Source organism: Azonexus sp. (assembly GCF_041909095.1).
Taxonomy (GTDB): Bacteria; Pseudomonadota; Gammaproteobacteria; order Burkholderiales; family Rhodocyclaceae; genus Azonexus.
In genome coordinates this window covers 169,328-276,605 of record NZ_JAYREB010000004.1, presented here as the reverse complement: position 1 = coordinate 276,605, position 107,278 = coordinate 169,328, and the positions used below count along the sequence as shown (strand labels likewise).

Genomic DNA, 107,278 nt, shown 5'->3' with positions numbered 1-107,278 from the left:
CGAGATTATGAAGCAACTTCTCACTTCCGTCAAGCACTTCAGAAAAATTTCTTTCTCCTCACTGCCTGCCTCACTCCGCCGAAAACCCCGGCACCGCAAGGAAGGTGCGCATTCTACACATCAAATTTAATGCGTCAACTCGTTTCGAGTATTTTTTATCGGCACCTTCCCAAGCATCACCGCAAACCTAGCGAATCAGGCGGAGAAAGACGACCCACAGCCACAGGTTGAAGTGGCATTGGGGTTACGGATAACGAACTGCGACCCCTCCAAACCCTCGGTGTAATCTATCTCCGCACCTACCAAGTACTGATAGCTCATCGGGTCGATAAGGAGCTGCACACCGTTTTTCTCCATCGTGGTGTCGTCTTCAGCAACTTCTTCGTCAAACGTGAAACCGTACTGAAAGCCCGAGCAACCACCACCAGTCACGAACACGCGTAACTTGAGACCCGCGTTACCCTCCTCCTCAATCAGCTCCTTCACTTTCCGTGCAGCACTATCGGTAAAAATGATCGGCGCAACGCCCTCAGCAACTTCATTCATAAAGCACTCCTGAAAAATAAGTTAATTCTCGACCATGTTGGGTACTTTAGGCCTGCCCAGGGAGAATTGGTTCCCCCCCCGGCCTGACATGAACCAGCCGCCCCTCAATTACCGCCCCTTGATGCATCTCTATGGCGGCATAAGAGACATCACCAACGATTTTCGCCTTGGGCTGCATTTCCAGCGTATCGCTCACAGAAACCGGCCCGACGATGGTACCGTCCATGACCAGATGCCCGACCGCAACAGCCCCTTCGATACGCCCCTGATCGCTGAGCACCAAAGTGGTCTGCCCATCACCCGAAACCGCCTCGACACTTCCGCGCACTTCCCCATCAATACGTAATCCACCACCGAATCGGACCTTTCCCTCAACAGTAGTTCCCGCACCGATCAGACTATCGATTCTTGCCTGAGAACCTCCCTGCGTCTTCTTTCCGAACATTCGATTCCTCCGGACGATTTATCACTTTAGAACAATTCTCAATTAAAATCGACTTTTTGCTCTGCCACAACTTTAGCATTCTGCAACAAACGCGCCTCCACGGAGAGCAAAACACCCCCCCCAGGGAGATCAAAGCCGCCCTCCCGTCGAAGAAAATGACGGATTTCCACGTCACCCGCCAACGGAAGTCTTCGCCGCCCACCCTTGGCATCCTTGAAGACCACGTCAATTTCGTATCGACCACGGAATACCGCAGCACGTTGCGCGGCCTGGTAGGCGAAGAGCAAGCGATAGCCATAGCGAGAATCCGCCACCGGGATGACGCGCAAGCCCTCAATCCGAACAACCGACTCCTGGCCAACCGCGGGAATCAGACGCTCGAATATCAGCATATCTTCCTTGAGCGCCGCGTTTTCCGCCTCCAGCTCAGCAATCCTGCCAAGCAATTGCTGCTGGGCCGCACGCTCCATGCTGGCCACACTCTGCCCCGTACCCGCCATAGCACGCAGCGCAACAAGTTCCGCCTGCTGGCTAGTCAAACGCTCGCGCAACTGTGCAAGCTTTTCGCCCTCGCCAAAGCCCCCGACGTGAACATGCCAAAGCAGCGAAAACAACATGACCAGGAACAAGCCCCCACCTGCCGCCAACCAGTAACGAGGCAAGGCGGTACGCACAACAACACGTGGCGCAGCAATCCCAAAACGACTTCGGAAACGCTTCAGGCGTAAGCTAACAGCTGGGGATGGCATCAATCGCTCACAAGAACCACACAACCGACGAGCGCTCGATTATGGCATGCCAACAAGCACTCCTGAAGTACCCGACCTATCGCGACAGCAAGAAATGAAGCCATCCTAATCTGGTCAAGGATAGCGTGGATCAGCAAGGTTCGTTAGCCGGCGGCGCTTCGCAAAACACCGGCGACATTCCCAGCACTTCGACACGCAAAGATTTTCGACACGTCCTGCGCTTTCAGTTCACCGCGCATCGTCGCTCCAAGCCTCCGACAACTGAGCCAAATCGTCGGCAGCCGACGCCACATCCACTCACCCGTCCAGCAGCAGATCCGGAGCCTTTGCATAACCGAAAACACATCGCCCATCCCGGCACACAAGAACCCGGCCTGCAACAACCTCGACCATGCCGGGAACGCCAAGGACCAGCTCGGTTAGCAGATTCGTCTTTTCTTCCGGCCCACGATTGCGGGCGTATCACTTCTTCAGCAGCACGAACTTGCGGCACCACTTCGCCGCCCGCCCCATCCGAGCACTCGGACGTTTGACGCAAGGCGTCACGCATCGACATGACATTGCGCGCCCCGGGCGCACAAACGAAAAAGCCGCCAACAGGCGGCTTTTCGATACGGCGCTTAGCGCTTGGAGAACTGCTTGCGCCGACGAGCTTTATGGAAGCCCACCTTCTTACGCTCGACTTCGCGAGCGTCACGGGTAACGAACCCCGCCCTGGAGAGTGCCGGCTTCAAAGCAGCGTCGAATTCGATAAGCGCGCGGGTGATGCCGTGACGAACAGCACCAGCCTGACCGGACTCACCACCACCGGTAACATTGACCTTGATGTCGAACCCTGCCAGTTGCTCGACCAGCGCCAGAGGCTGACGAACGATCATGCGCCCCGTCTCCCGGGAGAAGAACTGATCAACCGGTTTTCCATTGACCATGATCACACCCGAACCGCGCTTCATGAAAACGCGAGCCACAGCGCTCTTGCGCCGACCAGTGCCGTAAAAATAAGCTTCAGCCATGATGCCCCCTTAAATTTCCAGAGCCTTGGGCTGCTGGGCGGTATGAGGATGTTGGTCGCCAGCGTAGCACTTCAGCTTCTTCAGCATGGCGTAACCCAGCGGCCCCTTCGGCAGCATGCCCTTGACTGCCTTTTCCAGGGCACGTCCAGGGAAACGTTGCTGCATCTTCTTGAAATTGGTTTCGTAAATCCCACCCGGGTAGCCCGAATGACGGAAGTACTTCTTGTCTTCCGCCTTGTTGCCGGTAACGGCGAGCTTCTCGACATTGGTAACAACAATGAAGTCACCAGTATCGACGTGAGGGGTATAGATGGCCTTGTGCTTGCCACGCAGACGACGGGCAATTTCGGTAGCGAGGCGGCCGAGCACCTTGTCTGTGGCGTCTACCACAAACCACTCGCGCTTCACCTCATGTGGCTTGGCGGAAAACGTTTTCATGTGTGTGCCGTCCTGAAAAAATGGGGCGCAGAATTGAGAAAGCTGCAGACTATAGCCGCCTGAAGCAAGCCTGTCAATCAGTCTTAGCACAAGCGACGACAAAAAAAACGCGGCTCGCTGAGCCGCGTTAAATCCACACCAAAGGAGGAGGGTGGAGGAGACAAATCTGAACCGAGGGCATTTACACCACCTCAGTCCCAACGCTTCCCATTCTGCCCAAAGCAGACTTCACTCGCAAGAAATATTTGTGCGCTGCACCATCTAAAACTTTATCTACGGATTATTTTAATTTATCACTTAAATGTTGTTGTTTATATAGTGTTTTGTGTTTTTTTAAACAATTGCTGCACCAATGAATAATCCAGAAAACATGAGGACAAATGATTTCCGGACCCGAGGATTTTGTTGCGTTGCAACATGAAACTCCGCGCTTAGCGAGTACAATCCCGCGCCACGCCACCTCTTGAACAGGAAGAACAGAATGGATTGCACAGTCAGATGGACGGGAAGCGACGCAGGAATGTCATTCATTGCCGAAACCGGTAGCGGACACGCAGTGATGATGGACGGCGCACCTGACGCTGGTGGCCGCAACCTGGCGCCTCGACCGATGGAACTATTGCTGGCGGGCGCCGGCGGTTGCACCGCTTTTGACGTTGTGATGATTCTGAAGAAAGGGCGCCAGGCGATCAGCGGCTGCGACGTGACCCTGAACGCCGAGCGGGCGGAAACCGACCCCAAGGTGTTCACCCGCATCAACTTCCATTACCGGGTAAAGGGCAGGAACCTCAAACCCGAAGCGGTCGAGCGTGCGATCGGCCTGTCTAAGGAAAAATACTGCTCGGCCTCAATCATGCTGGCACAGTCGGCCATCATCACCACCAGCCACGAAATCATCGAGGAAACAACAGCAGCAACACCCCGATGAAACCTCGCCATCACAGGCGATAAGCAAGCCCGGTCATTACCCGGGCCATCAACTTCATGGCCTGGCGTACGGGCCGAGGCAACTCGGCGGCACCGTATCGGACCGCCATCTCGGCGTGCGCTCCCTCATCGACACGCATCTGGTCGACGATTCCCCGGGAGCGGAGGTCCGCGTCAGGCAAACGCTGCAAATGCCCTTCGAGATGCGCCTCGACCTGACGCTCGGTCTCGGCTAGGAAGCCCAGGTTCCACTTGTCACCGACAAGCCCGGCGACCACCCCCAGCGATAAGGACCCCATGTACCACAACGGGTTCAGCACACTGACCCGCCCGCCAAGTTCGCGAACCCTTTGCTCTGTCCAGGCCAGATGCTCCACCTCTTCGGCAGCCGCCTGCTGCAGCGCGACACGCACCTCAGAACGCCGACTGGTCAAGGCCTGACCTTGATACAGCGCCTGTGCGCACACCTCGCCACTATGATTGACCCGCATCAGACCCAAGGCATGTCGACGCTGCGCATCGTCCAGCAACGCCTCGGGCCGTGCATCCCCCGGCACCGGACGCCGCGAACGGGCCGGCGCCGCCAGGGTACGCAAGCAACGATCAATTTCCAGCACCAAGTTGTCGACGTTCATGATTTCACCACAGATGGTTGTCCGGATGCCCGCCTTGACGGAAGGCTGCCTCAAGCTCGCGAACGTCCCGGGCAATCACGCCACCGGGGCAAAAATAATCGCCGAACAAAGTCACTCGATGCCTGTTGGAAGCACCATCGCGCAACTTCTCCCAAGTTTCGTTCCGCGACTTGACCCAGCTGCCATCACGCCGGGCTGTCGCGTAGAGCCGCCACTCCCGGGTCGAGCAACGCATCCCTTCAAACCGGATATTGCGCGCTCCCGCTTCGCTTTCCACCAACAGAACGTAGCGAACGACCCCGTCGTTGCCCACACTCAGCGAGGCAAGGTCCACAAAATAGCGATGGGTAGAAAGCGTGCGGGCGTCAAAGGCAAACCAGGCATCGTCCCGCGGTAGCCCAGGGATACTCACTTCCTGCTCCTGCCAGTTGGGATCATCCTCAGCCAGCCCGAACAGCCCCGCCCCGTAACAGCAGGGCTGCCCGGCCAGCGCAAACAGCAGGACGAGCAGCGATCGACCAAAGTAAGGAAAGCTCACCCTTGCTCCTCGTCGTTGGCCGACTTTTCTTCGCCTGCCCGCGACTGGCGGAACGGCCGACGATCCTGATCGAGGAAGCGCACCAACTCATTCAGGGCCTGTTGATAGACCGCACGCTTGAATTCGATCACCGCCTCCAGCGGCACCCAGTAGTCGTTCCATCGCCAGGCATCGAATTCCGGCTTGGCTGTTGCCCGCAAACTGACATCGCTGTCGCGCCCGACCAGACGCAACAGGAACCAGATCTGCTTCTGGCCTTTGTAAGACCCGCGCCATTCGCGCTTGATCCATTGATTCGGCACTTCGTAGCGCAGCCAGCCCTTGGTCCGCCCGAGTATGCGCACGTGCTCGGGACGCAGCCCGACCTCTTCGTGCAGTTCCCGGTACATCGCTTCTTCAGGGGTTTCGCCCCGCTTGATGCCACCTTGTGGAAACTGCCAGGAATGTTCACGTATGCGCTTACCCCAGAAGACCTCGTTTTTGGCGTTGCAAAGAATGATGCCGACGTTCGGGCGAAAGCCTTCGCGGTCGAGCATAGAAAACCTGCTAAAAATATTGGGTTACCTGGATTCTTTCACAAAGGGCGTCGTTACGCAAAAAAGCGGCAAAGAAGACGCTCCGTGTAAAATCCCCTTTTTTCCACGAATTCACGAGCATTCCATGCGTACCTCGCAGTTCTTCTTCACCACCCTCAAGGAAGCCCCGGCCGACGCCGAGGTCGTCAGTCAGAAACTGATGCTACGCGCCGGTTATATCAAGCGTTCGGCGGCCGGCATCTACACCTGGATGCCGATCGGCCTGCGCGTGCTGCGCAAGGTCGAAAACATCGTCCGCGAAGAAATGAACGCAGCGGGCGCACTGGAACTGCTGATGCCGGCGGTGCAGCCCTTCGAACTGTGGGAAGAATCCGGCCGTGGCCCCGCTTACGGCCCGGAACTGCTGCGCTTCAAGGACCGTCACCAGCGCGACTTCGTCATTGGTCCGACGCACGAGGAAGTCATCACCGACGTCGTCCGCCGCGACGTCAAGAGCTACCGCCAGTTGCCGATCCACCTCTACCAGATCCAGACCAAGTTCCGCGACGAGATCCGCCCCCGCTTCGGCGTCATGCGCGGCCGCGAATTCCTGATGAAGGACGGCTACTCCTTCCATACCTCGTTCGACGACCTGGTGCGCGAATACGGCAACATGTACGCCACCTATAGCCGCATCTTCACCCGGCTCGGCCTGAAATTCCGTGCCGTGGCGGCCGACACCGGCGCCATTGGTGGCGACGGCTCGCATGAATTCCACGTCCTGGCCGATTCCGGCGAGGACGACATCGCCTTCTGCCCGGACTCCGACTACGCCGCCAACGTCGAACTGGCCGAGGCCGTCGCCCCGGCAACGCCGCGCGCCGGCGCTGGCAAGCCGATGGAAAAAATCGCCACGCCGGGCAAAATGGCCTGCGCCGACGTTGCCGCCTTTCTGGCGATCGAGCCGACGCAGATCGTCAAGTCGATCGCCGTCGTCGCCGAACGCGAGGACGGCGACAAGCAGTTCGCCCTGCTGCTGCTGCGCGCCGATCACGAACTGAACGAGATCAAGGCAGCCAAGATCCCGACGCTCGGCGCTTTCCGCTTCGCTTCCGACAGCGAAGTTCAGGAATATCTCGGCTGCGTCCCGGGCTATATCGGCCCGGTCGGCGTCGACGCTGGCAAGGTGGCGGTATTCGCCGACCGCACGGTCGCCGCGATGAGCGACTTCGTCTGCGGCGCCAACGAAGCCGGCTTCCACCTCAGCGGCGTCAACTTCGGCCGCGACCTGCCCGAACCGGCAGTTTTCGACATCCGCAACGTCGTCGCCGGCGACCCTTCGCCGGACGGCAAGGGCGCGCTCGGCATCTGCCGCGGCATCGAAGTCGGCCACATCTTCCAGTTGCGCAGCAAGTACGCCAAGGCGCTGAACTGTGCCTTCCTCGACGAGAACGGCAAGAGCCAGATCATGGAAATGGGCTGCTACGGCATCGGCGTCTCGCGTATCGTTGGCGCCGCCATCGAACAGGGCAACGACGACAAGGGCATCATCCTGCCGCCGACCATCGCCCCCTTTGCCGTCTGCATCGTGCCGATGGGTTACCACAAGAGCGAAGCGGTCAAGCTTGCTGCTGACCAGCTCTACGCCGACCTGAAGAAACTTGGCATCGATGTCGTGCTGGATGACCGCAACGAGCGCCCCGGCGTCATGTTCGCCGACATGGAGCTGATCGGCATTCCGCACCGCGTGGTCATCGGCGAACGGGGCCTGAAGGAAGGCCAGTTCGAATACAAGGGCCGCACCGAGGCGGAAGCGACGATGGTCGCTCAGGGCGAAGTCATCGGCCTGCTGCAGGAAAAGCTGTGCGGCGCCTGATCGGCATCATCTGGCTTTGCTGCGCACCGGTGGTCCATGCCGGCGCGCAGAAGTACGAACCGCTCGCCGCCAGCGTGCGGGCGGCGCTACACGAAGCGGTCTCGGACAGCCGACCGCAGGTCAGTTCGTTCAAATCGCCGCTGGAAGCCACCAACTGGTTGACCGAGATGTCTGGTCGGCTGGCCCGCCGCATTCCCGACCGCAACTACCGGATCGACCTGCTGCGCAGCATCCACTACGAAGCCACCCGCGCCGGCCTCGATCCGCATCTGGTCCTCGGCTTGATCCAGGTCGAATCGGCCTTCCGCAAGTATGCGGTTTCCACCGTCGGCGCCCGCGGCTACATGCAGGTGATGCCATTCTGGCTGAAAGTGCTTGGCCGCCCGGAGGACAACCTCTTCGACATGCGAACCAACCTGCGCTACGGCTGCACCATCCTGCGCCATTATCTGGACATCGAAAAGGGCGACCTCTACCGCGCCCTCGGACGCTACAACGGCAGCCTGGGCAAGCCCGAATACCCGAACCTGGTGCGCGGCGCCTGGCAAAGCAACTGGAGCTACGCCAGCCCGCCCGGGCTGGCCGCCAACGACCGCTGATCAGCGACCGAAACCGCCCATACCACCGGGCATCATGCCCTTCATGCCGCGCATCAGCTTGCCGATGCCGCCCTTGGAAAACTGCTTCATCATCTTCTGCGTCTGCTCGAACTGGTTGAGCAGACGATTGACTTCCTGCACCTGCACCCCAGCCCCGGCAGCAATCCGGCGCTTGCGGCTGGCCTTGATCAGTTCCGGTTTGGCACGCTCCTGCGGCGTCATCGAATTGATGATGCCCTCGACCCGGCCGATCATCTTGTTTTCCGCGCCGGCCGGCAACTGACCGGCAGCCTGCGCGAACTGGGCCGGCAGCTTGTCCATCAGCGAAGTCAGGCCACCCATCGCCCGCATCTGGCCGATCTGCTCCTTGAAGTCGTTGAGATCGAAGCCCTTGCCGGCCTTGAGCTTCTTGGCAAAAGCCACCGCCTTCTCTTCGTCGATGCCTTTCTTGGCTTCTTCGATCAGCGACAGGACGTCGCCCATGCCCAGAATACGCGATGCCATCCGCTCGGGATGGAAGGCTTCGAGGCCGGTGAGCTTCTCGCCGACCCCGGCAAACTTGATCGGCTTGCCGGTGATGTGGCGCACCGACAGCGCGGCACCGCCACGCGCGTCGCCGTCGAGCTTGGTCAACACAACACCGGTCAGCGGCAAGGCTTCGTTGAAGGCTCGCGCCGTGTTGACCGCGTCCTGGCCGAGCATGGCATCGACCACGAACAGCGTTTCAATCGGCTTGATCGCCGCGTGCAGACGCTTGATTTCCGCCATCATCTCTTCGTCGATGGCAAGACGACCGGCGGTATCGACCAACAGGACATCATGGTAGTGACGCTTTGCCCAGTCGATCGCCGCGGTGGCAATCGCTTCCGGCTTTTCGCCAACGGACGAGGGGAAAAAATCGACCCCGGCCTGTCCTGCCACCGACTTCAACTGCTCAATTGCCGCCGGCCGGTAAACGTCACAGGAAACCACCAGCACCTTCTTCTTGTGGTTTTCCTTGAGGAACTTGGCCAGCTTGCCCACCGTCGTCGTCTTGCCGGCACCCTGCAGACCCGCCATCAGGACGATGGCCGGCGGCTGGGTATTGAAGTTGATGCCTTCGTGGGCGTCGCCCATGATCTTGGTCAGCTCGCCATGGACGACGCCGATCAATGCCTGGCCGGGGTTGAGCGAACCGATGACCTCCTGGCCTACCGCCTTCTCCTTGACCGCAGCGATGAAATCCTTGACCACCGGCAAGGCGACATCGGCCTCGAGCAGCGCCATGCGCACCTCGCGCAGGGCATCGGCGATGTTGGATTCAGTCAGGCGCGCCTCGCCCTTCAAGGTCTTCATGACGCGAGCAAGGCGGGTAGTCAGGTTATCGAGCATGTCAGATGGGCTTCTAGTAGAATTCGCGGATGGCCGACATTGTAATTCAGCTTTCCATGCATATCCTCGCCGCGCTGATTTATGGCGCGCTCGGTTTTCATTTCTGGAACACCCGCTGGCGCGACCACGAAGGCCAATGCGTCGCCTGCCCGATGCGCCCCTGGGAACGCGGCGCCATCGGCCTGACGCTGATCATCCACGGCTACGGGCTGTTCGGCACCTTGCTCAGCCCGGATGGCATGCATTTCTCGGTTGCCCTCGCCCTCTCGCTGATGATGTGGCTGGCCGTGCTCATCTACTGGCTGGAAAGCTTCATGGCCCGCATGGAAGGCATGCAGCCGATGGTCCTGCCGCTGGCCGCCGCCTGTACCGTGCTGCCAGCGATCTTTTCCGCCGACCACCTGGTCGCCCACGCTGACGCCACCGGCTTCCAGTTCCATTTCCTGACCGCCATGCTGGCCTACAGCCTGCTGACCCTGGCTGCGCTGCACGCCGTTTTCATGGGCTTCACCGAAAACGCCCTGCACCGGCGCATCGTCAAACGCAGCCTGACCAGCCTGCCCTCGCTGCTGTCGATGGAGTCACTGCTCTTCCGCATGCTGATGCTGGGCTTCATCCTGCTGACCCTGGCCGTCGGCAGCGGCGTCTTCTTTTCCGAACACATCTTCGGCAAACCGCTGGCCTTCGACCACAAAACGGTCTTCGCCATCGCTTCCTGGGCCATCTTCGCCACCCTGCTGTTCGGCCGCCATGTCTGGGGCTGGCGCGGCAAGCGCGCCCTACGGCTGACACTGGCTGGTTTTGGACTGCTGATCCTGGCTTATTTCGGCAGCCGCTTTGTCATCGAGATCGTTCTCGGTCGCCTTTAACTGGACAACACTCCCTTATCGCCTTGAAGCTGTTCGGCGAGGCGAAATAGGCGCGGTACGGCGGCAAACTTTCCCCGGGAAGAATTGCGGGCCCCGCTCTCGAATCCTCCAAGCTCATTCCGAAATACATCAGACCATTCGCAGCAGCCTGCTCAATTGCAATAAGGCCACAGCCGGACACACGATGACATCACGTCTCAGCATCGAGCCCTGCGAACCCGGGGAGGAGGTCACACAGCAACTGCTGACCCGTCATCACTTGCGCCGGCCGATCTGCCGCGGATCGCGCGACCAACGGCTCGCCCCTCCTCCCTGTCCGCCGCCCGCCAGCAGCCGCAACGGGGCGCGGCACGGTTTGAGCAACGCCCCCACTACGCACAGATAGCGACTGCTTTCTCCTCCCCGCTCGATTTTTTCTGGAAGACCGGCAGAGGAATGATTTCGTGATCGATGACACCCGGCAGATCCGCGACACCAACTGCATGCTGGCACCACAACCCCCGTTCGATGACCCGTCCCTCGAACATTTGCCCCCCCCCTGAGGCGGCCGCCGCCCCAAGCTCAATGACAGCGCCCTGAAAATCCTGCAAGCCCGGCAACCTTAGCGTCGTTACCACCCGGATTTGCCCCCCGGCGTCGAACTGAAATGCCGGCCAGTCTTTACAAAGCCCCTCCCCCGTAGCATCATCGGGCGATCCATACGGCATCTCAGCATCCGCACACACCTCCGATCTGATGGCAGCGACCCCACAAAACTCCCCGCTCAGCGGCCTGGCACGTGCGCTCGTCCAGGCCGGCCGCCTCAAGGAAGCCGAGGCGGAAGAAGTGTCTCGCCAGGCCACGGCGGCAAAAACCTCGCTCATCGAGCAACTGATCAGCAGCAACAAGGCGAGCGCCATCGAGATTGCGCGCTTTTCTGCCGAGACCTTCGGTTATCCGCTTTTCGATCTGGACGCGCTGGACGAACGCCACATCCCGCAGGACGCCATCGACCGCAAGCTGATTGCAACGCACAAGGTCATTCCGCTGAACAAAAGAGGCAACCGGCTGTCGATTGCCATCGCTGACCCGACCAACCTGCGGGCGCTGGACGAAATCCGTTTCCAGAGCGGACTGAGCGTTGACCCCATCGTTGTCGAGCAACCCAAACTCCTGCCACTGGTTGCGAAGTACTCGGAGTCGGCCAGCGATGCCCTGAAAAGCTTCAATGACGAGGAAATCAATCTGGATTTCCTCGATGAAGAAAGTGCCACCAAGGCGGACGAGGCATCCGCCCAGGACATCGACGACGCACCGGTCGTCAAGTTCATTCAGAAGATCCTGCTCGACGCGATCAACGACGGTGCGTCTGACATCCATTTCGAACCGTACGAAAAGTTCTACCGGATACGTTTCCGCGTTGACGGCATCCTCCGTGAGGTAGCCACCCCGCCACTGGCCATCAAGGAAAAGATCGCTTCCCGGATCAAGGTCATCTCCCGCCTCAACATCGCCGAAAAACGCGTTCCTCAGGACGGCCGGATGAAACTGGTCATCTCGAAGTCCCGCGCCATCGACTTCCGCGTCAGCACCCTGCCCACGCTGCAGGGTGAAAAAATCGTACTACGGATTCTCGACCCGACCTCGGCAACCCTGGGAATCGAAGCCCTGGGCTATGAACCTGACCAGAAAGCCATCCTGCTCGACGCCATCAGTCGTCCCTACGGCATGGTTCTGGTCACCGGCCCCACCGGCTCGGGGAAAACGGTATCCCTTTACACCTGCCTCAACATCCTCAACAAGGACGGTGTCAATATCGCCACCGCCGAAGATCCGGCAGAAATCAATCTCGCCGGCATCAACCAGGTCAACGTCGATGATCGCGCCGGCCTGACCTTCCCGGTGGCACTGAAGGCCTTCCTGCGCCAGGATCCGGACATCATCATGGTGGGCGAAATCCGCGATCTGGAAACCGCCGAAATCGCCATCAAGGCAGCGCAAACCGGGCACATGGTGCTATCGACCCTGCACACCAACGATGCACCGCAAACCCTGACCCGCCTGATGAACATGGGCGTGCCAACCTTCAACATCGCCTCCAGCATCCTGCTGATCACGGCGCAGCGCCTGGCCCGCCGCCTCTGCTCCTGCAAACAGGCGATCAAGGTGCCGGAACAGGCCTTGCTCGATGCCGGATTCAAGGCTGAGGATCTCGATGGCAGCTGGACCCTTTACGGCCCCGGCGGCTGCGAACGCTGCAAGGGCACTGGTTACAAAGGCCGCGTCGGCATCTATCAGGTAATGCCGATCAGCGAGGCGATGCAACGCCTGATCATGAGTGGCGCCACCTCGCTTGACCTGGCCAAGCAGGCCAAGCTTGAGGGTGTCCGCGACCTCCGCGAATCGGGCTTGATCAAGGTCAAACAGGGCCTGACCTCGCTCGAAGAAGTTTTAAGTACAACCAATATCTAAGCTGAAGGACCAGGCAATGGCAACTGCAGCAAAATCAAGAATCGGCGACATCAAGGAAAGTACCTTCCAGTGGGAAGGTCGCAACCGGGAGGGGAAAACTGTCCGCGGCGAAATGCGCGCCCCAACCGAGACCGTCGTCCAGACCAACCTGCGCCGTCAGGGCATCAGCAGCGCGAAGATCAAGAAAATCCGCTTCAAGTCCGGCGGCAGCATTTCCGACAAGGACATCACGCTATTCACCCGCCAACTGGCGACGATGATGAAGTCTGGCGTCCCCCTGCTGCAAACCTTCGACATCGTTGGCCGCGGCCACAGCAATCCTGCCGTCGGCAAACTGCTCCTCGACATCAAGTCCGAAGTCGAAACCGGCAGTTCGCTATCGCAAGCCTTCCGCAAATACCCCCTCTATTTCGACGCACTTTACTGCAATCTGGTCGGCGCCGGCGAACAGGCGGGGATTCTGGACTCCTTGCTTGACCGCCTGGCGACCTACAAGGAAAAGATCCTGGCGATCAAGAGCAAGATCAAGAAAGCCATGTTTTATCCGATCGCCGTGCTGATTGTCGCCTTCATCATAACGGCGGTGATCATGATTTTCGTCATCCCGGCGTTCAAGGAAGTATTCGCCAGTTTCGGCGCCGACCTGCCGGCCCCGACCCTGTTCGTCATCGCCATATCCGACTTCTTCGTCGAATGGTGGTGGTTGATCTTTGGCGCGATCGGCGGTGGCTTCTACGCCTTTTTTGCTGTCTGGAAGCGCTCGGAAAAAGTGCAGATGATCATGGACCGTTTCCTGCTGCGCCTGCCGATTTTTGGCGACATCATCCGCAAGGCGGTGATCGCCCGCTGGACCAGAACCTTGTCAACCATGTTCGCCGCTGGCGTCCCCTTGGTTGAATCCCTTGAGTCGGTCGGTGGCGCCTCAGGCAACTACGTCTACAAGATGGCGACCCGTCAGATCCAGAGCGACGTCTCCACCGGCACCAGCCTGACCAACGCCATGCAGGACGCAACCATCTTCCCCAACATGGTGACGCAGATGGTTGCCATCGGCGAGGAATCCGGCGCCCTCGACTCGATGCTGGGCAAGGTCGCCGACTTTTTCGAACAGGAAGTCGATGACTCGGTGGAAGCGATGTCGAGCCTGATGGAACCCGTGATCATGGTAATTCTTGGCACCCTGATCGGTGGCATGGTCATCGCGATGTACCTGCCATTGTTCAAGCTTGGCGCCGTGGTCAGTTGATGACCGGACTCCCGCTATCGCTCCTGGCAGTCATCGGCGGACTGCTCGGCCTCTGCGTCGGCAGTTTCCTGAATGTTGTCATCCATCGCTTGCCGAAGATGATGGAACGTGAGTGGCTAGCGCAATGCGCGGAAATCAGTGGCAACGAAACATCGACGGAGACCGAGTCGCTGACCCTCTCCCAGCCGCGCTCGCGCTGCCCGCACTGCGGGCATGCGATTCGCGCGTACGAGAACATCCCGCTGCTCAGTTACTTCCTGATCCTGCGCGGCAAATGCGCCGGTTGCGGCAAGCCGATTTCGCTGCGCTATCCGCTGATTGAAGCGCTGACCGGAGCGCTGTCGGCATTTGCGGTCTGGCACTTTGGCGACACCTACGCTGCCGTCGGCGCTCTGCTGCTGATCTGGGCTTTGCTGGCGCTCACTTTCATCGATTTTGACACGCAGTTGCTGCCCGACAGCATCACCTTGCCGCTGCTCTGGCTTGGTCTCGCCTTCAACCTGGCGCAGGTCTATACCGACCTGCCATCCGCGGTGATCGGCGCCATGGCTGGCTACCTGATTCTCTGGAGCATTTACTGGGGCTTCAAGTTGCTGACCGGCAAGGAAGGCATGGGCTACGGCGATTTCAAACTCCTGGCCGCGCTGGGTGCCTGGCTGGGCTGGCAGATGTTGCCGACCATCGTTCTGCTGTCTTCGGTTGTCGGCGCAACGGTCGGCATCGCCCTCATTGCCTTTGCCCGTCATGGGCGCCACATCCCGATTCCCTTTGGCCCCTATCTGGCAAGCGCCGGCATCATTGCCCTGTTCTGGGGGCAAACTCTGACCAACACCTATCTCGGCCTGGCCTATTGAAAAACCGCTCACTGACACCAATATTCGGAGTTCGTGCTTTCGGTTACAATTCAAGGTTTTGGAGGGCCCCATGCCGATCTACGAATATCGCTGTGAATCCTGCGGTTTCCAGAAGGAACATCTGCAGAAGATGGCTGATGCACCACTCACCACCTGCCCGAGCTGCGGCAAGGAAAGCTATGCCAAGCAATTATCCGCAGCCGGCTTCCAGTTAAAAGGAAGCGGCTGGTACGCCACTGATTTCAAGGGGAGCAAGCCGGCTTCGCCGCCCCCCTGTCAGACCGGGGAAGGAAGCTGTTCTTCGTGCGCGGCCAGTTGATCAAACGCTACTTCATCACCGGGCTCCTGATCTGGGTCCCGCTGGTCATCACCGTCTGGGTGCTGTCACTGATCGTCAACACGCTTGATCAATCGCTGCAGCTTCTGCCCGAGGCCGTGCACCCGAAGAATCTCTTCGGTTTCGCGATCCCCGGCGTCGGCGCCTTGTTGACGCTGGCCATGATCCTGTTCACCGGCCTCCTGGCTGCCAACTTCATCGGCCAGAAGCTGGTCGGCTGGTGGGACAAGCTGCTGTCGCGAATTCCCGTCGTCAATTCGGTTTATAAGGCAGTCAAGCAGGTATCCGACACCTTGTTCGCCCCCAATGGCAACGCCTTTCGCAAGGCCTTGCTGGTCCAGTACCCGCGGCAGGGCGCGTGGACCATCGCCTTTCTGACGGGAATACCCGGCGGCGACATTCGCAATCATCTGCGGGGGGACTACGTCAGCGTCTACGTCCCGACCACCCCCAACCCGACCTCCGGTTTTTTCCTGATGATGCCGAGAAACGACGTCGTCGAACTCGACATGACGGTCGACGAAGCCCTCAAATACATCATCTCGATGGGCGTCGTCGCCCCGCCAGCGCACGCCCGCGTCGTCACCCACACTTAAGCAACCCCACGGATTTTTCATGCGTACCCATTACTGCGGACAACTCAATGCCGGCCTCGACGGCCAGATCGTCACCCTTTGCGGCTGGGCCCACCGCCGCCGCGACCACGGCGGCGTCATCTTCATCGACTTGCGCGACCGCGAGGGTCTGGCCCAGGTCGTCTGTGACCCGGATCGTGCCGATTCGTTCAAAATCGCCGAATCGGTGCGCAACGAGTTCTGCCTGAAGATCACCGGCAAGGTGCGCCCGCGCCCGGTCGGCACGACCAACGCCAACCTGGCTTCCGGCGAGATCGAAATCCTCTGCCATGAAATCGAAGTCCTGAATCCGTCGGTCACGCCGCCGTTCCAGCTCGACGAGGAAAACCTCTCCGAGAACGTCCGCCTGACCCACCGCGTCATCGACCTGCGCCGCCCGCAGATGCAGAACAACCTGATGCTGCGCTACAAGACGGCGCGCGCCTTCCGCCGCTTCCTCGACGACAACGGCTTCATCGACGTTGAGACGCCGATGCTGACCAAGTCCACGCCGGAAGGCGCCCGCGACTACCTGGTGCCGTCGCGCGTCCATGCCGGCCAGTTCTTCGCCCTGCCACAATCGCCGCAGCTGTTCAAGCAGCTGCTGATGGTCGCCGGCTTCGACCGCTACTACCAGATCACCAAGTGCTTCCGCGACGAGGATCTGCGCGCCGACCGCCAGCCGGAATTCACTCAGGTCGATATCGAGACCTCGTTCATGAGCGAGGCCGAGATCACCGCGCTGATGGAAAAGCTGATCCGCACCGTGTTCAAGGAAGCGATCGATGTCGACCTGCCGGAATTCCCGCGCATGACCTACGCCGAAGCCATGCGACGCTTCGGTTCGGACAAGCCGGACCTGCGCGTCACCCTCGAACTGGTCGATGTCGCCGACGCCTTCAAGGACGTCGCCTTCAAGGTCTTCGCCAACATCGCCAACAGCGAAGGCGGCCGCATCGCCGCCATGCGCATTCCGGGCGGCGCTTCGCTGACCCGCGGTGAAATCGACGAATACACCAAGTTCGTTGGCATCTACGGCGCCAAGGGCCTGGCCTACATCAAGGTCAACGACGTCACCCAGGTTAATGAAACCGGCCTGCAGTCGCCGATCGTCAAGAACCTCTCCGAAGCCTCGCTGCGCACCGTGCTCGAACGCACCGGCGCCCAGTCCGGCGACCTGATCTTCTTCGGCGCCGACAAGGCCAAGATCGTCAGCGACGCGCTCGGCGCGCTGCGCATCAAGATCGGCCACGAGAAGGGCTTCGTCACCGGCGCCAAGTGGGCACCGCTGTGGGTCATCGACTTCCCGATGTTCGAATACGATGACGAAAGCAAGCGGTGGACCGCCTGCCACCACCCGTTCACCAGCCCGAAGGACGAGCACCTCGAGTTCCTGGCCACCGATCCCGGCAAGTGTCTGGCCAAGGCCTACGACCTGGCGTTGAACGGCTGGGAACTGGGCGGCGGCTCGGTGCGTATCCACCGTGCCGACGTACAAGAGAAGGTCTTCGCAGCGCTCAACATCGGCCCCGAGGAACAGCAGGCGAAGTTCGGCTTCCTGCTCGACGCGCTGAAGTACGGTGCCCCGCCGCACGGCGGCCTGGCCTTCGGTCTGGATCGCATCGTCACCATGATGACCGGCGCCGAGTCGATCCGCGACGTGATCGCTTTCCCCAAGACGCAGCGCGCTCAGTGCCTGCTCACCGACGCACCGTCGGCGGTCGACGAGAAGCAGTTGCGCGAACTGCATGTCCGCCTGCGCCAGAAGGTGGAAACTCAGGTCGAAATCAGCCAGGGCTAAGGCATGCGCCAGCTAATGCGCTTCCTGATCGTCCTGCTGCTGGCGATCGGAAGCGCTTTTGCCTTCTGGAACGGCAGCAGCGACCGGCAGACGATCGATGTCGCCCGGCTGCCGCCCGAAGCTCGCGAAACGCTGATGCTGATCAAGCAGGGCGGTCCCTTCCCGTACCAGCGCGACGGCATCGTCTTCAACAACTTCGAGAAGCTGCTGCCGCAGCAGCCGCGCGGCTATTACCGCGAATACACGGTGAAGACGCCAGGCCGCAGGGATCGCGGCCCACGCCGCATCGTCGCCGGCAAGGCCGCCGAGTATTACTACACGGAAGATCACTACCGCTCCTTCCGGCGCATCCGGGAATAGCCGATGAATGATTTCGCCCCCAGTGGCGTCTATCGCCAGCATGCCGATCACCCCGTTGACGCCGACCTCGATGTCGACCTCGACACCTGCCGTGAGGCCAGGCAACTGCTGGATCGACTCGGCATCGCCCTGGACTTTCCCGACTGGTACGGGGGTAATTTCGACGCCCTGGCCGACTGCCTCGCCGATCCTGACTGGCGCGACGGCACTGCCACTCTCATCCGGCTGAGCGGGTTGACCCGTTTTTCGCAGCAATCACCGGCCGACTACGCGCTACTGCTCGCTGTACTCGACGCCGCCTGCCAGGCGCGCAGCGAAGAGGGCGCGCCGCTTGCCGTCATCCTTGAAGACGGACCGGAAACCCTGCCCCCATGGCCGGCGGCATGACTGGCTACAAGCAGCCGCATTCGGTACTGGTGGTCATCCACACCGAGGCCGGCGAAGTCCTGCTGCTCGAGCGCGCCCGCCATCCTGGTTTCTGGCAGTCGGTGACCGGCAGTCGGGAAGGCAACGAGCCACCGGCAATCACCGCCCACCGCGAAGTTCTCGAGGAAACCGGCATCGACAGCCGCCGCTACCGTCTGACCGACTGGCGCATCGAAAACCACTATTCGATCCATGCGGCCTGGCGCCACCGCTACGCTCCGGAAGTCAGTTGCAATACCGAACAGGTTTTCGGTCTCTGCCTACCCGAGCGCGTCGCCGTGCGCATCGCCCCAGAGGAGCATCGGGCCTGGCTCTGGCTGGCACGCGACGAGGCCGCCGAGCGCTGCTTCTCGTGGAGCAACCGGGACGCGATCCGCTTGCTCGACAGCACGCACGAGTGGACTTGAAAATCGGGGCAGCAAACCTATATTGGTTTTGCATGAAATCCCCTTACTTCAAAACCCACCGGAAAGGAGAACCAAGATGGCCAACATCACCCGTGTCGACCCCTTTGACGATCTGTTCCGCGGCTTCTTCGTCCGCCCCGTTGATTTCAACGGACAGCCCCAGCAAGCCCCCTCGATCAAGATGGACGTCAGGGAACAAGGCGACGCCTACCTCGTCCACGCCGAACTGCCTGGCGTGAAGAAGGATGACATCCATGTCGTCGTCGACGGCAACCAGGTCTCGATCAGCGCCGAAGTTCGTCAGGAAAAGGAAGTCAAGGAAGGCGAGCGCACACTTCGCTCGGAGCGCTATTTCGGCAAGGTCTCGCGCTCCTTCCAATTGCAGCAGGATCTCGACGACACCCGCTCGGTCGCCCGCTTCGCTGATGGCGTGCTTGAACTGACCCTGCCCAAGCGCATCGCCAGCCCGAGCAAGCGCCTGAGCATCGAGTAAGCCACCTTACCCCGCTCGCCGGCCGGCCCCCAAGCCGGCCGCTTTCTTTGTACAATCCGCGGCGAGTCCATCAGGAGCCTTTCATGCCCACCAAAAACCTCGCCCCCGGCACCAAGGCCGCCGTTCTGGCCGAAGCCCTGCCCTACATCAAGCGTTTCCACGGCAAGACCATCGTCGTCAAATACGGTGGCAACGCGATGACCGACGAGCACCTGAAGAGCTGCTTCGCCCGCGACGTCGTGCTGCTCGAACTGATCGGCTTCAACATCGTCGTCGTGCACGGCGGCGGCCCGCAGATCGAAAACCTGCTCACCCGCGTCGGCAAGAAAGGCGAGTTCATCCAGGGCATGCGCGTCACCGACGCCGAAACCATGGAAGTCGTCGAAATGGTACTAGGCGGCCAGGTCAACAAGGACATCGTCAACCTGATCAACCAGCACGGCGGCAAGGCTGTCGGCCTGACCGGCAAGGACGGCAACTGCATCCGCGCCAAAAAGCTGATGCTCGAAAACAAGGACCACCCGGGCGACCTGATCGACGTCGGCCAGGTCGGCGAAATCACCAAGATCGACCCGTCGCTGATCGACCACCTCGACAAGGGTGCCTTCATTCCGGTGATCGCCCCGATCGGCGTCGGCGAGGACGGCGAAACCTACAACATCAACGCCGATGTCGTTGCCGGCAAGATCGCCGAGGTGCTCAAGGCCGAGAAGCTCGTCCTGCTGACCAATACCCCGGGCGTGCTCGACAAGGCCGGCAACCTGATCACCGGCATCACGCCCAAGGAAATCGACGAGATGGTCGCCGACGGCACGCTATCCGGCGGCATGCTGCCGAAGATCGGCTCGGCGCTCGATGCTGCCCGCAACGGCGTCAAGGGCGTGCATATCATCGACGGTCGCGTCGAACACGCGCTGCTGCTCGAAATCCTGACCGACCACGGCGTCGGTACAATGATCAAGTCGCACTGAAGCATGCGCGGGGAACGCGTCTGGTTGTTCGACCTCGACAACACGCTGCACAACGCCTCCCCGCACATCTTCCCGCACATCAACCGGGCGATGCGCGAATACATCGAGCGCCACCTCGGCCTCGATGAAAACGCCGCCAACCGCCTGCGCCAGGACTACTGGCAACGCTATGGCGCGACCCTGCTCGGACTGATCCGCCACCACGCGATCAACCCGCATCATTTCCTGCACGAAACACACCAGTTTCCCGATCTCGCCCGCATGCTGGTCTTCGAGAAGCCGCTGCTGCACACGCTCAAGCGCCTGCCCGGACGCAAGATCCTGTTCTCCAACGCACCGCGCGCCTACGCCGAGGCGGTCCTCGAACTGACCGGGCTGGATCGCCACTTCGCCGCGGTGTACACCGTCGAAAGCCTGAAATTCCGGCCCAAGCCAATGCCGCAAGGCTTCCGCACGCTGCTTCACGCCGAACGCCTCGACCCGCGCCGCTGCATCATGGTCGAAGACAGCCTGGCCAATCTCGTCACCGCCCGCAAGCTCGGCATGAAGACCGTGTGGGTGAGCGCTGGCTCTCGCCGTTCGCCCTACGTTGACGTCCAGGTTTCCTCGGTACTGCAATTGCCGCAACGCTGCGCTCGTCTATAATCCGGGCACAAAAATATTCTTCGAGGGACGACACCGATGGCGACCAAACCGGGCGAACGCCGCCTGCAGATCCTGCAAACCCTGGCTGAAATGCTGGAAACCCCCAAGGGGGAAAAGATCACCACCGCCGCCCTGGCCGGCAAGCTGGAGTGCTCAGAAGCCGCGCTCTACCGCCACTTCGCCAGCAAGGCGCAGATGTTCGAGGGGCTGATCGAATTCATCGAGCAGAGCCTGTTCGGTGTCATCAACCAGATCACCGGTGAAGAACAACGCGGGTTCCGCCAGATCGAGATGATCCTTGGCCTGCTGCTCAGTTTCGCCCAGAAGAACCGCGGCATGACCCGGGTGCTGATCGGCGACGCCCTGGTCAATGAAAACGAACGACTGCAACTGCGCATCAACGCGTTGCTCGACAAGGTCGAGGCGGCGCTCAAACAGGCCCTGCGCATCGCCGCCACGCAGGAGAAGTTCAAGGCCGACGCCGACTTCGGGGCGCTGGCCAACCTGCTGCGTTGCCACGTGGTCGGCCGCTGGGAACAATACGCCCGCTCCGGCTTCAGCCGCGAGCCGCTGGCGCAATGGCCGCAACAGTGGCCGATGCTCTACTACGCCTGCCTGTCGCAGGCTGGCGACGCGTAAACGCCAAGGGCGGCCTCCCGGCCGCCCTTTTTTGCTTCCCGATTAACCAGAATCAGCCCTTCAGGTATTCTGCCGCGTCGAGCGCGAAATAGGTCAGGATGCCGTCGGCACCGGCGCGCTTGAAGGCGAGCAGACTCTCCAGCACCACCGCCCGCTCGTCGAGCCAGCCGTTCTGCGCGGCCGCCTTGAGCATCGCGTACTCGCCGCTGACCTGGTAGGCGTAGGTCGGCACGCCGAACTCGTCCTTGACCCGGCGCACAATATCCAGATACGGCATGCCCGGCTTGACCATGACCATGTCGGCACCTTCCTCGATATCGAGCGCGACTTCGCGCAGCGCCTCGTCACCGTTGGCCGGGTCCATCTGGTAGGTGTACTTGTTGCCCTTGCCGAGGTTACCGGCCGAACCGACCGCATCGCGGAAAGGCCCGTAGAAGGCGGAGGCGTACTTGGCGGAATAGGCCAGGATGCGCGTGTAAATCTGGCCGTTGCGCTCGAGCGTTTCGCGGATGCGGCCGATGCGTCCATCCATCATGTCCGACGGCGCCACCACGTCGGCTCCGGCTTCGGCATGGCACAACGCCTGGCGAACCAGAACGTCGAGCGTCTCGTCGTTAAGCACATAGCCGGTATCATCGATCAGGCCGTCCTGACCATGGCTGGTGTAGGGATCAAGGGCGACGTCGGTGATCACGCCCAACTCGGGAAACTCGCGCTTGAGCGCGCGCACCGTGCGCGGCACCAGGCCTTCCGGGTTGTAGGCTTCCTCCGCGCCGAGCGTTTTCAGCGGCGCATCGATCACCGGGAACAACGCCAGCGCCGGAATACCCAGCTTGACCGTGCGCTCGGCGGTGCGCAACAGGACATCGAGCGATTGCCGCTCGACGCCGGGCATCGAAGCCACCTTCTCGGTACGGCCAGCGCCTTCGAGAACGAAGACCGGGTAAATGAAGTCGTCCGGGGTCAGCACCGATTCGCGCATCAGGCGACGCGAGAAATCATCGCGCCGCATCCGGCGCATCCGGGTTCCGGGAAAGTTTCCTGCCATCTCTGGTCCCTGAAAAAAGATTCAAAAATTTTATACCGGAACGGAACCTTTGACTTCTCGTACCGGTCATAGTGGCACGATGGCTCGCGCCGTCTCCCGCTTCACCTCCCTGAGCGGGTGCCTTGACGCTGTTGAGGCAATTTGGCCTCCGGACTCCCCTGGTCCGGAGGCTCTTTGTTTTCCGGGGCCGCCTTTTTCGCGGAGACGATGCCCAGCCAGCCCGCGAGAACGGCTTCTGCCTCTTCAACCCCGGTTTTCTTCAGGCTGGAAAAGAGCTGGGCCGTGTAGGCACCGCCACCCCAGTTGGCAATTTCCGCCTTTACCGCACGCAGCACCTTGGTCTGCTCCTGGCGCGACAATTTGTCGGCCTTCGACAGCAGGAGATGGATTGGCCGGCCGGTCGGTTTGAACCACTCGATCAGGTTGCGATCCAGATCGGTGAACGGCCGCCGGCTATCCATGATCACCACCAGCCCGACCAGCGGGCCACGCCGGCTGAGATAAGGACCGATCAGGCCCTCCCACTGCGCCCTGATCTCCTCCGGAGCCTTGGCGAAACCATAGCCGGGCAAATCGACGAAGTACTTGCCCGGCGCCAGCGTGAAGTAATTCAGATGCTGGGTTCGCCCCGGCGTCTTGCTGACGAAAGCCAGGCGGACCCGCCCGGCCAGGGTATTGATCGCCGACGACTTGCCGGCATTCGAGCGCCCAGCGAAGGCCACTTCGCAGCTGGCATCCGCTGGCAGATCACGCAAATTTGCGACGGTTGTGTGAAACACCGCGTTCTGGAAGATGGGCATAAAAAACGCGGAAGACCCGCCTAGTTGAAGGGAAACTAATATAGAATAACAGGTTTGTAACTTCCGTTCCGGCCAAAGCGCCTTCTTCTGCGCATTAGGAGTTCGAAAATGATCCGTTCCGCGGCAATGGCAATCCTGTTTGCCACCAGTTTTGTCACCCACGCATCCGAGCCAGTCAAGGTCAAGGCCGACCCCGCCAAGGGCAAGGTCGTCGCCGAAACCATCTGCGTCGCCTGCCACGGCGTCGACGGCAACAGCATGAGTCCCGAGAATCCGCACTTGGCCGGACAGATCGAACCTTACATCTACAAGCAGCTGAGCAACTTCAAGGCCACCGGCGACGCGCCCGCCGCACGGGATAACGCGATCATGGCCGGCATGGCTGCCGCGCTCTCCGACGAAGACATGAAGAACGTCGCCGCCTGGTTCGCCAGCCAGAAGCTGAAGCCGGAATCGGCCAAGAATGAAGCCAGCCTCGCGCTGGGCAAGAAAATCTGGCGCCAGGGCGACCATCGCAAGGGCGTTCCCGCTTGCGCCGGCTGCCACGGCCCGGCCGGCAGCGGCATGCCCGCCCAGTACCCGCGCCTGGCCGGCCAGTTTGCTGCTTACACCGAAGCCCAACTGGTTGCCTTCCGCGCCGGAACCCGCGCCAACGATCCGGAAAGCATGATGCGCACGATCGCTGCCAAGCTTTCCGACGCTGAAATCAAGGCTGTCGCCGACTACGCCGCCGGCCTGCGTTGATCCGGTAACGCACGAAATCGGGGCAGCCTGTGGGCTGCCCTTTGTTTTTGCGCGACGCCGGTTGCTTTCTTGTCGCACATTGCCGCTGGGATTAGACTGTCCGCACCACAAACAACAAGGCGGAGACTGACCATGAAGACGCTCAAGCAATTGCTGGCTGGCAAACCCCAGGTCCTGGCCGCTGTCGCCCCTGACGACAGCGTTTTCCATGCCCTTTGCGTGATGGCCGAACACAATGTCGGCGCCCTGCTGGTTCTCGAGGACGGGCGCCTGGTCGGCATCTTTTCCGAGCGCGACTTTGCGCGCAAGCAGATCAGGAACAATCTCTCGCCCAAGGAAATCCCGGTGCGGGAAATGATGAGTTCTCGCGTCGCCTACGTCGGCCCGGAAAGCACTCTGGAAGAATGCATGACGCTGATGACGGAAAAACGCTTCCGCCACCTGCCCGTGCTCGACGACGAGATGCAGGTGCTCGGCATCCTGTCGATCGGTGACATGGTCAAGGAAATCATCAGCTCCCAACAATTCCTGATCGAGGAACTCGAGCGTTACATCGCCAGTTAAGCCATGAGCGCGCACGACAGCCTGCACTTCCGCATTCTCGAAGACATCGCCCACGAGCTTTCCGGCGACATCAACTTTCCGACCTGCATGGATGCCGCACTGCTCGTGCGCAACACGCTGAAGGACCCGTTCGCCAACATCGACCGGGTGGTCCGGGTGGTCAGCGTTGAACCGCTGATTTCCAGCAAGTTGCTGCGCCTGGCCAACTCCGTCGCCTACAACCCCAGCGGCAAGACCATCAGCGACCTCGGTACAGCCATCGGCCGTATCGGTTTCGATTCGGTCCGCACGATCTCGCTGGCGGTGGCCATGGACCAGATGCTGAAGTCGCGCAACCTGGCCCAGTACGAATCAATCGCCCATCACGCCTGGACCCATTCGCTGACCGTCGCAGCAATCGCCCGGGTACTGGCAAGGCGAATCGGCCGCATCAATCCGGAAGACGCGATGATGGCCGGCCTGGTACACGACATCGGCGTCTTCTACCTGCTCTATCGGGCAGCGGAATATCCCGATTACCGCAGCAACCCGGAAGCGATGATGGAACTGCTCTGCGGCTGGCATGAAGGCATCGGCGAAAGCCTGCTGCATGCGCTGGGCATCCCGGAACGAATCATCGAGGCAATCAGCGACCACGACCGCCTGTGCAATATCGAAACCCCTTGCAGCGTGCGCGACGTCCTCTATTTCGCCAACCTGCTGGCCGGCGGGGATCGGGAGTGGATGGGAGAAAACGGCGACGCCGACAGCCAGGAGTTGCGCGAAGCCGACCGCGCCCGCTACCAGGATCTCGTTCAGGAAGCGGAAGACGACATCCACGAGTTGCGCTCGGCCCTCGGCATACGCCCCTAACACTCTTGCCAACCATGCCCCCGACCCCCATCCGGATTCCCGTCCAGGCCATAAAGACGCTCATTTTCATCGGCGGCCTGCTGCCCGCCGCCTGGCTTGGCTGGCAACTGCAAAACAATGCGCTGGGCCCGGAGCCAGGCGAAGCACTGCAGGCCTTTACCGGCAGCTGGACGCTGAACTTCCTGCTACTCACGCTGTGCATCTCACCGGCCCGCGCCCTGACCGGACAGCACTGGCTGCTGCGCCTGCGCCGCATGCTCGGTCTGTTCGCCTTTGCCTACGGTCTGCTGCACCTGTACGGCTTCATCGGCTACGACCATGACTTCGACCTCACCGCGATCGCCCGTGACGTGCTCAAGCACCCCTTCATCGCTGTCGGCTTCGCCGCCCTGGTGCTGATGCTTCCGCTGGCCGCCACCTCGAACGCAACGGCCATCCGCCGCCTGGGCGGGCGCAAATGGCAGGAACTGCACCGCAACATCTACCTGATCGCCATTCTGGGCTGCGTACACCTGCTATGGCAGAGCAAGCCGGAAGAGCTCCCGGCGGCACTGAGCTACGCGGTCTTCCTCGGGCTGCTGCTGTGGTGGCGGATCCAGGAGCGGCGGCGCAAGGCAGCGCCAGTCCCCGACCAGCGGGTGCAGGCGGTGAAGTTCTACCGCAAACGCCCGGATTAGCGACTCAGGGACGGCCGCCGCGTTCGAAACGGATGATCGCGCGACCGTCGGCAGTCTTCTTTGGCGCCGCCTTCCAGGCGTGGCCGTAAATAACCTCGAAACTGGCCGGCAGGCGGCCAGCGCTACGCATCCGTTCATAGGCCTCGCGCACTGCCTGCAGGCGCCCCTTGCCGGTCAGGCCGTGGCGCCTGGCGTGCATCGCGCAAGCCGAACCGGCGCCGCGCAGTTCCGCGAACAAGGCATCGATGTCATCGTAGGTCAGGGTCAGCACTTCCATATCCATCACCGGATCGGCGTAACCGCTTTCCACCAGCATGTCGCCGAGATCGTGCATATCGGTGAAGCGCTGCGTATGGGCATAGCCATCGGCGAAAGCCGACCGTAGCTCCCGCAGCGTATCCGGCCCCAGCGTCGAGAACATCAGCAGGCCGCCGACCTCGAGCACGCGATGGGCTTCTGCCAGCGCCGGCAAGGGGTGATCGAGCCAGTGCAGGAGCAGATTCGACCACACCAGCGACACCGAGGCCCCGGCCAGCGGCAGCGACTCCGCCGCCGCCTGCAGGCAGTCGGGCGCAGCGCCATCAAGCCCGAGCCAGCGCCGCCAGCCGGACCTGGCCGGGCGTGCCGCCGTCAGCATCGGCCGGGCGATATCGACGCCAAGCAGGCGGGCCTGCGGATAGCGTTCGAGCAAGCCGGGAAAACTGCCGCCACGGCTGCATCCCAGATCGAGGATGCGCTGCGGCTGCAGACGGACATAGTCGAGACGCTCGAGCATGCGTCGGTCGATCTCCCGGGCCAGGAAATCGTGCTGCGCATAATCCACAGCCGCGCGCGCGAAACGGCGCGCGACCGCCGGACGGTCGACGAAGGCGACTGCGTCAGCCTGGCTCACACCGCACGCAGGCCGAGGCGGGCAAACAGGGCGTCGTCGCGGTCGACATCGGGATTGCCGGTGGTCAGCAGCGCGTCGCCGTAGAACATCGAATTGGCACCGGCCATGAAACAGAGCGCCTGCAATTCGTCGCTCATTTCCTGACGCCCCGCCGACAGGCGGACCCAGGAAGCCGGCATGGTGATGCGGGCGGCGGCGACGGTGCGCACGAACTCGAAGGGGTCGAGGCGTGGCTGTTCGGCCAGCGGCGTGCCGGGAATCGGCACCAGGTTGTTGATCGGCACCGATTCCGGCGGGCTCGGCAGGTTGGCCAGCTGGACGATCAGTGCGGCGCGGTTCTTGCGCGACTCACCCATGCCGATGATGCCGCCGGAGCAGACATTGATGCCCGCGTCGCGCACCTGATCGAGCGTGTCTAGACGATCGTCGTGGGTATGCGTGCGGATCACCTGGCCGTAGAAATCCTTGTCGGTATCGAGGTTGTGGTTGTAGTAGTCGAGCCCGGCCGCCTTCAGTTTCTCGGCCTGGCCTTCCTTGAGCATGCCCAGCGTGACGCAGGTCTGCATGCCGAGTGCCTTGACCTCGCGCACCATCGCCAGCACCTGGTCGAGATCGTTGTCCTTCGGACCGCGCCAGGCAGCGCCCATGCAGAAGCGCGAGGCGCCCTTGGCCTTGGCCGCCTGCGCAGCCGCCACCACTTCACCGAGCGGCATCAGGCGCTCGCGTTCGAGATCGGTGTCGTAACGGGCCGATTGCGAGCAATAGCTGCAATCCTCGGAACAACCGCCGGTCTTGACGGAAAGCAGGGTCGAGCGTTGAATGGCATTGGCATCGAAATTCTCGCGATGCACCGTCTGCGCGCGGAACAGCAAATCCAGCAGCGGCAACTCGTAGAGCGCCAGCACCTCCTCGAGGGTCCAGCGGGGAAGCGCTGCGGTCTGGGAACAGGAAGGAGTCACGGCGGTGGCACTGGCTGGCATGGCATACCTTAAGAAAATCGTCGAAAAATCAAGGGGGAAGGCGAATGGTAATTATGGATTACCGAAGCGGTCAAGCCTTGCCGGCATTTTACCCCACGCCGTCCACCGCCGTTTCGCCAGCCTTCTCCGTCACCACCTCGCGCTACCCGGCAGCTGCCTGCTCTGCGCTGCCGACAGCGGCAAGGAGCTGCTCTGCCCCGCCTGCGTCGGCGACCTGCCGCCCTTGCCGGCGCAGCGCTGCCCGCGCTGCGGCGAAGCGACGACCCACGGCGAGCACTGCGGCGCCTGTCTGCAGAAACCGCCGGCCTTTTCCGGCGTCAGCGCGCTGTATCGCTACGATTTTCCGGTCGACCGCCTGATCCACGCGCTGAAGTACGGCCACCAGCTGGCCCTCGCCGACTGGTTCGGTCAGCGACTCGCCAGCGTGCTCGCAAACCACGATTTCACCGCCGTCGTTCCCCTGCCGCTACACCCACAACGCCTGCGCGAGCGTGGTTTCAACCAGTCAGCGGAAATCGCCCGTACCATCGCCGGGCAACTGCAACTGCCGTTTGCCCGCGAACTGCTGCAGCGCCAGCGCGCCACCGCTGCGCAGGCCGGCCTCGACCGCAAGGCCAGGCAACGCAATGTACGCGGCGCCTTCGCCTGCCATGCGGACTGCAGTGGCCAGCGCATTCTTCTGGTCGACGACGTGCTGACCAGCGGCGCCACCGCCGATGAAGCCGCCCGCAGCTTGATCCAGCACGGGGCGCGCGAAGTCCATGTTGCGGTCGTCGCCCGCACCCTCAACGGCTGAATTCGTGATTTAATCGGCGCCTTTGCCGCTCACCGACCGTCCCGTGTTTGCCGTCGTCCTCGTCCATCCGGAAATCCCGCCCAATACCGGCAACATCATCCGCATGTGCGCCAATACCGGCGCCGAACTGCATCTTGTCGAACCGCTCGGCTTCGATCTGAGCGACAAGCATCTGCGCCGGGCCGGCCTCGATTACCACGAATACGCCAGACTCGTTCGTCACCCGGACTGGCCGAGCTGCCTGGCCGCGCTGGCGCCGCGCCGGATGTTCGCAATGACCACCCGCGGCAGCCGCAACCTCTACTCGGTAAATATGCAGGCAGACGACGTCTTCGTCTTCGGCAGTGAAACCGCCGGCCTGCCGCCGGCGATCCGCGACAGCTTCCCGGAAGAGCGGCGCCTGCGCCTGCCCATGCGCGCCGGACAACGCAGCCTCAACCTGTCCAACGCCGCCGCCGTCACCATCTTCGAGGCGTGGCGGCAATGCGGTTTCAGCGACGCCGTGTAAGCCGACGGCTCAGGCGATCTCTTCCTTGGGATCACGCGCCATCAGTTGGCCGACCGCGTCCCGCGCCGTCATCCGGCCGTCGAGAACGGCGGCCACCGCCGCACTGATCGGCATATCGACGCCGAGCCGGGCTGCCAGGCACGCCGTTTCCCGCGCCGTATAGACCCCTTCGGCAACATGGCCGAGTTCGTCGAGCACCTCGGCCAGCGACTTGCCCTGCGCCAGCCCGAGGCCAACCCGGCGGTTGCGCGAAAGATCGCCGGTGCAGGTCAGGATCAGGTCGCCCATCCCGGCCAGCCCCATGAAGGTCTCGCGCTGGGCGCCCAGCGCGACGCCGAGACGGGCGATTTCGGCAAGACCACGGGTCATCAGCGCGGCCCGCGAATTGAGACCGAGGCCAAGGCCATCGCAGACCCCGGTGGCAATCGCCAGCACATTCTTGACCGCGCCACCGACCTCGACACCGACCAGATCGTCGTTGGCGTAGATGCGCAGACTGCCGCCGTGCAACTGGCGCGCCGTCTCGCGCGCCAAAGCGGCATCGCGGGAAGCCAGCGCGATCGCGGTCGGCTGTCCGGCGGCGACTTCCTCGGCAAAACTCGGCCCGGACAGGGCGCCACAACGCGCATCGGCCCCCATCACGTCGGCCACCACCTGGTGCGGCAGTTTACCGCTGCCGGCTTCAAAGCCCTTGCATACCCAGAGCAAGGGCACCGTACAGCCCAGTTCGCGCAGCTTCTCCGCCGTCGGCCGCAGGCCGGCGATCGGCGTGGCGACGATCAGCAACTCGGCATCAGCGACAGCTGCGGCAAAATCGGTCGCTACCGCAACCTGCGCCGGCAGTCGATAGCCCGGCAGGAAACGGCGGTTTTCACGGCCGGAAACGAGATCGGCAGCGACATCGCTTTCGCGCGTCCACAAGGTCACCGCATGCGCCTCGGCAAAAGCAATCGCCAGCGCGGTGCCCCAGGCACCGCCCCCGAGCAGGGAAATCCTCATAGCCCCCAGACCTGCGTCGCGCGGACCACGCCGCTCAGTCCGTCGCGATGCCTGACCGCGACCCAGCCGGGCGCCGGAGTACCGACGTAGTCAAGCACCACCCATTTGGCCAAACTGGCGCTGAGCGGCGCATTGTCCGCCGCCGCTTCCCGAAGCTCGGCACCTGCCGCGGTGACGATGACGGTCCGCCGCTCGGTCAGTTGACTGGCCTCGATCCAGGCCAGCCCGCCCTCGGCGTCGCGCACCTTGGCCCAGCCCTCGAGGCGGACCACCACCTCGACCGGCGTCTGGGCGCGGATCAGGTAGAGTTTCTTCGCCTTGTTGGAAGGCGCATCGTAAAGCACCGCCGCCGGCACGACGACCGAACGAAAATCCAGCGCCAGCGCCGGCAGGGCCGTGGCGAGGCAGCACAGGGCAGTCAGCAGGCGGCGCATGAGCGGCTTACTGGAGCGGGGTTTCAGCCGCTGCCTGCATTTCCTGCAGACGCTGCACGTACATTGCCTCGAAATTGACCGGCTGCAGCAGGATGGCCTGGAAGCCGGCGCGGGTCACCGCATCGGAAACCGTTTCGCGGGCATAGGGGAAGAGGACGTTCGGGCAGGCGATGGCGATCAACGGCTCAAGCTGTTCTTCGGGCACGTTCAAGATGCGGAAAACCCCGGCCTGCGCCACTTCGACCAGGAACATCGTCTTTTCGCCGAGGGTTGCCGTCACCGTCACCGTCAGCACAACCTCGAACACCCCTTCGCCGACGCCGCGGCCGGTCGAATTGAGCTGTACGGAAACCTGCGGCGCCTCCTGTTCGAGGAAGACTTCCGGGGCATTCGGCACTTCAAGCGAAAGGTCCCTGACGTAAAGCTTCTCGATGCCGAAAACCGGCTGTTCGTTCTGTTCCATGTTTCTCTTTCTGGTAGTTGATCAGTTCAGGCGTCCGCCGCCAGCAGGGGCAACAGACCGCCAGCCGCGTCGAGGGCGTAGAGGTCATCGCAGCCGCCGACATGGGTGCTGCCGATGAAGATCTGCGGCACGGTGCGCCGGCCGGTCTTCTGCATCATTTCGTCGCGCCGCTCGGGGTCGAGGTCAACCCGGACTTCCTCGATTTCGGCGACGCCGCGTTCCGCCAGCAGCCGCTTGGCACGGATGCAGTAAGGACAGATGGCGGTTGTGTACATCACGACGGACTGGGTCATTTCTTGCGCCCTCCTTTGTGCAGCGGATAAGTCGCAGCGACCCAGGCATCGACCCCGCCGCTGAGGTTGTACAGTTTTTCGAAACCGTTTGCCTTCAAGTCCTTGCAGGCCCGGTTCGAACGCAAGCCGGAGGCGCAGCAGAGGATCAGCGGCAGTTCCTTGAATTTTTCCAGTTCGTGCAGACGCTCGCGCAACTGCCCTTCGGGGATGTTGATCGCATCGGGAATGTGGCCGGCGGCAAATTCGCTCGCCTGCCGGACGTCGATCACCTTGGCATCCTGGCGATTGATCATCAGCGTCGCCTCCCCCGGATTGACGGCAGCACCGAGCGGCCGGAAGATCAGCGGCCAGAGCAGCCCGAGACCGGAAACAACGACAATCCCGATGAGCAGGATGTTCTGGTTGATGAAATCCATCGGCATTACTTAATTCTCCACACCACAAAAAACTTCACGCATCATGCCGACCAGCTGCAGGGTGCGCTGATCGCCGACACGGTAGAACACCCGGTTGGCATCCTTGCGCGTCAGCAGGACACCCTTCTCGCGCAGGATGGCGAGATGCTGGGAAATATTGCTCTGCGAGGTACCGACCGCGTCGACGATATCCTGCACGCAGGCCTCCTGATCGCCGACGACACACAGGATCTTCAGGCGCAGGGGATGGGCGATAGCCTTCAGGGCTTTCGCTGCCGTTTCGATATGCTCCTGCTTGTCGATCAGGCTGGAGGAAATAAGGTCCAAGATAGAAAACCTCAGTTGGGTTGAACGGTTGATTATAGAATAAGCCTTGCCAAACCTAGAACCCAATCACGATTTCCTCATGTTTTTCGCCCGCGCCGGCCTGCGCTCCGCTCTTTCCTCCTGCTTGCTCGCGCTGTTGCTGGCGTTCGTTGCCATCCCCCCTGCCAACGCCCAGAAAAAGGCCAGCGCGCCGGAAGTCGCCGCCAAGCGCGCCGATCTTGAGGAGCTGCGCAGCCGCATCGAGGATCTGCGCAAGGAACTGTCGAGCAGCGAGGATTCGCGTGCCGATGCCGCCGACCGGCTACGCGAATCGGAGCGGCAGATTTCCCGCCTGCAACGCAAGCTGCACGAACTCGGCGGACAGCGCGAGCACCTCCAGCAGCGCCTGGAAAACCTGGAGACCCAGTCCCGCGAACTGGGTGGCACGCTCTCCCAGCAGCAACAGCAACTGGAAAACCTGCTCTACCGTCAATACCTGAAAGGCTCGCCCGATTCGCTGCAGTTATTGCTCAACGGCGACAACCCGAGCCAGCTGGCGCGCGACCTTTATTACCTGTCCGCCATCGCCGGCGCCAAGGCCGAACTGATGGGCGAAATCCAGGCCACCATCCGGCAGAAGAAGGCGCTCGCCGAGGACACCCGGGAACGCACCGCAGAACTGGCCGAGGTCGAGAACGAACAGCGCCGTCACCACAGCGAACTCGAACAGCAGCGCCGCGAGCGCCAGGCCCTACATGCCGAACTGTCGAGCAAGATCCGCGCGCAACGGCGCGAGATCGGCTCGCTGCAGCGCGATGAAAAACGCATGACCCGGCTGATTGACCGCCTGTCGCGCATCATTGCACAGCAGGCGGCCAAGGCTGCGGAAGAAGCCCGCCGCAAACCGCCCCCGCCGCCGCCAAGCACCGGCACCAACCGCGAACCGACGCCGCCGCGCGAAGCGCCGGGCAAGGAAAACCGCTACGACCCGGTACCCAACGATGGCCGCTTCGCCAAGTTGCGCGGCAAGCTGCGCCTGCCGGTGCGCGGCGCGGTGATCGGCCGCTTCGGCAAAGCGCGCGAAGGCGGCGGCCAATGGCGCGGTCTCTTCATCCGGGGCGACAACGGCAGCCCGGTCAAGGCGATCGCCGCCGGCCGGGTGGTGTTTTCGGAGTGGATGCGCGGTTTCGGCAACCTGCTGATCGTCGACCATGGCGACGCCTACCTGTCGATCTATGGCAACAACGACTCGCTGCTCAAGCAGGTCGGCCAGTCCGTCGATGGCGGCGAAACCATCGCCACCGTTGGCAACACCGGGGGCAATCCGGAATCCGGTTTATACTTCGAAATCCGTCATAAAGGTAATCCGATCGACCCCTTGTCCTGGGCCAGCCTGAAATGAGCAAAATCAAGACTTTAAGCCTCGCTGTCGGCGGCTTCGTTGCCGGCGCACTGATCACCCTGCAGTTACCCGCCTTCGCCGAGAAGGATGCCAAGGTCGGACTACCGATCGAGGATCTGCGCACTTTCGCCGAGGTATACAGCGCGATCAAGCAAGGTTATGTCGAACCGGTCGAAGACAAGAAGATGATCGCCAATGCGATCGCCGGCATGCTCGGCAACCTCGACCCCCACTCCGCCTACCTTGACGCCGATTCGTTCAAGGACCTGCAGGTCGGCACCCAGGGCGAGTTCGGCGGTCTCGGCATCGAAGTCGGCATGGAAGACGGCCTGGTCAAGGTCGTTTCGCCGATCGAGGACACGCCGGCCTACCGCGCCGGGGTCAAGGCCGGCGATCTGGTTTTCAAGCTCGACGACACCCCAGTCAAGGGCCTCAGCCTGGCCGACGCGGTCAAGAAGATGCGCGGCAAACCGAAGACCTCGATCCGCCTCAGCATCCTGCGCAAGGGCGAGGCCAAGCCGCTGGAAATCACCCTGGTGCGCGAAGTGATCAAGGTGCAAAGCGTCAAGTCCAAGGTCATCGAACCGGGCTACGCCTGGGTCCGCATCACCCAGTTCCAGGAAACGACGGTCGCCGACCTCGCCAAACACCTTGGCAAGCTGTACAAGGAAGGCGAACTCAAGGGCCTCGTCCTCGACCTGCGCAACGATCCGGGCGGCCTGCTCAATGGCGCCATCGGCGTCTCCGCCGCCTTCCTGCCGCCTGAGGTCAAGGTCGTATCGACCGACGGCCGCACCGAGGACGCCAAGCAGGAATATCTCGCCCGGCCGCGCGACTACCTGCGCGGCACCGCGGAAGACCCGCTACGCGCCCTGCCGCTCGGCGTCAAGAAGGTGCCGATGGTGGTGCTGGTCAATGGCGGCTCGGCCTCGGCCTCGGAAATCGTCGCCGGCGCGCTGCAGGATCACAAGCGCGCCGCCATCGTCGGCACCCAGTCCTTCGGCAAGGGTTCGGTGCAGTCGGTGCTGCCGCTGCCCGGCAACACGGCAATCAAGCTGACCACGGCCCGCTACTACACGCCCAGCGGCCGCTCGATCCAGGCCAAGGGGATCACCCCCGACATCGTCGTCGAGGAAACCCCGAACGGCAACGGCCCGGCCCGCCTGCGCGAAGCCGACCTCGAACGCCATCTCGAAGACAAGCAGGAAGCCGCGAAGAAGGAAGAAGCCAAACCCCAGCCGAACAAGCCCGCCGCCAAGGAAGAACACGACGACGAGGCGATGCCGGCCCGTCTGGAATACGCCAGCAAGAGCGACTACCAGTTCCAGCAGGCGCTGAACATCTTGAAGGGCGTACAGTTCATGCAAGGCAAGCAGTAAGCAGCCAAGCAGCGGAGGGATGATGAATACAGACCTCAGGAAAAAGCGGGAAATCCTGTTTTCCAAGTTTCCACCGGGGCAGGTACCGGAAGCCGCCGACGACCTCAAGAAGGTAGACGAGGTCGAAGTCGAGCCGCGCTACGAGAAGCGGGCGCTCGGCGTTGCCTACGACCTGCAGCAACACACCCTGGCCGAACTCGAGGATCGTCTGGTCGACCACGGCTACCACCTCGACAGCACGCTGATGAGCAAGCTGACGCGAGCGCTGATCCACTACGTCGAGGAAACCCAGTTGCACAACATGGTGGTCCCCGAGAAGCGCCTCAAGCCCTCGCCCGAGGAAGCCTACGTCAAGGCCTGGGAAACCCGGCCGCATGGCGACCACGACGACACCCCGCCGGAGTGGCGCGAGTACAAGTGACCGACGAGCAGCTGCTCCGCTACAGCCGGCACATCCTCCTTGACGCACTCGGCATCGAAGGCCAGCAGCGCATCCTCGACAGCCACGCGCTGATCGTCGGCGCCGGCGGCCTCGGCTCGCCGGCGGCGCTCTATCTCGCCTCAGCCGGCATCGGCCGGATCACCCTGGTGGACGACGACGTTGTCGACCTGACCAATCTGCAACGACAGATCCTCCACACCGAGGCACGCGTTGGCATGGCCAAGGCCGAATCCGGCCGTTTGGCGCTGGCCGCGTTGAATCCCGCAGTCGACGTGGTGCCGCTGCAAAGCCGACTGGCCGGCGCCGAGCTCGACGCCCTGGTCGGCAGTGCCGACCTCGTCCTCGACTGCAGCGACAACTTCACCACCCGCCACGCCATCAACCGCGCCTGCGTGCACCACCGCAAACCGCTGATCTCCGGCGCCGCCATCCGCTTCGACGGCCAGGTCAGCGTCTATGATCTCGCCCGCGACGACGCACCGTGCTACCACTGCCTGTTCCCGGAAGCCGAGGACGTCGAGGAAGTGCGCTGCGCGGTAATGGGAGTGTTCGCGCCGCTGACCGGCATCGTCGGCACCATGCAGGCTGCCGAGGCGCTGAAGCTGGTCGCCGGTATCGGCGAATCGCTGAACGGCCGGCTGCTGCTGCTTGACGCCCTGAACATGGAATGGCGGAAGGTGAAGTTCCGCCGCGACCCCGACTGCGCGGTCTGCGGCAGCGCCGCTACAGCCGGCTAAGCGCCGGCGAGCGGCCGGGCGAGCAGGCGGATATCCGGCCCGACCTGCCGCAGATCGACAATCTGCAGCGAACGCTTGTCGGCCAGCGTGCTCAGCGCCGGCAGATTGAACAGCCCGGCGGCGGCGTCGCCGATCAGGCAGGGCGCCAGATAAAACAGGAACTCGTCGACCAGGCCTTCGCGCAATAGCGAGCCATTCAGCTTGTGGCCTGCCTCGACGTGCAACTCGTTGATGCCGCGCCGCCCCAGTTCCTGCAACAGGGCGGCAAGATCAACCTTGCCCCGGGCGTTCGCCAGCAAAACGATCTCGGCCCCGGCGGCGCGCAAGGCGGCGGCGCGTTCCGGCACCTCCACCGCGGCGGCAATCAGCACGCCGCCCCCGGCCAGGATTTTCGCCGTCGGCGGCGTCTCCAGCCGGCTATCGACGATCACCCGCAGCGGCTGGCGCGGGGTGGCGACGTCGCGCACGGTCAGGCTCGGATCGTCGTCGCGCACCGTACCGAAGCCGGTCAGGATGGCGCAGGCACGAGCCCGCCAGCGGTGGCCGTCGCGACGGGCGTCGGCACTGGTGATCCACTGGCTGCTACCGTTGTTCAGCGCCGTCTTGCCGTCCAGGCTGGCCGCCGCCTTCAGGCGCAGCCAGGGGCGGCCGCGGGTCATGCGCGAGACGAAACCGATGTTCAGTTCGCGCGCCTCGTTTTCCATAATCCCACTTGCTGTGTCGATGCCGACGGCCCGCAGCAGCGCCAGGCCGCGGCCAGCGACCAGCGGATTGGGATCTTCCATGGCGGCGACGACGCGCGCCACGCCGGCAGCGATCAACGCTTCCGCACAGGGCGGCGTGCGCCCGTGGTGGCTACAGGGTTCGAGCGTGACGTAGGCGGTGGCACCGCAGGCCCGCTCACCGGCGGCGCGCAGGGCATGGACTTCGGCATGCGGCTCACCGGCCCTTTCGTGCCAGCCTTCGCCGACGATTTCGCCGTCGCGGACCAGCACACAGCCGACGCGCGGGTTGGGCGAGGTCGTCCACAGGCCGCGCTCGGCCAGTTGCAGCGCCCGCGCCATCATGCTGCTGTCGGCGGCGGCAAAGCTCATTTCTTGCGTGACGACGGCGAGACTTCCTTGATCGCCTTGGAGAAGGCGTCGACGTCCTCGAAATTGCGATAGACGGAGGCGAAACGGATGTAGGCGACCTTGTCGAGCTTCTTCAGCTCGCGCATCACCAGTTCGCCCAGTTGCTGCGTGCTGACTTCGCGCTCGCCAGCGGTGAGCAGCTTTTCCTCGATGTCGGCGATCGCCGCATCGACCGATTCGATCGATACCGGGCGCTTGCGCAGCGCCAGCTCGAGGCTGGCGCGCAGCTTGGCACGGCTGAAGTCGGCACGCAGGCCGTTCTTCTTGACCACCTGCGGCAACTGGATCTCGGCCCGTTCGTAGGTGGTGAAACGCTTGTCGCAGGCCGCGCACTTCCTGCGGCGACGGACGATGTCGCCCTCTTCGGAAACCCGGGTGTCGACCACCCCGGTTTCGTCATTGCCGCAGAAAGGGCACTTCATGCCGGTTTAAGCGCCGTAGACCGGGAAGCGCTTGCACAAGGCCGACACCTTCTCGCGCACCTGGGCGGCGACGGCTTCGTCGTTCGGTGCGTCGAGCACGTCGGCGATCAGGTGGGCGATCTGCTCGGCTTCGATCTCGGTGAAGCCGCGCGTCGTCATCGCCGGCGAGCCGATGCGGATGCCGGAAGTGACGAAAGGCTTCTGCGGGTCGTTCGGGATGCCGTTCTTGTTGACGGTGATGTGGGCGTTGCCCAGCGCCGCTTCGGCTTCCTTGCCGGTCAGGTTCTTGGCGCGCAGGTCGACCAGGAAGACGTGGCTTTCGGTACGCCCGGAAACGATGCGCAGGCCGCGCTCTTCACCGAGCACGCGGGCCATGACGCGGGCGTTCATGATCACCTGTTCCTGATAGTTCTTGAACTCGGGCGTCGCGGCTTCCTTGAAGGCAACGGCCTTGGCGGCGATCACGTGCATCAGCGGACCGCCCTGCAGGCCCGGGAAGATGGCGGAATTGATCGCCTTTTCATGTTCGGCCTTCATCAGCACGACACCACCGCGCGGGCCGCGCAGGGTCTTGTGCGTGGTGGTGGTGACGACATCGGCGAAGGGCACCGGATTCGGATAGAACCCGGCGGCAATCAGGCCGGCGTAGTGGGCCATATCGACCCAGAAGATGGCGCCGATTTCCTTGGCGATCCTGGCGAAGCGCTCGAAATCGATGCGCAGCGCGTAGGCCGAGGCACCGGCGACGATCAGGCGCGGCTTGTGCTCGCGGGCCAGCGCTTCCATCCTGTCGTAGTCGATCTCTTCCTTTTCGTTCAGGCCGTAGGAGACGACGTTGAACCACTTGCCGGACATGTTGAGCGGCATGCCGTGGGTCAGGTGACCACCTTCGGCCAGGCTCATGCCCATGATCGTGTCGCCCGGCTTGCAGAAGGCCATCAGCACGGCCTGGTTGGCCTGCGAACCGGAGTTCGGCTGGACGTTGGCGGCATCGGCGCCGAACAGCGCCTTGATGCGCTCGATGGCGATCTGCTCGGCGACGTCGACATGCTCGCAACCGCCGTAGTAGCGCTTGCCCGGGTAGCCTTCGGCGTACTTGTTGGTCAGCTGCGAGCCCTGGGCTTCCATGACCGCCTTGCTGACGTAGTTCTCGGATGCGATCAGTTCGATGTGATCTTCCTGACGCTGGTTCTCGGCCGTGATGGCCTGCCACAGTTCAGGGTCAACTTTCGCCAGGGTGTCTTTCGCGGAAAACATGGGGATGCCTCAAGCCGTTGAAAAAGGCGGAGATTTTATCACGAAGGCAGTTCGTCCAGCGCGCCGCCCGCCAGATGCCCGGTTTCGCCCCAGCTTTCCAGCGTCCACCGGCCATCATGCATGGCGATCCAGTTGATGCCGGCGTTCGGAATCAGGAAGTCGCGCGCCATTTCGAGCGGATTGCCGCGCACGAAACGGTTGATCACGTCGAGCACGCCGCCATGAACGACGACGGCGATGTTCTGGCCGGGATGCAGGGCGGCGATTTCGCGCAGCTTGCCGGTGACGCGCGCGTACATGACCGTCAGGCTCTCGCCGTTCTCGAACGCGTAATCGGCGTTGCGCCCCTCGAAGGCGGCGTAGCCCTCGGGAAAGCGCGCCGCCGCCTCGGCGTAGGTCAGACCTTCGAAGACGCCATAGCGGCGTTCGCGCAACTCGGGCGTCGCCACCGGCTGCAACTGCAGCGCGGCGCCGATCGCCAGCGCCGTATCCCAGGCCCGGCGCAGGTCGCTGGCGTAGAGGGCGGCGATCCCGGCGGTCTTCAGCCAGCGCCCGGCGGCCTGCGCCTGACGGTGGCCGGTCGCGTTGAGGCCGATGTCGATCTGCCCCTGGATGCGCCGTTCGGCATTCCACTCGGTCTCGCCATGGCGGACCACGCAAAGCCGCGTCGGGCGCGGCAACTCTTCATCAAAACGCATGTCAGGCCTGCGACTGGAGGAAATCGTCCATACGGTTCTCGGCAACGCTGAACCAGGCGTTTTCGGTACGCCGGTACTTGTCGTAGGCTTTGAGAATCTTCTTGAATGCCGGGTTCTTCTTCGCCTCGTCGGCGTATAGCTGCTGCGCCGCCTTGTACGCCGCTTCGAGGATCGGCCGCGAGAACTCCTGCAGCTTGACGCCGCTCTGCAGCAGCTTCTTCAGCGCGATCGGGTTCTGGTGGTCGTAGCGCGCCATCATCGACACGTTGGCTTCGAAAGCCGCTGCCCGGAACGCTTCCTGATATTCGCGCGGCAGCTTTTCCCACTCGTTGCGATTGACGAAGAAATGGATCATCGGCCCCGGCTCCCACCAGCCCGGGTAGTAGTAGTTCTTCGCCACCTTGTAGAAGCCCAGGCGCTCGTCGTCGTAGGGACCAACCCATTCGGCGGCGTCGATGGTGCCGCGCTCCAGCGCCGGGTAGATGTCGCCGCCGGCAATCTGCTGCGGGACGACGCCAAGCTCGGAAAAAACCGCGCCGCCAAGGCCGGCGATGCGCATCTTGATCCCCTTCAGGTCGTCGACCGCGCTGACTTTTTTCCGCCACCAGCCGCCCATCTGCGTCCCGGTGTTGCCGCCGGCGAAGGAAAGCACGTTGAAATTGCCGTAGAAGTCGTCAAGCAGTTCCTGGCCGCCGCCGTAATAAACCCAGGCATTCATCTGCCGCGCATTCATGCCAAAGGGCATCGACGTGCCAAAGCCGAAGCTCTTGTCCTTGCCGACGTAATAGTAGGAACAGGTATGTGCCACCTCGACCGTGCCCTGCTCGACGGCATCGAAGGCCTGCAGACCGGGGACGATCTCGCCCCCCTGGAAGACGCGGATGTCGAAACGACCGCCGGTCATCGCCCGCAGCCGGTCGGCAAGCACCTCGGCGCCACCGAAGATGGTGTCCAGGCTGCGCGGAAAACTGGAGGTCAGCCGCCAGCGCACCGCCGGGTAAGCGCCCTGCACGGCGGCCGCCTCGACCGGCTGCGGCGTCGGCTCGCCGGCTGGGGCCGCCGGCTTTTTCGCCGGTGTCGGCGCAGCGACCGGCGGCGGCGCTTCATCCTTGCCGCAAGCGGCAAGCGAAGCCGCTGCGCCAGCCGCCGCCACGGCCAGAAAATCTCTACGTTGCATGCACGTCTCCTCCCGTCCAGGCGGGATTTTTCTGTCACCAATGACGGCATTCTTCCGTAAAGCGCCCGTTTTTGCGAGCCCGAAACGATTTCCGCCCGCCCCGGCAGCCGGCGGCGTACACTCGGACGGCACCGCAGCCCCGGAAAAGCCACCGTGTCCCAACTGCCAGAACGCCTGCAAACCCATGTTGCCGCGGCCAGTTCAGCAAGCGAACTGGCGACGCTGGCCAGCGCCGCCCGCGCCGAGCTCGCCCGGGTGCCGGGCAGTAGCGCACTGAGCGATCTTGCCGACGCCCTGACCCGACGCCTGCTGGCACTCGCCGAAGCGGAACTCGGCCGGGCGCCACTCGCCTACGCCTGGCTGGCCCACGGCTCGCAGGGCCGACGCGAGATGACCGCACTCTCTGACCAGGACAATGCCCTGGTGATCGCCGACGCTTTCGAGCCGGAGCGCCACGGCGACTACTTCGCCAATCTTGCCGCCAAGGTCTGCGACGGCCTGGCCGCCTGCGGCATCGTCCAGTGCCCCGGCGGCATGATGGCAAAGCATGCCGAGTGGCGCGCCAGCCTGAGCGACTGGCAGCAGCGCTTTACCGGCTGGCTGCAGGTCTGCGACACCCATCAGGCCCGCCTGGCGAGCAATCTCTTCGACCTGCGCTGGATCGCCGGCGAGCGCGCACTGATTGCGCCGCTGCAGCGGCTGATCTGCGAGCGCTGCCCGGGCGCCGACCCGCTGCTCGGCCGCTGGATCGCCAACGCCGCTGGCGCCCCGCCCGCCCTCGGCCTGTTCCAGCGCCTGCGCCTGGACCGCGACGGCCGCTTCGATCTCAAGCGCAACGCACTGATCCCGATCGTCGAACTGGCCCGCATCCACGCTCTCGCCGCCGGCAGCGACGCCTGCGGCACCGACGCCCGCCTGGTGGCGGCTGCCGGCAAACGCTGGCTGAGCCGCAGCGACGCCGACGAACTGCGGCGCCACTGGCGGCAACTACGTGAGATCCAGCAGCGCCGACTGGCCGCCGTCTGGCAGGACGGCGGCGACCCGCGGCTCGACCCGCAAACCCTGAACCGCGAAGAAAAGCAGCAATTGCGCAGCGCGCTGCTCCGCATCGAGCGGCAACGCGCTGCGCTGCGTCTGATCTACCCGGACGTGCCGCTGTACTGAAGCCCCCGGCGGCGAAGCCGAGCCGCCAGTGCCGCCCGTTTTGACGACGAGGCCCGCATCCGCCTGTCAGATTTGACAATGGGCGTGCCAATGATGTCGCAGCACAGCAAACCGGCGCAGCCGATTTCCCGTTTCAGCCCGGCATGGCGCGGCATTAAGCAGACTTGCGCGCAGCCCCGCTTCCGGCATGCATGTTGCTGTACCGAAACTCAAGTCCCACACTCAAGGCATGCGCCGAGTGTGAGCCGCCGTAACAATTGAGAAAGCGACATGGAAACCCTCGACCCAAGCAGCGCAACCCCCTATCAACGCATCGGCGGCGCCGACGCCATCCGCAAGCTCGTAGACCGCTTCTACCAGATCATGGACGAACTGCCGGAAGCCTACACCGCGCGCAAGATTCACCCGCAAGACCTCACCGAGTCCGGCAACAAGTTCGTCGATTACCTCTCCGGCTGGCTCGGCGGTCCGCAGCTTTACGTCGAAAAATACGGCCCGCCCATGCTGCGCCGCCGCCACATGCCCTACGCCATCGGCCCGGAAGAACGCGACCAGTGGCTGATGTGCATGAAACTCGCCCTGGAAGAAACCGTCCCCGACATCCCGCTGCGCAGCGCCTTGTACGAGCAGTTCGTCCAGATCGGCGAATTCATGCGCAATCGGGGCGAAAACCTTGCCTCCTGCGGCTGCGGGCACTGAGCAAGCGAGGCATGCCGGCCGCGAGAAGCCGGGAAAAGGGCTGAAACCGTAAGGAAATCCGCGTTGCGGCGTATGCCCTACTCGCCGGCGATCGTCATCCGGTCGACCAGGATCGAGCCGCTCTGCTTGCTACCGCGCGCCAGCACGTCGTTGCCGACGGCGACGACGCCGGCGAACATGTCGCGCAGGTTGCCGGCGATGGTGATTTCCTCGACCGGGTAGGCGATCTTGCCGTCCTCGACCCAGAAGCCGGCGGCGCCGCGCGAGTAGTCGCCGGTGACGTAGTTGATGCCGTGGCCGAGCACTTCGGTGAGCAGCAGGCCGCGGCCCATTTTCTGCAGCAGGCCGGCGCGGTCGAGGCTGCCGGGTTCGATGATCAGGTTGTGGCTGCCGCCGGCGTTGGCCGTGGTCTGCAGGCCAAGCTTGCGTGCCGTGTAGGCGGAAAGGAAATAGCGTTGCAGGATGCCGGCGCTGACCACGTCGCTGTCGCGCGTCGCCACGCCGTCGCTGTCGAAGCTGGCGCTGGCCAGCCCGCAGGGCAGGTGCGGCCGTTCGACGATATTGACGAAGTCGGGCATCAGTGGCTTGCCGAGGTGATCAAGCAGGAAGGATGCCTTGCGGTAGAGGGCGCCGCCGCTGGCCGCGTGCACCAGGCTGCCGAGCAGGCCGGCGGCAAGCGGCGCTTCGAACAGCACCGGGTAATCGCCGGTTTTCAGCTTGCGCCCGCCAAGCCTGGCCACCGCCCGTTCGGCGGCGATGCGGCCGACGCTTTCCGGGCTTTCCAGGCGCTGGCCGTCGCGGTGCGTGGTGTACCAGTCGTCGCGCTGCATCTGCTCGCGCTCGCCGGCGATCACCGAGGCGGAAATGTAGTGGCGCGAGGTCGGGTAGCCGCCCATGAAGCCGTGGCTGTTGGCGGAAACGAAGTGCGCCTGCTGGGTCGATACCGTCGCCCCTTCCGAGTTGTCGATCAGCGGACTGGCGTCGAAGGCCGCCTGCTCGCAGCGGCGGGCGACCTCGATCGCTTCCTCGACGCTGAGGCGCCACGGGTGGTAGAGATCGAGATCCGGGCAGTCGCGGGCCATCAACGCGGCGTCGGCGAGGCCGGCGCAGTCGTCCTCGGCGGTGAAACGGGCGATCTTGAGCGCCGCTTCGACGGTATCGCGCAGCGCCTGCGCGGAAAAGTCGGAAGTGCTCGCGTAGCCCTTGCGCTGCCCGGCATAGACGGTGACGCCGATGCCCTTGTCGCGGTTGAACTCGATGGTCTCGACCTCGTCGCAGCGCACCGTCACCGACTGCCCGAAGCCTTCCGAGACATCGACTTCGCAGGCGCTGGCGCCGTGCCTGCGGGCATGCTTGAGGACATCCTCGGCGAGTTGCTGAAGGTCGGCGAAGGCGTGGGAAAAAGCGGCGGTCTCGGACATGTGGACGGCGTCCTGGCGGGAAAAGTCGCTATCATAGCAGCCCGCCGTTGCCGTTCCGGATGCTGCCATGCAAGACGATACCTACCCCGAAGACCTCGTTCGCCCCTCGAAAACCAAGCAGAAGGAGGCGATGCACGCGCTGCGCGACCTCGGCGCCGAGCTGGTCGAACTGTCGGTCGGCCAGTTGAAGCGCATCGATTTGCCGGAAACGCTGCTGGCGGCGGTGCGCGATTGCCAGAAGATCACCGCCCACGGCGCCCGCCGCCGCCAGATGCAGTACATCGGCAAGCTGATGCGCGGCGTGGACGAGGAACCGATCCGCGCCGGCCTGGCGCTGTTGCGCGGCGAATCGGCGGCGGAAACGGCGCGCCTGCACCGCCTGGAACGTTTCCGCACGCGCCTGCTGGAAGAGGAAGCGACGCTGACCGAGATCGCCAACCAGTGGCCTGGCGCCGACCTCCAGCAATTGCGCCAGTTGCGCCGCAACGCGCTGAAGGAGCAGGAAGCCGGCAAGCCGCCGAAGAGCTACCGTGCCATCTTCCAGTTCCTCAAGGACCTCGACGCCACCCCGACCGACGCTGCGGAGGCCGAGCATGACGACGCCTGACACCCTGGTGGTCGGCCTGGTTTCGATCAGCGACCGCGCCTCGACCGGCATCTACGAGGACAAGGGCATCCCGGCACTGCAGGAATGGCTGGGCAAGGCGCTGACTACACCGTGGCAGGCCGAAACCCGGCTGATCGCCGACGACCGCCCGGGTATCGAGGCGACGCTAATCGAACTGGTTGATCATTGCGGCTGCCACCTGGTGCTGACCACCGGCGGCACCGGCCCGGCGCCGCGCGACCTCACGCCGGAAGCAACGCTCGCCGTCGCCGACAAGGAAATGCCCGGCTTCGGCGAGGAAATGCGGCGCATCAGCCTGAACTTCGTGCCGACCGCGATCCTCTCGCGCCAGGTGGCGGTGATCCGCAAGCAGGCGCTGATCGTCAATCTGCCCGGACAACCGAAATCGATCCGCGAGACCCTGGAAGGCGTCCGCGCCGCCGACGGCAGCGTCAGTCACGTCGGCATCTTCGCCGCCATTCCCTATTGCATCGACCTGATCGGCGGCCCCTACGCCGAGACCGACCCACAGGTAATCCAGGCCTTCCGCCCGAAATCGGCGCTGCGCCCGCGCTGAAACTCAGCCGGGCAGGACGCGGTAGCGGGCCAGTTCGTAGTCGTTGGTCTGCTCGATGACGAGCAGCGGCTCGAGCAGGTTGCGCCGGTCATTACGCACCAGTTCGAGCGCCTCGCGCGGGTCGAAGGTATAGGGCGGCAGCACGACGCGCAGTTCGCCCGGCGCATTGTTTTCCTCCAGCAGCAGCGCCGGAATGCCACCGACCGCGGCATAACTGGAAATCATCTTCGGCTTCAATTCGACCGCGACCACGGCCCGCGCCAGCGTCTCGATGCCGACCCGCGCCTCGTCCTCGCTCTCCCGGTGATAGCGGCGGACGCAACCGAGCACCCAGTTCTCGCCGCCTTCCGGCTGCAGGGCGAGCAGCGCGCCGACCTTCAGCCACTCGCCGGGAATGCTGTTGACGTAGGCGCCGAAACCGCCGCGGCTGACGTTCTCGACCACCCAGCTCTCGATCTGCAGGCCGGCAGGGCGACCGCCGAAGTCGCCGGAAAAAACCACATAGGCATTGACCAGACCGCTCATCACCGACATCCGGTGCTTGACCCGGTGCCGGTCGTGCCGGCGCTGCGGCGGAATCGGCGCCAGATAGGCCGCCAGATGCCGCAACACCGGAATCAGCGTCTTCGCCGGATACTGGCCGCCGAGCATGATGTCGGCTGGCACATCGCTGCCGCGCTCGAGCAGCTGCAGCAGTTCCGCCATCTCGCGGTGCGCCCGACCGGGACGGAAGAAGCGCAGGGTCGGCGTCGCTTCCGCCGGCATCCGCGCCAGGCGCAGCGGCGGCTGGGCGAGCGCCAGATCGACCCAATAGACGCAGTCGTGCTCGCCCTGCTGCGGAAAATCGAAAGCCATCAGGTAATGCGCGATGAACCGCTCGGCCAGTTCGATTTCCAGCGGCAGCAGGCTGTCCATCGAGGCAGCATGGAAAACCATCGCCTTGCGATACTCGGCAAGCGGCGAGGTGTTGCCGGTCAGCCCCCCGAGATTGCTCAACCGGGTCGCCACGCCACACTCCTCCGCCCGCAGCAAGGCAGCCCCGAGGCGCGCCCAGAGCGTCGGCGGCGTCGGCCCGTAATGAAACTGCTCCCACTTGAGCTGGGCGCGCAGCGCGGCGATCAGCCGCGCACACAGGCCCGGTAACTGATGACGCAAGGCCTCCGGGGTCGGTCCGCCAGCCAGCAGACCGGCCAGGGCCTTTTCGTAAACCTCGGCCAGCTGCCGCCAGAAGCCGGCGTTGATCGCCCACAAGCGGCGCTCCTCGGCCTTCGACAGGCGCACGGTATGCAGGTATTCGCGTGACAGCCGGCGCAGGTGCGCCAGCGCTGCATCCTCCAGCTGGCTGGCGGCAATGAACAGCCGATCGGCGGGGAAGCCTTCGGCAACGGCCAGCGATTCCAGCCAGCCACCGATTTCGTCGAGCGACTTGAAGGCATTGTCGCGCGGCAGTTCGCTGACAATCTGCTGCAATTCGCGCGGGTTGGCCAAGGGATGGCCGTTCTTCCGGTCGAACAAAGCGCCCAGATTTCCCATCTTGTTCAGCACAACGCCTCCTCGTCTGGCCCTGCCGCTCCGCCCCCACGGCTACGGTCGGCCTTCATTCTAATCCGATGCCATGCGGGACGGAAAGCCGGCTGGCACGGTAGAATGACAGCGTTTTTCCCAGAACGATACAAGCTCGCGATGCAGCAATACCTCAACCTGATGCGCCACGTGCTGGAGCATGGCCACGACAAGTCCGACCGCACCGGCACCGGCACCCGTTCAGTCTTTGGCTGGCAGATGCGCTTCGACCTGGCGCAGGGCTTTCCGGCGCTGACCACGAAGAAGCTGCACCTCAAGTCGATCATCCACGAACTGTTGTGGTTCCTGCAGGGCGACACCAACATCGCCTACCTCAAGGAAAACGGCGTCCGCATCTGGGACGAATGGGCCGACGAGAACGGCGACCTTGGCCCGGTCTACGGCAAGCAATGGCGGCGCTGGGAAACCCCGGACGGTCGCCTGGTCGACCAGATCGCGCAACTGGTGCACAGCCTCAAGCACAACCCGGACTCGCGCCGCCACATCGTCTCCGCCTGGAATCCCGGCGACGTCGACAGCATGGCGCTGCCGCCCTGCCACTGCCTGTTCCAGTTCTATGTCGCCGACGGCAAGCTGTCCTGTCAGCTCTACCAGCGCAGCGCCGACATCTTCCTCGGCGTGCCCTTCAACATCGCTTCCTACGCGCTGCTGACGATGATGCTGGCGCAGGTCTGCGGCTACCGCCCGGGCGACTTCGTCCATACCTTCGGCGACGCCCATCTCTACAGCAACCATTTCGACCAGGCCCGCCTGCAGTTGGCACGCGAACCGCGCGCCTTGCCGACGATGTGGATCAACCCCGAGGTACAGGACATCTTCGCCTTCAGGTTTGAGGATTTCCGCCTCGACGGCTACGACCCGCACCCCCACATCGCCGCCCCGGTAGCCGTCTGAGCCATGGGACAACTTACCGACACCGCCGCCTGGCAGGCACTGGCCGGGCACGCCCGGGAGATCGCACCGCGGCACCTGCGCGAGCTGTTTGCTACCGACCCGCAGCGTTTCCAACACCTGTCGCTGACCCACGACCGGCTGCTGGTCGATTTTTCCAAGCAGCGCATCGACCGGACCACGCTGACGCTGCTGCGCACCCTGGCGCAAAGCTGCGACTGGCAGGCGTGGGTGCGCCGGATGCGCGACGGCGAAGCAATCAACCATACCGAAGGCCGCGCCGTCGGCCATTGCCGGCTGCGTGCCGGCACCGCCGCCCCGGCCGAAGTGCGCACTGTGCTCGCGCGCATGGAAGATTTCTGCGAACAGATCCACAACGGCAACTGGCGCGGCTTTTCCGGTGAGCGCATCACCGACGTAGTCAATCTTGGCATCGGCGGTTCCGACCTCGGCCCGAGGATGGCGGCACAGGCGCTCGCCGCACATCGCCTGCCGGATTTGCGCGTGCATTTCGTCGCCAATCTGGACAGCGCCGACCTGGCCAGCGAACTGGTCCGCCTGAACCCGCGCACGACGCTGTTCGTCGTCGCCAGCAAGACCTTCACCACGCTGGAAACGCTGACCAACGCCCGCACCGCGCGCGACTGGCTGCTGCACGCCGCCGGCGACGACAGCGCGGTTGCCCGGCACTTCGTCGCCGCCTCGACCAACCTGGAAGCGACCGCTGCCTTCGGCATCGCCCCGGAAAACGTCTTCCCGTTCGCCGACTGGGTCGGCGGCCGTTTCTCGCTGTGGTCGTCGATCGGCCTGCCGATCGCCCTGGCGGTGGGGTTCCGCAACTTTGCCCAGTTGCTGGCCGGGGCCCACGATCTTGACGAGCACTTCTTCTCGGCACCGGCCGAGGAAAACCTGCCGCTGACCCTGGCGCTGCTCAGCCTGTGGAATAGCAACTTCCTCGCCGCCCACAGCCAGGGCATCTTTCCCTACAGCCACTCGCTGCGCCTGCTGCCCAAGCACCTGCAACAGCTGGAAATGGAAAGCAACGGCAAGCGTGTGGACCGCGACGGCCAGTTCGTCGATTACACGACCAACCCGGTACTCTGGGGCGAGTCCGGAACCAACGGCCAGCACTCCTTTTTCCAGTTGCTGCACCAGGGCAGCGCGCTGGTCGCTTGCGATTTCATCGCCCTCGGCCGTTCCGACTTCCCGCTGCCCGGTCACCACAGCAACCTGCTCGCCAACTGCCTGGCCCAGTCGTCGGCGCTGGCCTTCGGCCAGACCGCGGACGAAGCGCGTGCTGCCGGCATCGACGAAGCCTTGGTCCCCTACCGCAGCTTCCCCGGCAACCAGCCGTCGACCACCATCGTCCTGCCCGAACTGAACCCGTTCACGCTCGGCCAGTTGATCGCCCTTTACGAGCACAAGGTGTTCTGCCTGGGCGTGCTGTGGCGGCTGAATTCCTTCGACCAGTGGGGCGTCGAACTGGGCAAGCAACTGGCCAGCCGGCTGGCACCCAGCCTGCGCGGTGAGCACCCGGACGACAGGCTCGACGCGTCGACCCAGGGGCTGATTACCCACCTGCGCCAGTTCCGGAGCTGAACATGCCCGAAATCATCCTGATCGTCGCCGTCGCTCGCAACCGTGTAATCGGCAAGGACAACCGGCTGCTCTGGAACATTCCCGAGGACATGGCGCATTTCAAGCGCCTGACCGCCGGCCACGCCGTGCTGATGGGACGCAAAACCTGGGAATCGCTGCCCGAGCGCTTCCGCCCCCTGCCCGGCCGGCGCAACATCGTGATCAGCCGGCAGCCGGACTACTCGGCACCGGGTGCCGAACTGGCCCACGCGCTGGCTGACGGCATCGCCCTGGCGGCGGACGCCGAGAAACTGTTCGTCATCGGCGGCGCCGAAATCTACGAGCAGGCGATGGCGCTCGCCGACCGCCTGGAAATCACTGAAGTCGACCTGGCGCCGGACGGCGACGCCTGGTTTCCGGAAATCTCCGCCGCCGACTGGCAGGAATGCGCGCGCAGCACCGGCCCCGGCTGCGCCTTCGTCAGCTACCGGCGGCGCTGAGGCCGCCGGCAAGCGGGATCAGCGCACGCAGTCGACGTAATACTCGCCGTCCTCGCGCTTGACCAGGCCGTGGATGTCGGTCTCGAAGCCGGGGAAGCGGGCGTTGAAGTCGCGCGCGAACTTCAGGTAGCGGACAATGGTGGCGTTGAAACGCTCACCCGGAATCAGTAGCGGAATACCCGGCGGATAGGGCGTCAACAGCACCGAGGTGATGCGGTCTTCGAGCTCGTCGAGGCGGACGCGCTCGATCTCGCGGTGCGCCATGCGCGCCCAGGCGTCGGCCGGACGCATCGCCGGCACCATGTCCGAGAGGTACATCTCGGTGGTCAGGCGGGCGACGTCGTTTTCCTTGTACACCGCGTGAATCTGCTTGCACAGGTCCTTGAGGCCCATGCGCTCGTAGCGCGGGTGCTTCTGCACGAACTCGGGCAGCACCTTCCACAGCGGCTGGTTCTTGTCGTAGTCGTCCTTGAACTGCTGCAGCGCGGTGACCAGCGTGTTCCAGCGGCCCTTGGTGATGCCGATGGTGAACATGATGAAGAAGCTGTAGAGGCCGCACTTCTCGACGATGACGCCGTGCTCGGCGAGGTACTTGGTGACGATCGCCGCCGGAATGCCACGCTCGCCGAAGTCGCCGTCTACGTCGAGGCCCGGGGTAATGATCGTCGCCTTGATCGGGTCAAGCATGTTGAAGCCTTCGGCGAGCTTGCCGAAGCCGTGCCAGCGGTGGCCGGGCTTCAACATCCAGGCGTCGCGCTCCTCGATGCCTTCCTCGGACAGGTCGTCCGGGCCCCAGACCTTGAACCACCAGCCGGTGCCCCACTCCTCGTCAACCTTGCGCATGGCGCGGCGGAAGTCGAGCGCCTCGGCGATCGATTCCTCGACCAGCGCGGTACCGCCCGGCGCTTCCATCATCGCCGCGGCGACGTCGCAGGAGGCGATGATCGAGTACTGCGGCGAGGTCGAGGTATGCATCAGGTAGGCCTCGTTGAAGGCGTCGCGGTCGAGCTGGCGACCCTCGCAGTCCTGGACCAGGATCTGCGACGCCTGGCTCAAACCGGCGAGCAGCTTGTGCGTCGACTGCGTGGCGAAGATCATCGATTCCTTGCAGCGCTGGCGATCGGCACCGATGGCGTGGTAGTCGCCGTAGAAATCGTGGAAGGCGGCGTGCGGCAGCCAAGCTTCGTCGAAATGCAGGGTGTCGATCTTGCCGTCGAGCATCTCCTTGATGTCCTCGACATTGTAGAGCACGCCGTCGTAGGTCGACTGGGTGATGGTCAGCACGCGCGGCTTGGCGGTCTTGTCCTCGATGAAGGGGTTGGCGTCGATTTTCTTCTGGATGTTTTCCCAGGCGAATTCGCTCTTCGGGATTGGCCCGATGATGCCGAAGTTGTTGCGCGTCGGCATCAGGAACACCGGGATCGCGCCGGTCATGATGATCGAGTGCAGGATCGACTTGTGGCAGTTGCGGTCGACAACGACGATGTCGCCCGGCGCCACGGTCGAGTTCCAGACGATCTTGTTCGAGGTCGAGGTGCCGTTGGTGACGAAATACAGGTGGTCGCAGTTGAAGATGCGCGCGGCGTTGCGCTCGGAAGCGGCAACCGGGCCGGTGTGGTCGAGCAGCTGGCCGAGTTCCTCGACCGCGTTGCAGACGTCGGCGCGCAGCATGTTCTCGCCGAAAAACTGGTGGAACATCTGGCCGACCGGCGACTTCAGGAAGGCGACGCCGCCCGAGTGACCGGGACAGTGCCAGGAGTAGGAACCGTCGGCGGCGTAGTGGGTCAGCGCGCGGAAGAAGGGCGGCGGCAGGCTGTCGAGGTAGGCGTGCGCCTCGCGCTTGATGTTGCGGGCGATGAATTCCGGCGTGTCCTCGTGCATGTGGATGAAGCCATGCAGCTCGCGCAGGATGTCGTTCGGGATGTGGCGGCTGGTGCGCGTCTCGCCATGCAGGAAGATCGGGATCTCGGCATTCTTGTGGCGGATTTCGCCGACGAAGGCACGCAGTTCGGCGAGCGTCTCTTCCGGTTCGAGCGCCAGTTCCTCGTCGTCGATCGACAGGATGAAGGCCGATGCCCGGCTCTGCTGCTGGGCGAACGAAGTCAGATCGCCGTAGCTGGTGACGCCCAGCACTTCCAGCCCCTCGCTCTGCAAGGCGTCGGCCAGCGCGCGAATGCCCAGCCCGGAGGCGTTTTCGGAACGGAAGTCTTCATCGATGATGATGACCGGGAAATGGAAGCGCATGGTGTATCCCCAAAAGCGGCGACCCGCCGCAGCGGGTCGAAGAGTAAGCGGTTTACGTTACGGAATGCGGTCAGATCTTGGGCAGGGTGACGCCTTCCTGCCCCTGGTACTTGCCGCCGCGGTCCTTGTACGAGGTTTCGCAGATTTCGTCGGACTCGAAGAACAGCACCTGAGCGCAGCCCTCGCCGGCGTAGATCTTGGCCGGCAGCGGCGTGGTGTTCGAGAATTCGAGCGTGACGTGACCTTCCCATTCCGGCTCGAAGGGCGTCACGTTGACGATGATGCCGCAGCGCGCATAGGTCGATTTGCCGAGGCAGACGGTGAGCACCGAGCGCGGGATGCGGAAGTATTCCATGGTGCGCGCCAGCGCGAAGGAGTTCGGCGGGATGATGCAGACGTCGGATTCGATCTCGACGAAGGACTTCGGATCGAAGTTCTTGGGATCGACGACGGTCGAATTGATGTTGGTGAACACCTTGAATTCGCGCGCACAGCGGATGTCGTAGCCGTAGCTCGAGGTGCCGTAGGAGACGATCTTCTGGCCGTTCGCCTCGCGCACCAGTTCCGGCGCGAACGGCTCGATCATGCCGTGCTCCTGCGCCATGCGGCGTATCCACTTGTCCGATTTGATGGCCATATGGGAATCCTGCGGTCAACCAAAAATAAAGGCGGGATTTTACCCGCCTTTATTCGCTGCAATGTGTAAAAAATCAGGTGTTCTGGACGACGATGTTGGGGAACTTCGACGACATGTCCTTGGCCTTTTCCGCGACCTTGACCGCGACCCGGCGGGCGATGCGGCGGTAGATTTCGGCGGCCGGCGAATCCGGCGCGCCGACCACGGTCGGCTTGCCGCCGTCGGCCATCTGGCGGATGCTCATTTCCAGCGGCAGACTGCCCAGGAATTCGCTGCCGTAGTCCTGGCACATCCGCTCGCCGCCGCCCTCGCCGAAGATGTGCTCGGCGTGACCGCAGTTCGAGCAGACGTGGATGCTCATGTTTTCGACGATGCCAAGGATAGGGATGTTCACCTTCTCGAACATCTTCAGGCCCTTGCGCGCATCGATCAGGGCGATGTCCTGCGGCGTCGTGACGATCACCGCGCCGGTCACCGGCACTTTCTGCGCCAGTGACAGTTGCGTGTCGCCGGTGCCCGGCGGCATGTCGACGATCAGGTAATCAATATCCTGCCAGTGCGTCTCGTTGAGCAACTGGTCGAGCGCCTGACTGACCATCGGCCCGCGCCAGACCATCGGCGTTTCGACATCGACCAGGAAGCCGATCGACATCGCCTGCACGCCGTAGGCCTCGAGCGGCTCCATCGTCTTGCCGTCGGTCGATTCCGGCTGACGTCCGGCCAGCCCCAGCATCTGCGGTTGCGACGGACCGTAGATGTCGGCGTCGAGCAGGCCGACCCGGGCGCCTTCCTGGGCCAGCGCCAGCGCCAGATTCACCGCCGTCGTGCTCTTGCCGACGCCGCCCTTGCCGGACGCGACGGCGATGATGTTGCGCACCCCGGGCAGCAGCTTGACGCCGACCTGGACGGCATGAGCGACGATGTTGCTGGAGACGCGGACGCTGATCCTGCCGGCGCCCGGCAGCGCGGCCAGCGCGCCGACGATCTGCTGGCGGATGATCTCGTGCTGGCTGTTCGCCGGATAACCGAGTTCGATGTCGAAGGCGACCCCGTCGGCGTCAAGGCACAGGTTTTTCAAGCACTTGCCGGCCAGATAGCTTTTTCCGGTATTGGGATCGATGGTTTCGGCCAGGACATTCCTGACCTGCTGCTCGCTAAGGCTCATGGACACTCCACTTGGGCTGGCGTCGGACAATACCCGACTGATTTCGTAGAGTATAGCCCAAAGCCGCGCCGCAAATCAGCCGGAGACAGTATCCAGGCGATAACCCTGGCCATAGACCGAGGTCAGCATCAGGCCGCTTTCGCCGGACAGGCCGAGCTTCTTGCGCAGGCGGCTGGCATGGGTATCGACGGTGCGCGTGTCGACATCGGCTTCGCGCGCCCAGACAGCGGCCAGAAGCTCCTCGCGCGCCAGCACCCGGCCGACGTTTTTCAGGAAGACGGCGGCGAGGTCGAACTCGCGCTGCGTCAGGTCCACTTCCTGGCCGGCCAGGCGGACTCGCCTCCCCTCGGCGTCGAGTTCGATGCTGCCGATGCGCAGCAGATCCGGGTGCTTGGCCCGGCGGCGGCGCAGCAGCGCATCGACGCGGGCGAGGAATTCCATGTAGCGGACCGGCTTCGGCACGTAATCGTCGGCTCCCAGGCGCAGGATGTCGGAGGCGTGCTCTTCTTCGGTGCGCGCGGTGCACACGACGATCGGCACATCCCAGCCATGCTGTTCGCGAATCTTGCCGACCAGCACGTCGCCACCGACATCGGGCAACACCCAGTCCACGACATAGAAATCGAAGCTGCGCGTGGCCAGCACGTCGAGAAAGGACTGCCCGTCGGCAAACACCTCGACCTGGTAGCCCTCGCTTTTCAACAAGGCCTTCAGCACTTCGGCCTGACTGCGACTGTCTTCGATAACGGCAAAGTTCATAACCCCTCCTGGAAAAACGAATTCTGCCCACCCGGCGCCGCCGGATCAACCGATAAATGCATGATTTCACGCGCCCCCGCCCGAGCTTCGACTTGCAGCACAGCAACGGCTTTCGTTCCGGGCGCGGTAGAATCGCGTTTTTGCCCAATTCCCGTCGCCCCATGCCGCGCAAGATCCTCGTCACCTCCGCCCTGCCGTATGCCAACGGCGCCATCCACCTTGGCCACCTGGTCGAGTACATCCAGACCGACATCTGGGTGCGTTTCCAGAAGATGTCCGGCAACGAATGCTGGTACGTCTGCGCCGACGACACGCACGGCACGCCGATCATGCTGCGCGCCGAAAAGGAAGGGATCACCCCGGAACAGCTGATCGCCCGCGTGCACGGCGAGCATTTCCGCGATTTCAGCGGTTTCCTGGTCGGCTTCGACAACTACTACACGACACATTCCGACGAAACCCGCGCCTGCGCCGATGACATCTATCTCAAGCTGAAGGCCGCCGGCCTGATCGAGGTGCGCTCGATCGAGCAGTACTACGACCCGGTCAAGCAGATGTTCCTGCCCGACCGCTTCATCAAGGGCGAGTGCCCGAAGTGCCATGCCAAGGACCAGTACGGCGACAACTGCGAAGTGTGCGGCGCCGCCTACGCGCCGACCGACCTGATCGAGCCGTTCTCGGCCGTCTCCGGCGCCAAGCCGGAACTGCGCCACTCCGACCACTATTTCTTCAAGCTCTCCGACCCGCGCTGCGAGGCTTTCCTGCGCGAGTACACGAGCAGCGGCGTACTGCAGGCGGAAGCCGCCAACAAGATGCAGGAATGGCTGGGCGCCCCCGGCGACAACAAGCTCTCCGACTGGGACATCTCGCGCGACGCCCCTTACTTCGGCTTCGAGATCCCGGACGCACCGGGCAAGTTCTACTACGTCTGGCTCGACGCACCTATCGGCTACATGGGCTCGTTCCGCAACTTCTGCGCCAAACGCGGCCTCGATTTCGACGAATTCTTCCGGAAGGATTCGAGCACCGAGCTCTACCACTTCATCGGCAAGGACATCCTCTACTTCCACGCGCTGTTCTGGCCGGCCGAACTGCAGCACGCCGGCTACCGCACGCCGACCAGGATTTTTGCGCACGGCTTCCTCACCGTCGACGGTGCCAAGATGTCGAAATCGCGCGGCACCTTCATCACTGCCGAGAGCTTCCTCAACAGCGGCATGAACCCGGAGTGGCTGCGCTACTACTTCGCCGCCAAGCTGTCGAACACGATGGAAGACATCGACCTCAGCTTCGACGACTTCGTCGCCCGCGTGAATTCCGACCTGGTCGGCAAGTATGTCAACATCGCCAGCCGTTCAGCCGGCTTCATCGCCAAGCGCTTCAACGGCCAACTGGCGCCGGCCAACGACAGTCTGCCGGCGATCCGTGCGATCCGCGAGGCGGCGCCGCGTATCGCCGAACTGTTCGAAGCCCGCGAATTCAGCAAGGCGATCCGCGAGATCATGGCCCTGACCGACGGCGCCAACCAGTACGTCGACAGCGTCAAGCCCTGGGAACTGGCCAAGCAGGAAGGCAAGGACAGCGAGTTGCACGCCGCCTGCAGCAACGCGCTCAACCTGTTCCGCCTGCTCACCGTGCTGTTGAAGCCGGTGCTGCCGGCTACCGCCGCCAAGGTCGAGGCCTTCATGAACCTGGCGCCGCTGACCTGGGCCGACGCCGGCACCTTGCTCGCCGGCGGCCACGCGATCAACGCCTACAGCCACCTGATGACGCGCGTCGACGCCAAGCAGATCGAGGCGCTGATCGACGCCAACAAGGAGTCGCTGGCGCCGGCCGCCGCCGAAGCACCGGCCAAACCCGCCGCCAAGGCAGCCGAAAAGAAAGAAGCCCCGGCAAGCACTGACGGCCTGTGCAGCATCGACGACTTCATGAAGGTCGACCTGCGCATCGCCAAGATCGTCAATGCCGAACACGTGGACGGCGCCGACAAACTGGTGCGCCTGACGCTGGACATCGGCGAGGAGAAGACGCGCAACGTCTTCGCCGGCATCAAGGCCGCCTACGACCCGGCGCAACTGGTCGGCCGGCTGACCGTGATGGTCGCCAACCTGGCGCCGCGCAAGATGAAGTTCGGCCTCTCCGAAGGCATGGTACTGGCCGCTTCCGACCTCGACGGCAAGACGCCGGGCCTCTATCTGCTGTCGCCCGACAGCGGCGCGCAACCCGGTATGCGGGTCAAGTAAGAGTCAAGTAAGAACAAGAAAAACCCGGGCCGCAACAGCGGCCCAATTCTTTTGCACCGCAGCATTTTCGCCCAACTCTTAAAGCGTTACTTTAAGTTTGGCGGTCAATGGCCACCCCGGCATAGAGGTTTTCGATCTATCCACAAAACCTGTGGATAAGTCTGTTGGTTACTTGCGCGACACACCGCTAAGTGACCGGCCCACAAGGCTTTTCCTTGCCCTGCGCAAAACTTGCGCAAACAGCTAAACCACTGATTCCATACAACTAATTTTCAGACACCCGAATCTGGCAAATTCACCAGCGCCGCCAGAAAACGCAGGGCGAGCATCGCCTGCCGCTGTGCATAACCGGGCTTGACAAAACAGCTTGTCAAGCCTGAATGGCTATTTTTTGTCAGAATGGCGCAATGAACCCCGCCCCGCGCCCCCGCCCCATCCGCCTGGTCGGCTACCTGCTGGTCGACCTCTTCGGTTTCCTCTGCCTCGCCCTCGCTGTCGCCTGGTTTGCCGGTGGCAAGGGCGTGATTCTCGACAGCTTTCCGGGCAGCACGGCGGAAGCGGTGGCCAGCGCCGGCGGCGGACTGGTCCTCATCGTCTGGGCGATCGGTCGCGTGCTGCGCGAACTCGGCCGGCAGGCCCCGCCCCGCCCGGCAGGCGATTAATCGCCGCGCACCGAAGCGCGCAGCCAGTCCGGCAGTTCGCGTTCGCCGGCGTTGTCGATGATGTACTGCCGGACCAGCCGGCGCACCACCTGCGACGGCGTCAAATCCTGAGCGGTGCAAATTTCCTCGAAGATCTGTTTCTTCCTCGGGTCGATCAGCAAGGTCAGGCGAGCGGTACGCTTCTCCATGATTCGTCTCGTGTTATTCCTTCGTCGTGATATTAACATGTGATTAACATTGACGATTAATCATCTACTCATATAATGCTACGCTTCACCCCCCGAGCGCGCGCCATGAAGATCGCCTTCCGCCCCAAGCTGCTGGATTGCCTGCCGACTTACGATCGGGCCCAGTTCGGCAAGGACCTCGGCGCCGGGATCACCGTCGGCGTTCTGGCGCTGCCGCTGGCGATGGCCTTCGCCATCGCTTCCGGGGTGTCGCCGACCGCCGGCATCTGGACCGCCATCGTCGCCGGCCTGATCACCGCCGCGCTGGGCGGCTCGCGGGTGCAGATCGGCGGCCCGACCGGTGCCTTCATCCCGATCATCTACGGCATCGTCGCCGCCCACGGCTTCGCCAACCTGCTCGGCGCCACCATGCTGGCCGGCATCCTGCTGCTGGCGATGGGGCTCGCCCGCCTGGGGCAGCTGATCCGCTTCATCCCGGTCGCCGTGGTCATCGGCTTCACCAACGGCATCGCGGTGGTCATCTTCCTCGCCCAGATCAAGGATTTCTTCGGCCTGTCGATTGCCGACCTGCCCGCCGAGTTCTTTGCCCGGATCAAGGTGCTGGCCCTGCATGCCCACACCGTTGACCTGCCGACCCTCGGCCTGGCCAGCGCCTGTTTCGCCTTCCTGCTCTTCTACAACCGTCTGGCCCAAGGCTTCGCGCCGCTGCGCCGCGCCCCCGGCCCGCTCGCCGTGCTGCTCACCGGCACCGTCGCCGCCTGGGCCCTCGACCTGCCGGTGGAAACCATCGGCAGCCGCTTCAACGGCATCCCCCAGGAACTGCCCGATTTCGGCCTGCCCGACCTGTCGATCCACGATTTCGGCAAGCTGATTTCGCCGGCGATCACCATCGCCCTGCTCGGCGCCATCGAATCCCTGCTCTCGGCGCGCGTCGCCGACAGCCAGATCGACGACCGCCATGACCCCAACCAGGAACTGCTGGCGCAAGGACTGTCCAACATCGTCGCCCCGCTGTTCGGCGGCTTTGCCGCCACCGGCGCCATTGCCCGGACGACGACCAATGTCCGCACCGGTGGGCGCACGCCGGTCGCCGGCATGATCCACGCGTTGGTGCTGCTCGCCATCGTTCTCATTGCCGCACCGCTTGCTGCCTACGTCCCCCTGGCGACGCTGTCGGCGATCGTCATGGTGGTGGCAATCAACATGGGGGAATGGCACAAGTTCACCGAACTCGACCGCTACTCGTGGAGCTACCGCATCATCCTGCTCGCCACCTTCCTGGTCACCGTCCTTTTTGACCTGACGATCGCCGTCGAGCTTGGCATGGTGCTGTCCAGCCTGTTCTTCATCTACCGGATGTCGGAACTCACCCGCATCGAACGGCTGGCACTCGACGAAGAAGCGCAGGACCCGCACATGCTCTACCCGGATGGCAGCCTGCGCGTCGCTGCCTGGCAGTTGTTCGGCTCGCTGTTCTTCGGCGCCGTCAACAAGCTGGAAGAACTGCTCGATCCGCAGGCCGGCCACCCGGAAGTCGTCATCCTCGACATGCACCGCCTGGTCCAGCTAGACACCACGGGTCTCGAGGGCCTGGAAAACCTGCGCGAACAACTCGCCAAGCGCGGCTGCACGCTGATCCTCTGCGGCCTCAACTCGCAACCCGGCTCGCTGCTCTACCGGGCCGGCTTCATCGACGCGATCGGCGACGACAACGTCTGCATCAACCTGGCGCTGGCCCTCCACCACGCCCACACCATCCTGCCCAGCATCAGCGGCAGCCACCACGAAGAATACTGAACCCACCATGACCCTGCCGAACTGCCCGCAATGCAATTCCGCCTTCACTTACGAAGACGGCCCGCTCTACATCTGCCCGGAATGCGCTCACGAATGGAGCAAGGAAGCGCCCAGCGCAGCCGTTGAAGAAGCCCGCGTCTGGCGCGACGCCAACGGCAACCTGCTGCAGGACGGCGACAGCGTGACGGTGATCAAGGATCTGAAGATCAAGGGCTCGTCGGCAGTGGTCAAGGTCGGCACCAAGGTCAAGAACATCCGTCTGATCGACGGCGACCACGATATCGATTGCAAGATCGACGGCATCGGCGCCATGCAGCTGAAATCGGAGTTCGTCAAGAAGGCGTGAGCCGCCTAGGCGGCCCCGCCGGGCTGCCGAACCAGGAAATAATGACAGGGCTGCCCCGACGACTCGAGCACGTCGCGGGCCGGCTCGCGCGCGCTGCGAAATTCCAGCGCCCGGCAGCCGTAAGGAAAATGCCGGTCAAAGGTGATGAAGTAATGACGGCAGTACCGACAACGCGGCAACGCCCGTCCGATTTCGCTTTCCTGCATGCTGGCCTTTCCCGCTCCGCGCCCAACGATTATTTACATGTCATTACAAACACCTTGATCAATTTTGCCAAAATTCCAGGGCTGCGTGACAAGCTTACGATTCTTCACCAACAAGCCGGGAGTTTGGATTACAATTTGGCAAATTTGCAATTTCAGCGACAGTTATGGCCGACAACGAATTTCTCAGTACCCGCCAAGCCGCCCAGCGCCTGGGCGTCTCGCTGGGCACCGTGCAGAACATGGTGGAAAACGGCGTCCTCGACGCCTGGAAGACCGCCGGCGGACACCGCCGGATTCCCGCCAGTTCGGTGGACGCCCTGCTCGCCAAACGACGCAAGCAGATTTCCCGCACCGCCGACAGCGCCGGCCAACTCGACATCCTGATCGCCGAAGACGATCCGACGCTGCAGAAACTCTACCGGATGACCTTCGACAACTGGAAGCTGCCGGTTGAACTACGCATCGTCGGTGACGGTTTCGAAGGCCTGCTGCAGGTTGGCCAGCGCATGCCGGACATCCTGATCGCCGACCTGATGATGCCGGGCATGGACGGTTTCGAAATGATCCGCCGCCTGCGCGCGCTGCCCGAGCTGAGCCCGATGGACATCATCGTCGTCAGCGCCATCGACGCCCAGGAAATCCGCCAGAAGGAAATGCCGCAGGACGTCACGGTCTTCGGCAAACCCATCCCCTTCCACGAAATCAAGGGTTTCCTGCTCGGCCGCCTGGCCGCCCGACAGCGTACCTGAGCCCGGAACCAAGCACACAAGAATAGCGCAGAGATCGCCCACCAAGGGCGACGGGGACGCGCGACGGTCGCTTTGCGCGACACCGGAGAATGGCTGTAGCCATCTGCAGAGGAGACATCAATGGGCTGGTTTGGCAATTCGGCAACGCTGGACAAGGTTGATCGGGACATCGCGGCGATTGCCGACGGTGCCGCCGATCTCGCACATCCCGTCGGCAGCGGCGGCAGCGATGCTGCCGGGCGCATCGCCGGCAATCTCAACCGGTTCTTCGCCCGCATCCGCGGCCTGATCACGCACGCCCGCAGCAGCAGTGTCAGCATTGCCGCCGACGCGGCGCGCATGAACCATCTGGTGCAACTGACCGGCGACGCGGTGCGCCGCCAGGAAGCGCTGGCCGAAGACATCTTCGCTTCGAGCAACCGGGTCAACCAGGCGGTCGGTGATGTCGCCAGCAATGCCGACGCGATCCAGGCGTCGACGCAGAACAACCTGGAAATGGCGCAACGCTCACTGAGCCAGATGGAATCGGTGGCCAGCACGATGCGTTCGACCAATGAACACATCGAGCACTTCTCGACGACGGTCGTCGAACTGCACAGCAGTTCAATGAAGATCAACCAGATCGTCTCGCTGATCAACGACATTTCCGACCAGACCAACCTGCTCGCCCTCAACGCGGCGATCGAGGCTGCCCGTGCCGGCGAGGCCGGCCGCGGTTTCGCCGTCGTCGCCGACGAAGTGCGCAAGCTGGCCGAGAAGGTCAAGACGGCGACCCTGGTGATCGGCCAGAACACGCAGTCGATGATCGACCTGGTCGCCGACACCTCGACCCGGACGCAGACCATCGTCGGCGAAGTCACCCGCGCCAACGACCACATCGGCACCTCGGCGCGCGACCTCGACAGCATGGTCGGCGATTTCAAGCGCACCAGCGAGCAGTTGTCGACGATCGCCACGGCGATCTACAAGCTACGCGAAAGCAACCAGGCGATCCACCGCGAGGTCGAGGAAATCCGCAACCACTCGGTCGACATCTCCGGGCGCATGAAACAGTGCCAGGACTCAGCGAAGACGCTGCGCGAATCGACCGAGGACCTGCAATGCACGCTCGCCGACTTCCGCACCGGCAGCAGCATGTTTGATACCCTGCACGATCGCTGCATCGGCTTCCGCGACGCCGTTGTCGCCATCCTGCAGCGCCTCGCCGAACGCGGCGTCGACGTCTTCGATCAGGCCTACAAGGAAATCCCCGGCTCCAACCCGCAGCGCTACACGACCGCCTACGACGCCCAGTGCGACAAGGAACTGACCAGCCTCTACGATCGCCTGCTCGGCGAGCTGCCCGGCCTTGTCTATTCACTGGCCGTCGATAGCAACGGCTACGCGCCGGCCCACAACGGCAATTTTTCCCATCCGCCCAGCGGCGACCCCGCGGTGGACCTGGCGAAATGCCGGCACAAGCGCATCTTCAACGACCCGGTCGGCCTCAAGCTGGCGCGCAATCAGAAATCCTCACTGTTCCAGACCTATGTCCGTGACACCGGCGAAATCCTCAACGACCTGTCGATGCCGATCAGCATCAACGGCCGCCACTGGGGCGCCGTGCGCATCGGCTTCAAGAGCGAACTGGTTGCCTGAGCCCCGGACCAGCCGTCAGTAGACGATCTCGACGTTTTCCGGCTGCAGCCATTCGGACAAGGCTTCGAGCAGCGCATCGTCGAGACGGACCTGCAAGGCCTGGCCGAGCAGCAGGTCGCACTGTGCGCTGGCGTTGCGGTAGCGCAGCCTGACCGCCGCCGGCCCTGGCGCGAAGGGCTGCAGCAGCGAACGCAGGCGGCTGGCATCCGCCGTGCCGTTCATCTTCAGCAGCAGGTGCTTGGCAAAGCGCGCCCGCGCCTCACCCAGCGTCATCAGGCGTTCGGCGGCGACGGCATTGCCGCCGGAGAAATCGTCGTAGCGCACCTTGCCTTCGACGAGCAGGACTTCGTCGGTGACGATCTTGCTGCGTTCGGCCTCGAACAGTTCGTTGAACACCGACACTTCGACCATCGCCGTGCCGTCGTCGAGCTGGACGAAAAGCATCTTGCCGCGGCGCGTCATCTGCGTGCGCACGCCGACGACGACGCCGGCCAGCACCTGGAATTCCTTGGCCGGTTCGAGGCGGTTCAGCGGCCGCCGGACGAAGCGCCCCAGCTCCTTCTTGTAGCTGTTGTACGGATGACCGGAGAAGAAGAAGCCGAGCGCCGTCTTCTCCTCCATCAACTGCGTCTTCTCGTCCCAGGGCTTGACCGTCAGGTACTGCGGCGCGTGCGCCTCGGCAACGTCGCCGAGGTCGAACAGGCTGGTCTGCATCGCATTGCGCTCGGCCTGTTCGGCGAACTCCATGGCGATGCCGACCGAGGCGAGCAGCTTGTGACGATCATTGTCGATGCTGTCGAAGGCGCCGGCCTTGATCAGCGCTTCGATGGTGCGGCGGTTGACCATGCGCTTGTCGCAGCGCTGGCAGAAGTCGAACAAGTCCTTGAACGGGCCGCCGGCCTCGCGGGCGCGCAGGATGTCATTGACCGCCTGCTCGCCAGTGCCCTTGACCGCACCGAGGCCGTAGCGGATGGTCGAACGATCGACTGGCTCGAAGCGGTAGGCCGAGGCATTGACGTCGGGACCGAGCACCTTCACCTTGTTGGCGACGGTGTCCTCGTAGAAGATCTTCACCGTGTCGGTGTTGTCCATGTCGGACGACATGGTCGCCGCCATGAAGGCCGCGCAGTGGTACTTCTTCAGCCACGCCGTGTGGTAGGTGACGACGGCGTAGGCGGCGGTGTGCGACTTGTTGAAGCCGTATTCCGCGAACTTGGTCATCAGGTCGAACAACTGCTCGGCGAGCGCCGGGTCGTAGCCCTTCTCCTTGGCACCGGCGGCAATCGTCTCGCGGTGCTTGGCCATTTCCTCGGGCTTTTTCTTGCCCATCGCCCGGCGCAGCATGTCGGCGCCACCGAGCGTGTAGCCGCCGATAATCTGCGAGATCTGCATGACCTGTTCCTGGTACACGATGACGCCGTAGGTCGGCGCCAGGCAGGCGGTCAGGTCGGGGTGGAAATAGTCGATGGCCTGCTGGCCCTTCTTGCGCAGGATGAAGTCGTCCACCATCCCGGAGCCGAGCGGGCCGGGACGATAGAGCGCGAGCACGGCGATGATGTCTTCGAAGCGGTCGGGCGCGAGCTTTTTCAGCAGCTTCTTCATGCCCTCCGATTCAACCTGGAAGATCGCCGTCGTATTGGCGTCTTTCAGAATCTGGTAAGCCCCCGGGTCTTCGAAGCCCAGGCTCATCAGGTCGAGCTTCTCGCCGGTCATGCGCTCGATGTACTTGAGCGCCAGCTCGATAATCGTCAGGTTGCGCAGGCCAAGGAAGTCGAACTTCACCAGGCCGGCCTTTTCCACATCGTCCTTGTCGAACTGCGAGACCGGCGAGGCGTCGGCGCCGGTGGCCTGGTAGATCGGGCAGAACTCGGTGATCTTGCCCGGGGCGATCAGCACGCCACCGGCGTGCATGCCGACGTTGCGCGTCAAGTCTTCGAGACGGCCGGCCAGGTCGAACAATTCGCGGATGGTTTCGCCGTCGCCGTCGCCTTCCATCATCTCGCGCAACTGCGGTTCCTGTTCCAGCGCCTCGGCCAGCGACACCGGCTTGTTCTGGACGATCGGGATCAGCTTCGAGATGCGGTCGCACATCGAGTAAGGCAGGCCGAAGACGCGGCCGACGTCGCGGATCACCGCCTTCGACGACATGGTGCCGAAGGTGGCGATCTGGCTCACCGCATCAGCGCCGTAGTGCTCGCGCACGTACTCGATGACGCGCCAGCGGTTGTCCTGGCAGAAGTCGACGTCGAAGTCGGGCATCGACACCCGCTCCGGGTTGAGAAAGCGCTCGAACAGCAGGGCGTAGGCGAGCGGATCGAGGTCGGTGATGCGCAAGCTGTAGGCGACCAGCGAACCGGCGCCGGAACCCCGGCCGGGGCCGACCGGCACGCCGTTCTGCTTGGCCCAGTTGATGAAGTCGGCAACGATCAGGAAGTAGCCGGGGAAGCCCATCTGGACGATGGTGTTGCACTCGAAGGCGAGCCGCTCGTCGTATTCCGGGCGGCGTTGCTGGCGGACTTCCGGGTCGGGGTAAAGCTCGGCGAGACGGACTTCGAGGCCCTTCTTCGCCTCGTCGACGAGGAACTCGTCGATGGTCATGCCCGGCGGGATCGGGAAGTTGGGCAGGAAGTTCTTGCCCAGCGTCATCTCGATGTTGCAGCGGCGGGCGATTTCCAGGGTGTTTTCGAGCGCTTCCGGCAGGTCGGCGAAGAGCTCGAGCATTTCGTCCTGCGACTTGAAATACTGCTCTTCGGTGTAGATCTTCGGCCGCCGGTGGTCGCCCAGCACGTAACCCTCGGCGATGCAGACGCGCGCTTCGTGGGCGCGGAAATCGTCGCGATTCATGAACTGGATCGGGTGCGTCGCGACCAGCGGGATGCCGGTTTCGCCGGCCAGGTCGGCGGTCTGCTGGACGATGGCTTCCTGCTGCGGCTGGCCGTAGCGCTGCACTTCCAGGTAGAAGGCGTCGGGGAAGATCGCTTCCCAGGCCCGCGCGCGTTCCATCGCCAGGTCGAAGTTGCCGTTCAGCAAGGCTTCGCCAACGTCGCCGAGATGCGCGCCGGAGAGCGCAATCAGGCCGTCGCTGCCAATCTCGGCGAACCACTCACGGCGGATCTCGGCGCGGTCGCGGCGGCCTTCGGCGGTGTAGGCGCGGGTCAGCAGTTCGCACAACTGCTGGTAACCCTGGCGGTTGCGCACCAGCAGCAGCAAGCGGCTGGGGGCTTCCGGCGCCTCCGGGTTGGCGATCCAGACGTCGGCGCCGGCCACCGGCTTGACGCCCTTGCCGCGGGCGCCGGTGTAGAACTTGACGAGGCCGAAAAGGTTGCCGAGGTCGGTCAGCGCCATCGCCGGCATGCCGTCGCCGGCTGCCCGCTTGACCGCGTCGCCGATGCGGACGATGCCGTCGGTGACCGAATATTCCGAATGGAGACGAAGATGAACGTAGCGCGGCGAATTCATCGCCGGGATTTTACCTCGCCGGGACTCAACGCGGCGGCACCAGTTTCAAAACCAGGAGTCCCAGCAACAGCCCCCAGAAGGCGCTGCCGATGCCGAACAGCGACATCCCCGAGGCGGTAGCCAGGAAGGTGACCAGCGCCGCTTCGCGCTCGCGCTCGTCGGCGAGCGCCGCGCCGAGACTGTTGCCGATGGTGCCGAGCAGCGCCAGCCCGGCGATTGCGGCGATCAGCGCCGCCGGCAGGGCGCCGAACAGCGCGGCGACGGTAGCCCCGAACAGCCCGGTGAACAGGTAGAAGACGCCGGCCCAGATCGACGCCCGGTAGCGCTGCGCCGGGTCGGGATCGGCCGCCGGGCTCATGCAGATGGCGGCGGTGATCGCCGCCAGGTTGAAGGCGAAACCGCCGAACGGCGCCAGCAGCAGGCCGGTGACGCCGGTCCAGGTGATCAGCGGCGAGGCCGGCGTCTGATAACCGTTGGCGCGCAGGACCGCCAGGCCGGGCACGTTCTGGCTGGCCATGGTGACGATGAACAGCGGCAGGCCGACGCCGATCAGCGTGGTCAGCGAAAAGCTCGGCGTCGTCCACACCGGCAGCGCCAGCGTCAGGCTCACCGCCTCACCGTGGATCATGCCGCCGGCCGCGGCGAGCAGCAGGCCGACGAGGAAGGAAAGCGGCACGGCGTAGCGCGGCAACCAGCGGCGACCGGCGAAATAAACGGCGAACATCGCCCCGACCAGCAGCAACTCGCTACCCAGCGAAGTGAACAGCGCCATCCCGAAGCGCACCAGGACGCCAGCCAGCAGCGCCGCCGCCAGCGATTTCGGAACGTGGCGCATGATCGCCTCGAACAGCCCGAAAACGCCGCAAACGACGATCAGCGCCGAAGCAAACAGGAAAGCACCGATTGCCTCGCTCATCGGCACGCCGCTGAGCCCGACGGCGAGCAGCGCCGCCCCCGGCGTCGACCAGGCAGTCAGCACCGGCGCCTTGAACCACAGCGACAGGCCGACCGAGGTGGCGAACATGCCGATGCCAAGCGCCCACAGCCACGAACCGATCAGTTCGGCACCGGCCCCGGCGGCGCTCGCCGCCTGGAAAACGATGGCCGCCGAACTGGTGTAGCCGACAAGGACGGCGATGAAGCCGGCGGTCAGGTGGGAGATGGAAAACAGGCGGCGCATGGCAGCAACGTCCGGAAAAACAGCCCGGCATCATAGCAGGCGACGGACGGCTGGAGCCCGCCCGGCTTCTCGGTTACAGTCGCGGATCACCAACAATACCCATCGAGGAGACCAGAATGAGCGACCAAGCCTGCCTGCTGAGAGAAGACCGTGGCGACGGCCTGACCACCCTGACCCTGAACCGGCCCGGCCAGTTCAATTCGCTGTCCTGCGAACTGCTCACGGCGCTGCAGAGCGAACTCGACGCCATCGCCGCCGACCAAAACGTCCGCGTCGTCGTCATCGCCGGGGCCGGCAAGGCCTTCTGCGCCGGCCACGACCTCAAGGAAATGCGCGCCAACCACAGCAAGGAATTCATGCAGGCGCTGTTCCGCCAGTGCGGCGAGCTGATGCAGACCATCACCCGCCTGCCGCAGCCGGTGATCGCCCGCGTGCATGGCATCGCCACCGCCGCCGGCTGCCAGCTGGTGTCGATGTGCGACCTGGCGGTCGCCGCCGATGTCGCCAAGTTTGCCGTCTCCGGCATCAACGTCGGCCTCTTCTGCTCGACGCCGGCGGTCGGTCTGGCGCGCAACCTGGGGCGCAAGGCGGCGCTGGAAATGCTGCTCACCGGCGAGTTCATCGACGCCATGGAAGCCCGCGCCAAGGGCCTGGTCAATCGCGTCGTCCCGGCCGATGCGCTGGACGCCGAAATCGAGCGCCTGGCCGGGTCCATCCTCGCCAAGAGCGCCGTCGCCGTGCGCATGGGCAAGGGCATGTTCTACAAGCAGCTGGAAATGGGCCTGGTCGACGCCTACGACTACGCCGGCGAGGTGATGGCCTGCAACATGATGAGCGAGGATGCCGGCGAAGGCATCGACGCTTTCATGCAGAAGCGCAAGCCGGCCTACAAGGGCTGCTGATCAGGCCGGCGGCTGCCAGTCCCGGGGCATGATGACCGGGGCCGGGCGGCCGATGTAGTAACCCTGGGCGCGGTGGATTTCCATGCGTTCGAGTTCGCGCAGCACTTCCGGCGACTCGACGTACTCGGCAACCACCGCGATGCCCATTTCCCGCGCCAGCGAACGGATGCTGGTGACGAAGGTGCGGTCCTTGTTGTTGACCAGCATGTTGGCGATGAAATCGCCTTCGATCTTCAGGTAATCGATCGGGAAACGCCGCAGGTAGTGGAAGGACGAGAAGCCGGAGCCGAAATCGTCGATCGCCAGCTTGAAACCGTCGGCCTTGAGGTCGATCAGGAAACGTTCGAGCAGGGCCAGGTTCTTCACCGTGTCGCGCTCGGTGATCTCGAAGACGATGCGATCCGGCGCCACGCCGCTGGCGGCGATGATGCGGCGCAGGTCGCGGGCGAATTCGCTGAACACCAGCGCGCGCGGCGACAGGTTGACGAAGATCTCGCCGTCGTGCCCCTGCTGCGACAGGGAAAACAGCGCCCGCTCCAGCACCAGCATGTCGAGACGGTGGATGACGCCGATCTTCTCGGCAATCTCGACGAACTCGTCGGCGCGAATCATCTCGCCGGCCAGGTCGATGCGCGAAAGCACCTCGTAGGCGACGATCTGCCGGCTTGCCACGTCGAGGATGGGCTGGAAGTAGGGAACGATGCGCTGATTCTCGATCGCCTCGACGACCATCAGGCTCTTCTGCGAGATGTCGCGGAAGATCTCGACGACGTCGTCCGGCGTCGGCACCGCCACCTGGTCCTTACCCGCCGCCTTGGCCCGGTACATCATGTTGTCGGCGAACATCAGCAGGTCCTTGGTGCTGTCCGCATGATCCGGATAGACGGCCAGGCCGATCGACGCCGTGCCGCGCAGGCGCACGCCTTCCGGCGTGATCACCTCGAGCTGCTCGACGGCGCTGCGCACCCGCTGCGCCACCACCACCACCGATTCCTGCGTCGCTTCCGGCAGCACGGCGACAAACTCGTCGCCGCCGTAGCGGACCAGGATGTCGCCGTCGCGCAGCGCCCCCTGGACCTGGCGCGCAAAGCGCTGCAGGTAGGTGTCGCCGACGGTGTGGCCATGGTTGTCGTTGACCAGCTTGAAGTTGTCGAGGTCGATCAGCAGCAGGCCGAAGCTGTAGCCGTTGCGCTGGGCGCGGCCGATTTCGTAGGACGACAGCTCCCAGAAGACGCGCTGGTTGAAGAGGTCGGTCAGCGGATCGCGGGTCGCGTAGTACTCGAGGTCACGGGTGTATTTGTAGATCGCCTTGACCGAGCCGACGACGTTGAGCAGCGTCGACAGCACGCTCTCGACCACCAGGTAGCGCGTCTCGTCCTCGAGCACCCCGGCATGAACGCCGATGCCGACGATGCCGCCGATCTTCGGCTTGTCGACGAAGAAGGACTTGGCGCGCAGCGCCACCTCGTCCTCGCTCAGCTCGACCACCGGCCCATCGCTGTTGGCGACGTGGTGATGGACGGCGAAGCTGCCGCATTCGGAGAAGGTCACCGTGCGCGACAGTTCAACGTTGATGTAGTGCTCCATCCGCCGCTTGGTGTCCGACGACACCGGCCCGTACCAGAAGACTTCGAGGTCGAACATCTCGTCGTCGATCTTGAAGATCGAGAACAGCGTGTGCGCCGGCAGGATGGTGTTGATGTCGATCAACAGGCGACCGACGTACTCGCGCCAGTCGCGGACGACATCTGCGGTGATGACGAATTTCTCGAGCAGGCCGATCTCGAAGCTGAGGATTTCCTTGTCCACGGCGATGCCGCGCAGCTTGTCGAGCAGCGCACGCAACGCCTGGTCGATGCGCTTGAGTTCGACGAAGACGAAATCGCGCTCGGTCACCGCCAGCGCCTTCAGATCGCCCACCGCACCGACCTGGTCGAACTCCTGCTGCAGGCTTTCGACGGCGCCCTCGATGCGGCGCCCGACCCACCACACGGCGGCACCGGCGAGGACCGCCGCCAGCGGCACCAGCAGAGCGAAGGCAAGCAACAGCTGATGGCGCGCGTCGGCGAGCAGGCCAGCGTATTCCTGGCGGACTTCAATCGCCCCCAGCGCGACGCCGGGCTGGACGTTGGTATGGCACTGCAGGCAACGCTGGTCGGCAATCAACGGATAGACATGGCGCGCTTCCTCCTTGCTGTCGAGGCGCGCCGGCCGACCGCTGCGCAGCGCCTCGCCGATCAAGGCATCAATCGGCGGCTGGGCGATCTCGCCGTACAACTCGACCACCGGCTGGCCGCGGTAGATCTGCACCTGCATGCTGCTGCCGGCACCGGAACCGGCCATTTCGCGCAGGAAATCGTCAGCCTGCTTGCGGCTCCAGCCCTGGCTCATCAACTGGTACATCGAAGCGAAGGTGATCCGGGTCGCGGCGTCGGACGCGCGCGCGGCATTGGTTCGCACGATGTTGTCGAATACCCGGTCGAGCGACCAGTAGGCGCCCCCGAAAAACAAGGCGGCGACCACAGCCGAGGTCGCCAGTATGAAACTGTTGATGCGCATTGCTTCTCCCCCGTGCAGAGAGTATCACCAAATCCGCCCGCGCCAACGCCACCGGCGAATGCCTGCAGTATGTCACGCCAGCCGCCCGGCCGGTCGCCAGGGTTACAATCCGGCCCATGTTGCCCCTCCCGGCTCTTTCCCCCTTGCTGCAACGCCATCTGCGCTGGCTCGCGCCCTGCCTTTTCCTCGCCGCCCTCGCTGCAGCCGCGCTCCAGGCGCCGCGCGACACGGCAACCGGTTTGGTCGTGCCGCCCGCCCGCCCCGCCCCGGCAGCGCCGCCGCTTTACCAGGCGCGGATGCTGCCCGGCACCGGTTCCGCTGCCGCCAGCCCGAGCCTGGCCCGGCTCGCCGACGGCACGCTGGTTGCCGCCTGGGTCGGCCGCGCCGGCGGCAAGTACGCGCAGGACGCGATCTGGTTCAGCCGCCTGGTCGACGACCAGTGGCTGGAGCCGCTGCCGCTGACCACGCTGGAAGACAGCGCCGGCACCGTCTTCGCCCACCTCGACCGCCTCGCCCAGCCGGTACTCGCCGCTGCCGGCGAGCGTCTACAACTCTGGTACAGCGCCAGCGGCACCGGCGGTCTCGGCGGCTTCCTGCTGTACAGCGAGTCGGACGACGGCGGCCACCACTGGCGGCGGCCCACCCTGCGCCGCACGACGCCACTCGCCAGCCGCGCCCCGCTGGCACAGACGCCGCTACCGCTGGCCGACGGTGGTTTCGGCCTGCCGCTCAGCCAGTCCGGCCTGAACCGCCACGCCACCTGGCTGCGCGTCGACCGCGCCGGGCGCATCGTCGACCAGCGTCGCCTGCCGGCCGGCGGCGCCTACCCGGCCATCGCCGCCACCGAGACCAGCAGCGCGATCGCGCTGCTGGCGACCTTCCCCGGCCTGACCGGCGCACGCAGCGGCGACGGTGGTCAAACCTGGCAAACGGCGCCCGCCCCGGCGATCGCCAACCCCGGCACGCCGCTGGCGCTGCTGCGCCTGGCCAGTGGCCGCCTGCTGCTGGCCGGCAACGAAGGCAGCGGACGCGGCCGCCTGACGCTCTGGTTGGGCGACGCGCAAGGCAACAACTGGCAGCTGGCACGCCGCGTCGAGGACGCCGCCGACGCCACCGCCGATTTCTCCGAACCGGCGCTGCTGCAAGCCGCCGACGGTCGCATCCACCTCATCTATGCCTGGCGCCGGCAAGGTATCCGCCACCTCAGCTTCAACGAGCCCTGGCTCACCGGAGGCCAGCCATGAACCTGCTTGCCGCCTACGGTCTGCTCGCCCATGGCCTGATCTTCGGCGGTCTGGTCAGCCTGCTGCCGCTCGGCGTGCTGCGCCCGCACGCGGCGCTGGCGGGAACCACCGTTGCCCTGCTGGCCGGCATCGCGCCGGCGCTGCACGCGCTGTTCGGGCCGCCCTCGCTGACCCTGCTGATCCTGGCGCTGCTCCACCTGCAGCAGCGACCGCTGGTGCCGCTGACCTACCCGGCGGCGCTGGTCGTCGTCGGTGTCGCCGCCCTCTTCTACCCGGCCGCACTCGGCTGGGGCAGCTTCGACCCCTACGCCCTCGGCTACCAGCCGCTGCCCTTGCTGGCGGCGCTGCTGCCGCTCGGCATCATGCTCTGGTGGAAGCGTCTCGACGCCTGGCTGCTGATCCTCGCCGCCGGCCTCGCCGCCTACGCCGGCGGCCTCTTCGCCAATCTCTGGGACGCCTTGTTCGACCCGCTGCTCGCCCTTCTCGCGCTGGGCGTTGTCCTGCGCGGACTGGCGATCCGTCTGATCGTCGTCCGGCGACGCTGACCGAACACCGGAACATCCTGCGCCGCCATCGTCACGGATATTCCATATAATTATGCCGTTACATTATTTGCCGAATTGGTGTGCAGCATCCATTTGCGAGGAAAATCGATGGCATCGAAAAACGTGGAAATCGTCGTGACGAACTCTGTCGTCGCCCATTACGAAGCACGCTCCTACCCCGACCAACAGACCGACGACGCAGGCTATTACCCTCTCTACTAGGTACCGGTGCATCGCATCCTGGTCAGGGGCAAAAATGCGGCAGGCGCGGCAACCAGCATCGAATTCATGGCGCCCCGTTTCATGCCCTACTTCAACGATCCGGCGCGGCCCGACCCGCACTACGGCCTCAAGGGATGGGCCAACGCCGGCCTGTCGTCGGCCAACCGGATCAAGGTTTCCCGCTACAAGCAGGATTACGCGGTCCACAACCGCTATTCGCCCGGCCGCGGCGCCATCGTCCTGCGCAGCACCTTCTACATCCACGCCGGACCGGCCACCCTGAACGACTGGGGATTCGGCTCCGCCGGCTGCATCGAGATCATCGGCAACTACGACGATTTCAAGAATGCCATCGCCGGACTGTCCGGCCTGTCGAACGCCTCCTCCGACAGTGCCATCGAGGCGCTGGTCGCCGCCGGGAAATTGACCGTCGTCATCCAGGGCGCAAAAGTCCCCGATATCCGAAACAACCAGACCCGCAGGGTTCACGACTGAAAGGCCCGCATGAAGACCTTCGCTGCGGCGATCACCGCCTGTTTCCTGGCAATTCTGGCAGCCCCCGGCGAGGCCGGGGCGCAGGTTCAAGCATGTACGCACAAGCTGGCGCCGATTACCGACGAGCACCTCGCCCAGGCCGTTGCAAGCCTGCTGCGCCAGCATCCCGAGCTGGTGGTTCAAACGGACGATGCGCCCTGTCGGCACGCCAGGGAGACGGCTCGGGCAATCTTCCGGACGGTAGGTCGCGATCACCTCAAGCATCTGACCGGCCACGAAGTAGTCAAGCTGATCAACGGCGAAAGCTATTTCACGGTGGAGCGTTTCCGAAGCGCGGCGCCGGGCGAACTACAGAAACTCGCCGGCGCCCTGGACGACGTGCGCGGACGCAAACTGCGCAGCGAAGCCAACACGGTCTACGCATATTTCCTGAGCGACGACAGCCTGATCCTGATGATTTCTTCCGCCGCCGGGCGGGAGGCCAACGCGGCGCTGTTTGCCGAAATCCAGCGGGGCTTCCCGGCACCGGCGCAGTAGCGCGCCGCCCCGGCCGTTTCAGGAGCGCAGCGCGTCGTTGATCAGGGTGCGCACGCTGGACGCCTCGAACGGCTTGTCGCAGATGGCCGAGACGCCAGCCCGCTCGACTGCGGCGAGGCGCCCCATGTTCTGCTCGCTGGTCACCATCAGCACCGGCACGTCGGCCTGCCAGCTCTGGGTGCGGATGTATTCGGTAAGTTCACGGCCGTCCATTTCCGGCATGTTGTAGTCGGTGATGACCAGATCGAACAGGCTTTCCTGAAGCACGGCGACCGCTTCCCGACCGTTGGCGCATTCGGTGATGCGGGAGATTCCCAGTTCCTCGAGCAGGCGCCGCAGGTAATGGCGGGAAGCGACGCTGTCGTCGACGACCAGCACGCGCAGCGCCTCGATGTCAGCGACGTCGAGCTCTTCCGGCGGGTTGAGGTTGTCCACCGCGGCATAAAGGGCGCGCGCCAGTTGCTGCTCGGTGAAGGGCTTGGCGACGATGGCGCAGGCGCCGGACTGGCGGATCGGTTCAAGCAGCTGCGGCCGGGTTTCGCTGGACACCAGGATGAAGGGAATGGTTTCCAGCATCGGCTCGGCGCGCATCGCCATCACCAGTTCGGTGCCCGGCATGTCCGGCAGGTAGAGGCTGCTGATCACCACCTGCCCGGGATCGGGATCGTTCAGCGCGGCGAGCGCCGCACGCGCTGAAGTCACCGCCGTCACCCGCCTGACGCCCTGATGTTCGAGCATGCGCGTGACGAGGTTGGCCTGCATCTGCGACGGTTCGACCAGCAGGACGACGAGTTCGGCCAGCGAGGAGGTCAGGGCCATGCGGTGCTCTCCGGGAACGACGATAACCCTCACTATAGCAGCGCGCCGCTTACTTGAAGCGGGCGGCGACGGCGGCGACGCGCTCGCCGAAGCGGCGCGCGGTCTCGATGTCGCCGGCGGGGATTTCGGCGGCGCCAGCGTCGGACGGGCACTGCACCATCAGGCCGACCGAACCGCCCAGGCTATTGACGTCGTTGCGCGTCGCCGCCTTACTGTTGCTCGGCAACATGCCGAGCGACACCCACAGGCCGCCGTGCTGCGAGGCCAGCGTTTGCAGGTAGGCCAGCGTTGAGCCCTTGTCGCCGATCAGGCTGGCGCTGCAACTGAAGCCGGCGAACAGCTTGTCCTGCCAGGCGCGGGTGAACCAGGCCTTGGACGAGGCGTCGGCGAACTTCTTGAACTGCCAGCTCGGGCCGCCCATGTAGGTCGGCGTGCCGAAGACGATGGCGCTCGCCGCGGCGAGCTTCTCCCAGGCGCCTTCGGGCAGCTTGCCCTCAGCGTCGATGGCGAGCAGTTCGGCGCCGGCACCGGCGGCGACGGTTTCGGCAACGCGCTGGGTGTGGCCGTAACCGGAGTGATAGACAACGATAACTTGGCTCATGGTGTTTCCTTTCGCGGGTGAAGTCATGATGAATTCTGTTGAATGAATATATTGCTTTGGCGCCATGTTAAGCCTAGAGTTCAGCCGAAAATAGCGAACAATTTCGGCCGATTCGTTCAGTAAATTTCATATGAAGATCACCCTCGACCAGCTCCAGGTACTCGACGCCATCGACCACCATGGCAGCTTCACCGCCGCCGCCGCCGTGCTGCACCGGGTACCGTCGGCGCTGTCGCACGCCGTCGCCAAACTGGAAAGCGACCTCGGCACCCCGCTCTTCATCCGCGAAGGCCGCCGCGCCATCCTCAACGACGCCGGCCGCAGCCTGCTCACCGACGGCCGCCACCTGCTGCGCGCCGCCCAGGAACTGGAACGGCGCGTGCAACGCATCGCCACCGGCTGGGAAGCCGAGCTGCGCATCGGCATCGACGCCATCATCCCCAGCGAACGAATCTTCCCGCTGATCCGCCGCTTCTACGACGCCGGCCACCACACCCGGATCAGTCTGGCCAACGAAGTCCTCGGCGGCACCTGGGACGCCCTCGCCGCCGATCGCGCCGACCTGGTGCTCGGCGCCCCCGGCGATCCACCGGCGCGCGGCGGCATAAGCAGCCGCCTGCTGTGCCGGACGGTGATGCGTCTGGTGGTCGCCGCCGGCCACCCGCTGGCCAGCTGGCAAGGGCCGCTGCCGAGCAGCGAACTGATGCGCCACCGCGCCATCGTCATCGCCGACACCTCGCGCGAACTGAGCGCCCGCACCATCGGCCTGCTCGAAGGCCAGGACGTGCTGCGCGTCCCCGACATGCGCGCCAAGGCGCAGGCCCAGATCGCCGGCCTCGGCGTCGGCCACCTGCCGGCCTGGCTGGCCGACCCGGAAATCGCCGCCGGCCGCCTCGTCGAACTGCAGCTCGCCGACCCCCGACCCGCGCTGCAATCGCACATCGCCTGGCGCAACCGGCAGATCGGCAAGGCACTGCGCTGGTTCCTCGACGAACTGGCCCAACCGGCGACGCTCGCCATGCTAAGCGAGGGGCTGGGCAGCAGCTGAGCGGGTGCAGCGTCTCGACGGGCTGCGCGCCGGCGGCAGCCGGTGCGTGCCAATGGCATGCAACAGGAATCCATTCATGCTAACGTGCCGCCCCGTCCGGCCCTCCCTGATGCTGCGCCGCCCCATGAAAAGATCTCTCGCCACTGCCGCCCTCTTCCTTCTGCTGGCAATCCTCGCCAGCGTCGCCATCGCCTACTGGCAGCGGGCGAAGCTGCCGCCGGCGGCAGCCAGTTTCTTGATGCGCCACCTCGACACGCCGCACTACTATCCGGCGACGCTCGACCTGTCCCGGCCCGCCCGCCTGAAATCGCTCGCCGACCTCGAGCAATGGCTGACCAGCGCGGTCTTTTGCGCCCCCGGTGCGATCCTGGACGTTCAGGACCCTGCTTTTATCCGCTCACTGCAACGGCTGGGCGTCACCGGCGCGCAACTCGTCGAGGGGACGCCCGAAGGCAGCTGGCAGTTGCCGGCCGGCACCAAGGTGCTCGGATTTCCGGCGAAGACGTTCGACTTCTGGGGTGACAGCGGTTCCGACTTCTCGGTGGTCGTGGACGGCCCGCTTGCCGACTACATCACCGCCGTCGGCGCCAAGACTTCTTTCGTCCTGCGAAACGAAGACGCGCCGGTGCTGTTCAGCCGGGAATTCGCCTACAACGCGGAGAGCTACTACGCCATCCCGGCTTACACCTACTTCCGCAGCGACAAAGCATCCCGGATCGGCTGCACCACGCTGGACATGTGAAGACAGCCGACGGCAGGCGCTAGCCCGCGCGCAACCAGCGATGCACCGCCGCGAATAGCGCTTCCGGCGTCAGCGGCTTGGCCAGGTGGTCGTTCATGCCGGCGGCCAGACAGGCCTCGCGGTCGCTGTCGAAAACGTTGGCGGTCATCGCCAGGATCGGCGTCCGCCGGTTCAGGGACTCGGCGCGGATGGCGCGGGTGGCGTCGATGCCGTTGCGGTTCGGCATCTGCATGTCCATCAGGATCAGGTCGTAGCTTTGCTGGCGGGCAAACGCCAGCGCCTGTTCACCGTCTTCGGCGGTATCGACCTGGAGGCCGGCGCCGGCGAGGAGGATTTCGCCGACTTCGCGGCTGATCGGTTCGTCGTCGACGAGCAGGATGCGGCGGCCGGCGAAATCGGCACGCAGCGCCGCTTCATTTTCCTGGGTGTCCGGCCCGGCGGAGGGCAATGGCTCGGCAGCCGCCACTTCGGGCAGACGGACGACGAACCAGAAGACGCTGCCCTGTCCGGGTGTACTGACGACGCCGATGTCGCCGTCCATCAGTTCCACCAGCTGCCGGCAGATGGCGAGGCCAAGGCCGCTGCCGCCGTACTTGCGGGTCATCGAGCCGTCGGCCTGCTCGAAGGCGGCGAAGATGCGCTGCTGGTCGGCGCTGCTGATGCCGATGCCGCTGTCCTCAACCTCGAAACGCAGTTCGGCAAGGCCATCGCCGCCATCGCGGCGACTGACGCGCAGCGCGACATCGCCGCGCTCGCTGAACTTGATGGCGTTGCCGACCAGGTTGATCAGGATCTGCCCCAGGCGCAGTGCGTCGCCGAGCAGCGAGACAGCAGCCAGCACCGGCGGCAGATCGATGCGCAGGCGCAGGCCTTTCTCGGCGGCGCGGTGGGCGAACAGGATGTCGATGTTGTCGAGCACGCCGGCCAGCCGGAACGGCGCCTGCTCGAGGTGCAGGCGGTCGGCCTCGATACGCGACAGGTCGAGAATGTCGTTGAGGATGGCGAGCAGGCGTTCGGCGGAGCGCCGCGCCTTGTCCAGTTGTTCGCGTGGCCGCGGCTCGGCGACCTGTTTCAGGGCGAGCGCGATCATGCCGAGGATGCCGTTCATCGGCGTCCGCAGCTCATGGCTCATGTTGGCGAGAAAGCTGGTCTTGGCGCGGCTGGCGGCTTCCGCCGCTTCCTTGGCGGTGAGCAGTTCGCTGGTCCGCTCGTCGACCATGGCTTCGAGATGTCCCTGGTAGTCGCGCAGCGCGGCGTTGGCTTCGGCCAGCTGGGCGGTACGCTCGTCGACCCGCTGTTCCAGCCCGAGTTGCAAAGCGCGCAGACTGTCGGTCATGCGGTTGAAGGAACGGGCGAGTTCGCCGATCTCGTCGTCGACATCGACGGCCGCCCGCGCTTCGAGCTGGCCGGCGGCAATTTGCCGGGTGGTGCCGATCAGGCGGTTGATCGGCAGCAGGATGCTGCGGCTGAGACGGGCGGAAAGCGTGGCGGCGAGCAGCAGGATGCCAAGGAAGACCAGCACCATCAGCGCGATCGATGTCGGCGTCTGCCTTTCGATCGACTGTCGTTTCTGCTCACTGAGCGCCAGCGCGGCCGCATTCAACTGACCGACGATCTCGGCCAGCCGCTGCTCGCCAGTTTCGCTGCTGGCGCGAATGCGCAGGTAGGCAGTGAAGCTGCCGACGTAGTCGCCGGCGTCCTGAAGGATGCGATAAACGTGGCGCTGTGCCTCGCTATCCTGCCCCGGCACACTGCTGCGCAGACCTTCGAGATCGGCGCGCAGTTCGGCGAGCAGGGGCGGCTCGCCAGCCCGCGACGATTCCTGCAATGCCCGCTCCTGCCATTGCAGGCTGAGCAGGCGCAGCAGCAGGTTGTCGAAACGTTCGCGGTCGCTCAGCGAGGCAAAGCGCAGCCGCCGGTCGCCGAGCGCCCCCGGCAGGCGCTGCCCCACTTGCAGGGCGCGGCTCTCCAGCGCTGCCCGCTGGTCGACCTCGATCGAGTATTGCTGGAACTGCTGGCGATAATCGTCGAGCAGGGGCAGGAGGACGGCGTAGGCGGCGTGGCGCTCCGGCGTCGCGGCAATCCGCCGGTCGAGTTCGGCCAGCGCGGCGAGCGCCTGAGCCTCCGCCTGACGCGCCCGCTGCCGCGAAAATCGCTCGGTCGCGTCACGCAAGCGCATGATGTCGCCGATGATCGCGGCCAGGGTTTCCTGTTCGCTGACCTGGCGGGTGATCGAGACGGCGGTGTAGATGCCGACCAGGGCATTGGCGGCAACCAGCAGGACCAGCGCGGCGAAACTGAGCTGGATCTTCTGCCGGAAACCGAGATGCTCAAGCCATTTCACTGAACGACCTTCCCCGGGCGGGCAGCGAAAGCCGTCGCGGCGTCGGCGGCCAGTTGCCGGGCAATTTCCGGATAGCTCTGCGGGAAGGCCAGGAAATCGGCGAAGGCATCGAGGCCAAGGCTGGCGACGGCGGGCGGCGCCGCCAGATCGAAGGCGAAGGTGAAGATCGGACTGCGGCCGATGTCGTCGCGCACTCGCTGCTGCAGTTCGTTGTAGGCGCTGGCCGGCACCTGGCGATTCGGCGCCAGCGCCCCGGAGCCGCGGCTGAACGCCTGCTGCGCGGCGGCACCGGCGAAATAGGCGAGGACGGCACGGGCGCCCGCCGGATTGGCCGCCTGCCGTGGCAGCACCAGGCCGTCGATCGGCCCCATCGCCACCCGCGGCAGTTGCGGATCGATCACCGGGAAGGGGAAGAAGTCGAAATCGCGGCCGGCCTCCCAGCCGTGCGCAGGATTGGTGAAATAGCCGATGTTCCAGGTCCCCATCAGGGTCATCGCCGCCTCGCCGCGATAGACCATCTCGTTGGCACCGCTGTCCCAGGCCAGGCTGTTCGGATGGGGCTGGCGGTTGAAATAGCCGGCGTCGAGCAGGCGCTTCCAGCGGGCGAAAACGGCCAGCACGCGCGGATCGTCGAAGCGCGCCTCGCCGTTCATCAGACGCTGGCGGAATTCGTAGGGGACGCTGCGCAGCAGCAGGAAGTCGAACCAGAACTGCGCCGGCCACTTGTCGCGCGCACCGAGGGCAATCGGCGTCACGCCAGCCGCCTTGAGGCGCTCGCAGACAGCCAGGAACTCGTCCCAGCTGGCTGGCGGCTGCAGACCGTGTTCGGCGAACAGGCGCTTGTTGTAGAAGATGCCGATGTAGTGCTGGGTCAGCGGCAACAGGTATTTGTGGCCGGCGTACTCGCTCGCCGCCTGCGTCACCGCCGGGGAGAAGACAGCATCGAGGCCGGCGCTGGCCCAGACGTCGTCGATCGGTTGCAGCCGGTCGACGATCGCCGCCGTGCGGGCGCCCGCCCAGTTGGAATAGAGGTCGGGCGGGTTGCCGGCCTGCAGGGTGTCGCGGATGCTGCTCTTGAAGGCTTCATGGTCGAGGGAAACCGCCTTCAGTTCGTGGCTCGTGTTCTGCGCATTGAAGGCCTGCGCCGTCTCGCCGACGCCACCGCTCAGGGAGTCGCTGAAGTAGTGCAGGAAGGTCACCGTGCTGCGCGGCGGCTTGGCCGGCGCCACTTCCTGGCCGCAGGCGGCGAGCAGGCAAAGGACCAGACTGCCGAGCAATTGCCAGCCTTTGATCGTCATTTCCCTCTCCCTCGCCGCAAACGAGTCAGCATCTTATCCCGACTCCATCGCTGGCGGCACTCCCGCCTGCGCCGCCGTCAACTGCTGCCGCCGTTCCGGCAGGCGCAGCAGCGGCAACACCTCGCAGTAGCGCAGTTCGGCCTCGTCGGCAAAGACGACGCCGGCGACGCCGGCGCCCACCTCGCGGGCGACCGCCTGCAGCCGCGCCCGCCAGTGCTCGAGCACCGCCGGCCAGTCCGGGAAACGCGCCGGATCGAACAGCTTCTGGCGGCCATCGGCCAGCCCGGCGACGCCGGGCAGCAGGTCGCCAGCGTCGGCGACGCCGGTGAAGGCGGGCTTGTCGGCGAGCACCTTGGCGAAAGCGACGCCGGCCACGTCATCCGCCACCAGCGCCGCGTAGATCGGCAGTTGCGGCTCACTCAGGCGTTCGCTCGCCCAGTTGCGGACGTCGATGCTGGCGCCGGTCTTGTAGTCGATGATCAGTTGGCGGCCATCTTCCAGGCGGTCGATGCGGTCGGCCACCACCTTGACCCGGATGCCCTCGATGGCGACTTCCTGCGCCTGTTCGCAGGCGGCGACGGTGAACGGCTGCGGCCGCTCCGCCTCGAGCGCCAGCCAGCGCTCAAGCAGGCGGCCCAGGCGAGCGCCTTCGAGCTGCCGGAAGCGCGCCGGCAGGCTGCCGCCCAGCGTCTGCTCGAAGCGCGCCAGCGCCGTCGCGACAGCGCCAGCGATGGCCGCCGTCCGGGCGGTGGCGTCCTGCGCGGCGAGCGCCTCACTGCCGCCGCAAGCGCGCCAGAAGGCTTCGAGCGCCGCATGCACCAGGGTGCCGCGGGCGGCCGGGTCGAGCCCGTCGACCGGCGCTTCGAGCGCCTGGGCGGCGAGCCGGAAACGGTAGAAGGCCCAGGCCGGACAGATCGCCTGGGCGCGCAGCAGCCAGCTACCGCCGGGCACCGTCTCGCCCGGCGCCAGCGGCGGCGCCATGGCGTCGGCCAGCGCGACGCGCCGGTCGGCCAGGGCCAGCCGGCTGGCCAGCGTCGCCACCCGCGCCGTCAAGGGCTGCGCCGGCGCCAGCTCGGCGAGCAGCGGGCTCGGCCGCAGCAGGCGGTTGCCGTCGGCCTGGGCGAAGGAAAAGATCAGTTGCGGCGCCGAGCGCAGCAGGCGGGCCTGGACGCGGCGGGCGAAGTCGAGTTCGACCTCGGCGCTGGCGTGGGCGCTCCCCGCCGCCCGCTGCGCGGCGGCCGGCAAGAGCGGATTGGGACGCGGCGGCGGCGGCCAGCGGTCGTCGTTCATCCCCATCACCCAAAGCGCGTCGAATTCGAGACCGGCGCTCTCCAGCACACCGAGCACCTGCACCGCCGGCCGGCCGCGGGTTTCCGGCTGGAACACGCGATGCCGGCAGAGATCGCGCAGGCGGGCCAGGGCGGTGGCCGCACCGATGCTGCCGAGCACGCCGTCGAGCCGGCCGAAGCCGTCGAGCAGTTCGAGGAAGGCGCGCCGGGCCTGGAATTCGTGACTGGACAGCGCGCGTTCGCCGGGCCAGCCGAGCGCCGCCAGCAACTGGCGGAAATGCCGACCCCAGGCCGCCGGGCGCTGACTGCGCGGTGCCGCCGCGGCCAGCCCGTTGCCCTCGGCCAGCGCGGCCAGCGTCCGTGGACAGGGCAGTTCCAGGCGTTCGCCGAGGCGCAGCAGGGCCGCCGGCGTGGTCAGGAAGCCGAGGCGGCGGCGCTGCGCGGCGTCGAGCCGGGCGCGCGCATCGGCCTCGTCCTCGGCGCCGGCCCAGAAGCCGCCGAGCAGCAGCGCCGACAGCCGGGTCTGCTCGACGCTGCCGCGGCTGCCGGCGACCGCCAGCAACTCGAGCGCGCTGCGCACCACCGGCAGCTCGGCGAACGGCCGGCCGAGCGAGATGTTGTAGGGCCGCGCCAGGTCGGCGGCGTCGGGACGCAGCGCCGCCGGCAGCAGGACCTCGTCGAGCAGGCCGGCGAGGCGGTCGCGGACGCCGGCCAGGTCGGGGGCGACGATGCCGAGCCGGGCCTGCGGATCGGCCGCCAGACGCGCGCCGACCCAGGCGGCGACGGCGTGGCATTCGGCGCCGGCATCGGCGCCGCCGCGCACCTCGATCTGGCTGGCCACGGCCGCCAGCGGCTGCATCTCGACGCCGACGCCACGCCCGGCCAGCGCCTCGAACAACTGGCGCTCGAGCGGTGTCGGCCGGTCGAAGCCGGCGACCACGACACGCTCGGGCAAGGTGAAGGCGCCTTCATTCAGGCGCTCGATCAACCAGTGCTGGAGGCCGCCGCCATCGATCCAGCCGGCGCTGCGGCAACGCTTGAGAAAACGCGCCTGCCAGTCGGCGAACAGGCGCGACTCGTCGCCGTCGCCGCCGGCCGTCAGCCCCCATTCCCGGCACAGCGCGTGCGCTTCCTGGGCGCTGGCGGCGAGGCCGGCAAGATCGAACAAGGCGGCACCGGCGACACCACCGGCCAGCGCTTCGGCGACCACCTGTTCCCAGAGCAGACGTTCGGCGTCGGCGTCGAGCAGTTGCGGCACCGCTTCACCAGCAAGCAGCGCGGCGTCGGCCAGTTCCGCCAGCCACTGGCCGAGCGTCAGCGCCAGCGGCGTCCGCCAGACGGCGCCGGCGGCGGGCGCCGTCTGGCGCAGTGTCTGGGCCAGACGCGCGGTGGCGCAGAGGTAAAGCGTTTCGCTCATGGCGAGCCGACGAACAGGAAGATGCTCGACGCGCCGGTGGACGAGCGGCCGATGCCGAGATAGGCGGGACCGAGCGGCGTTTCGCCGCCGAGGTAGAGGGCGGTCGAATCGATCCAGTGGCGGCGCCGCGTCTGGCTCAGTTCACCGCCCAGATTGGCCGCTTCCAGCGCCAGACCGAGGCGCAGGTCGCCGCGCAGGCCGAGCGGCATGCGGCTGACGATGTGCTCGCTGCGCAGGCCGAAGTAGCGGACGCTGTCGCCCTGCAACTGATCGCGGCTGAACGCCGTCATGTTGAGGAAGCCGCCGAGGCGGGCGGCGTCGAAGCCGGGCAGGCGGCCGCGCGGCGAGCCGGTATAGGCGAAACGCGCGTTGAAAACGTTGTCGGCGACCGAGAAGGCGCCGCGCAGATCGACATCGACCCGCGCGTAATCGAGCTTCGGCGAGTTGAAATAGGCGACCCGTGCGGCCCAGCCGCGGGTCGGGAAATGCATGCGGTCGAAACGGTCGAGGTCGATGCTGCCCTGCCAGCCGCCGAAGTCGGTATCGAAGTTGGGCAGCAGCGGCAAGCCGGTATCGAGGCGGTAATGCCGGTCGCGATGCAGCCAGCCGAGGCGGGCACTGCCATAGACGCCCAAGCTGTGGCCGAGCCAGACGCCGAGCCGGCCTTCGCTGGCCTTGTACTCGGCAAGCCGGCGCTCGTCCTGGTAAATGCCGATGCGCTCCTGATCGACCCCGGCCAGCACCTCGAAGAAGACGCGCTGGCGCGCATCTAGCGGCTGGTAGTAATTGACGCCGAGGCGGTTGTGGGTGCCCAGTTCGGCGTGATAAAGCAATTCGCCGCCCAGCGCGTTGAGCCAGGTCCGGTGGTAGGCGCCGCGCAGACCGAAGGAAGCGCCGTCGCCGTCGTCAGCCTGCAAGGTGATGCCGAAGCGCAGGTAGTCCGGCCCCCAGGATTTCTCGACCGGCATCACGCGCAGCAGGTTGCGCCCGGCTTCGTTGCCCAGCGTGTAATCGACGCTCTCGTAGTGGCCGTCGCCATAGACACGCAGCAGATTATAGTCGATGCGCAGCGCGTCGACGGTCTCGCCCGGCGCGATGTCGAGCAACCGCTCGACCGCCTGCGGATTGACCCGACGCAAACCGGCGATCTCGACCGCGTCCACGCGCAGTTGCGGCGGCGCTTCGACCGTCATCGACGACTGCCACGCGGCGTAATCGGCCGGGCTCAGGCGCAGCGCCGCCAGCCTTTCCGCCACCGCCTGCGCGGCCAGTCGGCCACGCTCGGCAGCCTCGGCGTGGCGCGGAAAATCGACCGCCGTCAGGTCGCCGAGATCGGGCCGGATCAGGATGTCGCGCGGCCCGAGCAGGGCCAGCGAGCGCTCGACGTTCTGCTGGGTGAGGATGCCGATCATCTGCGCCGAGACGGTGAGCAGCGAACCGATCTCCTCGCTCTTCAGCAAGGGCGTGCCGACATCGACGGCAATCACGACGTCGGCCTGGCAGCGCTCGCGCACCTCAGCGATCGGCAGGTTGTCGACCAGGCCGCCATCGACCAGCTTGCGCCCGCCCAGCTCGGTTGGCGCCAGCAGGCCGGGCACCGACATGCTGGCGCGCATCGCCGTGCTCAGCGTGCCGTCGCGGAAAACCACCCGCTCGCCGTTGCCGATGTCGGTGGCGACGATGGAGAGCGGCAGCGGCAGGCTTTCGATGCGGCGCGCGGTACCGACCAGGCGGTTGAGAAAGAGCTTGATCTTCTGCCCGGCGACGACGCCGCCCTGGTAGCGCACGCCCTTGTCGCCGACGCCGCCTTCGGAACCTGGCGGATAGATGCGGGCGATCAGGCGATTGCGGTAGCCCATCTCGCCGTATTCCGGGTTGTCGATGAAGATGTCGCGCCAATCGACCCGTTCCAGCTCGCGGCGCATCGCCGCCGGCGTCACGCCGGCCGCCCAGGCGCCGGCGAAAAGGGCGCCCATGCTGGTGCCGGCGACACAATCAACCGGAATACGCTGTTCTTCGAGCGCTTCCAGGATGCCCAGGTGAGCGGCGCCGCGCGCGCCGCCGCCACCGAGCACCAGGCCGACCCGCGGCCGCTCCGCCGCCTGGGCAAGGCCGGCAAACAGGGAAAGGGCGAAAAGGAGGCAGCGCAGCAGGCGACGGGTCATCTTGTCCACACGTGAAAAAGCCCTGCCGAGGCAGGGCTTTCCTTTTACTGCAACAGCGAAGCTGAGCGGCAGATTACTTGGTGCCGATGACTTCGATGTCGACGCGGCGATCGGCCTGCAGGCACTCGATCAGCGACTTCGACTTCTTCTCGCTCTTGCCGCACTTGTCGCCGGTGACCGGCTGGGTTTCGCCCTTGCCTTCGGTGTAGACGCGGTTGGCTTCGATGCCCTTGGCAACCAGGTATTCCTTGACCGCGGCAGCGCGCTTCTCGGACAGCTTCTGGTTGTAGGCAGCGCCACCGATGCGGTCGGTGTGGCCGACAGCGAGGATCACTTCGAGCTTGATCTGGCCAGCCTTGGCGACCAGCTCGTCGAGCTTGGCCTTGCCTTCCGGACGCAGCACGGCCTTGTTGAAGTCGAACAGTGCGTCAGCGGCGACGGTGACCTTCTCGCCAGTCGGCTTGACGCCGGCGACAGCAGCGGCAGCGGCAGCCGGGGCGGCAACCGGCTTGCCTTCGCAGGCAGCCTTCGGCAGCAGGTCGCGGTCGCATTCGCAACCGGCCTTGTCGGCGGCGGCGGCGGCCGGGGTCCAGTAGCCGGTACGCCAGCAGAGGCCGAAACCGCTCTTGGCGACGACGTCGCGCTGGTCGATGACATAGACACGTTCCTGGGCGACGGCCGAGAAACCGATACCCGCGAGCAGGGCAACAGCGATGGATTTCTTAACGAGGTTCATGATTTTTCCGAGGGAAAGTTGTTGTTAGGAGGTGCCGGACATTCTATTACGAATCGTCACCAAGGCGCCAAGCGGGAAGCACCGGATAAAGCGACTTGCCGCGATATCATGGCATTCTTGCAACGCTGCGGTCGCCCCGCCATCTGCCTTTGCTCAAATCGCTGACCCAACTGCTCCGTCGCCTGCGTCCGCGCGGTACCGCTTCCGACCAACGCCTGCTCGACACCCTGGCGGCTTTCCGCAACGAGCAGGCCGACGAACTCGGCCTGCTGCGCCGCCTGATCGCCGCGCTGCGTCCGGCGCATGCCGGCGACGAAGGCACCCCGGCGCGCTACGCGCTGCTCCTCGAGTGCCTTGAACAGGACGCCACGCTCGCCGCCGCCTTCCGTCACCATGTCCTCACTTTCATCGGCAGCCGCCGCCTGCTGACCTTCTTCACCGACAGCGGCATCCTGCCCGGCACCGGCTTCTTCTCCGAATGGTGGCGCATCCTCGGCAACCGGCTGTTGCCGGAAGCGCCCGACGAACGGCGGATGCGCGACTGCCTGCAACTGATCTTCGAACGACGCGACGACTGGCGCTGGCTGGAAGCCATCCCGACGCCGCTGGCGCAGCGCTTCTGGACGCTGCTTGCGCCGGCCGAGGATTTCCGCGACCTCGACCGGCGCGGCGTGCAGGAACAGATGCTCGACGCCATCCTGCTCCTCGCCCACCGCGTCAGCGGCCTCGGTGTCGAGGAGGAACTGATGCGCGCCTCGCCCAACCTCGACGACGACGCACCGCGCTTCATCGCCCTTTCGGCGGAGGCACTGGAATTCGTCAGCGCCTTCCGCGCCGGGCTCGACGGCGACACCGAGCGTTTCGACAAAGGCGACCAGCTACAGGTCATCGTCGACCAGTGCCAGGACACCCTGAAACGCATCCGCAAGCGAGCGCTCACCATCGGCACCAGCTTGCATCTCTCCTATCTGCTGACACGTGGCGAGCAAAGCCTGCAGCGGCTGGCCGAGCTGGTCGCCATCCTCACCGCCGGCCTGCGCCAGGTGCCGCACGAGGCGGCGATCGCGCAATGGGCCGACTTCGCGCGCGCCGTCTTCCTCGCCGAAAACCGCCGCCACAGCCTGCGTCATTACCTCGGCCAGCTGTCCGGCGTGCTCGCCGTGCGCGTCACCGAGAACGCCGCCCGCTCCGGCGAGCATTACATCTGCGAGACGCCGGCCGACTACCGCAAGATGTGGCGTTCGGCGGCCGGCGCCGGGGTCCTGATCGGCGTCATGGCGCTGCTCAAGATCAAGGCGGCGGCGCTGCACGCGCCGCCCTTTGTCGAAGCCTTCCTGTTCAGCATGATCTACGGGCTTGGTTTCGTGCTCATCTTCCTGCTCGGCTTCACCGTCGCCACCAAGCAGCCGGCGATGACCGCGCAGACGCTGGCCGGCCTGCTCGGCGAACTGAAATCGAACCGCAGCGCCGAACTCGAACGCGTCGCCGACGTCGCTGCCGCGGTCAGCCGCAGCCAGCTGGCGGCGATCTTCGGCAACGTCGCGGTTGCCTTCCCGGTCGCCCTGCTGGTCGGCCTCGCCTTCACCCTGCTCGGCGGCGAGGCGGTCGGCCCGGACAAGGCGGTACACCTGCTGAACGACCTCGACCCGCTGTCGTGGGCGATCCCGCACGCCGCCATCGCCGGCTTCTACCTCTTCCTGTCCGGGCTGATCAGCGGCTACTTCGACAACCGCGCCGCCTACGCCGACATCGGCCGCCGCATCGGCCACCTGCGCTGGTTGCGCGGCATTGCCGGCCGCCCCCGCGCCGAGCGCATCGGCCGCTACATCGAGGACCGCCTGGGCGGCATCATGGGCAATTTCCTGTTCGGCTGCATGCTCGGCTCGACCGGCATGCTCGGCGCCATGCTCGGCCTGCCGCTCGACATCCGCCACATCGCCTTCTCCTCGGCCAACCTCGGCTACGCGCTGGGCGGCCTCGATTACGCGATCGCCTGGCAGGCGCTGCTGCTCGGCGTGCTCGGCGTCGCCCTGATCGGCCTCACCAACCTCGGCGTCAGCTTCGCGCTGGCGCTGCGTACGGCGATGCGCGCCCGGCGCATCGAGTTCGCCCACTGGGGGCCGCTGCTCGGCGCCATCGGCCGCCGCCTGCGCCGCCAGCCGGGCAGCTTCCTGCGCCCGCCGCGACCGCCCACCGCCTGACGATGCGCTGCCTGCCCGCCCTGCTCCTCTGCTGCGCGCTGCCCGCCGCCGCGCAGTGGCGGGTCGAAGCGCCCGACGATCTGGCCGGCCACATCTCGCCCTTCCTCACCGAACACACCGGGCGCCATGGGGCACGGGCGCTGGGCGAGGAAATCCTCGCCACCGAAGGTTATTTCACGCCGCGGATCGAAATCGCCGACAGCGATGCCGGGCTGACGCTGAAGATCGACCCCGGCCCGCGCACCCGTATTGCCGAAGTCGACCTCGCGATCACCGGCCCGCTCGATCCGGCAAGGCGCGAAGCGCTGCTCGCCGGCTGGCGGCTGCCGGTCGGCCAGCCCTTCCGCCAGGCCGACTGGAACGACGCCAAGCAGCAGGTCCTGGCCGAACTGCTCGCCGTCGAACACGCCGCCGCCCGCCTCGACGACAGCGCGGCGACGATCGACGCCGCGACCCAACGGGCAACGCTGCGCGCCCATTACGACGCCGGCCCGCGCTACCGCTACGGCGAGCTGCGCATCAGCGGCCTGCACCGCTTCCCGCCCGAGCTGGTCGCCCGCTACAACCGCCAGGTGCGCAGCGGCCGCCCCTACCGCGCCGAGGACCTGCACCTGCTCAGCAGCCAGTTGCAGGCGACGCCCTACTTCGCCAGCGCCCGCGCCGAACTCGATCTGGACGCCGCCAGTGTCGACGCCGACGGCAACGCGACGGTCCCGGTCGACCTGCGGCTGCGCGAACGCCCCGGCCACCGCGCCGGCTTCGGCGCCGGTTTCAGCTCGAACACCGGCGCCCGCGTCGAGGCCAACTACCAGACACCGAATTTCCTCAACCAGGCCTGGGAATTCACCGGCGGCCTGCGCCTCGAACAGAAGCGGCAGACCCTCTACGGCGACGTCTTCCTGCCGCCGGACGCCAGCCAGCGCCGGCATGGCTTCGGCTTCGCGCAGGAAACCAGTGACATCGAGGACCTGCGTACCGAACGTCACGCCTTTGGCGTGCAGAGCATCCAGCAACGCGGCAGCGTCGAACAACGGCTGTCGCTCAACTGGCAGCGCGAACGGCGTTCGCCGGACGGTGCCGACAGTGTCACCAGCCGGGCCCTGGTCGCCAACGCCACCTGGACCTGGCGCGCCGTCGACAACCCGCTCGATCCGCGCGCCGGCCTGGTAGTCCAGCTCAGTCTCGGCGGCGCCACCCGCGCCCTGCTTTCCGACAGCGACTTCGTGCGCGCCCACGGCCGCGTCCAGTATTACCTGCCGATCGGCAGCCGCGACACCCTGGCGCTGCGCGGCGAACTCGGCCGCACCTACGCCGACAGCCGCCTGCACGTGCCGCAGGACTACCTGTTCCGCACCGGCGGCACCGGCTCGGTGCGCGGCTACGCCTACCAGAGCCTTGGCATCCGCGAGGGCACGGCAACCGTCGGCGGCCGCTATATGGCCGTTGCCAGCGCCGAGTACACGCACTGGCTGAACGACGACTGGGGTGTCGCCGCCTTCGTCGATGCCGGCGACGCCGTCGATGCCCTCGCCGACGCCCGCCTCGCCGTCGGCTACGGGCTCGGCGTGCGCTGGCGCAGCCCGGCCGGCCCGATCGGCGCCGACCTCGGCTACGGCCAGCGCGAGCGCGCCGTGCAACTGCACTTCTCGCTGGCGATCCCGTTCTGATCATGAAACGCCGCGCCCTGCTCGTTCTCCTCCTCGTTTTCCTGCCGCTCGCCGGCCTCGCCTGGCTGGCCGGCACCGGCAGCGGCCTGCGCACCCTGGCCGGCCTCGCAGCCACCGCCAGCGGCGGCCGCCTGCAGCTGACCGGTGTCGACGGCCGCCTCGCCGGCCTGCTGCAGATCGCTGAAGTGCGCTGGCAGGACACCGGGCAAAACATCGCCATCGACCAGCTACAACTCGCCTGGACGCCGGGTGCACTGCTCGACGGGCGACTGCAGGTCGACGCGCTGACGCTCGGCGAACTGCGCATCGACAGTGCCGCCGCCACCACAGCAACGCCGCTCCCCGCCGACCTGCGCCTGCCGCTGGCGCTTGCCGTCGACCGCCTGGAAATCGCCAGCGTCCATTACAACGACCGCGCCGTCGCCAACGACCTGCGCGCCCGCCTGGCGAGCGACGGCCGCCAGCACCGCCTGACCGCGCTCAGCCTGCGCAGCGGCGACGTCACCCTCAGCGGTGACGGCGAACTCGACGGCCTCGCCCCCTTCCCCCTGCTTGCCGACCTCGCCGTACAAGGGCAACTGGCCGAACGGCGGCTCGCCATCGACCTCCACGCCGCCGGCCCGCTCGCCCGCCTGCCGCTACGCCTGCAGTCAAAAAGCGGCATCGCCGGCGACGGCGAAGCGCTGCTGACGCCGTTCGCCGAACAGCCCTTCGCCAGTGCCCGCATCGACCTCCAGGAGATCGACCCGAGCGCCTGGCAGGCGGCGCTACCCGGCGCCCGGCTCGCCGCTCGTATCGATATCGCACCGACCGACGACGGGCTAAGCGCCCGCTTCCACATCGCCAACAGCCGTCCCGGCCCACTCGACCGCCAGTCCCTGCCGCTCACCGACCTGGCCGGCGACGCCACCTGGCAGGCCGGCCGCCTGCAACTGCCGGCGCTGCGCCTGACGCTGGCCGGCGGCGGCGAACTGCAAGGACGCGGCGACTGGCAGGGCGAACAGGACGGCAGCCTGCATCTCGAACTGACCGCCAGCCGCCTCGACGCCGGCCGCCTGCTCGCCGCATTGCGGCCGACCCGGCTGGCCGGGACGATCAAGGCCGAACTGGGCGCCAGCGCCCAGCAGCTGCGCGTCGACCTGGCCGACCCGCGCTTTCGCCTGCGCGCGGCCGTCCGCCATGCGGCGGCGACGGTGGACCTCGAACAGCTTGAATTGGCCGCCGGCGACGCCCGCCTGCAGGCCAGCGGTCAACTGCAGACCGGCGACCTCAGCTTCCGCGCCGACGCCCGCCTCGACCGCTTCGACCCGGCACGTTTTGCCGCCCTACCGACGGCAACGCTCAACGCGACACTGCGGGCGAGCGGCCGCCTCGGCCCGGCGCCGGTGGTCGACGGCGAGTTCGCGCTGCGCGACAGCCGCTTCCGCGATCAGCCGGTGAGCGGCCAGGGCAAGCTGCGCCTGGCCTGGCCCCTGCTCAGCGGCGTCGACCTGCAACTGGCGCTGGCCGGCAACCGGCTGCAGGCGAACGGCGCCTTCGGCCGCGCAGACGACCGCCTGAACGTCGTCATCGACGCCCCGCAACTCGCCGTGCTCGGCGGCGAAGGCGGCATCGCCGGCCGCCTCGAACTCGGCGGCACGCTCGACCGGCCCAGCCTGAGCGCCAACCTGCAGGCGGCAACGCTCGGCCTGCCGGGCAGTTTCCGGCTGCGCGGCCTCAAGCTCGATGGCCAGCTCGGCGCCGCCGACGACGCAGCGCTCAAACTCCAGCTCGGCGTCGACGAGATCGGCGACGGTCACAGCACGAACTGGGCGCAGGCGCTGCAACTGACGGTCGACGGCAGCCGGCGCAGCCACCGCCTGCGCCTCGCCGGCAACCTGACCGGCGGCGAGCGCCTGCAACTGGCAGCCAGCGGCGGCCTCGGCGACATGCGCTGGCAAGGCCAGCTCGACGAACTGACGGTGAACGCCCGCGACACCGCCCGCAACCTGCGCCTGCTCGCCCCGGCCGCCGTGCAGTTGGCCGGCGACGCCTGGTCGCTCGGCCCGCTGCGCCTCGCCGGCGCGCCCCTCGACTGGCAGGCGACGCTCGCCGCCAGCGCCGATACCAGCCGGCTGCACGCCGAATTGCAGGCGAGCGGCAGCCGGGTCGGCAAGGTCGACGCCCGCCTCGACGCGGCGCTCGCCAGCCCCTGGCGGATCGCCACCGACCGCCCCTGGCAGGGCCGCCTCGACGCCGCGATCAACGACCTCGCCTGGCTCGGCGAACTGCTCGGCGAGCAATGGCATAGCGCCGGCGAGCTGAGAACGGCGCTGCGCCTCGCCGGCACGCCGGGCCGGCCGCAACTGTCGGGCACGGTAAACGGTAGCCGGCTGGCGCTGAGCGACAGCGAAAGCGGCATGCGCCTCGAACAAGGCGAACTCGCCGCCGACATCGCCGACAACCGCCTGCAGCTACGGCGCTTCGTTTTCGTCAGCCCGCACCAGGCGCTACCGCGCCCGCTGCGCCAGCGCCTGGGCGACGCGGCGGTGGCCCAGGCCGCGCCAGGCAAACTGGAGGTTTCCGGCAGCATCGCCATCGACCCGGCGAGCAGCGACGGCCAGGCCAATCTTGACGTCGTCCTCGACCGCGTCGGCGTCCGCCAGCGCCCGGACCAGTGGCTGAATCTCTCCGGCCAGGGCAAGCTGAGCTGGCAGCAGGCGGCGCTCGGCCTGCGCGGCCAGCTCGCGGTCGATGCCGCCTGGTGGCAGATGGCGCCGGCCGGCGCGCCGCGCCTGTCGGACGACGTCATCGTCCAGCGCCCGGGACAGAAAGTCGCCACCAGCGTCCGGCCGCGGCTCGACCTCGACCTGGAAATCGGCCTCGGCCGCCACTTCCTGTTCGACGGCGCCGGGCTGTCCACCCGGCTGGCCGGCAGCCTGCGCCTGACCGCCAGCGGCCGCGACCTGCCGCGCGCCAGCGGCACCATCCGCACCCGCGACGGACGCTTCGACGCCTACGGCCAGCAACTCGAGATCGAGCGCGGCGAGCTGCGTTTCCAGGGCCTGCCGGAGAACCCGGCGCTCGACGTGCGCGCCGTGCGCAAGGGGCTGGCGGTCGAGGCCGGCGTACAGATTTCCGGCACGGCGCAGAAACCGGTGCTGCGCCTGGTCTCCGATCCCGAACTGCCGGACGCCGAGAAGCTCTCCTGGCTGGTCCTCGGCCACGGCCCGGAAGGTACCGGCAGCGGCGACGCCAGCGTCCTGCTCGCGGCCGCCGCCGGCCTGCTCGGCAACGACTCCGGGAAATTGGTGCAGCAGTTGAAGCGCAGCTTCGGCATCGACGAGTTCGGCGTCCGCCAGGGCAGCCTCGACGGCAGCGGCCGCCAGGCCGGCAGCCGGATCGCCGGCGGCAGCGTGGATACGACGACCAGCACCGGCCAGCAAATCCTCAGCATCGGCAAACGCCTGACCGAGAAGGCAACACTCGGCTACGAACAGTCGCTGGGCACCGCCGACAGTCTGGTCCGCCTGTCGATCGCCCTGACCCGCGACATCACCCTGGTCGGCCGCGCCGGCAGCGACAACGCGGTCGACGTCTTCTACACCCTCACCTGGGGTCTTCCGCCGGCGCGGCGGGGGCGGCGGGAAGCGGCGCCTTGACCGGCATCTCGTGGCGGCGCTGGGCGACCAGGATGAGCAGGGCGGAGACGATGACGACGATCAGCACGCTGCCGCCGACCCATTCCGGCACCGGCACCACCATGCGCGCGGTGAGGTAGAGCAGCACGGTGATCAGGCCGCGCGGCGCCAGCCACAGCAGCGACGGCGCCAGCGGCCCGCCGAAGCTGCGCAGCAGCGCGGCACGCGACAGGTAGATGATGAACAGCACGACCAGCGCGCCGAACCAGGCCTTCGGCATCGCCAGCGTGCCGATATCGGTCCAGTAGCCGAGCAGGATGAAGAAGAAACCGCGCACGGCGAAGGTCAGTTCGAAGGCGATCGCCTTGAACTCGTTGAGCGTCGTGTCGTAGTGGTCGCTCATCCAGTGCTCGAACAGCGGCACCCGGGTGATCAGCAGCGGGTTGTTGATGGTCAGCCCGAACAGCAGGACCATGATCAGCGGCGACAGGTAGAGCAGCTTGCCCGCCGCGTAGAGGCCGAGCAGGCCGGCAAGCAGCGGCAGGAAGCGGATCGGCCCGCGGCTGTGCATCAGGATCAGGGCCAGACCGATGGCGCAGATCACCGACAGCACCAGCGACACCAGGCCGCCGCCGAGCAGTCCCTGGACGACGCCAAGGAAGGAACCGTCGGAATGGACCAGGGCGAAGAAGACGATGACGCCGATGATGTCGGACAGCGCGCTTTCATAGACGACGAATTCACGGCCGTGCGCCGGCAGGAACTGGCTGTTGGGGATGGCGACGGCACTGGAAATCAGCGCGAAGGGCACGGCGATCACCGCCGCCTTGAAATAGCCGAAGGCGAAATAGAGTTCGATCAAGGGCATCAGCACGGCAAAGCAGACTAGGAAGCCGAGCAGCGCCATCCACATTGCCGCCCGCGCCGAGTACAGGCGTTCGCGCGACAGCGAGATGTCGAGCGAACCTTCGAGGACGATCAGCACCAGGCCGATGGTGCCGATGATCGGCACCACCATGTCGAGCCCGGCCAGCGTCCAGCCGGCGACATGGAGCAGCGGCTTGGTCAGCATGCCGGCGGCGATCAGCAGGATCACCGGCGGGATCCGGAAACGCCGGCCGGCTCGCTCGATGGCGAAGGCCGCGAGGAGGATGGCCGAGGCGAAGAGGATGGAAACATGGACGTTCATGCCGTCTCTCCGGGAGCCGCGGCTGCGCGGCGGCGGCCGAGCCAGGCGATGAGGTCGTCCACATAGGTGAAGACGACCGGGATCACCAGCAGGCTGAGGAAGGTTGAGGTGATCAGGCCGCCGATGACGACGATCGCCATCGGTGCCCGGAAGCTGGGGTCGGCGCCAATGCCGAGCGCGATCGGCAGCATGCCGGCGCCCATCGCGATGGTGGTCATGACGATCGGCCGCGCCCGCTTGCGGCAGGCGTCGAGCAGCGCATGCCAGCGGTCGAGCCCGTGGTCGCGGCGGGCAAGGACGACGTAGTCGATGAGCAGGATCGAGTTCTTGGTGGCGATCCCCATCAGCATGATGAGGCCGATCATCGACGGCATCGACAAGGCCTTCTGGGCGATGAACAGCGCCAGGAAGGCGCCCGGCACCGACAGCACGAGCGCCGCCAGGATGGTCACCGGCTGCACGAAATCCTTGAACAGCAGGACCAGCACGATGTAGATGCAGAGCACGCCGGTGGCCATCGCCAGGCCGAAGCTGGCGAACAGTTCGCCCATCGCCTCGGCGTCGCCGATCGTCGTCTGGATGATGCCGGGCGGCAGTTGCTGCAGGCTGGGCAGCGCCAGCGCCGCCTTCTCGACGTCGCCGAGCGCCTGGCCGTTCAGTTCGACCTCGAAGTTGATGTTGCGCAGGCGGTCGTAACGGGTGATCTCGGCCGGCCCGCCGGCGATGTCCACGCTGGCGATATTGGCCAGCAGCACCGGGCCGTGGCGGCCGGGGACGGTGAGCTGGCGCAGCAGGTCGAGGTCGGCGCGGGCGGCCGGCGGCAGCTTGACGACGATCGGCACCTGGCGCTGCTGCAGGTTGAGCTTGGCCAGCCCTTGGTCGTAGTCGCCGGCGGTGGCGATGCGCAGGGTGTCGGCGATCGCCGCCGAGGTGACGCCGAGGTCGGCCATGCGCGCGAAATCGGGGCGGATCACCAGTTCCGGGCGGGTCAGGCTGGCTGTCGTGGTGACGCTGCCGATGCCGGCAATGCCGCGCAGCTCGCGCTCGACCTGGCGGGCATGGCTGGCCAGCAGCTCGCCGTCCTCGCCGGCCAGGACGATGACGTACTTCTCGTTGGCCGAAGCGAGGCCAACCTTGATCCGCGCCCCTGGCACCGCTACCAGCGCCTGGCGCAGTTCGCCCTCGATCTGCTGCTTGCTGACCCCCGAACGCTCGCCGCGCGGCGTCATGTTCACGGTCAGCGTCGCCTTGCGCACCTCGGCGGCGCCGCCCGGCATGAACGGGTCCTTGCCGGCTGACCCGCCGCCGAGCGCGGTATAGACCAGGCGCACCTGCGGATGGGCGGCGACGATACTCCGCGCCTGTTCCGCCGCCGTCAGCGTTTCGGCGAAGCGGGCGCCGGGTGGCAGTTCGACATGGACCTGGGTCTGCGACAGGTCGTCCGGCGGCAGGAAGCCGGTCGGCAGCAGCGGCACCAGCGCGAAGGAGCCGAAAAAGAAGGCGGCGGCGGCGACCAGGGTCAGCAGCCGGTGACGCAGGCACCAGCCGGCCCAGCCCTCGTAGATGCGCAGCCAGCGCGGCTGGGCGTGGGCGGCGGTGGGGCGCAGCAGGTAGGCGGCCATCATCGGCGTCAGCATGCGGGCGACGACCAGCGAGAAGAAGACGGCAATCGCCGCCGTCCACCCGAACTCGATGAAGAACTTGCCGGCGACGCCGCTCATGAAGGCGGTCGGCAGGAACACCGCGATCAGCGTGAAGGTGGTGGCGATGACCGCCAGGCCGATCTCGTCGGCCGCTTCCATGGCCGCCTGGTAGGGCGTCTTGCCCATCGCCAGGTGGCGCATGATGTTCTCGATCTCGACGATGGCGTCGTCGACCAGAATGCCGACCACCAGCGACAGCGAGAGCAGGCTGACGACGTTGATCGTGAAGCCCATCAGGTACATCGCGGCGAAGGTCGGGATGATCGACAGTGGCAGCGCGGTGGCGGCGACGAAGGTGGCGCGGCCATCGCGCAGGAACAGCCAGACGACGATGACGGCGAGGATGGCGCCTTCGATGAGCAGCCACATCGAGCCTTCGTAGTTCTCGATCACCGGATCGACGAAGTTGAAGGCCTCGGTGATCTCGATGTCCGGGTGTTCCGCGCGCAGGCGGGCGAGGACGACGGCCACCGAGTCCGCCACCTCGACTTCGCCGGCACCCTTGCTGCGCGAGATTTCGAAGCCGACCACCGGCTTGCCGTTGAGCAGCGCCGCGCTGCGCCGTTCGGCGATGTCGTCGCTGACGCTGGCGATCTGGTCGAGGCGGACATGGCGACCGTCGCCGAGGACGATGTCCATCGCCGCCAGTTCGGCCGCCGAGCCGACGGTGCCGATGGTGCGCACTGATTGCTCGACGCCGCCGATGTCGGCGCGGCCGCCCGAGGCTTCCTGCTGGATTTGCCGCAACTGGCGCGAGATGTCGGCTGCCGAGGCGCCGAGCGCGAGCAGGCGGGCCGGGTCGAGTTCGACGCGCAGCTCGCGGCTGACGCCGCCGACGCGGGCCACGGCACCAACGCCGCGGGCGCTGAGGATGGCCTTGGCGATGGTGTTGTCGACGAACCAGGAGAGCGCCTCCTCGTCCATCCGCGACGAGGCGACGGTGTAGGTCAGGATCGGCGCGCCGGCCACCGACACCTTGCTCACCACCGGGTCCTTGAGGTCGCCCGGGAGGTCGGAGCGGATCCGCGACAGCGCGTCGCGCACGTCGTCGACCGCTTCCTGGGTCGGCTTTTCCAGGCGGAACTCGACGGTGATCGTCGCCGTCCCGTCCTGCACCGTGGTGTAGATGTGCTTGACCCCCTGCAGCGTCGCCACCGAATTCTCGATCTTGCGCGCCACCTCGGTTTCCATCTGCGCCGGCGCGGCGCCGGGCAGGCTGGCGCTGACCGTCACCGTCGGCAGGTCGACATCCATGAACTGCTGCACCTTCATGCCCTTGAAGGCGACCAGCCCGGCCAGCGTCAGCAGCAGGAAGAGCAGGATCGCCGGGATCGGGTTGCGGATCGACCAGGCGGAAACGTTCATTGACCGCCACCCGCGGCGATGACCTGCACGAGGTCGCCGTCGGCGAGGAAACCGGCGCCGCTGGCGACAATGCGCGCCCCCGCCGGCAAGCCGTCGACGATCTCGACCAGCTCGCCCTGGCGACGGCCGAGGCCGACCTTGGCCTGGGCGACGCGGTCGGCGCCCTGCAAGGTGAAGACGTAGGCGAAGCCCTCGCGCAGCACCACCGCAGCCTGCGGCACGGCCAGCGCCGGCGCCCGGCCGAGTTCGAACTCGCCGCGCGCGAACATGCCGGCGCGGAGCGCGCCGCTCGTCGGCAGATCGACGAAGACGATACCGTTACGGGTCGCCGGATCGACCGCTGGCGCCACCTGGCGTACCTTGCCATCGACCGTCGCGCCGTCCGGCGCGGAAAGATGCGCTGGACCGCCAACGACGATCCGCCCGAGGTCGGCCGACGGCACCGCCGCCCGCCATTCGAGACGGCCGCCGCGGATCAGCCGGAACAGTTCCTGGCCAGCCGTCGCCAGCGAACCGACGGCAGCGCTGCGCGCCGCGATGACGCCATCGTCCGGCGCCTTGATCTCGGTGCGCGCCAGACGCAGCGCCGCCGCATCCAGCCGCGCCCGCGCCGCCGCCAGGCGGGCGGCCGTTGCCTGTTCGGCGGTCTGGTACTGGGTGTTCATCTGCTGGCTGTAGAAACCCTTCGCCTGCAATTCCTTGGCCCGTGCCGCGTTACCGCGCGCCTCGGCCACGCTGGCCTCCAGCTCGGCCACCGCCGCCCGCGCCTCGGCCTGCTCGCTGGCCGCCGTCGCCGCGTCGAGACGCGCCAGCACCTGGCCCTTGCGCACCGTCTGGCCGACATCGACGGCGACCTCGACGATACGCAGGCCGGACAATTCGGCGCCGATCACCGCTTCCTGCCAGGCAACGACGTCGCCGTTGGCGCCCAGGGTACGCGGCCAATCGACCGTCTGCGGCGCCACCACGGCAACGCTCAGCGCTGGCTTGGCAGCAGCCTGCGGCGCCACCGCTTCCTTGCCGCAGGCGGCGAGCAGCAGGACGAGCGCCAGCGCGCCGGCACGCCGGAAAGCTGTCAAACGGGATAAGAACTGAGTCTGCCTGTCGATCATGCCGAACCTGCCCGGGCTGGAAAACCTGCGGATGATACCGCGTTGCTGCAGGTCCGCCGAATGCGCCGGGCCGATCAGGCTCAGCCGCGGTTCTGGTCGAGGATATCGGCGCGCAGGTGCATCGCTTCTTCGTGGAAGATGCGCGCGTCCATCAGGCGCGGCGCGGTCGGCAAGAGCGGTGCGAAGTCCATGCGCTCGAGGATGTCGTGCTGCAGGTCGACGCCGGGGGCGATTTCAGTCAGTACCAGACCGGCGGCGCTCAGTTCGAAGACGCAGCGCTCGGTGACGTAGAGCACCGGCGTGCCGCGACGGACCGCCTGCGGACCGGAGAAGGTGCGGTGTTCGACTGCGTCGACGAACTTGACCGCAGAGCCGTCCTGCAGAATGCGCAGACGGCCACCGTCAACCGCGACTTCCAGTTGGCCGGCGCTGAAGGTGCCGACGAAGACAACCTTGCGCGCCGCCTGCGAGATGTTGATGAAACCGCCGGCGCCGGCCAGCCGGGGGCCGAAGCGCGAGACGTTGAGGTTGCCCTGGCGGTCGGCCTGGGCCAGGCCGAGGAAGGCGATGTCGAGGCCGCCGCCGTCGTAGAAGTCGAACTGGCTGGGCTGGTCGATCACCGCCTGGGTGTTGGTGGCGGCGCCGAAGTTGAGGCCACCGGCTGGCACGCCGCCGATGACGCCGGGTTCGGCAGTCAGCGTCAGCAGGTCGACGATGCCTTCCTCGGCGGCGACGGCGGCGACGCCTTCCGGCATGCCGATGCCGAGATTGACCACGGCCCCCGGCGTCAGCTCCATCGCCGCGCGGCGGGCGATGATCTTGCGTTCGCTCATCGGCATCGGCGCAAGCGCCGACATCGGCACCCGGATTTCGCCGGAAAACGCCGGGCTGTAGGGCTCGGCGAAGGTCTGCATGTGGTATTCGGGCTTTTCGGCGACCACCACGCAGTCGACCAGGATGCCGGGAATCTTCACCTGCCGTGGATTGAGCGAGCCGCGCTCGGCGATCCGTTCGACCTGGACGATGACGATGCCGCCCGAATTGCGCGCCGCCATCGCAATGGCTTGCGCCTCCAGCGTCAGCGCTTCCTTCTCCATCGTGACGTTGCCGTCGGGGTCGGCGGTGGTGCCGCGGATGATCCCGACGTGGATCGGGAAGGCCTTGTAGAACAGGTATTCCTCGCCGTCGATTTCCATCAGGCGGACGATCTCGGTGGTCGTCCGCTGGTTCAGCCTGCCGCCGTCGAAGCGCGGATCGACGAAGGTGCCGAGGCCGATGCGGCTGATCGTCCCCGGCTTGCCGGCGGCGATGTCGCGGAACAAATGGGTGATGACGCCCTGCGGCAGATTGTAGGCCTCGACCCGGTTGGCCACCGCCAGCTCCTGCAGGCGCGGCGCCAGCCCCCAGTGGCCGCCGATGACGCGGTCGACCAGGCCATCGTGGCCGAGATGGTTGAGACCGCGTTCCTTGCCGTCGCCCTGCCCGGCCGCATAGACCAGGGTCAGGCCGCGCGGGCTGCCGAGGCCGTGCGCGTCGCTCTCGCGCGCTTCGAGGAAGCGCTGTTCGAGCGCAACGGCGATGTTCTCGGCGAAGCCGATGCCGACGAAACCGCCGGTGGCGACGGTGTCGCCGTCACGAATACGGGCGACGGCGGCGCGCGCCGACATCACCTTGCCCATCGGATTGCTCGAAATACCACCCGCCATCGTTTCCTCCGTCAGCCGCAGAAAACGCTCATGTTGGGTCAGAGCGTGGCGGCGCGCCACGCTCGTTTACCCTGAGTCGCCGGCTCAGTTGGCCAGCGCCGCCTCGATCTCGGCGAAGGTGCGCGGCAGGTCGAAGCCGAGCACCGGCACGCCCAGCGCACGGCCGATCTGGGTTGCCGAGAAGACGCCACGCACGCGCGGCAGGCCGGTCTGCGGATCGCTGTCCTCGACCAGGATGTGCTGACGGCCGAGCTGCTTCAGGGCGTCGAGGATTTCGCCGACGCGGGCACGCAGCACGTCATCGAGGGTCAGCGTGTCGATGCTGCCGATCGGCGTCATCAGTTCGCTGACGCGCAGTTCGTCGCGCTTGCAGGCGCGCGCCTGGGCAAGCTGCAGCGGCTTCTCGCCGAGAATGTCGCGGGCGGTGATCAGGCCGACCACTTCGTCGTCCTTGCCGAGCACCATGAGCAGGCGGACGCCGCGCGAGATCATGCGGGCGTTGGCTTCGTCGATCAGCGCCTCGGGCGCGATGCTGACCGCGGCAACACGGGAAAAATCGGTCATCGCCTCGATTGCCGGCGAATCGGCGGCGAGCAGGTTGAAACCGGTAAGGCACAGGGTGGCACTGGCCGACAGCTTGTGGGCGCGCAGGTGAACGGCTTGGTTCATGATTGTCTTCCTCCATCAGGGATTCTTGTCTTGCGGCTGGCGCCGCTTATTGCCGGAAGCCCGCCGACCTGCCGCGAGCTTCTGCTGCACAGTATTGAGCCAAGCCGGCCGCGTTGCAAGCAACGCGAAAACGGCGACCGGCGCGGCGCGAAACTGCCCTCGCCGCCCCCCGCAAAATTGCCGAAACGGTATGATTTGCCGCCCAGCCCCCCAGCCCCGACCGCCGCCCAACCTTCGCCATGAAACAATTCGTCAGCCGCCTGCGCGCCCTTGTCCCGACCCGGGAGCAGATCATGGCCAACCGCTGGCTGCGCTGGCTGCATCCCTTCCTGGCCAATCCCCGGCTGTGGCACTGGTCGCGGCGCGGCGTCGCGCTCGGCGTGGCGATCGGCATCTTCTTCGGCCTGCTCATCCCGATTGCCCAGATTCCCTTCTCGGCCGCCGCCGCCATCCTGCTACGCGCCAACGTGCCGGCCGCCGCGGCGAGCACGCTGGTCACCAATCCGGTGACTTTCGGTCCGGTCTATTACGCCGCCTACAAGCTCGGCGTCTGGCTGCACGGCGGCGAACCGGCCGCCGCGCCACCGCCGACCGCCGCGACGGCAAACGACGCCGGTGTCGTCGAGCGCATCCGCCGTCTCGGCCTGCCGCTGATCACCGGACTGGCCGTCATGGCCTCGCTGTTCGGTCTGCTCAGCTATGTCGTGATCAGCGCCGTCTGGTACTGGCGGGTCAAAGCCAGGCGGCGGCGCCAGCTGCGCGACTACCAGACGCGTTCCCGCGGTCGGCTGCACGGCCCCGGATAAGCCTGCTGCTCGCCCACAGGCGGGTGCGACATTCGGTCACTCCCCAGGCGGCGGCGCTGGCGCTATCGTGTCGATCAGTGTTTTCAGGAAAACACCTCTCGATCCCTTCAGCCCCGGCCCCGGGGCTTCTTTTTTGCCCGTGCTCACCACGCTCACCCAGCTCACCCGGACCCGCCTGATCGACCTGCGCTGGTTCTCGATCGGCGGCATGCTGCTCGCTGCAGCGGTCAGCACCAGTGTTCTCGGCAATGCCGAAGTGTTGCCCCGACTGCTCGCCTTCACGGTCGTCGTCGCCTGCCTCAACGGCTGTCTGTGGCTGGCCTCGCACCTGCACACCGGCGATGACGTGGCGCTGATCTCGCCCTGGACTCAGTTGCAGTTCGACGTATTGAGCTGGTCGATCTTCATCTATTTCTCGGGCGGCGCGACCAACCCGCTGATTTCGGTCCTGCTGCCGCTGGTCGCCTTCGGTGCCATCGTCCTCGACCGGCGGCGAGCCTGGCTGCTCGGGCTGATCTCGGTCCTCCTCTATTCCTTCCTGTGGCGCTACTACCTGCCGCTGCCCATCCTCGATGCGCAACGCGCCACTTACCTGCACCTGCTCGGCATGTGGCTGGTCTTTGTCGTGTCCACGGTGGTTTCGATCTGGTTCATTCAGAGCATGGGCGCCGCGCTACGCGAACGCGACGCGGCGCTGGCGCTGGCCCGGGAAAAAACGCTCCAGGACGAGTGGCTGGCCTCGATCGGCACGCTGGCGGCGAGTGCCGCCCACGAAATGGCGACGCCGCTGTCCACCCTCAACCTGCTGCTTGAGGAGTGGGCGGAAGACAGCAATTTTCCGCCCGCCTACCGCGACGATCTGGCACTGATGCGACAGCAGATCGAGCGCTGCCGGCAGACGCTCAACCACCTCTCCGGCCGCGCCAGCCAGCCGGCCGGCACCAACCGGCCGTCGATCGCCCACTGGCTCGACGCCTTCCTGCAGGCCTGGCAGGCCACCCACCCAGCAAGCAGCCTGCGCTACACGATAGCGCCGACGCTGGAACAACATGCCCCGGATTTCGACATCGCCGGCGAAAACGCCCTCGCCCATCTGCTGGAACACGCCGCGCGCGACGGCGGCCCCCTGCGGCTGCACGCCAGCAGCATGGCCGGCGCATTGACCATCCAGCTCGACGACGTCGCCGACGGCGCCGACCTGGCGCCGGCACGCGCCGCACTCGCCCGCGCCGGCGGCACATTGCACTTTACCGACCAGCACATCGAACTCCATCTGCCTTTGCCCGGAAAGCCATCGCCATGACCCCTGCCAGCCGCCCCCTGCTCGTCGTCGAAGATGACGAGAGTTACCGCTCGCTGCTTGCCCGCTCGCTGCAGCGGCGCGGTTTCGCAGTGCGCACCGCGAGCAGTGCCGACGAAGCGCTGGCCGCCTGCGCCGAGCAGGCACCGGCCTACGTCGTGCTCGACCTCAACCTGCGCGGCGAATCCGGGCTCAACCTGATTCGCCCCCTGCTCGCCTACGCACCCGCCGCGCGCATCGTCATCCTGACCGGCTACGCCAGCATCCAGACGACGGTCGCCGCGATGCGCCTGGGCGCCTGTCATTACCTGCCGAAGCCGGCGAACACCGGCGACCTGGTACGCGCCCTGCTGGACGACAACATTGCGCTGGACACCCGGATCGACGAGGAGCAACTCAGTGTCCAGCACCTGCAGTGGGAATACATCCAGCGCAAGCTGGCGGAAAACGATGGCAACATCTCGGCCACCGCTCGCGCCCTCAAGATGCACCGCCGTACCCTGCAGCGCAAGCTGGCCAAACGGCGGCCGCCGGACCTCGGTTTCGCCGTCGAATAAAAAAACCGGGACGTCCCGACGGAACGTCCCGGCAAGGCGGCAGCCCCGATGGCCGCCGTCAACGAGAGCTTATTTGTCCTGTTCTGCGCGATCGACCTGCGCCTCGAACCACAGGGCATTGACGACGGCGAACAGGATGGCCATGGCGAGGCCCAGTATCCAGCTGAAATACCACATGATCTCTTTCCCCTTTCAGTAAGCGGACTTGTTGTTGGCTTCGATGTAGCCGGCGGTGACCTTGCCGGACATCACGCGGTAGGCCCAGCCGGTATAGGCGATGACGATCGGCGTGAAGATCAGCGCCGCCCAGAACATCACCGTCAGCGTCAGGTGGCTGGAAACGCTGTCCCAGACCGTCAGGCTGGAGCGCAGGTCGGTGGAGGACGGCATGACGAAGGGGAACATGGCGACGCCGGCCGTGCCGATCACCCCGAGTTCGGCGACCGCGCTGGCGATGAAGGCGAGCAGCGGCTTGTCGGCGCGGGCGCAGACGATACCGAGCAGACCGCCGGCAAAACCGGCCCCGGGGATCGCCCACAGCAGCGGCTGCGCCTTGAAGTTGGCGAGCCAGGCACCGGCCTGCAGCGCCACCGTCTTGGCGAGCGGATCAGGCAGCGCGCCGGGATCGACCGGCGAGGTGATGACGTAGCCGGAAATCCCCATCGCCACCCAGACGCCGGCGCCGGCGAAGGCGACCAGCATGACGCTGCCGAACAGCGTTGAGGCGAGCTTGGCCCGCTGATAGACGGCGCCTTCGGTACGGATCATCAGGTAATTGGCGCCGTGGAAGGTCAGCATCGCGAAACTGACGACGCCGGCCAACAGCGCGAAGGGATTGAGCAGGGCCCAGAAGCTACCGGTATAGACCGGCATCAGGTTGCTCTCGAAGTGGAAGGGCACCCCCTGCAGCAGGTTGCCGAAGGCGACACCGAAGATCAGCGAGGGCACGGCGCCGCCGACGAACAAGCCCCAGTCCCAGGTCTTGCGCCAGGTCGGGTTGTCGATCTTGCTCCGGTAATCGAAGCCGACCGGACGGAAGAACAGCGCCCAGAGCACGGCCAGCATCGCCCAGTAAAAGCCCGAGAAGGCGGTCGCGTAGACCAGCGGCCAGGCGGCGAAGATGGCGCCGCCGCCGGTGATGAACCAGACCTGGTTGCCGTCCCAGTGCGGACCGACGGTGTTGATGATGATGCGGCGTTCAACGTCGTTCTTGCCGATGAAGGGCAGCAGCGTGCCGACCCCCATGTCGTGGCCGTCCATGACGGCGAAGCCGAGCAGCAGGACGCCGACCAGCAGCCACCAGACGAGTTTCAGGGTTTCGTAATCGAGCATGACGGTTTCCTCACTTGGCGGGATTGAGCAGGGCGCTTTCGCCTTCGTAGCGGCCGGTGCCGAGGCTGGCCGGACCGAGGCGGGCGAACTTGACCATCAGGTACATCTCGGCGACCAGCAGCAGGGTGTAGAAGCCGACGAAGCCGGCGAGCGAGCCATAGAGGCTGGTGCTGGTGAGCGCCGAGGTCGACAGGTTGGTCGGCAGGATGCCGTAGATGGTCCACGGCTGGCGGCCGTACTCGGCGACGAACCAACCCATTTCGCAGGCCAGCCAGGGCAGCGGGATCGACCACAGGGCCCAGCGCAGCAGCCAGCGCTTCTCGCCGATCCGGTTCTTCGCCGATTCCCAGAAGGCGATGGCCATCAGCGCCAGCATCAGGAAACCGAGGACGACCATGATGCGGAAGGTCCAGAACATCGGCGCCACGTCGGGGATGGTGTCGCGCGCGGCGCGGGCGATCATCTCCGGCGTCGCCTGGGCGACATCGGCGGTGTATTTCTTGAGCAGCAGACCGTGGCCGAGATCATCCTTGATCGCCGCGAAGCGGGCCTTCTCGGTTTCGCTGGCGCTACCGGCGCGCAGTTTCTCGAGCAGTTTGACCGCCTCGATGCCGGTGGTGATGCGTTCGGCGGCGCGTACTTCGAGCTGGTCGATACCAGGCAACACGGTATCGGTCGAGCGCGTGGCGATCAGGCCGAGCGCGTAGGGAATCTGCACTTCGGCGTGGTTGGTGCGCTGCTGGTCATCGGGCAGCGCGAACAGGGTGAACGGCGCCGGCGCCGGCTCGGTCTTCCACATCGCTTCAAGCGCCGCCAGCTTGGTTTGCTGGTGCTCGGTCACCGCGTAGCCCGACTCGTCGCCGAGGACGATCACCGAACACGCCGCGGCCAGCCCGAAAGAGGCGGCAATGCGGAAGGAACGGCGGGCGAACTCGACATGCACGCCCCTGAGCAGGTACCAGGAACTGATGCCGAGGACGAAGATCGAGCCGGTGACGTAACCGGCCGACACGGTATGAACGAACTTCGCCTGCGCCGCCGGGTTGAGCAGCACGTCGGCGAAGGAGGTCATCTCCATGCGCATGGTGACGAAACTGAACTCGGAACCGACCGGGTTCTGCATCCAGCCGTTGGCGATCAGGATCCACAGCGCCGAGAAGTTCGAGGCGATGCCGGTCAGGTAGTTGATCACCAGGTGGCCGCGCTTCGACAAGCGATCCCAGCCAAAGAAGAAGAGACCGATGAAGGTCGACTCGAGGAAGAAGGCCATCAGCCCCTCGATCGCCAGCGGCGCGCCGAAGACGTCGCCGACATAGTGCGAGTAATAGGCCCAGTTGGTGCCGAACTGGAACTCCATGGTGATGCCGGTGGTGACGCCGAGCGCGAAGTTGATGCCGAACAGCTTGCCCCAGAACTTGGTCATGTCCCGGTAGATCTCCTTGCCGGTCATCACATAGACGGTTTCCATGATGGCCAGCAGGATCGACAGACCCAGCGTCAAGGGAACGAAGAGAAAATGGTAGAAGGCGGTGGCCGCGAACTGCAGCCGTGACAGGTCGACAACTGTCGAGTCGATCATGACGATACTCCCTGGTTGATGAGCAGACAGG

103 protein-coding genes are annotated in these 107,278 nt (G+C 65.4%); 53 read left to right on the top strand and 50 right to left on the bottom strand.

The features are described from left to right. Positions 1 to 195 precede the first annotated feature (195 nt). The 5 genes from erpA to rplM form a co-directional block, all read right to left on the bottom strand. Positions 196 to 546, bottom strand: coding sequence for an iron-sulfur cluster insertion protein ErpA (gene erpA, locus ACE3OV_RS10860; protein ID WP_374327108.1), 351 nt, complete (start codon positions 544 to 546; stop codon positions 196 to 198). 46 nt (positions 547 to 592) lie between these two features. Further along, a complete protein-coding gene (locus ACE3OV_RS10855) occupies positions 593 to 991 on the bottom strand; it encodes a polymer-forming cytoskeletal protein (RefSeq protein WP_374327106.1) in 399 nt (132 codons plus the stop codon). A gap of 38 nt (positions 992 to 1,029) precedes the next feature. After that, positions 1,030 to 1,620, bottom strand: a complete 591-nt coding sequence (locus ACE3OV_RS10850; protein ID WP_374327104.1) for a DUF6776 family protein — start codon at positions 1,618 to 1,620, stop codon at positions 1,030 to 1,032. A 740-nt stretch (positions 1,621 to 2,360) separates the two neighbouring features. Next, positions 2,361 to 2,753, bottom strand: coding sequence for a 30S ribosomal protein S9 (rpsI, locus tag ACE3OV_RS10845; protein ID WP_374327102.1), 393 nt, complete (start codon positions 2,751 to 2,753; stop codon positions 2,361 to 2,363). A 9-nt stretch (positions 2,754 to 2,762) separates the two neighbouring features. Continuing rightward, positions 2,763 to 3,191: a 50S ribosomal protein L13 gene (rplM, locus tag ACE3OV_RS10840; protein ID WP_374327101.1), complete on the bottom strand. Its 429-nt coding sequence runs from the start codon at positions 3,189 to 3,191 to the stop codon at positions 2,763 to 2,765. Between the two features lie 481 nt (positions 3,192 to 3,672). On the opposite strand from rplM, the gene ACE3OV_RS10835 reads away from it, so the two are divergent. Continuing rightward, a complete protein-coding gene (locus ACE3OV_RS10835) occupies positions 3,673 to 4,119 on the top strand; it encodes an OsmC family protein (RefSeq protein WP_374327100.1) in 447 nt (148 codons plus the stop codon). Positions 4,120 to 4,129: 10 nt separating this feature from the next. On the opposite strand, the gene coq7 is transcribed toward ACE3OV_RS10835, so the two are convergent. Genes coq7 through ACE3OV_RS10820 form a run of 3 tightly spaced genes read right to left on the bottom strand, consistent with a single transcriptional unit; the run spans position 4,130 to position 5,827 of the window. Beyond that, a complete protein-coding gene (gene coq7 / locus ACE3OV_RS10830) occupies positions 4,130 to 4,753 on the bottom strand; it encodes a 2-polyprenyl-3-methyl-6-methoxy-1,4-benzoquinone monooxygenase (RefSeq protein WP_374327098.1) in 624 nt (207 codons plus the stop codon). Positions 4,754 to 4,757: 4 nt separating this feature from the next. Then, the gene (locus tag ACE3OV_RS10825) at positions 4,758 to 5,291 is read right to left on the bottom strand and encodes a CNP1-like family protein (protein ID WP_374327096.1); all 534 of its coding nucleotides are present in this window, start codon (positions 5,289 to 5,291) and stop codon (positions 4,758 to 4,760) included. Next, positions 5,288 to 5,827: an RNA pyrophosphohydrolase gene (locus ACE3OV_RS10820; protein WP_374327095.1), complete on the bottom strand. Its 540-nt coding sequence runs from the start codon at positions 5,825 to 5,827 to the stop codon at positions 5,288 to 5,290. Before ACE3OV_RS10820 ends, ACE3OV_RS10825 begins: the two co-directional genes overlap by 4 nt. A gap of 124 nt (positions 5,828 to 5,951) precedes the next feature. On the opposite strand from ACE3OV_RS10820, the gene ACE3OV_RS10815 reads away from it, so the two are divergent. Both ACE3OV_RS10815 and ACE3OV_RS10810 read left to right on the top strand, forming a co-directional pair. Next, the gene (locus ACE3OV_RS10815) at positions 5,952 to 7,682 is read left to right on the top strand and encodes a proline--tRNA ligase (RefSeq protein ID WP_374327094.1); all 1,731 of its coding nucleotides are present in this window, start codon (positions 5,952 to 5,954) and stop codon (positions 7,680 to 7,682) included. After that, complete coding sequence (locus ACE3OV_RS10810) at positions 7,670 to 8,281, top strand: lytic transglycosylase domain-containing protein (RefSeq protein ID WP_374327093.1); 612 nt, start codon at positions 7,670 to 7,672, stop codon at positions 8,279 to 8,281. The genes ACE3OV_RS10815 and ACE3OV_RS10810 overlap by 13 nt, the downstream gene beginning before the upstream one ends. On the opposite strand, the gene ffh is transcribed toward ACE3OV_RS10810, so the two are convergent. After that, positions 8,282 to 9,652, bottom strand: a complete 1,371-nt coding sequence (gene ffh, locus ACE3OV_RS10805; RefSeq protein WP_374327092.1) for a signal recognition particle protein — start codon at positions 9,650 to 9,652, stop codon at positions 8,282 to 8,284. A 29-nt stretch (positions 9,653 to 9,681) separates the two neighbouring features. Between ffh and ACE3OV_RS10800 the strand changes: the two genes are divergently transcribed. The 14 genes from ACE3OV_RS10800 (at position 9,682) to slmA (ending at position 21,765) form a co-directional block, all read left to right on the top strand. Beyond that, positions 9,682 to 10,521: an inner membrane protein YpjD gene (locus ACE3OV_RS10800; protein ID WP_374327091.1), complete on the top strand. Its 840-nt coding sequence runs from the start codon at positions 9,682 to 9,684 to the stop codon at positions 10,519 to 10,521. A gap of 735 nt (positions 10,522 to 11,256) precedes the next feature. Beyond that, entirely contained in the window at positions 11,257 to 12,972 is a 1,716-nt protein-coding gene (pilB, locus tag ACE3OV_RS10795) for a type IV-A pilus assembly ATPase PilB (protein ID WP_374327090.1), read from the top strand. A gap of 16 nt (positions 12,973 to 12,988) precedes the next feature. Beyond that, on the top strand, positions 12,989 to 14,218 hold the full coding sequence (locus ACE3OV_RS10790) for a type II secretion system F family protein (RefSeq protein WP_374327088.1): 1,230 nt from the start codon (positions 12,989 to 12,991) through the stop codon (positions 14,216 to 14,218). After that, positions 14,218 to 15,072, top strand: coding sequence for an A24 family peptidase (locus ACE3OV_RS10785; RefSeq protein WP_374327087.1), 855 nt, complete (start codon positions 14,218 to 14,220; stop codon positions 15,070 to 15,072). The genes ACE3OV_RS10790 and ACE3OV_RS10785 overlap by 1 nt, the downstream gene beginning before the upstream one ends. Before the next feature lie 70 nt (positions 15,073 to 15,142). Continuing rightward, entirely contained in the window at positions 15,143 to 15,391 is a 249-nt protein-coding gene (locus tag ACE3OV_RS10780; protein WP_374327086.1) for an FmdB family zinc ribbon protein, read from the top strand. Continuing rightward, positions 15,391 to 16,005 carry a DUF502 domain-containing protein gene (locus ACE3OV_RS10775; RefSeq protein WP_374327112.1) on the top strand — a complete coding sequence of 205 codons (615 nt, stop codon included), beginning with the start codon at positions 15,391 to 15,393 and terminating at the stop codon, positions 16,003 to 16,005. Before ACE3OV_RS10780 ends, ACE3OV_RS10775 begins: the two co-directional genes overlap by 1 nt. 19 nt (positions 16,006 to 16,024) lie before the next feature. Next, the gene (aspS, locus tag ACE3OV_RS10770; RefSeq protein WP_374327085.1) at positions 16,025 to 17,824 is read left to right on the top strand and encodes an aspartate--tRNA ligase; all 1,800 of its coding nucleotides are present in this window, start codon (positions 16,025 to 16,027) and stop codon (positions 17,822 to 17,824) included. A gap of 3 nt (positions 17,825 to 17,827) precedes the next feature. Continuing rightward, positions 17,828 to 18,184, top strand: a complete 357-nt coding sequence (locus ACE3OV_RS10765; RefSeq protein WP_374327084.1) for a ribonuclease domain-containing protein — start codon at positions 17,828 to 17,830, stop codon at positions 18,182 to 18,184. A 3-nt stretch (positions 18,185 to 18,187) separates the two neighbouring features. Then, a complete protein-coding gene (locus tag ACE3OV_RS10760) occupies positions 18,188 to 18,571 on the top strand; it encodes a barstar family protein (protein ID WP_374327083.1) in 384 nt (127 codons plus the stop codon). Continuing rightward, positions 18,568 to 19,017 carry a dihydroneopterin triphosphate diphosphatase gene (gene nudB / locus ACE3OV_RS10755; RefSeq protein WP_374327082.1) on the top strand — a complete coding sequence of 150 codons (450 nt, stop codon included), beginning with the start codon at positions 18,568 to 18,570 and terminating at the stop codon, positions 19,015 to 19,017. The genes ACE3OV_RS10760 and nudB overlap by 4 nt, the downstream gene beginning before the upstream one ends. A gap of 76 nt (positions 19,018 to 19,093) precedes the next feature. Beyond that, positions 19,094 to 19,510 carry an Hsp20/alpha crystallin family protein gene (locus tag ACE3OV_RS10750; protein WP_374327081.1) on the top strand — a complete coding sequence of 139 codons (417 nt, stop codon included), beginning with the start codon at positions 19,094 to 19,096 and terminating at the stop codon, positions 19,508 to 19,510. 83 nt (positions 19,511 to 19,593) lie between these two features. Next, the gene (argB, locus tag ACE3OV_RS10745; RefSeq protein WP_374327080.1) at positions 19,594 to 20,481 is read left to right on the top strand and encodes an acetylglutamate kinase; all 888 of its coding nucleotides are present in this window, start codon (positions 19,594 to 19,596) and stop codon (positions 20,479 to 20,481) included. Between the two features lie 3 nt (positions 20,482 to 20,484). Continuing rightward, positions 20,485 to 21,126, top strand: coding sequence for a pyrimidine 5'-nucleotidase (locus ACE3OV_RS10740; protein ID WP_374327079.1), 642 nt, complete (start codon positions 20,485 to 20,487; stop codon positions 21,124 to 21,126). 36 nt (positions 21,127 to 21,162) lie between these two features. Then, a complete protein-coding gene (gene slmA / locus ACE3OV_RS10735) occupies positions 21,163 to 21,765 on the top strand; it encodes a nucleoid occlusion factor SlmA (RefSeq protein WP_374327077.1) in 603 nt (200 codons plus the stop codon). Positions 21,766 to 21,817: 52 nt separating this feature from the next. On the opposite strand, the gene hemB is transcribed toward slmA, so the two are convergent. Further along, positions 21,818 to 22,813 (bottom strand): porphobilinogen synthase, encoded by a 996-nt coding sequence (gene hemB / locus ACE3OV_RS10730; RefSeq protein ID WP_374327076.1) that lies wholly within the window; start codon positions 22,811 to 22,813, stop codon positions 21,818 to 21,820. Positions 22,814 to 22,914: 101 nt separating this feature from the next. Next, positions 22,915 to 23,613, bottom strand: a complete 699-nt coding sequence (gene yihA / locus ACE3OV_RS10725) for a ribosome biogenesis GTP-binding protein YihA/YsxC (protein ID WP_374327075.1) — start codon at positions 23,611 to 23,613, stop codon at positions 22,915 to 22,917. A 108-nt stretch (positions 23,614 to 23,721) separates the two neighbouring features. On the opposite strand from yihA, the gene ACE3OV_RS10720 reads away from it, so the two are divergent. The 4 genes from ACE3OV_RS10720 (at position 23,722) to ACE3OV_RS10705 (ending at position 26,450) form a co-directional block, all read left to right on the top strand. Then, positions 23,722 to 24,357: a cytochrome c gene (locus ACE3OV_RS10720; protein ID WP_374327073.1), complete on the top strand. Its 636-nt coding sequence runs from the start codon at positions 23,722 to 23,724 to the stop codon at positions 24,355 to 24,357. Between the two features lie 132 nt (positions 24,358 to 24,489). Then, complete coding sequence (locus ACE3OV_RS10715; RefSeq protein ID WP_374327072.1) at positions 24,490 to 24,921, top strand: CBS domain-containing protein; 432 nt, start codon at positions 24,490 to 24,492, stop codon at positions 24,919 to 24,921. 3 nt (positions 24,922 to 24,924) lie between these two features. Then, positions 24,925 to 25,773, top strand: a complete 849-nt coding sequence (locus ACE3OV_RS10710) for an HDOD domain-containing protein (RefSeq protein WP_374327071.1) — start codon at positions 24,925 to 24,927, stop codon at positions 25,771 to 25,773. A gap of 14 nt (positions 25,774 to 25,787) precedes the next feature. After that, the gene (locus ACE3OV_RS10705; RefSeq protein WP_374327069.1) at positions 25,788 to 26,450 is read left to right on the top strand and encodes a sulfite oxidase heme-binding subunit YedZ; all 663 of its coding nucleotides are present in this window, start codon (positions 25,788 to 25,790) and stop codon (positions 26,448 to 26,450) included. Positions 26,451 to 26,454: 4 nt separating this feature from the next. Here the strand turns inward: ACE3OV_RS10705 and ACE3OV_RS10700 are convergent, their stop codons facing one another. Continuing rightward, on the bottom strand, positions 26,455 to 27,342 hold the full coding sequence (locus ACE3OV_RS10700) for a methyltransferase domain-containing protein (RefSeq protein WP_374327067.1): 888 nt from the start codon (positions 27,340 to 27,342) through the stop codon (positions 26,455 to 26,457). Further along, positions 27,339 to 28,322, bottom strand: coding sequence for a biotin synthase BioB (gene bioB, locus ACE3OV_RS10695; protein WP_374327066.1), 984 nt, complete (start codon positions 28,320 to 28,322; stop codon positions 27,339 to 27,341). The genes ACE3OV_RS10700 and bioB overlap by 4 nt, the downstream gene beginning before the upstream one ends. On the opposite strand from bioB, the gene ACE3OV_RS10690 reads away from it, so the two are divergent. Both ACE3OV_RS10690 and trmL read left to right on the top strand, forming a co-directional pair. Continuing rightward, positions 28,321 to 29,118 (top strand): ComF family protein, encoded by a 798-nt coding sequence (locus ACE3OV_RS10690; RefSeq protein WP_374327065.1) that lies wholly within the window; start codon positions 28,321 to 28,323, stop codon positions 29,116 to 29,118. The two genes, bioB and ACE3OV_RS10690, sit on opposite strands and share 2 nt — an antisense overlap. Positions 29,119 to 29,161: 43 nt before the next feature. Beyond that, the gene (trmL, locus tag ACE3OV_RS10685) at positions 29,162 to 29,626 is read left to right on the top strand and encodes a tRNA (uridine(34)/cytosine(34)/5-carboxymethylaminomethyluridine(34)-2'-O)-methyltransferase TrmL (RefSeq protein ID WP_374327064.1); all 465 of its coding nucleotides are present in this window, start codon (positions 29,162 to 29,164) and stop codon (positions 29,624 to 29,626) included. Between the two features lie 9 nt (positions 29,627 to 29,635). Here the strand turns inward: trmL and ACE3OV_RS10680 are convergent, their stop codons facing one another. Genes ACE3OV_RS10680 through ACE3OV_RS10655 form a run of 6 tightly spaced genes read right to left on the bottom strand, consistent with a single transcriptional unit; the run spans position 29,636 to position 32,558 of the window. Then, positions 29,636 to 30,625 (bottom strand): NAD(P)H-dependent glycerol-3-phosphate dehydrogenase, encoded by a 990-nt coding sequence (locus ACE3OV_RS10680; RefSeq protein WP_374327063.1) that lies wholly within the window; start codon positions 30,623 to 30,625, stop codon positions 29,636 to 29,638. Continuing rightward, the gene (locus ACE3OV_RS10675) at positions 30,622 to 31,059 is read right to left on the bottom strand and encodes an SH3 domain-containing protein (RefSeq protein ID WP_374327061.1); all 438 of its coding nucleotides are present in this window, start codon (positions 31,057 to 31,059) and stop codon (positions 30,622 to 30,624) included. The genes ACE3OV_RS10680 and ACE3OV_RS10675 overlap by 4 nt, the downstream gene beginning before the upstream one ends. A 7-nt stretch (positions 31,060 to 31,066) precedes the next feature. Further along, on the bottom strand, positions 31,067 to 31,522 hold the full coding sequence (gene secB / locus ACE3OV_RS10670) for a protein-export chaperone SecB (RefSeq protein WP_374327059.1): 456 nt from the start codon (positions 31,520 to 31,522) through the stop codon (positions 31,067 to 31,069). Positions 31,523 to 31,548: 26 nt separating this feature from the next. Beyond that, complete coding sequence (gene grxC, locus ACE3OV_RS10665; RefSeq protein ID WP_374327057.1) at positions 31,549 to 31,815, bottom strand: glutaredoxin 3; 267 nt, start codon at positions 31,813 to 31,815, stop codon at positions 31,549 to 31,551. Next, positions 31,812 to 32,237 (bottom strand): rhodanese-like domain-containing protein, encoded by a 426-nt coding sequence (locus ACE3OV_RS10660; protein WP_374327056.1) that lies wholly within the window; start codon positions 32,235 to 32,237, stop codon positions 31,812 to 31,814. Before ACE3OV_RS10660 ends, grxC begins: the two co-directional genes overlap by 4 nt. A gap of 3 nt (positions 32,238 to 32,240) precedes the next feature. Next, the gene (locus ACE3OV_RS10655; RefSeq protein ID WP_374327054.1) at positions 32,241 to 32,558 is read right to left on the bottom strand and encodes an ArsR/SmtB family transcription factor; all 318 of its coding nucleotides are present in this window, start codon (positions 32,556 to 32,558) and stop codon (positions 32,241 to 32,243) included. A gap of 79 nt (positions 32,559 to 32,637) precedes the next feature. Between ACE3OV_RS10655 and ACE3OV_RS10650 the strand changes: the two genes are divergently transcribed. The 4 genes from ACE3OV_RS10650 to ACE3OV_RS10635 are packed head-to-tail and all read left to right on the top strand — an operon-like array spanning position 32,638 to position 36,497. Continuing rightward, positions 32,638 to 33,939, top strand: coding sequence for a murein hydrolase activator EnvC (locus ACE3OV_RS10650; RefSeq protein ID WP_374327053.1), 1,302 nt, complete (start codon positions 32,638 to 32,640; stop codon positions 33,937 to 33,939). Beyond that, the gene (locus ACE3OV_RS10645) at positions 33,936 to 35,318 is read left to right on the top strand and encodes a S41 family peptidase (protein WP_374327051.1); all 1,383 of its coding nucleotides are present in this window, start codon (positions 33,936 to 33,938) and stop codon (positions 35,316 to 35,318) included. The genes ACE3OV_RS10650 and ACE3OV_RS10645 overlap by 4 nt, the downstream gene beginning before the upstream one ends. Positions 35,319 to 35,340: 22 nt before the next feature. Further along, a complete protein-coding gene (locus tag ACE3OV_RS10640; RefSeq protein WP_374327050.1) occupies positions 35,341 to 35,739 on the top strand; it encodes a hypothetical protein in 399 nt (132 codons plus the stop codon). Continuing rightward, on the top strand, positions 35,736 to 36,497 hold the full coding sequence (locus ACE3OV_RS10635; protein WP_374327049.1) for a ThiF family adenylyltransferase: 762 nt from the start codon (positions 35,736 to 35,738) through the stop codon (positions 36,495 to 36,497). The genes ACE3OV_RS10640 and ACE3OV_RS10635 overlap by 4 nt, the downstream gene beginning before the upstream one ends. On the opposite strand, the gene ribD is transcribed toward ACE3OV_RS10635, so the two are convergent. From ribD to ACE3OV_RS10610, 5 genes are read right to left on the bottom strand one after another with little or no spacing between them, the layout of a single operon-like run. Beyond that, positions 36,494 to 37,591, bottom strand: a complete 1,098-nt coding sequence (gene ribD / locus ACE3OV_RS10630) for a bifunctional diaminohydroxyphosphoribosylaminopyrimidine deaminase/5-amino-6-(5-phosphoribosylamino)uracil reductase RibD (RefSeq protein WP_374327047.1) — start codon at positions 37,589 to 37,591, stop codon at positions 36,494 to 36,496. The genes ACE3OV_RS10635 and ribD overlap by 4 nt on opposite strands. Then, complete coding sequence (gene nrdR / locus ACE3OV_RS10625) at positions 37,588 to 38,052, bottom strand: transcriptional regulator NrdR (protein ID WP_374327046.1); 465 nt, start codon at positions 38,050 to 38,052, stop codon at positions 37,588 to 37,590. Before nrdR ends, ribD begins: the two co-directional genes overlap by 4 nt. A 6-nt stretch (positions 38,053 to 38,058) precedes the next feature. Beyond that, entirely contained in the window at positions 38,059 to 39,309 is a 1,251-nt protein-coding gene (glyA, locus tag ACE3OV_RS10620) for a serine hydroxymethyltransferase (protein WP_374327045.1), read from the bottom strand. 38 nt (positions 39,310 to 39,347) lie between these two features. Then, complete coding sequence (locus ACE3OV_RS10615) at positions 39,348 to 40,007, bottom strand: histidine phosphatase family protein (protein ID WP_374327043.1); 660 nt, start codon at positions 40,005 to 40,007, stop codon at positions 39,348 to 39,350. Between the two features lies 1 nt (position 40,008). Further along, positions 40,009 to 41,184, bottom strand: a complete 1,176-nt coding sequence (locus ACE3OV_RS10610) for a TRAP transporter substrate-binding protein (protein WP_374327042.1) — start codon at positions 41,182 to 41,184, stop codon at positions 40,009 to 40,011. 153 nt (positions 41,185 to 41,337) lie between these two features. On the opposite strand from ACE3OV_RS10610, the gene ACE3OV_RS10605 reads away from it, so the two are divergent. Together ACE3OV_RS10605 and ACE3OV_RS10600 are read left to right on the top strand one after the other, a co-directional pair. After that, positions 41,338 to 42,348 (top strand): DUF294 nucleotidyltransferase-like domain-containing protein, encoded by a 1,011-nt coding sequence (locus ACE3OV_RS10605; RefSeq protein WP_374327041.1) that lies wholly within the window; start codon positions 41,338 to 41,340, stop codon positions 42,346 to 42,348. A gap of 270 nt (positions 42,349 to 42,618) precedes the next feature. Next, positions 42,619 to 43,047 carry a group II truncated hemoglobin gene (locus ACE3OV_RS10600; protein ID WP_374327039.1) on the top strand — a complete coding sequence of 143 codons (429 nt, stop codon included), beginning with the start codon at positions 42,619 to 42,621 and terminating at the stop codon, positions 43,045 to 43,047. 77 nt (positions 43,048 to 43,124) lie between these two features. Here ACE3OV_RS10600 and pmbA read toward each other — a convergent pair whose 3' ends face one another. Then, positions 43,125 to 44,468, bottom strand: coding sequence for a metalloprotease PmbA (gene pmbA, locus ACE3OV_RS10595; protein WP_374327038.1), 1,344 nt, complete (start codon positions 44,466 to 44,468; stop codon positions 43,125 to 43,127). A 67-nt stretch (positions 44,469 to 44,535) separates the two neighbouring features. Between pmbA and yjgA the strand changes: the two genes are divergently transcribed. Then, the gene (gene yjgA / locus ACE3OV_RS10590; RefSeq protein ID WP_374327037.1) at positions 44,536 to 45,075 is read left to right on the top strand and encodes a ribosome biogenesis factor YjgA; all 540 of its coding nucleotides are present in this window, start codon (positions 44,536 to 44,538) and stop codon (positions 45,073 to 45,075) included. After that, the gene (gene mog, locus ACE3OV_RS10585; protein ID WP_374327036.1) at positions 45,062 to 45,652 is read left to right on the top strand and encodes a molybdopterin adenylyltransferase; all 591 of its coding nucleotides are present in this window, start codon (positions 45,062 to 45,064) and stop codon (positions 45,650 to 45,652) included. Before yjgA ends, mog begins: the two co-directional genes overlap by 14 nt. Before the next feature lie 3 nt (positions 45,653 to 45,655). Here mog and ACE3OV_RS10580 read toward each other — a convergent pair whose 3' ends face one another. Further along, complete coding sequence (locus ACE3OV_RS10580; RefSeq protein WP_374327034.1) at positions 45,656 to 47,197, bottom strand: hypothetical protein; 1,542 nt, start codon at positions 47,195 to 47,197, stop codon at positions 45,656 to 45,658. Between the two features lie 138 nt (positions 47,198 to 47,335). Here ACE3OV_RS10580 and ACE3OV_RS10575 point away from each other — a divergent pair, with 138 nt between their 5' ends. The 3 genes from ACE3OV_RS10575 to ACE3OV_RS10565 are packed head-to-tail and all read left to right on the top strand — an operon-like array spanning position 47,336 to position 50,205. Continuing rightward, positions 47,336 to 48,130, top strand: coding sequence for a thymidylate synthase (locus ACE3OV_RS10575; RefSeq protein ID WP_374327032.1), 795 nt, complete (start codon positions 47,336 to 47,338; stop codon positions 48,128 to 48,130). 3 nt (positions 48,131 to 48,133) lie between these two features. Next, positions 48,134 to 49,726, top strand: coding sequence for a glucose-6-phosphate isomerase (pgi, locus tag ACE3OV_RS10570; protein WP_374327031.1), 1,593 nt, complete (start codon positions 48,134 to 48,136; stop codon positions 49,724 to 49,726). Positions 49,727 to 49,728: 2 nt separating this feature from the next. Then, the gene (locus tag ACE3OV_RS10565; protein WP_374327029.1) at positions 49,729 to 50,205 is read left to right on the top strand and encodes a dihydrofolate reductase; all 477 of its coding nucleotides are present in this window, start codon (positions 49,729 to 49,731) and stop codon (positions 50,203 to 50,205) included. 18 nt (positions 50,206 to 50,223) lie between these two features. Here ACE3OV_RS10565 and ACE3OV_RS10560 read toward each other — a convergent pair whose 3' ends face one another. The 4 genes from ACE3OV_RS10560 to ACE3OV_RS10545 all read right to left on the bottom strand — a co-directional run bounded on the left by ACE3OV_RS10560 (position 50,224) and on the right by ACE3OV_RS10545 (position 55,010). Next, a complete protein-coding gene (locus tag ACE3OV_RS10560) occupies positions 50,224 to 52,449 on the bottom strand; it encodes an Orn/Lys/Arg decarboxylase N-terminal domain-containing protein (protein ID WP_374327028.1) in 2,226 nt (741 codons plus the stop codon). A gap of 70 nt (positions 52,450 to 52,519) precedes the next feature. Further along, positions 52,520 to 53,086 carry a dCTP deaminase gene (dcd, locus tag ACE3OV_RS10555; RefSeq protein ID WP_121456767.1) on the bottom strand — a complete coding sequence of 189 codons (567 nt, stop codon included), beginning with the start codon at positions 53,084 to 53,086 and terminating at the stop codon, positions 52,520 to 52,522. Positions 53,087 to 53,159: 73 nt separating this feature from the next. Beyond that, positions 53,160 to 54,251 (bottom strand): iron-sulfur cluster carrier protein ApbC, encoded by a 1,092-nt coding sequence (apbC, locus tag ACE3OV_RS10550; protein ID WP_374327027.1) that lies wholly within the window; start codon positions 54,249 to 54,251, stop codon positions 53,160 to 53,162. 75 nt (positions 54,252 to 54,326) lie between these two features. Further along, positions 54,327 to 55,010, bottom strand: a complete 684-nt coding sequence (locus ACE3OV_RS10545; protein ID WP_374327026.1) for a response regulator transcription factor — start codon at positions 55,008 to 55,010, stop codon at positions 54,327 to 54,329. Positions 55,011 to 55,171: 161 nt separating this feature from the next. Between ACE3OV_RS10545 and metG the strand changes: the two genes are divergently transcribed. Further along, positions 55,172 to 57,253, top strand: a complete 2,082-nt coding sequence (gene metG, locus ACE3OV_RS10540; RefSeq protein WP_374327024.1) for a methionine--tRNA ligase — start codon at positions 55,172 to 55,174, stop codon at positions 57,251 to 57,253. 407 nt (positions 57,254 to 57,660) lie between these two features. Then, positions 57,661 to 57,915 carry a hypothetical protein gene (locus ACE3OV_RS10535; protein ID WP_374327023.1) on the top strand — a complete coding sequence of 85 codons (255 nt, stop codon included), beginning with the start codon at positions 57,661 to 57,663 and terminating at the stop codon, positions 57,913 to 57,915. Here ACE3OV_RS10535 and ACE3OV_RS10530 read toward each other — a convergent pair. Continuing rightward, positions 57,912 to 58,103: a CopG family transcriptional regulator gene (locus ACE3OV_RS10530; RefSeq protein WP_374327022.1), complete on the bottom strand. Its 192-nt coding sequence runs from the start codon at positions 58,101 to 58,103 to the stop codon at positions 57,912 to 57,914. The genes ACE3OV_RS10535 and ACE3OV_RS10530 overlap by 4 nt on opposite strands. Before the next feature lie 105 nt (positions 58,104 to 58,208). On the opposite strand from ACE3OV_RS10530, the gene ACE3OV_RS10525 reads away from it, so the two are divergent. Further along, the gene (locus ACE3OV_RS10525; RefSeq protein WP_374327020.1) at positions 58,209 to 59,900 is read left to right on the top strand and encodes a SulP family inorganic anion transporter; all 1,692 of its coding nucleotides are present in this window, start codon (positions 58,209 to 58,211) and stop codon (positions 59,898 to 59,900) included. Positions 59,901 to 59,907: 7 nt separating this feature from the next. Beyond that, positions 59,908 to 60,246, top strand: a complete 339-nt coding sequence (locus tag ACE3OV_RS10520; RefSeq protein WP_374327019.1) for a zinc ribbon domain-containing protein YjdM — start codon at positions 59,908 to 59,910, stop codon at positions 60,244 to 60,246. A 5-nt stretch (positions 60,247 to 60,251) separates the two neighbouring features. Here the strand turns inward: ACE3OV_RS10520 and ACE3OV_RS10515 are convergent, their stop codons facing one another. Beyond that, a complete protein-coding gene (locus ACE3OV_RS10515; protein WP_374327018.1) occupies positions 60,252 to 60,452 on the bottom strand; it encodes a hypothetical protein in 201 nt (66 codons plus the stop codon). A gap of 164 nt (positions 60,453 to 60,616) precedes the next feature. On the opposite strand from ACE3OV_RS10515, the gene ACE3OV_RS10510 reads away from it, so the two are divergent. Both ACE3OV_RS10510 and ACE3OV_RS10505 read left to right on the top strand, forming a co-directional pair. Further along, entirely contained in the window at positions 60,617 to 61,201 is a 585-nt protein-coding gene (locus ACE3OV_RS10510) for a response regulator (RefSeq protein WP_374327017.1), read from the top strand. Between the two features lie 120 nt (positions 61,202 to 61,321). Next, complete coding sequence (locus tag ACE3OV_RS10505; protein ID WP_374327016.1) at positions 61,322 to 62,839, top strand: methyl-accepting chemotaxis protein; 1,518 nt, start codon at positions 61,322 to 61,324, stop codon at positions 62,837 to 62,839. Between the two features lie 15 nt (positions 62,840 to 62,854). Here ACE3OV_RS10505 and dnaE read toward each other — a convergent pair whose 3' ends face one another. Together dnaE and ACE3OV_RS10495 are read right to left on the bottom strand one after the other, a co-directional pair. Next, a complete protein-coding gene (dnaE, locus tag ACE3OV_RS10500) occupies positions 62,855 to 66,298 on the bottom strand; it encodes a DNA polymerase III subunit alpha (protein ID WP_374327015.1) in 3,444 nt (1,147 codons plus the stop codon). Between the two features lie 25 nt (positions 66,299 to 66,323). After that, on the bottom strand, positions 66,324 to 67,478 hold the full coding sequence (locus ACE3OV_RS10495) for a benzoate/H(+) symporter BenE family transporter (RefSeq protein WP_374327014.1): 1,155 nt from the start codon (positions 67,476 to 67,478) through the stop codon (positions 66,324 to 66,326). A gap of 116 nt (positions 67,479 to 67,594) precedes the next feature. Between ACE3OV_RS10495 and ACE3OV_RS10490 the strand changes: the two genes are divergently transcribed. After that, positions 67,595 to 68,380, top strand: a complete 786-nt coding sequence (locus ACE3OV_RS10490) for an enoyl-CoA hydratase (RefSeq protein WP_374327013.1) — start codon at positions 67,595 to 67,597, stop codon at positions 68,378 to 68,380. Here ACE3OV_RS10490 and ACE3OV_RS10485 read toward each other — a convergent pair whose 3' ends face one another. Beyond that, positions 68,381 to 70,939, bottom strand: a complete 2,559-nt coding sequence (locus tag ACE3OV_RS10485) for a putative bifunctional diguanylate cyclase/phosphodiesterase (RefSeq protein WP_374327012.1) — start codon at positions 70,937 to 70,939, stop codon at positions 68,381 to 68,383. 116 nt (positions 70,940 to 71,055) lie between these two features. Here ACE3OV_RS10485 and ACE3OV_RS10480 point away from each other — a divergent pair, with 116 nt between their 5' ends. The 4 genes from ACE3OV_RS10480 to ACE3OV_RS10465 all read left to right on the top strand — a co-directional run bounded on the left by ACE3OV_RS10480 (position 71,056) and on the right by ACE3OV_RS10465 (position 73,982). Then, positions 71,056 to 72,183, top strand: coding sequence for an exo-alpha-sialidase (locus tag ACE3OV_RS10480; RefSeq protein ID WP_374327011.1), 1,128 nt, complete (start codon positions 71,056 to 71,058; stop codon positions 72,181 to 72,183). Next, positions 72,180 to 72,728, top strand: coding sequence for a hypothetical protein (locus ACE3OV_RS10475; RefSeq protein ID WP_374327010.1), 549 nt, complete (start codon positions 72,180 to 72,182; stop codon positions 72,726 to 72,728). Before ACE3OV_RS10480 ends, ACE3OV_RS10475 begins: the two co-directional genes overlap by 4 nt. 288 nt (positions 72,729 to 73,016) lie before the next feature. Continuing rightward, a complete protein-coding gene (locus ACE3OV_RS10470) occupies positions 73,017 to 73,445 on the top strand; it encodes a hypothetical protein (protein ID WP_374327009.1) in 429 nt (142 codons plus the stop codon). 9 nt (positions 73,446 to 73,454) lie between these two features. Further along, a complete protein-coding gene (locus ACE3OV_RS10465; RefSeq protein ID WP_374327008.1) occupies positions 73,455 to 73,982 on the top strand; it encodes a hypothetical protein in 528 nt (175 codons plus the stop codon). Between the two features lie 18 nt (positions 73,983 to 74,000). Here the strand turns inward: ACE3OV_RS10465 and ACE3OV_RS10460 are convergent, their stop codons facing one another. Together ACE3OV_RS10460 and ACE3OV_RS10455 are read right to left on the bottom strand one after the other, a co-directional pair. After that, the gene (locus tag ACE3OV_RS10460; RefSeq protein ID WP_374327006.1) at positions 74,001 to 74,801 is read right to left on the bottom strand and encodes a response regulator; all 801 of its coding nucleotides are present in this window, start codon (positions 74,799 to 74,801) and stop codon (positions 74,001 to 74,003) included. A 49-nt stretch (positions 74,802 to 74,850) separates the two neighbouring features. Then, on the bottom strand, positions 74,851 to 75,402 hold the full coding sequence (locus ACE3OV_RS10455; RefSeq protein ID WP_374327005.1) for a flavodoxin family protein: 552 nt from the start codon (positions 75,400 to 75,402) through the stop codon (positions 74,851 to 74,853). A 130-nt stretch (positions 75,403 to 75,532) separates the two neighbouring features. On the opposite strand from ACE3OV_RS10455, the gene ACE3OV_RS10450 reads away from it, so the two are divergent. Both ACE3OV_RS10450 and ACE3OV_RS10445 read left to right on the top strand, forming a co-directional pair. Continuing rightward, positions 75,533 to 76,450, top strand: coding sequence for a LysR family transcriptional regulator (locus tag ACE3OV_RS10450; RefSeq protein WP_374327003.1), 918 nt, complete (start codon positions 75,533 to 75,535; stop codon positions 76,448 to 76,450). Positions 76,451 to 76,574: 124 nt separating this feature from the next. After that, positions 76,575 to 77,192, top strand: a complete 618-nt coding sequence (locus ACE3OV_RS10445; RefSeq protein WP_374327002.1) for a hypothetical protein — start codon at positions 76,575 to 76,577, stop codon at positions 77,190 to 77,192. Between the two features lie 19 nt (positions 77,193 to 77,211). Here ACE3OV_RS10445 and ACE3OV_RS10440 read toward each other — a convergent pair whose 3' ends face one another. From ACE3OV_RS10440 to ACE3OV_RS10420, 5 genes are all read right to left on the bottom strand, one after another. Further along, positions 77,212 to 79,536, bottom strand: a complete 2,325-nt coding sequence (locus ACE3OV_RS10440; protein ID WP_374327001.1) for an ATP-binding protein — start codon at positions 79,534 to 79,536, stop codon at positions 77,212 to 77,214. Continuing rightward, positions 79,533 to 80,834, bottom strand: coding sequence for an ABC transporter substrate-binding protein (locus tag ACE3OV_RS10435; RefSeq protein WP_374327000.1), 1,302 nt, complete (start codon positions 80,832 to 80,834; stop codon positions 79,533 to 79,535). The genes ACE3OV_RS10440 and ACE3OV_RS10435 overlap by 4 nt, the downstream gene beginning before the upstream one ends. A gap of 33 nt (positions 80,835 to 80,867) precedes the next feature. Next, positions 80,868 to 83,540, bottom strand: a complete 2,673-nt coding sequence (locus tag ACE3OV_RS10430; protein WP_374326999.1) for a PD-(D/E)XK nuclease family protein — start codon at positions 83,538 to 83,540, stop codon at positions 80,868 to 80,870. Next, a complete protein-coding gene (locus ACE3OV_RS10425; protein ID WP_374326998.1) occupies positions 83,537 to 85,705 on the bottom strand; it encodes a patatin-like phospholipase family protein in 2,169 nt (722 codons plus the stop codon). The genes ACE3OV_RS10430 and ACE3OV_RS10425 overlap by 4 nt, the downstream gene beginning before the upstream one ends. Before the next feature lie 73 nt (positions 85,706 to 85,778). Continuing rightward, entirely contained in the window at positions 85,779 to 86,441 is a 663-nt protein-coding gene (locus tag ACE3OV_RS10420) for an OmpA family protein (protein WP_374326997.1), read from the bottom strand. Between the two features lie 95 nt (positions 86,442 to 86,536). Between ACE3OV_RS10420 and ACE3OV_RS10415 the strand changes: the two genes are divergently transcribed. From ACE3OV_RS10415 to ACE3OV_RS10405, 3 genes are read left to right on the top strand one after another with little or no spacing between them, the layout of a single operon-like run. Then, on the top strand, positions 86,537 to 88,642 hold the full coding sequence (locus ACE3OV_RS10415) for a site-specific recombinase (protein WP_374326996.1): 2,106 nt from the start codon (positions 86,537 to 86,539) through the stop codon (positions 88,640 to 88,642). 2 nt (positions 88,643 to 88,644) lie between these two features. Then, entirely contained in the window at positions 88,645 to 90,309 is a 1,665-nt protein-coding gene (locus ACE3OV_RS10410; RefSeq protein WP_374326995.1) for an autotransporter assembly complex family protein, read from the top strand. 2 nt (positions 90,310 to 90,311) lie between these two features. Further along, on the top strand, positions 90,312 to 93,950 hold the full coding sequence (locus tag ACE3OV_RS10405; protein WP_374326994.1) for a translocation/assembly module TamB domain-containing protein: 3,639 nt from the start codon (positions 90,312 to 90,314) through the stop codon (positions 93,948 to 93,950). On the opposite strand, the gene ACE3OV_RS10400 is transcribed toward ACE3OV_RS10405, so the two are convergent. The 5 genes from ACE3OV_RS10400 to ACE3OV_RS10380 all read right to left on the bottom strand — a co-directional run bounded on the left by ACE3OV_RS10400 (position 93,898) and on the right by ACE3OV_RS10380 (position 101,673). Then, entirely contained in the window at positions 93,898 to 95,118 is a 1,221-nt protein-coding gene (locus tag ACE3OV_RS10400) for a cation:proton antiporter (RefSeq protein WP_374326993.1), read from the bottom strand. The genes ACE3OV_RS10405 and ACE3OV_RS10400 overlap by 53 nt on opposite strands. After that, complete coding sequence (locus tag ACE3OV_RS10395) at positions 95,115 to 98,186, bottom strand: efflux RND transporter permease subunit (protein WP_374326992.1); 3,072 nt, start codon at positions 98,184 to 98,186, stop codon at positions 95,115 to 95,117. Before ACE3OV_RS10395 ends, ACE3OV_RS10400 begins: the two co-directional genes overlap by 4 nt. After that, the gene (locus ACE3OV_RS10390) at positions 98,183 to 99,298 is read right to left on the bottom strand and encodes an efflux RND transporter periplasmic adaptor subunit (RefSeq protein WP_374326990.1); all 1,116 of its coding nucleotides are present in this window, start codon (positions 99,296 to 99,298) and stop codon (positions 98,183 to 98,185) included. The genes ACE3OV_RS10395 and ACE3OV_RS10390 overlap by 4 nt, the downstream gene beginning before the upstream one ends. Positions 99,299 to 99,378: 80 nt before the next feature. Continuing rightward, positions 99,379 to 101,004 carry an acyl CoA:acetate/3-ketoacid CoA transferase gene (locus tag ACE3OV_RS10385; protein ID WP_374326989.1) on the bottom strand — a complete coding sequence of 542 codons (1,626 nt, stop codon included), beginning with the start codon at positions 101,002 to 101,004 and terminating at the stop codon, positions 99,379 to 99,381. Between the two features lie 84 nt (positions 101,005 to 101,088). Further along, positions 101,089 to 101,673 (bottom strand): CBS domain-containing protein, encoded by a 585-nt coding sequence (locus tag ACE3OV_RS10380; RefSeq protein ID WP_374326987.1) that lies wholly within the window; start codon positions 101,671 to 101,673, stop codon positions 101,089 to 101,091. A gap of 239 nt (positions 101,674 to 101,912) precedes the next feature. On the opposite strand from ACE3OV_RS10380, the gene ACE3OV_RS10375 reads away from it, so the two are divergent. The 3 genes from ACE3OV_RS10375 to ACE3OV_RS10365 all read left to right on the top strand — a co-directional run bounded on the left by ACE3OV_RS10375 (position 101,913) and on the right by ACE3OV_RS10365 (position 104,336). Then, positions 101,913 to 102,479 (top strand): DUF2062 domain-containing protein, encoded by a 567-nt coding sequence (locus tag ACE3OV_RS10375; RefSeq protein WP_374326986.1) that lies wholly within the window; start codon positions 101,913 to 101,915, stop codon positions 102,477 to 102,479. A gap of 139 nt (positions 102,480 to 102,618) precedes the next feature. Next, positions 102,619 to 103,782, top strand: a complete 1,164-nt coding sequence (locus ACE3OV_RS10370; RefSeq protein ID WP_374326985.1) for a histidine kinase dimerization/phospho-acceptor domain-containing protein — start codon at positions 102,619 to 102,621, stop codon at positions 103,780 to 103,782. Beyond that, positions 103,779 to 104,336 carry a response regulator transcription factor gene (locus ACE3OV_RS10365; protein ID WP_374326984.1) on the top strand — a complete coding sequence of 186 codons (558 nt, stop codon included), beginning with the start codon at positions 103,779 to 103,781 and terminating at the stop codon, positions 104,334 to 104,336. Before ACE3OV_RS10370 ends, ACE3OV_RS10365 begins: the two co-directional genes overlap by 4 nt. A gap of 69 nt (positions 104,337 to 104,405) precedes the next feature. Here ACE3OV_RS10365 and cydX read toward each other — a convergent pair whose 3' ends face one another. From cydX to ACE3OV_RS10350, 3 genes are read right to left on the bottom strand one after another with little or no spacing between them, the layout of a single operon-like run. After that, positions 104,406 to 104,513: a cytochrome bd-I oxidase subunit CydX gene (gene cydX, locus ACE3OV_RS10360; protein WP_374326983.1), complete on the bottom strand. Its 108-nt coding sequence runs from the start codon at positions 104,511 to 104,513 to the stop codon at positions 104,406 to 104,408. 15 nt (positions 104,514 to 104,528) lie between these two features. Then, complete coding sequence (cydB, locus tag ACE3OV_RS10355) at positions 104,529 to 105,668, bottom strand: cytochrome d ubiquinol oxidase subunit II (protein ID WP_374326982.1); 1,140 nt, start codon at positions 105,666 to 105,668, stop codon at positions 104,529 to 104,531. 10 nt (positions 105,669 to 105,678) lie between these two features. Beyond that, positions 105,679 to 107,247, bottom strand: coding sequence for a cytochrome ubiquinol oxidase subunit I (locus ACE3OV_RS10350; protein WP_374326980.1), 1,569 nt, complete (start codon positions 107,245 to 107,247; stop codon positions 105,679 to 105,681). Positions 107,248 to 107,278 lie beyond the last annotated feature (31 nt).

Excerpts from the sequence above, each read along its gene's own strand:
- erpA (WP_374327108.1), bottom strand. The coding sequence starts at position 546 with ATGAATGAAGTTGCTGAGGGCGTTGCGCCGATCATTTTTACCGATAGT.
- ACE3OV_RS10855 (WP_374327106.1), bottom strand. The coding sequence starts at position 991 with ATGTTCGGAAAGAAGACGCAGGGAGGTTCTCAGGCAAGAATCGATAGT.
- rpsI (WP_374327102.1), bottom strand. The coding sequence starts at position 2,753 with ATGGCTGAAGCTTATTTTTACGGCACTGGTCGGCGCAAGAGCGCTGTG.
- rplM (WP_374327101.1), bottom strand. The coding sequence starts at position 3,191 with ATGAAAACGTTTTCCGCCAAGCCACATGAGGTGAAGCGCGAGTGGTTT.
- ACE3OV_RS10835 (WP_374327100.1), top strand. The coding sequence starts at position 3,673 with ATGGATTGCACAGTCAGATGGACGGGAAGCGACGCAGGAATGTCATTC.
- coq7 (WP_374327098.1), bottom strand. The coding sequence starts at position 4,753 with ATGAACGTCGACAACTTGGTGCTGGAAATTGATCGTTGCTTGCGTACC.
- ACE3OV_RS10820 (WP_374327095.1), bottom strand. The coding sequence starts at position 5,827 with ATGCTCGACCGCGAAGGCTTTCGCCCGAACGTCGGCATCATTCTTTGC.
- ACE3OV_RS10815 (WP_374327094.1), top strand. The coding sequence starts at position 5,952 with ATGCGTACCTCGCAGTTCTTCTTCACCACCCTCAAGGAAGCCCCGGCC.
- ffh (WP_374327092.1), bottom strand. The coding sequence starts at position 9,652 with ATGCTCGATAACCTGACTACCCGCCTTGCTCGCGTCATGAAGACCTTG.
- ACE3OV_RS10800 (WP_374327091.1), top strand. The coding sequence starts at position 9,682 with ATGGCCGACATTGTAATTCAGCTTTCCATGCATATCCTCGCCGCGCTG.
- pilB (WP_374327090.1), top strand. The coding sequence starts at position 11,257 with ATGGCAGCGACCCCACAAAACTCCCCGCTCAGCGGCCTGGCACGTGCG.
- ACE3OV_RS10790 (WP_374327088.1), top strand. The coding sequence starts at position 12,989 with ATGGCAACTGCAGCAAAATCAAGAATCGGCGACATCAAGGAAAGTACC.
- ACE3OV_RS10785 (WP_374327087.1), top strand. The coding sequence starts at position 14,218 with ATGACCGGACTCCCGCTATCGCTCCTGGCAGTCATCGGCGGACTGCTC.
- ACE3OV_RS10780 (WP_374327086.1), top strand. The coding sequence starts at position 15,143 with ATGCCGATCTACGAATATCGCTGTGAATCCTGCGGTTTCCAGAAGGAA.
- aspS (WP_374327085.1), top strand. The coding sequence starts at position 16,025 with ATGCGTACCCATTACTGCGGACAACTCAATGCCGGCCTCGACGGCCAG.
- ACE3OV_RS10765 (WP_374327084.1), top strand. The coding sequence starts at position 17,828 with ATGCGCCAGCTAATGCGCTTCCTGATCGTCCTGCTGCTGGCGATCGGA.
- ACE3OV_RS10760 (WP_374327083.1), top strand. The coding sequence starts at position 18,188 with ATGAATGATTTCGCCCCCAGTGGCGTCTATCGCCAGCATGCCGATCAC.
- nudB (WP_374327082.1), top strand. The coding sequence starts at position 18,568 with ATGACTGGCTACAAGCAGCCGCATTCGGTACTGGTGGTCATCCACACC.
- ACE3OV_RS10750 (WP_374327081.1), top strand. The coding sequence starts at position 19,094 with ATGGCCAACATCACCCGTGTCGACCCCTTTGACGATCTGTTCCGCGGC.
- argB (WP_374327080.1), top strand. The coding sequence starts at position 19,594 with ATGCCCACCAAAAACCTCGCCCCCGGCACCAAGGCCGCCGTTCTGGCC.
- ACE3OV_RS10740 (WP_374327079.1), top strand. The coding sequence starts at position 20,485 with ATGCGCGGGGAACGCGTCTGGTTGTTCGACCTCGACAACACGCTGCAC.
- slmA (WP_374327077.1), top strand. The coding sequence starts at position 21,163 with ATGGCGACCAAACCGGGCGAACGCCGCCTGCAGATCCTGCAAACCCTG.
- hemB (WP_374327076.1), bottom strand. The coding sequence starts at position 22,813 with ATGGCAGGAAACTTTCCCGGAACCCGGATGCGCCGGATGCGGCGCGAT.
- yihA (WP_374327075.1), bottom strand. The coding sequence starts at position 23,613 with ATGCCCATCTTCCAGAACGCGGTGTTTCACACAACCGTCGCAAATTTG.
- ACE3OV_RS10720 (WP_374327073.1), top strand. The coding sequence starts at position 23,722 with ATGATCCGTTCCGCGGCAATGGCAATCCTGTTTGCCACCAGTTTTGTC.
- ACE3OV_RS10715 (WP_374327072.1), top strand. The coding sequence starts at position 24,490 with ATGAAGACGCTCAAGCAATTGCTGGCTGGCAAACCCCAGGTCCTGGCC.
- ACE3OV_RS10710 (WP_374327071.1), top strand. The coding sequence starts at position 24,925 with ATGAGCGCGCACGACAGCCTGCACTTCCGCATTCTCGAAGACATCGCC.
- ACE3OV_RS10705 (WP_374327069.1), top strand. The coding sequence starts at position 25,788 with ATGCCCCCGACCCCCATCCGGATTCCCGTCCAGGCCATAAAGACGCTC.
- ACE3OV_RS10690 (WP_374327065.1), top strand. The coding sequence starts at position 28,321 with ATGGCATACCTTAAGAAAATCGTCGAAAAATCAAGGGGGAAGGCGAAT.
- bioB (WP_374327066.1), bottom strand. The coding sequence starts at position 28,322 with ATGCCAGCCAGTGCCACCGCCGTGACTCCTTCCTGTTCCCAGACCGCA.
- ACE3OV_RS10680 (WP_374327063.1), bottom strand. The coding sequence starts at position 30,625 with ATGAGGATTTCCCTGCTCGGGGGCGGTGCCTGGGGCACCGCGCTGGCG.
- ACE3OV_RS10675 (WP_374327061.1), bottom strand. The coding sequence starts at position 31,059 with ATGCGCCGCCTGCTGACTGCCCTGTGCTGCCTCGCCACGGCCCTGCCG.
- secB (WP_374327059.1), bottom strand. The coding sequence starts at position 31,522 with ATGGAACAGAACGAACAGCCGGTTTTCGGCATCGAGAAGCTTTACGTC.
- grxC (WP_374327057.1), bottom strand. The coding sequence starts at position 31,815 with ATGACCCAGTCCGTCGTGATGTACACAACCGCCATCTGTCCTTACTGC.
- ACE3OV_RS10660 (WP_374327056.1), bottom strand. The coding sequence starts at position 32,237 with ATGCCGATGGATTTCATCAACCAGAACATCCTGCTCATCGGGATTGTC.
- ACE3OV_RS10650 (WP_374327053.1), top strand. The coding sequence starts at position 32,638 with ATGTTTTTCGCCCGCGCCGGCCTGCGCTCCGCTCTTTCCTCCTGCTTG.
- ACE3OV_RS10645 (WP_374327051.1), top strand. The coding sequence starts at position 33,936 with ATGAGCAAAATCAAGACTTTAAGCCTCGCTGTCGGCGGCTTCGTTGCC.
- ACE3OV_RS10640 (WP_374327050.1), top strand. The coding sequence starts at position 35,341 with ATGAATACAGACCTCAGGAAAAAGCGGGAAATCCTGTTTTCCAAGTTT.
- ribD (WP_374327047.1), bottom strand. The coding sequence starts at position 37,591 with ATGAGCTTTGCCGCCGCCGACAGCAGCATGATGGCGCGGGCGCTGCAA.
- nrdR (WP_374327046.1), bottom strand. The coding sequence starts at position 38,052 with ATGAAGTGCCCTTTCTGCGGCAATGACGAAACCGGGGTGGTCGACACC.
- glyA (WP_374327045.1), bottom strand. The coding sequence starts at position 39,309 with ATGTTTTCCGCGAAAGACACCCTGGCGAAAGTTGACCCTGAACTGTGG.
- ACE3OV_RS10615 (WP_374327043.1), bottom strand. The coding sequence starts at position 40,007 with ATGCGTTTTGATGAAGAGTTGCCGCGCCCGACGCGGCTTTGCGTGGTC.
- ACE3OV_RS10610 (WP_374327042.1), bottom strand. The coding sequence starts at position 41,184 with ATGCAACGTAGAGATTTTCTGGCCGTGGCGGCGGCTGGCGCAGCGGCT.
- ACE3OV_RS10600 (WP_374327039.1), top strand. The coding sequence starts at position 42,619 with ATGGAAACCCTCGACCCAAGCAGCGCAACCCCCTATCAACGCATCGGC.
- pmbA (WP_374327038.1), bottom strand. The coding sequence starts at position 44,468 with ATGTCCGAGACCGCCGCTTTTTCCCACGCCTTCGCCGACCTTCAGCAA.
- yjgA (WP_374327037.1), top strand. The coding sequence starts at position 44,536 with ATGCAAGACGATACCTACCCCGAAGACCTCGTTCGCCCCTCGAAAACC.
- mog (WP_374327036.1), top strand. The coding sequence starts at position 45,062 with ATGACGACGCCTGACACCCTGGTGGTCGGCCTGGTTTCGATCAGCGAC.
- ACE3OV_RS10575 (WP_374327032.1), top strand. The coding sequence starts at position 47,336 with ATGCAGCAATACCTCAACCTGATGCGCCACGTGCTGGAGCATGGCCAC.
- pgi (WP_374327031.1), top strand. The coding sequence starts at position 48,134 with ATGGGACAACTTACCGACACCGCCGCCTGGCAGGCACTGGCCGGGCAC.
- ACE3OV_RS10565 (WP_374327029.1), top strand. The coding sequence starts at position 49,729 with ATGCCCGAAATCATCCTGATCGTCGCCGTCGCTCGCAACCGTGTAATC.
- ACE3OV_RS10560 (WP_374327028.1), bottom strand. The coding sequence starts at position 52,449 with ATGCGCTTCCATTTCCCGGTCATCATCATCGATGAAGACTTCCGTTCC.
- dcd (WP_121456767.1), bottom strand. The coding sequence starts at position 53,086 with ATGGCCATCAAATCGGACAAGTGGATACGCCGCATGGCGCAGGAGCAC.
- apbC (WP_374327027.1), bottom strand. The coding sequence starts at position 54,251 with ATGAGCCTTAGCGAGCAGCAGGTCAGGAATGTCCTGGCCGAAACCATC.
- ACE3OV_RS10545 (WP_374327026.1), bottom strand. The coding sequence starts at position 55,010 with ATGAACTTTGCCGTTATCGAAGACAGTCGCAGTCAGGCCGAAGTGCTG.
- metG (WP_374327024.1), top strand. The coding sequence starts at position 55,172 with ATGCCGCGCAAGATCCTCGTCACCTCCGCCCTGCCGTATGCCAACGGC.
- ACE3OV_RS10535 (WP_374327023.1), top strand. The coding sequence starts at position 57,661 with ATGAACCCCGCCCCGCGCCCCCGCCCCATCCGCCTGGTCGGCTACCTG.
- ACE3OV_RS10530 (WP_374327022.1), bottom strand. The coding sequence starts at position 58,103 with ATGGAGAAGCGTACCGCTCGCCTGACCTTGCTGATCGACCCGAGGAAG.
- ACE3OV_RS10525 (WP_374327020.1), top strand. The coding sequence starts at position 58,209 with ATGAAGATCGCCTTCCGCCCCAAGCTGCTGGATTGCCTGCCGACTTAC.
- ACE3OV_RS10520 (WP_374327019.1), top strand. The coding sequence starts at position 59,908 with ATGACCCTGCCGAACTGCCCGCAATGCAATTCCGCCTTCACTTACGAA.
- ACE3OV_RS10515 (WP_374327018.1), bottom strand. The coding sequence starts at position 60,452 with ATGCAGGAAAGCGAAATCGGACGGGCGTTGCCGCGTTGTCGGTACTGC.
- ACE3OV_RS10510 (WP_374327017.1), top strand. The coding sequence starts at position 60,617 with ATGGCCGACAACGAATTTCTCAGTACCCGCCAAGCCGCCCAGCGCCTG.
- ACE3OV_RS10505 (WP_374327016.1), top strand. The coding sequence starts at position 61,322 with ATGGGCTGGTTTGGCAATTCGGCAACGCTGGACAAGGTTGATCGGGAC.
- dnaE (WP_374327015.1), bottom strand. The coding sequence starts at position 66,298 with ATGAATTCGCCGCGCTACGTTCATCTTCGTCTCCATTCGGAATATTCG.
- ACE3OV_RS10495 (WP_374327014.1), bottom strand. The coding sequence starts at position 67,478 with ATGCGCCGCCTGTTTTCCATCTCCCACCTGACCGCCGGCTTCATCGCC.
- ACE3OV_RS10490 (WP_374327013.1), top strand. The coding sequence starts at position 67,595 with ATGAGCGACCAAGCCTGCCTGCTGAGAGAAGACCGTGGCGACGGCCTG.
- ACE3OV_RS10485 (WP_374327012.1), bottom strand. The coding sequence starts at position 70,939 with ATGCGCATCAACAGTTTCATACTGGCGACCTCGGCTGTGGTCGCCGCC.
- ACE3OV_RS10480 (WP_374327011.1), top strand. The coding sequence starts at position 71,056 with ATGTTGCCCCTCCCGGCTCTTTCCCCCTTGCTGCAACGCCATCTGCGC.
- ACE3OV_RS10475 (WP_374327010.1), top strand. The coding sequence starts at position 72,180 with ATGAACCTGCTTGCCGCCTACGGTCTGCTCGCCCATGGCCTGATCTTC.
- ACE3OV_RS10470 (WP_374327009.1), top strand. The coding sequence starts at position 73,017 with ATGGCGCCCCGTTTCATGCCCTACTTCAACGATCCGGCGCGGCCCGAC.
- ACE3OV_RS10465 (WP_374327008.1), top strand. The coding sequence starts at position 73,455 with ATGAAGACCTTCGCTGCGGCGATCACCGCCTGTTTCCTGGCAATTCTG.
- ACE3OV_RS10460 (WP_374327006.1), bottom strand. The coding sequence starts at position 74,801 with ATGGCCCTGACCTCCTCGCTGGCCGAACTCGTCGTCCTGCTGGTCGAA.
- ACE3OV_RS10455 (WP_374327005.1), bottom strand. The coding sequence starts at position 75,402 with ATGAGCCAAGTTATCGTTGTCTATCACTCCGGTTACGGCCACACCCAG.
- ACE3OV_RS10450 (WP_374327003.1), top strand. The coding sequence starts at position 75,533 with ATGAAGATCACCCTCGACCAGCTCCAGGTACTCGACGCCATCGACCAC.
- ACE3OV_RS10445 (WP_374327002.1), top strand. The coding sequence starts at position 76,575 with ATGAAAAGATCTCTCGCCACTGCCGCCCTCTTCCTTCTGCTGGCAATC.
- ACE3OV_RS10435 (WP_374327000.1), bottom strand. The coding sequence starts at position 80,834 with ATGACGATCAAAGGCTGGCAATTGCTCGGCAGTCTGGTCCTTTGCCTG.
- ACE3OV_RS10430 (WP_374326999.1), bottom strand. The coding sequence starts at position 83,540 with ATGAGCGAAACGCTTTACCTCTGCGCCACCGCGCGTCTGGCCCAGACA.
- ACE3OV_RS10425 (WP_374326998.1), bottom strand. The coding sequence starts at position 85,705 with ATGACCCGTCGCCTGCTGCGCTGCCTCCTTTTCGCCCTTTCCCTGTTT.
- ACE3OV_RS10420 (WP_374326997.1), bottom strand. The coding sequence starts at position 86,441 with ATGAACCTCGTTAAGAAATCCATCGCTGTTGCCCTGCTCGCGGGTATC.
- ACE3OV_RS10410 (WP_374326995.1), top strand. The coding sequence starts at position 88,645 with ATGCGCTGCCTGCCCGCCCTGCTCCTCTGCTGCGCGCTGCCCGCCGCC.
- ACE3OV_RS10405 (WP_374326994.1), top strand. The coding sequence starts at position 90,312 with ATGAAACGCCGCGCCCTGCTCGTTCTCCTCCTCGTTTTCCTGCCGCTC.
- ACE3OV_RS10400 (WP_374326993.1), bottom strand. The coding sequence starts at position 95,118 with ATGAACGTCCATGTTTCCATCCTCTTCGCCTCGGCCATCCTCCTCGCG.
- ACE3OV_RS10395 (WP_374326992.1), bottom strand. The coding sequence starts at position 98,186 with ATGAACGTTTCCGCCTGGTCGATCCGCAACCCGATCCCGGCGATCCTG.
- ACE3OV_RS10390 (WP_374326990.1), bottom strand. The coding sequence starts at position 99,298 with ATGATCGACAGGCAGACTCAGTTCTTATCCCGTTTGACAGCTTTCCGG.
- ACE3OV_RS10385 (WP_374326989.1), bottom strand. The coding sequence starts at position 101,004 with ATGGCGGGTGGTATTTCGAGCAATCCGATGGGCAAGGTGATGTCGGCG.
- ACE3OV_RS10380 (WP_374326987.1), bottom strand. The coding sequence starts at position 101,673 with ATGAACCAAGCCGTTCACCTGCGCGCCCACAAGCTGTCGGCCAGTGCC.
- ACE3OV_RS10375 (WP_374326986.1), top strand. The coding sequence starts at position 101,913 with ATGAAACAATTCGTCAGCCGCCTGCGCGCCCTTGTCCCGACCCGGGAG.
- ACE3OV_RS10365 (WP_374326984.1), top strand. The coding sequence starts at position 103,779 with ATGACCCCTGCCAGCCGCCCCCTGCTCGTCGTCGAAGATGACGAGAGT.
- cydX (WP_374326983.1), bottom strand. The coding sequence starts at position 104,513 with ATGTGGTATTTCAGCTGGATACTGGGCCTCGCCATGGCCATCCTGTTC.
- cydB (WP_374326982.1), bottom strand. The coding sequence starts at position 105,668 with ATGCTCGATTACGAAACCCTGAAACTCGTCTGGTGGCTGCTGGTCGGC.
- ACE3OV_RS10350 (WP_374326980.1), bottom strand. The coding sequence starts at position 107,247 with ATGATCGACTCGACAGTTGTCGACCTGTCACGGCTGCAGTTCGCGGCC.